Source organism: Pseudolactococcus raffinolactis NBRC 100932 (genome assembly GCF_001591765.1).
GTDB lineage: Bacteria > Bacillota > Bacilli > Lactobacillales > Streptococcaceae > Pseudolactococcus > Pseudolactococcus raffinolactis.
The window spans coordinates 1-96,298 of sequence record NZ_BCVN01000004.1 but is presented as its reverse complement, the minus strand read 5'-3'; the positions used below and the strand labels follow the sequence as shown (position 1 = coordinate 96,298).

The 96,298-nt window shown below is 39.6% G+C and carries 96 protein-coding genes, 2 pseudogenes and 1 riboswitch; of the genes and pseudogenes, 80 read left to right on the top strand and 18 right to left on the bottom strand.

From position 1 onward, the window contains the following. Positions 1-63: 63 nt before the first annotated feature. Together LRA01S_RS02900 and LRA01S_RS02895 are read left to right on the top strand one after the other, a co-directional pair. Positions 64-441, top strand: a complete 378-nt coding sequence (locus LRA01S_RS02900; RefSeq protein ID WP_061774140.1) for a hypothetical protein — start codon at positions 64-66, stop codon at positions 439-441. Then, the gene (locus tag LRA01S_RS02895; protein WP_061774139.1) at positions 422-760 is read left to right on the top strand and encodes a DUF2129 domain-containing protein; all 339 of its coding nucleotides are present in this window, start codon (positions 422-424) and stop codon (positions 758-760) included. The genes LRA01S_RS02900 and LRA01S_RS02895 overlap by 20 nt, the downstream gene beginning before the upstream one ends. On the opposite strand, the gene LRA01S_RS02890 is transcribed toward LRA01S_RS02895, so the two are convergent. From LRA01S_RS02890 to LRA01S_RS02880, 3 genes are all read right to left on the bottom strand, one after another. After that, positions 757-1,284 (bottom strand): DsbA family protein, encoded by a 528-nt coding sequence (locus tag LRA01S_RS02890; RefSeq protein WP_163604755.1) that lies wholly within the window; start codon positions 1,282-1,284, stop codon positions 757-759. The genes LRA01S_RS02895 and LRA01S_RS02890 overlap by 4 nt on opposite strands. Positions 1,285-1,574: 290 nt before the next feature. Further along, on the bottom strand, positions 1,575-2,165 hold the full coding sequence (locus tag LRA01S_RS02885) for a CYTH domain-containing protein (protein WP_061774137.1): 591 nt from the start codon (positions 2,163-2,165) through the stop codon (positions 1,575-1,577). 196 nt (positions 2,166-2,361) lie between these two features. Further along, positions 2,362-2,571, bottom strand: a complete 210-nt coding sequence (locus LRA01S_RS02880; protein ID WP_239519127.1) for a DUF4177 domain-containing protein — start codon at positions 2,569-2,571, stop codon at positions 2,362-2,364. 512 nt (positions 2,572-3,083) lie between these two features. On the opposite strand from LRA01S_RS02880, the gene yjbM reads away from it, so the two are divergent. The 6 genes from yjbM to LRA01S_RS02850 all read left to right on the top strand — a co-directional run bounded on the left by yjbM (position 3,084) and on the right by LRA01S_RS02850 (position 9,478). Beyond that, the gene (gene yjbM, locus LRA01S_RS02875) at positions 3,084-3,761 is read left to right on the top strand and encodes a GTP diphosphokinase (RefSeq protein ID WP_061774146.1); all 678 of its coding nucleotides are present in this window, start codon (positions 3,084-3,086) and stop codon (positions 3,759-3,761) included. Further along, on the top strand, positions 3,742-4,560 hold the full coding sequence (locus LRA01S_RS02870) for an NAD kinase (RefSeq protein WP_061774147.1): 819 nt from the start codon (positions 3,742-3,744) through the stop codon (positions 4,558-4,560). The genes yjbM and LRA01S_RS02870 overlap by 20 nt, the downstream gene beginning before the upstream one ends. Next, positions 4,557-5,459: an RluA family pseudouridine synthase gene (locus tag LRA01S_RS02865; protein WP_061774136.1), complete on the top strand. Its 903-nt coding sequence runs from the start codon at positions 4,557-4,559 to the stop codon at positions 5,457-5,459. Before LRA01S_RS02870 ends, LRA01S_RS02865 begins: the two co-directional genes overlap by 4 nt. A gap of 71 nt (positions 5,460-5,530) precedes the next feature. Further along, positions 5,531-5,696, top strand: a riboswitch (M-box (ykoK) riboswitch). 199 nt (positions 5,697-5,895) lie between these two features. Continuing rightward, a complete protein-coding gene (gene mgtE / locus LRA01S_RS02860; protein WP_061774135.1) occupies positions 5,896-7,257 on the top strand; it encodes a magnesium transporter in 1,362 nt (453 codons plus the stop codon). A gap of 206 nt (positions 7,258-7,463) precedes the next feature. Then, positions 7,464-8,321: a helix-turn-helix domain-containing protein gene (locus tag LRA01S_RS02855; protein ID WP_061774134.1), complete on the top strand. Its 858-nt coding sequence runs from the start codon at positions 7,464-7,466 to the stop codon at positions 8,319-8,321. 800 nt (positions 8,322-9,121) lie between these two features. Further along, positions 9,122-9,478, top strand: a complete 357-nt coding sequence (locus LRA01S_RS02850; protein ID WP_096824027.1) for a leucocin A/sakacin P family class II bacteriocin — start codon at positions 9,122-9,124, stop codon at positions 9,476-9,478. 742 nt (positions 9,479-10,220) lie between these two features. Here LRA01S_RS02850 and LRA01S_RS02845 read toward each other — a convergent pair. Beyond that, positions 10,221-10,727 (bottom strand): FKBP-type peptidyl-prolyl cis-trans isomerase, encoded by a 507-nt coding sequence (locus tag LRA01S_RS02845; protein ID WP_061774133.1) that lies wholly within the window; start codon positions 10,725-10,727, stop codon positions 10,221-10,223. A gap of 127 nt (positions 10,728-10,854) precedes the next feature. Between LRA01S_RS02845 and LRA01S_RS02840 the strand changes: the two genes are divergently transcribed. The 33 genes from LRA01S_RS02840 (at position 10,855) to sufB (ending at position 48,028) form a co-directional block, all read left to right on the top strand. Then, a complete protein-coding gene (locus LRA01S_RS02840; protein ID WP_061774132.1) occupies positions 10,855-11,490 on the top strand; it encodes an amino acid ABC transporter permease in 636 nt (211 codons plus the stop codon). 8 nt (positions 11,491-11,498) lie between these two features. Next, positions 11,499-12,134, top strand: a complete 636-nt coding sequence (locus tag LRA01S_RS02835; protein WP_061774131.1) for an amino acid ABC transporter ATP-binding protein — start codon at positions 11,499-11,501, stop codon at positions 12,132-12,134. 39 nt (positions 12,135-12,173) lie between these two features. Next, positions 12,174-12,992 (top strand): amino acid ABC transporter substrate-binding protein, encoded by an 819-nt coding sequence (locus LRA01S_RS02830; protein WP_061774130.1) that lies wholly within the window; start codon positions 12,174-12,176, stop codon positions 12,990-12,992. A gap of 142 nt (positions 12,993-13,134) precedes the next feature. Beyond that, positions 13,135-14,313, top strand: coding sequence for a TPM domain-containing protein (locus LRA01S_RS02825; RefSeq protein ID WP_061774129.1), 1,179 nt, complete (start codon positions 13,135-13,137; stop codon positions 14,311-14,313). Between the two features lie 415 nt (positions 14,314-14,728). Continuing rightward, positions 14,729-16,294: a 2-isopropylmalate synthase gene (locus LRA01S_RS02820; protein WP_061774128.1), complete on the top strand. Its 1,566-nt coding sequence runs from the start codon at positions 14,729-14,731 to the stop codon at positions 16,292-16,294. A 33-nt stretch (positions 16,295-16,327) separates the two neighbouring features. After that, positions 16,328-17,365: a 3-isopropylmalate dehydrogenase gene (leuB, locus tag LRA01S_RS02815; RefSeq protein WP_061774127.1), complete on the top strand. Its 1,038-nt coding sequence runs from the start codon at positions 16,328-16,330 to the stop codon at positions 17,363-17,365. Then, positions 17,365-17,655, top strand: coding sequence for a DUF1294 domain-containing protein (locus LRA01S_RS02810; protein ID WP_061774126.1), 291 nt, complete (start codon positions 17,365-17,367; stop codon positions 17,653-17,655). Before leuB ends, LRA01S_RS02810 begins: the two co-directional genes overlap by 1 nt. 13 nt (positions 17,656-17,668) lie before the next feature. Next, positions 17,669-19,042, top strand: coding sequence for a 3-isopropylmalate dehydratase large subunit (gene leuC / locus LRA01S_RS02805; RefSeq protein WP_061774125.1), 1,374 nt, complete (start codon positions 17,669-17,671; stop codon positions 19,040-19,042). After that, positions 19,042-19,632, top strand: a complete 591-nt coding sequence (gene leuD, locus LRA01S_RS02800; protein ID WP_061774124.1) for a 3-isopropylmalate dehydratase small subunit — start codon at positions 19,042-19,044, stop codon at positions 19,630-19,632. Before leuC ends, leuD begins: the two co-directional genes overlap by 1 nt. 294 nt (positions 19,633-19,926) lie before the next feature. Beyond that, positions 19,927-20,433 carry an NADH-quinone oxidoreductase subunit NuoE family protein gene (locus tag LRA01S_RS02795; RefSeq protein WP_239519128.1) on the top strand — a complete coding sequence of 169 codons (507 nt, stop codon included), beginning with the start codon at positions 19,927-19,929 and terminating at the stop codon, positions 20,431-20,433. Between the two features lie 51 nt (positions 20,434-20,484). Beyond that, a complete protein-coding gene (locus LRA01S_RS02790; protein ID WP_282956195.1) occupies positions 20,485-22,359 on the top strand; it encodes an NADH-ubiquinone oxidoreductase-F iron-sulfur binding region domain-containing protein in 1,875 nt (624 codons plus the stop codon). 14 nt (positions 22,360-22,373) lie between these two features. After that, positions 22,374-24,116: an NADH-dependent [FeFe] hydrogenase, group A6 gene (locus LRA01S_RS02785; RefSeq protein ID WP_061774122.1), complete on the top strand. Its 1,743-nt coding sequence runs from the start codon at positions 22,374-22,376 to the stop codon at positions 24,114-24,116. A 43-nt stretch (positions 24,117-24,159) separates the two neighbouring features. Further along, complete coding sequence (locus tag LRA01S_RS11260) at positions 24,160-24,294, top strand: hypothetical protein (protein WP_255211712.1); 135 nt, start codon at positions 24,160-24,162, stop codon at positions 24,292-24,294. A 296-nt stretch (positions 24,295-24,590) separates the two neighbouring features. After that, positions 24,591-25,148 carry an ECF transporter S component gene (locus LRA01S_RS02780; protein WP_144259872.1) on the top strand — a complete coding sequence of 186 codons (558 nt, stop codon included), beginning with the start codon at positions 24,591-24,593 and terminating at the stop codon, positions 25,146-25,148. A gap of 51 nt (positions 25,149-25,199) precedes the next feature. Next, complete coding sequence (locus tag LRA01S_RS02775) at positions 25,200-25,640, top strand: flavodoxin (protein WP_061774120.1); 441 nt, start codon at positions 25,200-25,202, stop codon at positions 25,638-25,640. A 71-nt stretch (positions 25,641-25,711) separates the two neighbouring features. Continuing rightward, on the top strand, positions 25,712-29,254 hold the full coding sequence (gene nifJ, locus LRA01S_RS02770; protein ID WP_061774119.1) for a pyruvate:ferredoxin (flavodoxin) oxidoreductase: 3,543 nt from the start codon (positions 25,712-25,714) through the stop codon (positions 29,252-29,254). 108 nt (positions 29,255-29,362) lie between these two features. Beyond that, positions 29,363-30,703, top strand: coding sequence for a DEAD/DEAH box helicase (locus LRA01S_RS02765; protein ID WP_061774118.1), 1,341 nt, complete (start codon positions 29,363-29,365; stop codon positions 30,701-30,703). Between the two features lie 283 nt (positions 30,704-30,986). Continuing rightward, entirely contained in the window at positions 30,987-31,232 is a 246-nt protein-coding gene (locus LRA01S_RS02760; protein ID WP_061774117.1) for a hypothetical protein, read from the top strand. Beyond that, the gene (locus LRA01S_RS02755) at positions 31,210-31,737 is read left to right on the top strand and encodes an Ig-like domain-containing protein (RefSeq protein WP_061774116.1); all 528 of its coding nucleotides are present in this window, start codon (positions 31,210-31,212) and stop codon (positions 31,735-31,737) included. Before LRA01S_RS02760 ends, LRA01S_RS02755 begins: the two co-directional genes overlap by 23 nt. After that, a complete protein-coding gene (locus tag LRA01S_RS02750) occupies positions 31,738-35,067 on the top strand; it encodes an InlB B-repeat-containing protein (RefSeq protein WP_061774115.1) in 3,330 nt (1,109 codons plus the stop codon). Positions 35,068-35,240: 173 nt separating this feature from the next. Beyond that, positions 35,241-36,371: an ABC transporter ATP-binding protein gene (locus tag LRA01S_RS02745; protein ID WP_061774114.1), complete on the top strand. Its 1,131-nt coding sequence runs from the start codon at positions 35,241-35,243 to the stop codon at positions 36,369-36,371. A 118-nt stretch (positions 36,372-36,489) separates the two neighbouring features. Further along, positions 36,490-36,858 carry a DUF4430 domain-containing protein gene (locus LRA01S_RS02740; RefSeq protein WP_061774113.1) on the top strand — a complete coding sequence of 123 codons (369 nt, stop codon included), beginning with the start codon at positions 36,490-36,492 and terminating at the stop codon, positions 36,856-36,858. A 58-nt stretch (positions 36,859-36,916) separates the two neighbouring features. Next, positions 36,917-37,603 carry an amino acid ABC transporter permease gene (locus LRA01S_RS02735; RefSeq protein ID WP_061774112.1) on the top strand — a complete coding sequence of 229 codons (687 nt, stop codon included), beginning with the start codon at positions 36,917-36,919 and terminating at the stop codon, positions 37,601-37,603. Next, complete coding sequence (locus tag LRA01S_RS02730; RefSeq protein WP_061774111.1) at positions 37,600-38,337, top strand: amino acid ABC transporter ATP-binding protein; 738 nt, start codon at positions 37,600-37,602, stop codon at positions 38,335-38,337. The genes LRA01S_RS02735 and LRA01S_RS02730 overlap by 4 nt, the downstream gene beginning before the upstream one ends. A gap of 119 nt (positions 38,338-38,456) precedes the next feature. Further along, entirely contained in the window at positions 38,457-39,122 is a 666-nt protein-coding gene (locus LRA01S_RS02725) for an adaptor protein MecA (RefSeq protein ID WP_061774110.1), read from the top strand. A 145-nt stretch (positions 39,123-39,267) separates the two neighbouring features. Next, positions 39,268-39,963, top strand: a complete 696-nt coding sequence (locus LRA01S_RS02720) for a YjjG family noncanonical pyrimidine nucleotidase (RefSeq protein WP_061774109.1) — start codon at positions 39,268-39,270, stop codon at positions 39,961-39,963. Positions 39,964-40,158: 195 nt separating this feature from the next. Further along, positions 40,159-41,331 carry a glycosyltransferase family 4 protein gene (locus LRA01S_RS02715; protein WP_061774108.1) on the top strand — a complete coding sequence of 391 codons (1,173 nt, stop codon included), beginning with the start codon at positions 40,159-40,161 and terminating at the stop codon, positions 41,329-41,331. A gap of 77 nt (positions 41,332-41,408) precedes the next feature. Further along, positions 41,409-42,179 (top strand): Fe-S cluster assembly ATPase SufC, encoded by a 771-nt coding sequence (sufC, locus tag LRA01S_RS02710; protein ID WP_003138658.1) that lies wholly within the window; start codon positions 41,409-41,411, stop codon positions 42,177-42,179. A 13-nt stretch (positions 42,180-42,192) separates the two neighbouring features. Further along, a complete protein-coding gene (gene sufD / locus LRA01S_RS02705) occupies positions 42,193-43,455 on the top strand; it encodes a Fe-S cluster assembly protein SufD (protein WP_061774107.1) in 1,263 nt (420 codons plus the stop codon). 48 nt (positions 43,456-43,503) lie between these two features. Beyond that, positions 43,504-44,727, top strand: coding sequence for a cysteine desulfurase (locus LRA01S_RS02700; RefSeq protein ID WP_061774106.1), 1,224 nt, complete (start codon positions 43,504-43,506; stop codon positions 44,725-44,727). Between the two features lie 63 nt (positions 44,728-44,790). Next, positions 44,791-45,264: a Fe-S cluster assembly sulfur transfer protein SufU gene (gene sufU, locus LRA01S_RS02695; protein WP_061774105.1), complete on the top strand. Its 474-nt coding sequence runs from the start codon at positions 44,791-44,793 to the stop codon at positions 45,262-45,264. Continuing rightward, positions 45,265-46,563, top strand: coding sequence for a tRNA guanosine(34) transglycosylase Tgt (tgt, locus tag LRA01S_RS02690; RefSeq protein WP_061774104.1), 1,299 nt, complete (start codon positions 45,265-45,267; stop codon positions 46,561-46,563). 46 nt (positions 46,564-46,609) lie between these two features. Beyond that, positions 46,610-48,028, top strand: a complete 1,419-nt coding sequence (gene sufB / locus LRA01S_RS02685) for a Fe-S cluster assembly protein SufB (RefSeq protein WP_061774103.1) — start codon at positions 46,610-46,612, stop codon at positions 48,026-48,028. Between the two features lie 96 nt (positions 48,029-48,124). On the opposite strand, the gene LRA01S_RS02680 is transcribed toward sufB, so the two are convergent. Beyond that, on the bottom strand, positions 48,125-49,276 hold the full coding sequence (locus tag LRA01S_RS02680) for a tyrosine-type recombinase/integrase (RefSeq protein ID WP_061774102.1): 1,152 nt from the start codon (positions 49,274-49,276) through the stop codon (positions 48,125-48,127). Between the two features lie 17 nt (positions 49,277-49,293). After that, positions 49,294-49,776, bottom strand: a complete 483-nt coding sequence (locus tag LRA01S_RS10730; protein WP_082785363.1) for a helix-turn-helix domain-containing protein — start codon at positions 49,774-49,776, stop codon at positions 49,294-49,296. A gap of 137 nt (positions 49,777-49,913) precedes the next feature. Between LRA01S_RS10730 and LRA01S_RS02670 the strand changes: the two genes are divergently transcribed. The 22 genes from LRA01S_RS02670 (at position 49,914) to add (ending at position 67,586) form a co-directional block, all read left to right on the top strand. Beyond that, positions 49,914-50,114 (top strand): helix-turn-helix transcriptional regulator, encoded by a 201-nt coding sequence (locus LRA01S_RS02670; protein WP_061774101.1) that lies wholly within the window; start codon positions 49,914-49,916, stop codon positions 50,112-50,114. A gap of 40 nt (positions 50,115-50,154) precedes the next feature. After that, entirely contained in the window at positions 50,155-50,427 is a 273-nt protein-coding gene (locus tag LRA01S_RS02665; RefSeq protein ID WP_061774100.1) for a MerR family transcriptional regulator, read from the top strand. A gap of 15 nt (positions 50,428-50,442) precedes the next feature. Then, complete coding sequence (locus LRA01S_RS02660) at positions 50,443-50,655, top strand: hypothetical protein (RefSeq protein WP_061774099.1); 213 nt, start codon at positions 50,443-50,445, stop codon at positions 50,653-50,655. Between the two features lie 131 nt (positions 50,656-50,786). Continuing rightward, the gene (locus tag LRA01S_RS02655) at positions 50,787-51,185 is read left to right on the top strand and encodes a hypothetical protein (protein WP_061774098.1); all 399 of its coding nucleotides are present in this window, start codon (positions 50,787-50,789) and stop codon (positions 51,183-51,185) included. A gap of 10 nt (positions 51,186-51,195) precedes the next feature. After that, positions 51,196-51,978 (top strand): bifunctional DNA primase/polymerase, encoded by a 783-nt coding sequence (locus LRA01S_RS02650; protein WP_061774097.1) that lies wholly within the window; start codon positions 51,196-51,198, stop codon positions 51,976-51,978. Positions 51,979-51,988: 10 nt separating this feature from the next. After that, positions 51,989-53,398, top strand: coding sequence for a DNA primase family protein (locus tag LRA01S_RS02645; RefSeq protein WP_061774096.1), 1,410 nt, complete (start codon positions 51,989-51,991; stop codon positions 53,396-53,398). A gap of 297 nt (positions 53,399-53,695) precedes the next feature. Further along, a complete protein-coding gene (locus LRA01S_RS02640; RefSeq protein WP_061774095.1) occupies positions 53,696-53,932 on the top strand; it encodes a hypothetical protein in 237 nt (78 codons plus the stop codon). Further along, complete coding sequence (locus LRA01S_RS02635; protein ID WP_061774094.1) at positions 53,929-54,321, top strand: DUF8602 domain-containing protein; 393 nt, start codon at positions 53,929-53,931, stop codon at positions 54,319-54,321. Before LRA01S_RS02640 ends, LRA01S_RS02635 begins: the two co-directional genes overlap by 4 nt. A gap of 147 nt (positions 54,322-54,468) precedes the next feature. After that, complete coding sequence (locus LRA01S_RS10895; protein ID WP_156470215.1) at positions 54,469-54,609, top strand: hypothetical protein; 141 nt, start codon at positions 54,469-54,471, stop codon at positions 54,607-54,609. A gap of 87 nt (positions 54,610-54,696) precedes the next feature. Beyond that, positions 54,697-55,179, top strand: a complete 483-nt coding sequence (locus LRA01S_RS02630) for a phage terminase small subunit P27 family (RefSeq protein WP_061774093.1) — start codon at positions 54,697-54,699, stop codon at positions 55,177-55,179. Next, positions 55,172-56,857, top strand: a complete 1,686-nt coding sequence (locus LRA01S_RS02625; RefSeq protein WP_061774092.1) for a terminase large subunit — start codon at positions 55,172-55,174, stop codon at positions 56,855-56,857. The genes LRA01S_RS02630 and LRA01S_RS02625 overlap by 8 nt, the downstream gene beginning before the upstream one ends. 155 nt (positions 56,858-57,012) lie before the next feature. After that, a complete protein-coding gene (locus tag LRA01S_RS02615) occupies positions 57,013-58,227 on the top strand; it encodes a phage portal protein (RefSeq protein ID WP_239519130.1) in 1,215 nt (404 codons plus the stop codon). Continuing rightward, positions 58,211-59,680, top strand: a complete 1,470-nt coding sequence (locus LRA01S_RS02610; RefSeq protein WP_239519131.1) for a phage major capsid protein — start codon at positions 58,211-58,213, stop codon at positions 59,678-59,680. Before LRA01S_RS02615 ends, LRA01S_RS02610 begins: the two co-directional genes overlap by 17 nt. Positions 59,681-60,058: 378 nt before the next feature. Then, complete coding sequence (locus tag LRA01S_RS02605) at positions 60,059-60,343, top strand: head-tail connector protein (RefSeq protein WP_061774090.1); 285 nt, start codon at positions 60,059-60,061, stop codon at positions 60,341-60,343. Continuing rightward, positions 60,330-60,686, top strand: coding sequence for a head-tail adaptor protein (locus LRA01S_RS02600; protein WP_061774089.1), 357 nt, complete (start codon positions 60,330-60,332; stop codon positions 60,684-60,686). Before LRA01S_RS02605 ends, LRA01S_RS02600 begins: the two co-directional genes overlap by 14 nt. A gap of 127 nt (positions 60,687-60,813) precedes the next feature. Then, positions 60,814-61,158 (top strand): hypothetical protein, encoded by a 345-nt coding sequence (locus tag LRA01S_RS02595; RefSeq protein WP_061774088.1) that lies wholly within the window; start codon positions 60,814-60,816, stop codon positions 61,156-61,158. Between the two features lie 610 nt (positions 61,159-61,768). Continuing rightward, a complete protein-coding gene (locus LRA01S_RS02590) occupies positions 61,769-61,960 on the top strand; it encodes a hypothetical protein (RefSeq protein WP_144259871.1) in 192 nt (63 codons plus the stop codon). 304 nt (positions 61,961-62,264) lie between these two features. Continuing rightward, a complete protein-coding gene (locus LRA01S_RS02585; RefSeq protein WP_061774086.1) occupies positions 62,265-62,900 on the top strand; it encodes a hypothetical protein in 636 nt (211 codons plus the stop codon). Between the two features lie 233 nt (positions 62,901-63,133). After that, the gene (locus LRA01S_RS02580) at positions 63,134-65,296 is read left to right on the top strand and encodes a Tex family protein (protein ID WP_061774085.1); all 2,163 of its coding nucleotides are present in this window, start codon (positions 63,134-63,136) and stop codon (positions 65,294-65,296) included. Continuing rightward, positions 65,280-65,744, top strand: a complete 465-nt coding sequence (locus LRA01S_RS02575; RefSeq protein WP_061774084.1) for a SprT family protein — start codon at positions 65,280-65,282, stop codon at positions 65,742-65,744. The genes LRA01S_RS02580 and LRA01S_RS02575 overlap by 17 nt, the downstream gene beginning before the upstream one ends. Before the next feature lie 2 nt (positions 65,745-65,746). Next, positions 65,747-66,565 carry a DNA/RNA non-specific endonuclease gene (locus LRA01S_RS02570; protein ID WP_061774083.1) on the top strand — a complete coding sequence of 273 codons (819 nt, stop codon included), beginning with the start codon at positions 65,747-65,749 and terminating at the stop codon, positions 66,563-66,565. Between the two features lie 19 nt (positions 66,566-66,584). Then, positions 66,585-67,586, top strand: a complete 1,002-nt coding sequence (gene add / locus LRA01S_RS02565; RefSeq protein WP_061774082.1) for an adenosine deaminase — start codon at positions 66,585-66,587, stop codon at positions 67,584-67,586. 287 nt (positions 67,587-67,873) lie between these two features. Here add and rnjA read toward each other — a convergent pair whose 3' ends face one another. From rnjA to LRA01S_RS02550, 3 genes are all read right to left on the bottom strand, one after another. Then, positions 67,874-69,571, bottom strand: coding sequence for a ribonuclease J1 (gene rnjA, locus LRA01S_RS02560; RefSeq protein WP_061774081.1), 1,698 nt, complete (start codon positions 69,569-69,571; stop codon positions 67,874-67,876). Between the two features lie 80 nt (positions 69,572-69,651). Beyond that, positions 69,652-69,882, bottom strand: a complete 231-nt coding sequence (locus tag LRA01S_RS02555) for a DNA-directed RNA polymerase subunit epsilon (RefSeq protein ID WP_003140175.1) — start codon at positions 69,880-69,882, stop codon at positions 69,652-69,654. Positions 69,883-70,690: 808 nt separating this feature from the next. Continuing rightward, positions 70,691-71,215 carry an Abi family protein gene (locus LRA01S_RS02550; protein ID WP_061774080.1) on the bottom strand — a complete coding sequence of 175 codons (525 nt, stop codon included), beginning with the start codon at positions 71,213-71,215 and terminating at the stop codon, positions 70,691-70,693. A 688-nt stretch (positions 71,216-71,903) separates the two neighbouring features. Between LRA01S_RS02550 and tsaB the strand changes: the two genes are divergently transcribed. From tsaB to LRA01S_RS02525, 5 genes are all read left to right on the top strand, one after another. After that, on the top strand, positions 71,904-72,611 hold the full coding sequence (gene tsaB / locus LRA01S_RS02545) for a tRNA (adenosine(37)-N6)-threonylcarbamoyltransferase complex dimerization subunit type 1 TsaB (RefSeq protein WP_061774079.1): 708 nt from the start codon (positions 71,904-71,906) through the stop codon (positions 72,609-72,611). After that, positions 72,583-73,149: a ribosomal protein S18-alanine N-acetyltransferase gene (gene rimI / locus LRA01S_RS02540; RefSeq protein ID WP_239519133.1), complete on the top strand. Its 567-nt coding sequence runs from the start codon at positions 72,583-72,585 to the stop codon at positions 73,147-73,149. The genes tsaB and rimI (LRA01S_RS02540) overlap by 29 nt, the downstream gene beginning before the upstream one ends. A 23-nt stretch (positions 73,150-73,172) precedes the next feature. Continuing rightward, positions 73,173-73,592 (top strand): ribosomal protein S18-alanine N-acetyltransferase, encoded by a 420-nt coding sequence (rimI, locus tag LRA01S_RS02535; protein WP_239519135.1) that lies wholly within the window; start codon positions 73,173-73,175, stop codon positions 73,590-73,592. Next, on the top strand, positions 73,589-74,605 hold the full coding sequence (gene tsaD / locus LRA01S_RS02530) for a tRNA (adenosine(37)-N6)-threonylcarbamoyltransferase complex transferase subunit TsaD (protein ID WP_061774077.1): 1,017 nt from the start codon (positions 73,589-73,591) through the stop codon (positions 74,603-74,605). Before rimI (LRA01S_RS02535) ends, tsaD begins: the two co-directional genes overlap by 4 nt. A gap of 109 nt (positions 74,606-74,714) precedes the next feature. Then, on the top strand, positions 74,715-75,632 hold the full coding sequence (locus LRA01S_RS02525; protein WP_061774076.1) for an ROK family protein: 918 nt from the start codon (positions 74,715-74,717) through the stop codon (positions 75,630-75,632). 57 nt (positions 75,633-75,689) lie between these two features. On the opposite strand, the gene LRA01S_RS02520 is transcribed toward LRA01S_RS02525, so the two are convergent. The 3 genes from LRA01S_RS02520 to LRA01S_RS02510 all read right to left on the bottom strand — a co-directional run bounded on the left by LRA01S_RS02520 (position 75,690) and on the right by LRA01S_RS02510 (position 78,934). Further along, positions 75,690-76,160 (bottom strand): hypothetical protein, encoded by a 471-nt coding sequence (locus LRA01S_RS02520; protein ID WP_061774075.1) that lies wholly within the window; start codon positions 76,158-76,160, stop codon positions 75,690-75,692. Further along, positions 76,135-78,237 (bottom strand): helix-turn-helix domain-containing protein, encoded by a 2,103-nt coding sequence (locus LRA01S_RS02515; RefSeq protein WP_157738475.1) that lies wholly within the window; start codon positions 78,235-78,237, stop codon positions 76,135-76,137. The genes LRA01S_RS02520 and LRA01S_RS02515 overlap by 26 nt, the downstream gene beginning before the upstream one ends. 82 nt (positions 78,238-78,319) lie before the next feature. After that, complete coding sequence (locus LRA01S_RS02510; protein ID WP_061774073.1) at positions 78,320-78,934, bottom strand: DUF624 domain-containing protein; 615 nt, start codon at positions 78,932-78,934, stop codon at positions 78,320-78,322. Positions 78,935-79,181: 247 nt separating this feature from the next. Between LRA01S_RS02510 and LRA01S_RS02505 the strand changes: the two genes are divergently transcribed. From LRA01S_RS02505 to LRA01S_RS02460, 9 genes and pseudogenes are all read left to right on the top strand, one after another. After that, positions 79,182-79,736 carry an ABC transporter transmembrane domain-containing protein gene (locus LRA01S_RS02505; RefSeq protein WP_082785360.1) on the top strand — a complete coding sequence of 185 codons (555 nt, stop codon included), beginning with the start codon at positions 79,182-79,184 and terminating at the stop codon, positions 79,734-79,736. 30 nt (positions 79,737-79,766) lie between these two features. Then, entirely contained in the window at positions 79,767-80,978 is a 1,212-nt protein-coding gene (locus LRA01S_RS02500) for an ABC transporter ATP-binding protein (RefSeq protein ID WP_061774071.1), read from the top strand. 2 nt (positions 80,979-80,980) lie between these two features. Next, positions 80,981-82,381 carry an ATP-binding cassette domain-containing protein gene (locus LRA01S_RS02495; RefSeq protein WP_061774070.1) on the top strand — a complete coding sequence of 467 codons (1,401 nt, stop codon included), beginning with the start codon at positions 80,981-80,983 and terminating at the stop codon, positions 82,379-82,381. Next, positions 82,378-82,800 (top strand): ATP-binding cassette domain-containing protein, encoded by a 423-nt coding sequence (locus LRA01S_RS02490; protein WP_082785359.1) that lies wholly within the window; start codon positions 82,378-82,380, stop codon positions 82,798-82,800. The genes LRA01S_RS02495 and LRA01S_RS02490 overlap by 4 nt, the downstream gene beginning before the upstream one ends. 121 nt (positions 82,801-82,921) lie before the next feature. Further along, positions 82,922-84,433 (top strand): ATP-binding cassette domain-containing protein, encoded by a 1,512-nt coding sequence (locus LRA01S_RS02485; protein WP_061774068.1) that lies wholly within the window; start codon positions 82,922-82,924, stop codon positions 84,431-84,433. A gap of 20 nt (positions 84,434-84,453) precedes the next feature. Beyond that, positions 84,454-85,332, top strand: coding sequence for an ABC transporter ATP-binding protein (locus tag LRA01S_RS02480; protein ID WP_144259870.1), 879 nt, complete (start codon positions 84,454-84,456; stop codon positions 85,330-85,332). Positions 85,333-85,355: 23 nt separating this feature from the next. Next, on the top strand, positions 85,356-86,009 hold the full coding sequence (locus tag LRA01S_RS02475; protein WP_061774066.1) for an ATP-binding cassette domain-containing protein: 654 nt from the start codon (positions 85,356-85,358) through the stop codon (positions 86,007-86,009). 124 nt (positions 86,010-86,133) lie between these two features. Beyond that, positions 86,134-86,343, top strand: a complete 210-nt coding sequence (locus LRA01S_RS02470; RefSeq protein WP_061774065.1) for a helix-turn-helix transcriptional regulator — start codon at positions 86,134-86,136, stop codon at positions 86,341-86,343. A 189-nt stretch (positions 86,344-86,532) separates the two neighbouring features. Continuing rightward, positions 86,533-87,162: pseudogene (locus LRA01S_RS02460) on the top strand (ROK family protein); the annotation flags it as partial. 130 nt (positions 87,163-87,292) lie between these two features. On the opposite strand, the gene yidC reads toward LRA01S_RS02460, so the two are convergent. From yidC to LRA01S_RS02430, 6 genes are all read right to left on the bottom strand, one after another. Then, positions 87,293-88,225: a membrane protein insertase YidC gene (yidC, locus tag LRA01S_RS02455; protein WP_061774062.1), complete on the bottom strand. Its 933-nt coding sequence runs from the start codon at positions 88,223-88,225 to the stop codon at positions 87,293-87,295. 145 nt (positions 88,226-88,370) lie between these two features. Next, positions 88,371-90,074, bottom strand: coding sequence for a phospho-sugar mutase (locus LRA01S_RS02450; protein WP_061774061.1), 1,704 nt, complete (start codon positions 90,072-90,074; stop codon positions 88,371-88,373). A 106-nt stretch (positions 90,075-90,180) separates the two neighbouring features. Continuing rightward, the gene (locus tag LRA01S_RS02445) at positions 90,181-90,762 is read right to left on the bottom strand and encodes an ECF transporter S component (protein ID WP_255211711.1); all 582 of its coding nucleotides are present in this window, start codon (positions 90,760-90,762) and stop codon (positions 90,181-90,183) included. 77 nt (positions 90,763-90,839) lie between these two features. Continuing rightward, positions 90,840-91,391 carry a phosphopantothenoylcysteine decarboxylase gene (coaC, locus tag LRA01S_RS02440; RefSeq protein ID WP_061774060.1) on the bottom strand — a complete coding sequence of 184 codons (552 nt, stop codon included), beginning with the start codon at positions 91,389-91,391 and terminating at the stop codon, positions 90,840-90,842. Then, positions 91,360-92,073 (bottom strand): phosphopantothenate--cysteine ligase, encoded by a 714-nt coding sequence (locus LRA01S_RS02435; RefSeq protein WP_061774059.1) that lies wholly within the window; start codon positions 92,071-92,073, stop codon positions 91,360-91,362. Before LRA01S_RS02435 ends, coaC begins: the two co-directional genes overlap by 32 nt. 511 nt (positions 92,074-92,584) lie before the next feature. Beyond that, a complete protein-coding gene (locus tag LRA01S_RS02430; RefSeq protein ID WP_061774058.1) occupies positions 92,585-92,773 on the bottom strand; it encodes a 4-oxalocrotonate tautomerase in 189 nt (62 codons plus the stop codon). A gap of 323 nt (positions 92,774-93,096) precedes the next feature. Here LRA01S_RS02430 and LRA01S_RS02425 point away from each other — a divergent pair, with 323 nt between their 5' ends. The 3 genes and pseudogenes from LRA01S_RS02425 to LRA01S_RS11175 all read left to right on the top strand — a co-directional run. Then, positions 93,097-93,933: a PRD domain-containing protein gene (locus LRA01S_RS02425; protein WP_061774141.1), complete on the top strand. Its 837-nt coding sequence runs from the start codon at positions 93,097-93,099 to the stop codon at positions 93,931-93,933. Between the two features lie 49 nt (positions 93,934-93,982). Further along, positions 93,983-95,968: an N-acetylglucosamine-specific PTS transporter subunit IIBC gene (gene nagE / locus LRA01S_RS02420; RefSeq protein ID WP_061774057.1), complete on the top strand. Its 1,986-nt coding sequence runs from the start codon at positions 93,983-93,985 to the stop codon at positions 95,966-95,968. An 89-nt stretch (positions 95,969-96,057) separates the two neighbouring features. Continuing rightward, positions 96,058-96,298, top strand: a pseudogene (locus LRA01S_RS11175) (IS3 family transposase); the annotation flags it as partial.

Below are 96,298 nucleotides of genomic sequence, written 5' to 3'. Positions count from 1 at the left end.
ACCTAACAGCTTAGGTTTTTTGATGGTTGGTCAGAAGCCTTAATTTTTGATATAATAAAACTAATGTTGATAATTGATGAAAAAATAATTGAATTAGATGACTTGGCAGATCAGGTGGCAGCTGCTTTCATGTCCTTAGCTGTTGTTACTGATTTTAAGGCCCGAAAGTTAGCCTTTGAATCAGATGCTGAGCTACAGCAAAAATTACAGACCTTAGAGGAAAATAGAGCCTATATCACCTATCGGCCCGAAATTCGTGTTTTGCAGCAGGAAATCTTGATGACTGACACCATTTACCAGCTTAAAATCGCGGAAAATGATGTGCAGTCGGTGCTTTCGGAGTTAGCTAAGGCCATTTCGGGTGTGATTTCCGACGCGATTGTTGTCGATGAAAATGTTCCCCTAAAGAAAGGAGGTCACCATGGCAAACATCATCACTGAACTTGAAAAAACGGCAATTCCGTCACTTGATATTGTGGGTCGGACGGCGATTTATGTTTTTTATAGTAGTTATAAATATGTGCGCCAGTTGAGCCGATTTGGCGATTTGGGTTACAGTAGTAAAAAAGCACGCTATGCACTCCTATATGTGGACACGGCAACATTAGAGACTGTTGTACCAAAGTTGATGGATTTGCATTTTGTTAAAGCTGTTAAGGTATCAGAATTTGATCACCTGGACATGGATTTCTCAAGTGCTTTCCAAGAAACTATTCAAGAAGCTAAAAACCAAGAAGCAAAAAAAGCAGTTGAACTTTAAAGTTCAACTGCTTTTTGATCTAAATAAGTAAAGATTTGACTTTGAGGAAAGTCATCGATTTTGATGGCGTCATCTTTTAAATAAATGAATGTTACTGGTAGTGTTTTCGTTCCTTCCAAGTGGAAATTACGCTGGCTGCGAATCAAACTTGCTCGAGCAAAGGGAAAATGTTTAACAAAGTCAGAGACATTAAAGTTGAGTTTGTGGAGGATGCTAATAAGGACTTGATTATTATAGTCAAGCGGTGTTTTACCCACCATTTCATCTTGAAGTGCTAGTAGAAAACGGCGACCTGTATGACGGCCTGCAAAACTGACAGTCATAAAATCTAAGGTAGCCTTATAAACCCGATCAAGGACGGCGTTATATGTTGTTGCATCTTTGGTCAGTTGGTAAGCTTCTCGAATATCTTTCACAGCTGTAGGTGTTACGACTGGATTTAGGAACCAGTCGTGTACTTCGGTATCAAAATAGCTGAAGTCATCATTAAAAAGCGTAAAGTAGTGTTGGATTTCACTAGTCATGATCATACCTGAATTTCTTAATAGTCTGTCATCTGAAAAAGAATAAAATTCCAATAAATTGTTTAAGCTAGTTTTTCGATAAGAAGGATGAACTTGTCTTAATCATTGATATAGCGTGTCAAAGCGATGGAAATAAAAAGTTTTTTCGATGTGTTCTTTACTATTATTTTACCAAAATAATGAAAAAAACTAAAGCGATTAGGTATAGAAAAGAATAGTGAGAACGTTTACCACCTTGTTATTAAAAGTTTTAAGGGTGAAAATATAGCATGAAGGTGTTATTTAAAAAATTAAGGCATTTTTCCGATAGATTCTAGGAATCTGACCACTTTGCTACGCGCATAACGGTATTCAATCTGATTATCTTTTAGGAAATAATTGAAGTTCTTTTCACCGCTACGTGCATCAGCTACCTCTAATTCTAGTTCATAGTCCAATCTACCAGAATACTCATTTTTATCCAGTGCCATGAGGCCAATAGAGGTTTCGTATTCTCGACGCGTTGTCGTCAAGGAGCCAAGGACACGAACAGCAGAAAGATCAATTGCATAGCCTTTTAAAAGTTCAAGGATATTTTGAATATTGATACAATTTTGTGGAAGTGTTTTCGTCGCCAGAATAGCATTGGCTTCTTCGGAAGTTAAGGCAATGTTATGTTCTAAATTCCCCACCTTTTGTGGGATTTTGAGTGTCATTTCAGCGGCATCATCAAAAGTTCGGATGCGTAAGGATAGCTTATTAGCCCGGAGTTTAAGATCTGGTGTATCAAAGTAATGATTGGTTTGACGAACAGGTGCAACGTGGCTAAACCGTTTACCTAGTTGATCAAATTCAGACAGGCTGAGTAGGGTTTTATATTCAATTTCAAGATTGGTTTGCATAGGAAATCCTCATTTTTATAGTCAAATTTGCTGTTTTTTAAAAAAGCCCTGTTAAATAACGGTTTAGAGCTATTTTAAAATTTGTTAGCTTTTTTGTCAACTCCCGTCACAGTTTGTATCATGTAAAATGGTGCATTGTGCTAGTCGTAAAGATTAAAGCCAGCAAACGATTGCTGACTTTAATCTCAATTTGCATTTAGATGCTCTCAAATACTAGTGTTACCATTAAGCGCCCTCCAAGACTAAGTCCTTTACTGCCACCATTTGCAGAGGTAATTGTGTGTAAACGGTAGCCTTTAGAACACTGTTCATTGATGATAACTTCAAGTTCAGGTAGATTTTTAGAACCTTTTCCGACAAATCGTTCATCCAAGACGACTTCTAAAACAACATAATTAGGGATCATGATTGCCTCCTTTACCGACTTCTTATGTAGATGATATAGCAATGACTTATTTTCACTTATATTTTAGCATAAAATGACAGAAAATAACATATATTAAAATAAAAATAATTAAATATTGATAAAAATTAAGCATTAGTAACTGAGATGTTCGATAGAATAAAGCGATGACAGGCATAGCTTTTTTGAGAATTTAGGTCTACATTAGCCTATCAATTAGCTATGATGTATTAATCTGATGCGATTACAGACATTGGCGCTTGTATTTATTTTATGGTAAAATAAGTAGTAATTATTGATTTTATTGTACTGAAAAAGGAGAGATAGCAAAGTTTTACTGCCGGTGATGCTCAAGGTACTTTGAGGACTAGTTATTCGTGGTATTGGTTAAGAAATAGGCTGTAACGTCTGTTGAGCTGATACGACGAGTCAGAAACACTCGCTTAATACTGCTTGACAAAAAGCGGATAGACCTCAAGCGGTACCCAGTAAAAATGCGCTATCCAGACTATATTATGACAGATAAATTTAATTGGGAAGCTTTTCTTGATCCTTATATTCAAGCGGTCGGGGAGCTGAAAATCAAGCTACGCGGTGCGCGTAAACAATATCAAAAGCAAAATCGCCATTCGCCGATTGAGTTTGTGACAGGTCGTGTAAAACCTGCCGAATCGATCAAAAACAAGGCACGCTTGCGTGGATTTACGCCTGAAAATATCGCAGAAATGCAGGATATTGCCGGTGTGCGCGTGATGGTGCAGTTTGTTGAAGACGTGGAAGAAGTTTTGAACTTACTTCGTCAACGCAAGGATTTTAAAATAGTTCAGGAACGGGATTATATCAATCATCAAAAGGAATCTGGCTATCGCAGTTATCATGTGATTATTGAGTATCCAGTTGAGATGGTTGATGGCAGAAAAAATATCTTGGCAGAAATTCAGATTCGGACCTTGGCTATGAATTTTTGGGCGACGATTGAACATTCGCTCAATTATAAGTATCAGGGTGCTTTTCCTGATGAACTACGGAAACGTTTGGCTGTCACGGCTAAAATTGCCTATGCCTTGGATGAAGAAATGAGCACTATTCGTGAAGAAATTCAAGAAGCTCAACTTTTGTTTAATCCATCACGGCATAAAGTTGATGATGGTGTAGAAAATCGGGATGATTTTGATGAAGAACACAACTGGTAAAAAGATTTGGATTGTTAAAAATACCTATAAGAAAACCCAGGCCATTGTATCAGCTTTAGAAGCGCTGTGCTTAGAGGCTGGTTTTGTTTTCGATGAAGAAAATCCAGAGATCATTATCTCTGTCGGTGGTGATGGCACTTTACTTGCTGCCCTCCATTATTATGAGACACAGTTAGAGACTGTCAGATTTATTGGGGTTCATACGGGGCATTTGGGTTTCTATGCTGATTTTCAAGAGCATGAATTGGAACAGGTTGTTGAAGCAATTCAGAATGAGAAACCTGATGAAGCCTTTAAATATCAGCTCTTGAAGGTGCAAATCCATTTTACAGATGGTCGCATTAAGACACATTTAGCTTTGAACGAGTCCGTTATTAAACGCGCATCGAAAACCTTAGTCGCTGATGTCAAGATTTCAGATTTTCTATTTGAAAAATTCCGTGGGGATGGTCTTTCGGTCTCAACACCGACAGGTTCGACTGCTTATAATAAATCAATCGGGGGAGCAGTCATGCATCCACGTGTGCATGCCTTTCAAGTGACTGAAGTTGCGTCCTTGAATAATCTGGTCTATCGAACACTCGGCGCACCGATGATTATCGCTGAAAAAGATACAGTCACGATTGAACTGGAAAATGCTGATGATTATTTATTAACGGTGGATCAGCTTGAATATTTTTATGATCAAATCGCTTCTGTGACCTATAGTCTTGACGGTGGTGTAATTTCCTTTGTCAATGGTGGTCATACAGGCTTTTGGCACCGCGTCAAAAATTCATTCATCGGTGAGGTCAAATGAGATTCGATTTTATGGCGACGAAAACGCAAGATGATATCTTATTAAAAACCCTGCTCAAGCAACACGGCATTTCGAAAAATTTGCTGGCTAAGATAAAGTTTGATGGTGGTGATTTACTGGTCAACGGTAGTAAACAAAATGCTATTCATCGCGTCTCTGAGGGAGATCAAGTGACGATTTTGATCCCGTCAGAAACAGCTACAGTGACCTTGAAGCAGCAAGAGGTGCCTTTGGCCGTTGTCTATGAAGATGACCATCTGCTCGTGCTAGATAAGCCAGCAGGCATTGCCAGTGTCACTGGGGTGAATTATCCAGATAGCACCATGAGTAATTATGTGGCGGGCTATTTAAAAGCACAAGACTATGAGAATCAAAAAGTCCATGTGGTTACGCGGTTAGACAAAGATACGTCAGGACTCATGCTCTTTGCAAAGCACGGCTATGCCCATAGTTTATTGGATAAGATGTTGCAAAAAAAAAGGGTGACCAAACGGTATTTTGCCCTAGTCCACACATCAGATCAACTCAAACAGTCCGCTGAAATTCAGGTGCCAATTGGTCGTAAAGACGGGTCGATTATTGAACGTGCAGTCGTAGATGCAGAACATCCAACGGCTAAATTTGCGCATACATCTTATGAGATTGTTAAAACTCAGGCGCACTTTACTTTAGTGGATATTCAACTCCATACAGGTCGAACGCACCAGATTAGAGTCCACTTTGCTCATTTAGGAGCTCCTTTATTAGGAGATGACTTATATGGTGGTAAACGCGAGAAAATCTCACGTCAAGCCTTACATTGCCATTTTCTAAGCTTCAAACATCCAATTACAGAGCAGGAAATCATGCTAGAATCTCCTTTGCCACAGGATATGCAGGCGCTTTTAGAAAATGCGTAAAAAATTAAGCTTAAGGGTTTACATGAGTCGCGCTTTACGTTATAATAGCGTTGCAAAGTGATAATGACTTAGATAATCATTGTTAGATGAGGCTCCTATACTGGAAATATGCTACAGCCGCGAAATGTCGAGAGACGCCAAGCAGGTTAAACAGACGTGATCGTCAAGGTCAAGGTCAATGTAGCTAGAATTTTTCTTACGCCGTATAGTGCTAAAGTTCAACGATAGGCCAATGTACAAAGTAAGTAACAGCTGTACATCAACTTATGGTTGGTGTACAGTTTTATTTTTGTCCAATAGTATCACATAATAAATAGGAAAGACTTTGAGCAGACCAAAGTTTGCGAATGACCTCGCTTGGCCGGAGTGCTAGCGGAGGTCAAGGGTTAAGATTTCACAGAAAGTGAAAATCGTAGAAAGGAGTCCTTAAAACCAAATGAATAATGAAGATGTGACAACACAGGATGTTTTCGAAAATTTGCAGGAACTCCTAGACCATAATGCAATTAGAGAATTTCGAGAAGCTTTTCTGGATCACCATATCTACGATCAAACGCAATTTTATCTGGACTTTACAGATGAAGAGCGTTTAGAGCTTTATAGCATCTTATCACCTCAGGAATTGTCAGAGATTTTTGAGAATATTGATTTTGATGCGGTCGATATAAAACCTTATCTCAAAGAAATTTCACCGGAATATCTCTCAGCCATGTTTGATGAGATGTCATCAGATAATGCTGCCGATATCTTAACGAATCTAAACAAACGCGAACGTAGAGCTATCTTCTCACAGATGGCGCCTGAAAATGTGACCGAGATTCGAAACCTCATGCATTATGATGAGGAAACAGCTGGTTCCTTGATGACAACGGAATTCGTCTCTGTTGTCGCCAATCAAACCGTTAGTTCAGCGATGACGGTCATCAAAGCCACAGCCGAAGATGCCGAAACAATTTACTATGTCTACGTGTTGGATAACGACAAACAACTTTTAGGTGTGATTTCTCTGCGTAGCCTTTTGATTTCTCATGATGACACACTGATTTCGGATATCGTGAATGAGCATATCATCAAGGTTGATGTTGATGAGCCACAAGAGCGGGTTGCCCGTTACTTTAGGGACTATGACTTGCTTGCACTACCAGTCGTTAGTCATGATAATATCATGTTAGGGATTGTTACCGTCGATGATATCATCGACGTAATCGATGATGAAGCACAAAGTGATTACTCGGGTCTGGCCGGCGTTAACACCGATAATGTCAACCAAAATCCAATCCAGTCAGCAGCTAAACGGCTGCCTTGGCTTGTTGCCCTCCTCTTTTTGGGAATGGGAACAGCGAGTTTGATTGACCATTTTGACGGTCTGGTGAGTAAAGCCTCTGTTCTGGCAATCTTTATAAGTCTGATTACCGGAACAGCCGGAAATGCTGGGACGCAGTCCCTTGCGGTATCTGTCCGTAGAATTTCACTCAATGATGAAGAAAATCGATCTTTCTTTGGCTTGATTTTGGCTGAAATTGCAACTGGTTTGGTGACCGGTGCAGTGACTGGCTTGACTATTTTTATCGTGGTCAGTCTGTGGAAAGGCAATATGATCCTGGGTCTCGCAGTTGGTGTCGCCATGTTCTGTGCCATTACAGTGGCGAATCTAGCAGGGTCTTTGATCCCAGTTGCTATGGACCGGTTAGGCTTTGACCCTGCTGTTGCTTCTGGCCCATTCATCTCAACCATGTCAGATTTAACCAGTGTCTTTATCTACTTTTCGATTGCTGGTATTTTCATTCATTTCTTCTGACGAAGGCTTCGTGTGGCATTGTTTATCTTTTATGATTGAAATATTTTAAAGAACACTGAGATGAACTTTCTTTCAGTGTTTTTTTATATCGTTAAAACATAATTGATAACAAGCTCTAAAAACAGTATAATTTAAAGGGGGAAATGTTTTTAATTGTTATTTTATTTGCTTTTACACACTGTTGAACTTATAAAGGTAGGGAAAAGATGTCAAAAAAGGTGTTAGAAACACAAGAAATTGGCGCATATTATAAGCAAGTTCGAGAAAAACGAGGCTATACGCTTTCTGATGTTGCAATGTCTAGTAGTTATCTTGATAAATCGCAGTTATCTCGTTTTGAAAGTGGGGAAAATATGCTTTCAGCTGACAGATTTTTAGCAGCGATAAATGGGCTTAATATGACCGCAAGTGAATTTGTTGCTTTGATGTCAATAGAGCCAAGCCAATATTGTGTATTTAATAAAAAGATAAGAGCATATGTCATGGTAGGCGATATAGAGGGCTTAAAAACTTTGATAAAGCCAAACGCTAGATTGAAAATGGAAAAAATCTTCAATATCCTAGCTAAATCAGCCATACTTGATATATCTCAGGAGAATTTGATAACAACTGCTGAGAAAAAATTTCTCGAAAAATATTTATTAAGCATACCGCAATGGACATTTTTCGAAGTCAAAATTTTGGGTAGATGCTTAGAGATTTTAGATGATGACGAAATTTATGATTTAGGACAAGATATGTTAGCAAGCCAGGAATTATCTCAGATCATTGCTTTCAATGGAAAAATTGTAAAAAAAACAGCGATAAATCTCTATGTTTATCTGATTTTTAAAGGCTATTACATACGAGCTGAGCGAATTGAAAAAGAAATTAATAAGCTATTAACAGAATGGGATATCGAGGAAAAAATTTCGCTACATATTTTTAAGAAATTTGCGCAATATAAAAAAGAAAAAAACTCTGAGCTTTTGAAAGAAGTTCAGAGTGATATTGACATGTTGAAAAAATTAGGTGCAACTGGCATGGCTAATCGATTTGCCATGGAGATTGAAAAATATTGCTAATTAATTCGTAATGATCAACTGACTAGAGAAATGTGATACACTAATGAAAATGTAGCATAGTTTTCTCGTTCTTTCTCTTTAAAATATTAGAGCGAAGTTGTGAATTCGCAACACTTGGAACTAAAGTGTTGCAGATTCACAACTTTTTAAATTTAGTGTTTTTGGTATGATAAAATTGATTTTATAAGTTAGTTCGAACGACTTATACTTATATGAGGAACAAGAAAAATTTTTAAAAATAACTAGTTTTTGTTTCGAATCTATTGCAGTAAGTGAGAGCTTATGAGTGGCATTTTATGTAATTAGTAAGAAAAGGAAGGACAAACTATATCAAAAGTCAAGAATAAAGTAAGATTTCAAGCGATACGAATGTTAGGTGTTGGTTGATTGAGTTGCTCTAAATGTTCTTTCAAGGCTTCGAATCTTTGATACGAGTTACGAATTGGAAGTATCAGGTTATAATTTCACCACGTTCTCCCAAGATAGCTAAGTCATGTTTGTTTTTAGCAACGTCAATCCCAACGTAAAGTGTCATAATGATAGTCTCCATATCTCTTTTGATTGTGTAGCTGTTGTTAGACCCACTCGCTTTTTGTCTTGTATTCTTATTCGATATAAAACGTCTGAGCGTTATCAAACTGATTACCAATTTAACAAAAAGCTGTAGTTAGAGTCTTTCCGAAATCGTCTAGGCGATTAGAGGTAAGTACTAATCCACAGTATACATTTCAAGTTTAACACTTGGGCTTTGGCAGTAGCTAACTGTACTAATTGTAAATATAAGAAGGTATTATTCGTTTATGGAAACTCAAAATTTAAAGTATTCTAAGTTTATTTACTTAGCTGTAGCTCTTGTTATGACTTTGGGGGTTTTTCTTTACACAGGAACAGATGTACATGCCGATGATGTTATCTCCAACGATACTCAAGTACAAATAACATTAACAGACATTGAAGAAGAAAATGCTGTTCAATACGATAGCAACTACCTTATTCAATTAAGAAGAGTCATTCTTGGTGGGAATGGTTTAAATTGCGATAAAAATCATTGTTGGGTCAATTGGGGACAGACTGCTACTGCTATTGGTCATAACTTAGTTAATGGCATTGCAGGTGGAATTGGCGGAATAGCTAATCCTGGTGGGTATAGAGGATAAAAGATTATGTACACAAATTTACCAATTGGACCTAAAGATGCTATACTGGCTATTTGTCTTTTCATCATATTGGGGCTCACTGTATTTTGCAAATGGACTTGGTGGGAATGCTGCATTTCTTTATGCGTTGTATGTCTAGCATACTTTGCGGGTAGTATGAAACAGGTTAAAAGGTTGGAATAATATTTAAGGATATCTCTAAAAACTAGCTCTGGTTGATGGTTTGATTATAACTTCTTCTGTCGTACTGTAACGCACTACGGAAGACAGTAGAACGGGAAAATATCATGGAAAAACACCTGTTAGCAAAGCAGTTATTCTGCTAATAATCATTTTGATAACTGTTTTTATATCCAGACATATCAACTATCCATCAGATTTTTGGAAGATTGTATTTTTGATAGTCGTCATATTTATAGAGGCTTATACCGCAGATAAGGTTGTTAATGGCATAAACAAAAAAGAGGATAATCCAATTTCTGCATCCTCTGATTTTAAAGCTCTATCATTATTTGTTGGCAGGGATTTGTTTAGGAGTGGCTTTAATACGAATAGTTGATAAATTAAAAAATTCAGAAATTCTTGTCATCCCAACTACTAAAAAGAAATCAGTTTTATTGAAAGAAAATAAGATCATAAAATGTTACCTGCTTGTTGAAAGTAAGTGATGCGAACAAAAAATCTCCTAGCAATTCAGCCTTGCTAGGAGATTTTTTAGTTTTGATTTGAAATACATCAGTCCTTATTTTTTAGAAATGATTTCGACAACGAATTCAAGTGGACCAGAAGAGTCAGCTGTTGGCGCTTGATTACCATAGGCCATGTCTGCAGGGATTGTCAATTTGTAGATGCCCCCCACTTTTTTGCCAGCCAAACCTTTAGTCCAACCAGGAATAACACCGCTTAATTGAAACTCAATCGGCGCTAAAGGTGCATCTGCAGATTTTTTAGTCGAATCAAAGATCACACCTTTGGCATTCCAACCAGTATAGTTGGCTTTGATCGTGTCTGTTTCAGCGACAACGTCACCATTTCCAGCTTTCAATTCTTCAACTTTTAGCTCTTTCACTTTTGCTGCGTCAAATTTCTTAGCTTTGGCAAGTTTTGTAAAGACTTGCATGCCGTTTTTTGCTTGACTAGTAGCTGCTTCTTTGCTTGGTTTGTTTGCGATGAAGGCAAGTCCGATCGTAATAACTGCAAAAGCAGCCACGATGAGAACAAGCCATAAAGAATTATTTTTAGTTTTCATACTCATCATTCTACCATAATTCAAAAAAAATTTCTAAAGAAAAAGTGATTTAATGGATAAATCAGAAAATCTGTCACAATTTTCAGAAATCATGCTATAATTGAATATATTACAAAATGGAGAGAATATGTCCTATATTATAGAAATTTTACCACAATTATTGGATGGCCTAAAATTAACGGTCCTAGTCTTTGTTTTAACGCTCATCTTGTCAATTCCTTTAGGCATGGTCTTGGCCTTCCTACTGCGGATCCCAGTTGTCAAATGGTTCGTTAATGTCTACGTCTGGATCATGCGTGGCACCCCACTCTTAGTTCAGCTGATCATCATTTTCTACGCCCTCCCAATGGTAGGGCCAACACTCCCGCGTTTCCCCGCAGCCTTGCTGGCCTTTTCATTGAACTATGCCGCATATTTTGCTGAGATCTTCCGTGGCGGGATTAAGGCCGTGCCCAATGGTCAATTGGAAGCAGCAAAGGTGTTGAAATTGAGCAAGTGGCAGACGATTCGATACATTCAAATGCCACAAGTCGTAAAAATTGTTTTACCGTCAGTCTTTAACGAAATCATCACCCTCGTCAAAGATTCTTCCCTGATTTATGTCGTCGGACTTGGTGATTTATTGCGGGCAGGTAAAATTGCCATGAGCCGTGATGTATCGCTTGTACCGATCATGATGGCTGCTTTGATTTATTTGATTTTCATTGGTATCTTGACAGTTCTATCGAAGAAAATTGAACAACGGTTTGATTACTACAAATAGGAGGTCAAATGTTAGAATTAAAAAATATTACCAAAAAATTTGGTGACAAGGTGATTTTTGATGGTTTTGATTTGACCATCAAAAGTGGCGAAGTGGTTGCTATTGCAGGTCCCTCAGGTGGCGGTAAGACAACCTTGCTCAGAATGCTTGCTGGCCTAGAAACGATAGATGCAGGACAAGTGATTTTTGATGGTGAAACAGTTGCGCTAAATGATCTGATTACGCGTAATCTACTAGGTTTTGTCTTCCAAGATTTCCAACTTTTTCCACACATGACGGTGCTTGAAAATCTCGTGCTCTCGCCAATGAAAACGATGCAAGTCTCAAAAGATATAGCGATTGCTAAAGCTGAAGAGTTACTGACCAATCTGGAAGTCATTGAGCAAAAGGATGCTTATCCTTTTAGTTTATCAGGTGGCCAAAAACAACGGGTAGCGCTGGCTCGTGCCATGATGATTGACCCTAAAATTATCGGTTATGATGAGCCAACTTCAGCACTTGATCCAGCCTTGCGAGATCAAGTTGCCAATCTCATTTTGGAAAATAAAAAACTGGGGATGACACAAATCGTCGTGACCCACGATATGGATTTTGCCGAAAAAATCGCAGATACCATCATCAAGGTCAATGCTAAAGTAGACTGATAGAGTCCGATCAAACAGATCATAGGAGAGATGAGAGATATGAAATTGAAAAAAGTTTTAGGAATGGTTGCTGTTTTAACAGCTTTTGTGACTTTAGCGGCTTGTGGTCAAAAGTCTGAAAAAGATAGCTGGCCAGATATCCAAAAGAAAAAAGAAGTGGTCATTGGGTTTGACAATACCTTTGTGCCCATGGGCTTCAAAGACGAAAATGGGAAGAATGTCGGCTTTGACATTGATCTTGCAGATGCTGTTTTCAAAAAGTATGATGTTAAGGTTAAAATGCAACCGATTGACTGGGATATGAAAGAAACTGAGCTAAAAAATGGCTCGATTGATCTCATTTGGAATGGCTATTCAGTCACTAAAGAACGTGAGAAAAAAGTGCTATTCACCAATCCTTACATGAAAAATGAACAAGTACTCGTCACTAAAAAATCAAGTAAAATTGACGACGTTGCGGGAATGAAGAACAAAGCCTTGGGGGCCCAACAAGGCTCTTCAGGCTACGATGCCTTTACCAAGCAACCTAAGATTCTCATGGACATTGTCAAAGACAATGATGCGACGCTATACGATGATTTCAACTCAGCTTTACTAGACTTAAAGGCTGACCGCATTGACGGCTTGTTGATTGACAATGTTTATGCCAACTATTATCTAACTAAAAATGGCGAGATCAATGACTATCATATCCTGACGACGGGTTATGACTCAGAAAATTTCGCAGTTGGTGCTCGCAAGTCAGATAAAAAATTGGTTGATAACATCAATAAAGCTTTTAAAGAGCTCCATGCAGACGGAGAATTTCAAAAGATCTCTGAAAAATGGTTCTCTGAAGATGTTTATCCAGGAAAATAATGCCAATAAATATCTCCTATTAACGTACCAGTTAGTAGGAGTTTTTATATTCTTGCGTTTGTCATGAGAAATTGTTAAACTTTAGTCAATAGTTGGTGACGCCTACCTTCTTTCTATTTTAGAAATCAAAAAAGGATAATCTATGAAAAAATTTTTAGTGCTATTAACTTTATTTGTTGCTTCTTTTAGTGTGACGGTTGCTCATGCTGAGGCTAACTATGTTAAAGATGATGCGAAAGTCTTAAGTCAATCACAAGTTCAAAATCTAAATGAGATGCTAAACGAGCTTGCGACGAGTCAAACAAAATCTGGTGAATCGGTGCATTTGGAGTATGCCATCTTGACAGTAAAATCGCTCAATAGGGATGATATTGAAGATTATGCGCGTGATATTTTCAATAAAAAACAGATTGGTGACAGTCAACATAATTTGGGTGTCTTGTTTGTGATTGCCATTAAAGATCATGAATACCGGATTCAACTAGGGGATGGTTGGAACAAGACCAAGTATGTCAATGAAAAACACATCAAAAAATGGGTCTATACGGATAATGTGACGACAATGCTGCGTTCAGATAACTATGGTGAAGCAATTGAGACGATAACAGAAAACATGATTGCGCTCCTTGGTCAGGATGTTGTGTTACCACAGTCACAAGAAGCGTTTGCTAAGTCATTAGGCGTGAGAATTGTCAAGTCAGAATTAGCAGATGTTAAGCGTTTGAAAATTCTGAAGACATTTGGAATAGGATCAGTCATCGCTTTATTAGGTGGTGCCATCAGCTTTTTTAGTGTGAGCAGTTGGCGGAAATTTGCTAAAAAACGTTATCTCAAAAAGCACCGTGCCCTAGTCTTATCGATTTTGGAGTTAGAACTTGGCTTTTACGCTGAGAAAGAACGCTTATCTATTTCAGATGAGAGTTTAGCAGATGCCTTTAATGAAACAAAATTACCACCGACGATTGAAAATGTTCAGATGTTTCTTGACAATTTTAAATGGCATGATGCTTTGATCAAGCAAGGAGATGCACAATACAAGGAAGACCGCAAACCTCGTGAACAAGAGGAGATGGCGCTTAGAATCACGAAAAAGAAGCCTAGCAGACGCTATCATGATTTTAATGACATGAATGATAACTTCAGACATGATAGATTCTGGCGCGGTTATTATTATGGCACCCTACTCTATCCAGTAGCTGCACCTCAAACAGCTTTTGCTGATCATGATAACTCCGATTCAAATTCTGGTAATGATACTTGGACAGGTTTTGGTGGCGGTGGCGGCTTTTCGTCAGGTGGCGGAGCTTCTGGCGGTTGGTAATCGCATCGAAATAAGTCGGAAATTATCTAACAATTCAAAATTTTTCTGCTTTTTCCTTGACAAGTGTCTTATAAAACGATAAACTATAATAAAAATAAGAAAGGTTCTACGGTTGATCGAATGAAAACGTCAAACACAAACTTGCGATTGTTGGTGAAGGGCACACACTAAGAGATTACTCTTACTGTTGTGTCCTGTTTGGCGTTCATTCATCAAGTAGGACAGGTTCAGCGTCTTGCTTAATAAGTGAGACGCTTTTCTTTTATCAACTATTATTAGACAATTCAATTTATTTTCGGCTCCTTGGTGTTAGGAAAATAGATAAAAGGACGCACGAACGTTGTTCGTTTACGCCTTTTCCTAATTTTCTACACACCAGAGCAGTCGCCTCAACATCTTAACTAAGGAGAATATTATGCGGAAAATAGAATTTTTAGACACTAGCCTTCGGGATGGGGAACAAACTCCGGGCGTCAACTTTTCAATCAAAGAAAAAGTTGCCATTGCCAAACAACTTGAAAAATGGGGTATCTCAGCCATTGAAGCAGGTTTTCCTGCTGCTAGTCCTGACTCATTTGAAGCAGTTAAGCAGATCGCGGAGACACTCACGAAAACGTCAGTTACGGGTCTTGCACGGGCTGTCAAATCAGATATTGATGCAGCTTATGACGCCCTGAAAAATGCTAAGTATCCACAGATTCATGTCTTTATCGCGACCAGTCCAGTCCATATGCAGTACAAGCTTAAAAAGACACCGGATGAAGTTATTGCGTCAATCACGGAACATGTGGCTTACGCTAGAAGTCTCGTTGAGATTGTTGAATTTTCACCAGAAGATGCGACGAGGACGGAAAAAGCCTTCCTCCTCAAAGCAGTTCAGACTGCGGTGGATGCGGGGGCAACCTACATCAATATCCCAGATACGGTCGGCTACACAACGCCTTCGGAGTACTATGAGACCTTCAAATTCTTGATTGAAAATGTCACATCTGACCGAGACATTATCTTCAGCCCCCATTGTCACGATGACCTTGGGATGGCAACTGCCAATACTTTGGCGGCAATCAAAGGTGGTGCGGGACGGGTCGAAGGTACGATCAATGGGATCGGAGAGCGTGCAGGAAATGTAGCACTTGAAGAAGTTGCAGTTGCGCTTAAAATCCGTGAGGATTACTACCAAGCGACGTCGGATATCGTTCTCAATGAAACCTTCGCAACGTCTGAGCTCGTCTCACGCTTCTCAGGGATTCCAGTACCTAAAAATAAGGCTGTTATTGGTGGGAACGCCTTTGCCCATGAGTCAGGGATTCATCAGGATGGTGTCCTCAAAAATCCTGAGACCTATGAAATCATCACACCAGAACTGGTTGGGGTTAAGAAAAACTCTCTGCCACTCGGTAAACTGTCAGGTCGTCATGCCTTTGTCACGAAACTTCAGGATCTTGGTTTCGATGAGGTGACAGAAGATGACATGAAAGAGCTCTTCTCTAAATTTAAGGTTCTGGCTGACAAGAAACATGAGATTACAGATGCCGATATTCGTGCATTAGTTGCAGGAACGACCGTTGAAAATCCAGAAGGCTTCCAATTTGATAACATGGTCATTAGCTCTAATGATGACGGTACTCAAACGGTGACTATTAGCTTGAAAAATGAAGGTCACGAAGTTATCGAAACAACTGCCAATGGTAGTGGGTCAGTAGAAGCGACCTTTAATGCCATCGACCAATTCTTCAATCAGTCTGTTAAACTCGATAGTTATAACATTATCGCCATAACCGAAGGGATTGATGCCCAGGCAGAAGTACATGTCACCGTTGAAAATAATGATACAGGCACAATCTTCAATGCCAACGGTCTTGACTTTGACGTCCTACGGGCGAGTGCTATTGCCTATGCCAATGCCAACACTTTGGTTCAACGTGAAAATGCAGGGATTATTACTAGAAAAATTTCTGAAAAAGCAAACCCAGAAGATTAAGCAGAGACACTAGAAGCGAAAAGGAATGAAAACATGACGAAAAAAATCGTAACCTTAGCAGGTGATGGGATTGGGCCAGAAATTATGGCAGCAGGTCTTCAAGTTTTAGCAGCCGTTGCACCCAAAATTAACTTTGCGTATGAAGTCGAAGCCAAACACTTTGGCGGGGCAGCCATTGATGCTGAAGGTCATCCGCTGCCAGAAGCAACCTTAACGGCTGCAAAAGCAGCAGATGCCATCTTGCTAGCGGCCATTGGTGGTCCGCAATACAACGATGCAGCTGTTCGGCCAGAGCAAGGCTTGCTTGGCTTGCGCAAAGAGCTAGGTCTGTTTGCCAACATCCGACCTGTACAAATTTTTGAAGCCCTCAAACACTTGTCACCCCTGAAACCTGAAATCATCGAAGGGGTTGACTTTGTGGTCGTCCGTGAACTGACTGGCGGTATCTACTTTGGTGAACACACCTTGAACGAACGCAAAGCGCGTGATGTCAATGACTACACCTATGAAGAAATCGAGCGCATTATCAAGATTGCCTTTGAGATTGCGCGTGGTCGTGGTAAGAAAGTGACCTCAGTTGATAAACAAAACGTGCTTGCGACCTCGAAGCTCTGGCGCATTGTTGCTGAAGATGTCGCAAAAAACTATCCAGATGTAGTCCTAGAGCATGCACTTGTAGACAGCCTAGCAATGAAGATGATTACCAATCCGAACGACTTTGACGTCATCGTCACAGAAAATCTCTTCGGCGACATCTTGTCAGATGAATCGAGCGTTCTCCCAGGTACCTTAGGTGTCATGCCTTCAGCCTCTCATGCGGCTAATGGTCCTAGTCTTTATGAACCGATCCACGGCTCAGCGCCTGATATTGCAGGGTTAGGCATTGCCAACCCCATCTCGATGATTTTGTCAGTGGCCATGATGTTACGGGAAAGTTTTGAAGAAACAGCTGGTGCCCAGTACATCGAAAATGCGGTCAATAAAACCTTGCTAGAGGGTGTTTTAACAAAAGATTTGGGAGGCACAGCGAGCTTGTCAGAAATGACAGCTGCAATTATTGATAATCTATGATGAAAGAAGTATTATTTGGGCTATTAGTCTTTTGGAATCTGGTGGTTTTCGGGCTCTATGCTGAAGATAAACGTCGTGCCACGCGTGGGCTCTGGCGGATTAGCGAAAAGACTTTGTTGCTTTCGGCATTTGGTTTGGGGGGCATCGGTGCTATTATTTCAGCACACATTTTCCACCATAAAACGAGAAAATGGTATTTTCAAGTCGTTTGGTGGCTGGGTGTGATACTGGATGTTTCGGTCATCGTGTTCATTTTAAAAAAAGTAAATGATGTTGCGTTAGTTAGATAGAAAGAAGTATTTTATGGGACAAACAATATTTGATAAACTGTGGGATCGCCACGTGATTACGGGTGAGGTTGGCGAGCCGCAACTCCTTTATGTAGATTTTCATATGATTCATGAAGTAACAAGTCCGCAAGCCTTTCAAGGTTTACGCGAGGCTGGGCGAAAAGTTCGTCGACCGGATTTAACTTTCGGTACAACTGACCATAATGTACCGACTGTCGACATCTTCAATATCTCAGATTTGATTTCTAAAAATCAGATTGATACACTAGCACGAAATGTTCAAGAATTTGGCATTGATGCGGCGACCCATGGATCAGACCGTCAAGGAATTGTGCACATGGTGGGACCAGAAACAGGCAATGCGCAGCCAGGTAAGATTATCGTTTGTGGCGACTCTCACACGGCAACAAATGGCGCATTTGGTGCCATTGCTTTTGGGATTGGGACGAGTGAAGTTGAACACGTTTTTGCAACGCAAACCTTATGGCAAGTGAAACCAAAACTCATGAAAGTAGAGTTTATCGGCAAACCTGCCAAAGGTGTTTATTCCAAAGATTTCATCCTTGCGCTGATTGCCAAGTACGGTGTAGATGCAGGTGTTGGTTATGCGGTTGAATTTACTGGTGAAGCCATCGCTGCACTTGAGATGGAAGAACGGATGACCATTTGTAACATGGCCATTGAATTTGGCTCAAAAATTGGGCTCATGAATCCAGACCAAAAAACCTATGATTATGTTAACGGTCGTGAATTTGCGCCGAAAGATATGGCAGCTGCTATTGCAGACTGGCAGACTTTACCATCTGATGCGGATGCTGTATATGATAAAGTCATTACCATTGATGTTTCGAAACTTGCACCGATGGTGACTTGGGGTACCAACCCTGAAATGGGTATTGAGTTTACGGAAAGCTTCCCAGAAATCAAAGACTTCAATGATGAGCGTGCTTATCAATATATGGATTTAACACCGGGTGGCAAGCCGAGCGACATTGACCTAGGTTATGTCTTTATCGGATCTTGTACCAATGCCCGTCTCAGCGACTTACAATTGGCTGCTGAGATCGTTAAAGGCCACAAAATTTCTGACAAACTAACAGCCATCGTCGTACCAGGAAGTCGACCAGTTAAAAAAGCAGCAGAAGCACTTGGTCTGGATAAAATCTTTACGGATGCTGGCTTTGAATGGCGTGAGCCTGGTTGTTCGATGTGTCTGGGGATGAACCCTGACCATGTGCCAGAAGGCGTTCATTGTGCGTCAACGTCAAACCGTAACTTTGAGGGACGTCAAGGCCATGGCGCGCGGACACACCTTTGTAGTCCAGTCATGGCAGCTCTAGCTGCCATCAATGGCAAATTTGTAGATGCACGGGAGGTGCTTGCCTAATGGAAAAATTTACAGTCTATAAAGGCACAACCGTGCCACTGATGAATGATAATATTGATACCGACCAAATCATTCCCAAACAGTTTTTGAAGGCAACAGATAAAACAGGTTTTGGGAAAAATATGTTTTTTGAGTGGCGCTATCTAAGCGATGGTGAAGCGGAAAATCCTGACTTTATCCTCAATCATCCAGAGTATCGTCAAGCAACGATTTTAATTTCAGGCGATAACTTTGGCTCAGGTTCATCTCGTGAACACGCAGCTTGGGCGATTAAGGATTATGGTTTCCGTGCAGTGATTGCAGGGTCGTTTTCAGATATTCATTATAATAATGAGCTGAAAAATGGCATTCTGCCCATCGTGCAACCTTTAGAAACGCGTGAAATTCTGGCAGCATTATCGCCAGATGAAACGATTGAAATTGATTTGCCTCATCAAGTCATCAAAACTTCAAAAGGTGACTTTACATTTGAAATTGATGCCGAATGGAAACGAAAACTTGTCAATGGACTTGATGACATCGGTATCACGTTACAATATGAAGATTTAATCACAGCCTACGAAAAACAAAGACCCGCTTATTGGCAATAATTTGGACTAAAACTCTCTGTCTATTGATAGAGAGTTTTTTGTTATTTTTTTGAAATATTTTTAATAAAAAACACACAGTAACATGAACTTAAAATGTAAAACATGTTCGACAAAACCTGCTGTTAAGGTAATCTAGGATATTATTTTTTAAAATAAAAACATTTTTTATAATAGAAAAGTGGCAAAAAAGTGATATAATTAACGTATAACAAAAATATGTAAGCGTTTGCCTATCTTTTTAATTTGTAGAAGGTGAGTGATACATGAGATTAATTGATGAAGGGAGCGACGGTAGTGATTGAAAAAAAGGTTGTTCAAGCTGATTTTGTAGAAACAGAAAGTCAAAAAGAAGAATTCGAAGTGGCGCTATCACGTTTAGCAAATCAACGAGGGGCACAGATGCCCTTATTGCAGGAAACGCAAAGGATTTATGGCTATCTACCAAAAGAACCGTTAGAACGAATGGCAAAGGCTTTAGATGTTCCATTAGAAGAACTCTATAGTACCGCAACATTCTATTCTCAATTCTCTTTTGTACCAAAAGGAGAATACACGATTAGTATTTGTATGGGGACGGCTTGCTACGTCAAAGGTGCTGGAGATATATTGGATGATTTGTCCGATATCTTAAAAATCAAATCGGGTGAAACGACGGAGGATAAAAAGTTTACTTTAGAATCTTGTCGTTGTATCGGTGCTTGCGGCTTAGCGCCCGTCTTGAAGGTCAATGAAGAAGTCTATGGCCGATTGAACAAAAAGAAAAGTGAAAAGGTACTTGCGACTTATCAAAAAGAAGCGTAGGTCATGTTTCAAGATTTCACAGTGTGAAATCGCAGAAAGGAGTGAGTGAAGTTGATCAAAAATTGGAAGCAATTATCTGACTTGCGAAATGTCAATCGGCAATCTGTTGCCATGCGTATGGAAGAAACAGGTGAACACCCTTTTGATTTTGAAATTATGGTGTGTGCTGGAACTGGTTGCCTTTCTTCAAAAAGTGATGATTTTGTTGCATCAATAAAAGAAGAGTTGGCTAAAAATGACATGACAGACAAGGTTAATGTGGTTCGGACAGGCTGTTTCGGTCTTTGTGCACAAGGGCCGATTGTTATTGTCTACCCAGATGGCGTTTTCTACCATCAAGTAAAACCAAAAGATGCGAAAAAAATTGTCAGTCAGCATTTGATAAAGGGTGAATATGTTGAAAAACTCTTGTATCATGACCATAAAACAAAAGAGGTTGTGAACAAGCTTATGGATACACCGTTTTACCACAAGCAAAAGCGGGTTGCGCTTGATAATTGTGGCCGCATCGATCCAGAAAAAATTTCTGATTATATCGCCTTTGATGGCTATCAAGCCTTGGCAAAAGTTGTGAACGACTATTCGGCAGATGATGTGATTAAGATTTTAGAAACATCTGGTTTGCGTGGTCGTGGTGGCGGTGGTTTTCCAACCTTTCGCAAATGGTCATTTGCAAAGGCAAGTGTCTCAGATCAAAAATATGTCATTTGTAATGCCGATGAAGGTGACCCAGGTGCCTTTATGGACCGCTCAGTCTTGGAAGGTAATCCACATGCCGTTCTTGAAGCCATGGCCATTGCAGGCTATACGATTGGTGCTAATCAAGGCTATATCTATGTCCGTGCAGAATATCCAACAGCAGTTGAGCGTTTAGAGATTGCGATTGAGCAGGCTCGTGCTTTAGGCCTGCTTGGCAAAGATATCTTTGGCACTGGCTTTGATTTCGACATTGACTTACGTTTAGGCGCTGGTGCCTTTGTCTGTGGTGAAGAAACAGCCCTGCTTGAAAGTATCGAGGGACGTCGCGGCGAGCCTAGACCAAAACCACCGTTTCCAGCGGTAAAAGGCTTGTTTGGCCAACCAACGATTGTCAACAATGTTGAAACCTACGCCAATGTACCGAAAATCATCCTCGAAGGCCCAGAGTGGTTCGCGAGCATGGGAACTGAAAAATCTAAAGGTACAAAAGTCTTCGCGCTTGGTGGCAAGATTGAAAATACAGGCTTGGTGGAAATTCCATTAGGCACAACCCTAAGAGAAATCGTTGAGGATATCGGCGGTGGGATTCCAGATGGTAAACAATTTAAGGCAGCCCAAACAGGTGGTCCTTCAGGCGGTTGTATTCCGATTGAACACTATGACATCCCAATTGACTATGATAATCTAATCGAAATCGGCTCGATGATGGGCTCAGGTGGTTTGATTGTCATGGATGAAGGCAACTGTATGGTTGACATCGCCAAATTCTTCCTTGAATTTACAGTTGAGGAAAGTTGTGGCAAGTGTGTCCCTTGTCGTATCGGTACCAAACGGCTACTTGAAATTCTTGACAAGATTACGATGGGCAAAGCGACACTTGAAGATTTGGATAAAATGGAAGAGCTTTGCGACCACATCAAAGGTAATTCCTTGTGTGGTTTAGGACAAACCGCTCCGAATCCAGTACTATCAACGCTCCGCTATTTCCGTGACGAGTATGTCGCACACGTTGTGGACAAACGATGTCCAGCAGGCGTTTGTAAGAATCTTATTCGCTATGAGATTATCCCTGATAAATGTACGGACTGTACGGCTTGTGCTAGAAATTGTCCAGTAGCGGCGATTAATGGTGAAATCAAAAAAGTGCATGAGATTGACCAAGAAATCTGTATTAAATGTGGCGTTTGTTATGACACGTGTCGCTTTGATGCGATTAACATTGTCTAGAAGGAGGTGTGTCAGTGAAAGAAGTAACAATTAAAATCAATGGCAGAACTTACACGGCGCCAGAAGGGTCAACGATTCTTGAGGCCGCGCGCCTGAATAATATTGATATTCCAACACTTTGTTTTTTGAAAGAAATCAATGAAATCGGTGCCTGTCGTATTTGTCTGACAGAAGTTGAAGGGGTGAATAACCTTGTAACTTCATGTGTTTACCCGATTGCTGAGTGCATGTCGATAAAGACCAACTCTGATCGTGTTTTCAAATCAAGAAAAACAAATCTGGAGCTCATCTTATCAACACATGAACGTAAGTGTCTATCGTATATCCGCAATGGCAACTGTGAACTTCAAAAGCTTTGTAAAGAGTTCAACGTTGATGATGAAGACATTTACAATGGTGACAACTGTGAATACGAGTTTGATGATAGCTCAGTTCATATGTATCGCAACAATAATAAATGTATTTTGTGTCGCCGTTGTGTCTCTGTTTGTAAAAAAGTACAAGCAGTTGGCGTCATCGGTGCTAACGACCGTGGGTTCAATACACACATCGGCAGTGCCTACGAACAAGACTTGGGTGATGTTGATTGTATCTCTTGTGGCCAATGTATCGTGGTGTGTCCAACGGGCGCAATTGCAGAAAAAGATCAGACCCAAGAAGTCTGGGAAGCTTTACAAGATCCAACCAAACACGTCGTCGTGCAAACTGCACCGAGTGTGCGCGTGACCTTAGGTGAAGCCTTCGGCTTACCAGTTGGCACAAATGTTGAAGGTAAAATGGTTGCAGCCCTACGTCGTATTGGTTTTGACAGAGTCTTTGATACCAACGTCGCGGCTGACTTTACCATCATGGAAGAAGCAACAGAATTCTTGCAGCGTGTCGAAAATAACGGACCGTTCCCGATGTTCACCTCTTGCTCGCCAGGCTGGGTCAAATACTGTGAAGCCTACCATCCAGAGCTCATTCCAAACCTGTCAAGCTGTAAATCACCGCAACAAATGTTTGGTGCCCTGATTAAAACTTGGTACGCACAAAAAAATAATATCGACCCCAAAGATATTTTCGTTGTAGGCATCATGCCATGTACCGCGAAGAAATTCGAAGTCACCCGTGAAAATCAAGCAGCAGCAGGTTTCACAGATGTGGACGTTGCCTTGACAACACGTGAGTTGGCACGCATGATCGACAAAATTGGACTGCGCTTTAATGACCTCCCAGACGAAGCATTCGACCAACCATTAGGCGATGCGACAGGAGCAGGTTATATCTTTGGCGCCACAGGTGGCGTGATGGAAGCAGCCTTGCGGACAGCTAGTGAAACCTTAGCAGGTCATGCGCTTGAAGCCGTTGACTTTGTAGAAGTCCGTGGCACACAAGGGATCAAAGAAGCCACTTACGAGATGAGTGGTCAAACCGTTAAAGTCGCAGTAGCATCTGGTATCAATAATGCGAAACGCTTGATTGAACAAATCGAAAAAGGTGAAGCCTTCTATCACTTTGTTGAAATCATGGCCTGTCCTGGTGGTTGTGTCAATGGTGGCGGACAACCTGTACAACCTGGTTCTGTTCGTAACTTCGTTGATTTGAGATCTAAGCGCGCACAAGCACTCTATGCAGAGGATCGTGGTAAAGGTTTGCGACGCTCACATGAAAATCCAGTGCTCCAACACATCTATCAAGAATTTCTTGAAGCGCCAGGTAGTCATAAAGCCCATCATATCTTGCACACGAGCTTTAAAAATCCAGTAGAGAAATAACGTCAGTGCGTTAGCAATGATCACTTATATATAGGAGGACATCATGTCAGATTTTGAACAAGCCTTGTCGCTAATCAAAAGCGGAGAATTGACAAAAGTAGAACTGCAAGAATTAAGCACAGCTATACAGTCAAGAATTTTAAGCAAACCATCTGTGCAAGCAGATATTAGCGTTTAATCACATAACTATATCAAATGAGTTTCGGCTCCTTGGTGCTAGGAAAATAGATAAAAGTCCGCACGAACTTTGTTCACTTACGTCTTTTCCTAATTTTCTACACACCAAAGCAGTCGCCTCAGCATCTTAGCCAATTGAGTTTCGGCTCCTTGAGCCTAGGAAAATAGATAAAAGTCCGCACGAACGCTGTTCGCTTACGCCTTTTCCTATTTTTCATAGGCTCAGTGCAGTCGCCTCAACATCTTAATGAAGGAGGTGATTGGTAGTTTCCACGACACGTGAGCTATCAAACATTTATGAGTAAAAAAGCCTTATCGCTTACCCAAACAGCAGTTTTATTAGCTCTGATTGTCGTTATCGAGTATTTAATGGTAGGTCCCCAGTATATCTTGATCAAAGGGTCAATCGTCAACTTAATTTTAGTTGTGGCGACACTTTTGATTGGTCTACCGGCGGGTATCTTGATCAGTATTTTCACACCACTATTAGCAGTCGTAACAGGACATTTGGCAATGCCAGTTCTAGCACCTGTCGTAGCACTTGGTAATCTTGTTTTTGTCATCTTGTGGTGGCTCATTGTGAGACATGTCAAGGAGTCAAAATCACTGATTAGCTATATTGTGGCGACAGTCGTCTCGTCGCTTGCCAAATTTGCCTTTCTCTATTTGGCAGTAGCTTGGTATATCTTACCGGTCGTGCTGAAAGGCCTTGTTGCTAAAAAACCACCAATCAAAGTAGCTTTACTGGCACAATTTGGCATGCCACAGTTGATCACAGCAGTGATTGGCGGTGTGATTGCCATGCTAATTCTACCGCGTTTGGCAAAAGCTATCCAATCAATAGAAAAAAATTAAACACAAAACTTAAACTTATCATTTGAAAGAAAAAGAAAGGTCGTAAAACATATGACAGCTGTAAAAATCGTATTTTCAAGCACAACAGGAAACACTGAAGGCATTGCAGAAATTTTAGAAGAAGAATTCCAAGCATTAGACGCTGACGTAGAAGTTATTGATGCGGATGATGATGTAGATGAAGATGTCTTTGAAGACGCCGATGTTTGTGTGGTTGCAACCTACACAGATGGTGATGGGGAAGTACCATTTAACTTGCAAGAATTCTATGAAGCGCTTCCTGACATTGACTTAGCAGGAAAAGTATACGGTGTTGTAGGTAGCGGTGATAGTGAACTCTATCCAGATGCTTTCTGTCAAGCAGCCGTTGATTTTGAGGCAGCTTTTGAAGCAACTGGTGCAACCAAAGGTGCAGACACAGTGGAAATCGAAAATGCTGCTGAAGGTGACGATATTGACACCTTAAAAGCTTTTGTTGCTGCCTTGCTATAAACGATGATTGGAATGGTTGAGCGTATTAGTTTTGAAGGAACAGTTAGACGCTCAAAAGAGGTGAAAGTATAATGAAAAAAACCAAAACAATGGATGGGAACGCTGCTGCAGCATATGTTTCGTATGCGTTTACAGAAGTTGCCGCAATCTATCCTATTACGCCAAGTTCAACAATGGCGGAATACGTGGATGAATGGGCTGAACAAGGCCAAAAAAATATTTTTGGAGAAACCGTTCGTGTTGTTGAGATGCAGAGTGAGGGTGGTGCAGCAGGGACTGTTCATGGCTCACTGAAGACAGGTGCTTTGACATCGACCTACACGGCGAGTCAAGGACTGCTTTTGATGATTCCTAACATGTTCAAAATTGCAGGTGAACTGTTACCGAGTGTCTTCCATGTGGCAGCACGTGCTGTGACAACGAATGCCTTGAGTATTTTCGGTGACCATAGTGATGTCATGGCTGCGCGCCAAACAGGTTTCTGTATGCTGGCTGAAGCCAGTGTTCAAGAAGTCATGGATTTGTCAGCTGTGGCGCATTTGGCAAGTATCGAAGGCAAGTTGCCTTTCATGAATTTCTTTGATGGGTTTAGAACTAGTCATGAGTTACAAAAGATTGAAGTTTTAGATTATGATGATTTGAAAGCCATGGTAGACTGGGATGCTTTAGAAGAATTCCGCGCGCAAGGGATGAATCCAAATCATCCAACTATCTCAGGAACAGCACAAAATCCAGATATCTATTTCCAACAACGCGAAACAGTCAATCAATTCTACGATCGCATGCCCGCCATCGTCCAAAAATACATGCAACAAATCAATGACCTGCGTGGCACATCTTATGATTTGACGGATTATTATGGTGATCCAGAAGCGACAGAAGTCATTATTTCAATGGGTTCAGTTTCACCAGCCATCCAACAAACTGTTGAATACTTGAACAAGCAAGGTCGCAAGGTTGGGCATATCAATATCCACCTCTATCGCCCATTCCCTGCTGAAAACTTGCTTGATAAGTTACCGAAAACTGTGAAAACAGTTGCTGTTTTGGACCGGACTAAAGAACCAGGTTCAGATGGTGAACCACACTTGCTAGATGTGCAAAGTGTTCTCTACCGTCATGAAAATCGTCCGATTGTTATTGGTGGTCGTTATGGTATTGCCTCAAAAGACATTACGCCAGACCAGATTGTGGCGGTTTACGACCACATGTTATTGCCAAATGATCAAATGAAAGGTCGTTTCACGGTTGGTATCGTGGATGATGGGGCAAACTTGTCATTGCCACTGGGAGAAGTCCTTGACTTAACACCAGATAGCACTTTCCAAGCCAAATTCTGGGGACTTGGGTCAGATGGTACCGTTGGTGCCAACAAACAAGCCATTAAGATCATTGGGAATCACACGGATTACTATGCACAAGCCTACTTTGCCTATGATTCTAAAAAATCAGGTGGCTTGACCATGTCTCATATCCGCTTTGGCCAAGAGCCAATTCTATCGACTTATAATGTCAATAGAAGCGACTTTATCGGCTGTCATAACAGTGCCTATCTCCATAAGTATGATTTGATCAAAGGCCTCAAAGATGGTGGTACTTTCCTTCTTAATACCGTTTGGGATGAAGAAAAAGTAAAACAACATTTGCCAAAACGTTTGAAACGCTATATGGCAGAGCACAACATCAAGTTCTATACGATCAATGCTGCAGGCATTGCGCAAAGACTAGGCCTACAAGGTCGGATCAATACGGTCATGTCAGCAGCCTTCTTTGAGCTTTCTAACATCATGGATAGAGAGACTTTCTTACCACTGATGCGTGATGAAATCAAGGGCGCTTATGGCAAGAAATCAATGAAAATTGTTGAGATTAACTGGCAAGCCATTGATGCTACATTTGAAGCCCTGACGCACATTGAAGTGCCGGCTGAATGGGCAACACTAGAAGTGCCAGAAGAAAAATGCGACACGACTGGGAAACCAAGCTACGTCACTAATATCTTGGAACCTATCAACCGTCAAGAAGGTAATGACTTATCAGTTGGCGACCTGATTGATAACGGTATGTTGGGTGGCTTCATGCCAATGGGAACGACTGCCTATGAAAAACGTGGCATCGCTCTAGAAGTGCCAGAATGGTCGATTGATAAATGTACCATGTGTAACGAATGTGCCTTTATCTGTCCGCATGCTGCTATCCGTCCTTTCTTGGCTGATGACGAAGAGCTAAAAGATGCGCCAGAAGGCTTCATCACACGTGAAATGCGTGGCGCAGATGGCTTACAATACCGGATTCAAGTGTCACTTGAGGATTGTACCGGCTGTGGTCTATGTGTTGAAGTGTGTCCTGCCAAAGAAAAAGCCTTGGCCTTGAAACCTTATGATACACAAAAAGAAGAAGCCATCAACTGGGCTTTCGCCATGACTTTGAGTCAAAAAGTCAATCCTGTCAAGAAATACTCAGTTAAGGGGTCTCAGTTTGAGAAACCGCTTCTTGAGTTCTCAGGGGCTTGTAGTGGTTGTGGTGAAACACCTTATGTTAAACTCTTGACACAACTTTATGGGGATCGCATGATGATCGCTAATACCACAGGTTGCTCGTCTATTTGGGGCGGTTCTTCACCAGCGGCACCTTATACGACTAATGACGCAGGTCAAGGGCCAGCTTGGAGTAACTCCCTCTTTGAGGATAACGCGGAATACGGTTTGGGCATGCATCTTGCCAACCAAATGAAGCGGGATCGCTTATCTAACAAAGTGAGCGCTGCACTTGCGGCAGACCTAGGTTCTGACGAAACGAAAGCCTTGTTAGCAGACTGGTTAGCTAATAAAGACGAAGGTGAGGGTAGCCGTCAACGTGCGACTAAACTTGCTGCAGCCCTTCAAGGTGAAACCAACGAAGACTTGCAAGCGATTCTGGCTGATGAAGACATGCTCGTGAAACCAAGCCAATGGATCATCGGTGGTGATGGTTGGGCTTATGACATTGGCTTTGCAGGGATTGATCATCTCCTTGCAACTGATGAAGATGTTAACATCTTTGTTATGGATAACGAAGTCTATGCCAATACAGGCGGTCAAATGTCTAAAGCGACACCAACATCAGCGATCGCGAAATTTGCGGCCGGTGGTAAGAAGACTAAGAAAAAAGATCTGGGCATGATGGCCATTTCTTACAACGATGTCTATGTCGCACAAATTGCCATTGAAGCGAATCCAATGCAAGCGATCAAAGCCATTCAGGAAGCAGAAAACTATCCTGGACCATCTTTGATCATCGGCTACACACCATGTATCAGCCACGGCTTGCGCGGTGGCATGGGTCAAACCATTCAAGAATCAAAAGACGCTGTTGAGTCTGGCTACTGGCAACTCTACCGCTACGATCCACGCCTTGCTGCTAGAGGCAAAGACCCGATGCGGATCGACTACAAAAAAGCCGACTTTAGTAAAATGTCAGCCTTCCTTGAAAACCAAACGCGCTTCTCTGCCCTACGCAGCGTGAAGAAGGACGAACAGGAAGTTCAAGACATGTTACAGCACACAGTTGACGTGATGACAGAACGTAGTGAAAATTATAACCGCCTAGCGGCTTATAAAAAAGTAAAAGAATAAAGACTAGTGGTTAGTAACCATTCTGGTTACTCATAATCGAAAATCGCCGAATTTGGCGATTTTTTTGTGGTATAATAGAAGAACGACTACTAGAAAAACGAGAAAAATATGCAATTCACAGATTTTAATTTTAAACCATTCATTAACGACACTTTAGAAAGCATCCGCTTTAAAACGGCGACACCAGTCCAAGAAAAGCTGATTCCTATCGCGCTTGATGGGCGTGATATCGTCGGCGAATCTAAAACAGGTTCTGGTAAAACCCATACCTTTTTACTACCGATTTTCCAAAAATTAGATACAGCTGTTAATGGTGTACAAGCCGTCATTACAGCACCATCACGTGAACTTGCAACGCAAATTTACAACGCTGCGCAAGAATTTACTAAGTTTGACGATAGCATTCGTATCTCAAACTTTGTCGGTGGCACAGATAAAAAACGCCAGATTGAAAAGTTATCCGGTAATCAACCCCACATCGTCATCGGAACACCGGGTCGTATCTTAGATTTGATCAATGCGCAAGCATTGAAAACATATACGGCCAATATTTTCGTAATCGATGAAGCAGATATGACGTTGGACATGGGCTTCTTAAATGAAGTGGACCAAATCGCAGGCACCTTTGATAAAAAAGTGCAGATGCTCGTCTTCTCAGCTACTATTCCGCAAAAACTCCAACCTTTCCTCAAGAAATATCTCAACAACCCTGTTATGGAGAAAATTGCGACGAAAACCGTCATTAGCGATACCATTGACAACTGGTTGATTTCGACCAAGGGTCGCGGGAATAACAGTGCGATTTTGGAAGTGCTTCAAACGCTGAATCCTTACTTGGCTATGATTTTTGCCAATACCAAGGATAGAGCCGATGAAATCCACAGCTTTTTAGCCAACAATGGTTTTAAAGTCGCGAAGATTCATGGTGGCGTGCCACCGCGTGAGCGCAAGCGGATCATGAAGGCCGTTCAAAATCTCGACTACCAATATGTTGTCGCAACAGATTTGGCGGCGCGTGGGATTGATATTGAAGGTGTTAGTCACATCATCAATGACGGTATTCCCCGTGATTTGGAATTCTTCGTCCATCGTGTTGGCCGGACTGGTCGTAATGGCATGACAGGGACAGCGATTACGCTCTACCAACCATCTGATGATGCGTCGATTCATGAACTTGAAAAGACAGGCATTAAATTCACACCAAAAGTCATCAAAAATGGTGAGATTACAGATTCTTACGATCGAGATCGTCGTGAAAAACGTGAGAAATCTAAAGAAGCTCTTGATATTACGATGATCGGGCTTGTGAAGAAGAAAAAGAAAAAAATTAAACCCGCCTACAAGAAAAAAATCGGTTGGGAAATTGATAAACAGAAGAAAGCCAAGAAACGGATTGAAGGTCGTGCGCAAGGTCGTGCGGAACGTAAATCTAAGCGTCAATCCTTCTAATCAAGAATTTAAGACGACTGTCCAATCATGGGATAGGCGTTTTTTTGTTGTTTTTAAAAGGACATTAGCCTAAGTCAAAGCAAAGGTCGAGCAGATCTAGATTTAATAAAGTGTTACTTTATGAATATAAAATGGTAAATACTTGATTTTAACAGAAAAATATATTGTAAAATAATGAGTAAAGTGTTAAAATTTAAGTGTAGGATAAGTCTATCTATATTAAAAGATAAAAAAGATAGCAGCACAAAAGCAAGTTAAATCTATCAAAAAGGAGGACAGACTAATGACAATCATCATCAACAAGAAAAACTTAGTTTGTTCCCCAAAACTTTTAGTTGTCACTAGACCGTTGTTAGCAACCCCAGAAAATGCCCACAGCCCACAGCCCACTAACCTACAACATCAATTTTATCAATACGTCCTAGTAACTGAGTTTTTCGAAAGTCGGGTTTTTTCCGCTTTTGCAAAACTCAGTTTTTTGTATTTAGAAATAGAGGGGTATCATTATGAAACACACACAACAGTCTAACATTAGACAAAAAATCTTATCATTCGTACTTGGATTAAGTCTACTATTTAACATCTTTGCGCCTGTCGCAGCAGTCTTTGCCCAAGATGTCGCACCACCAGATGCGCCAGTCACTAGCTGGCAACTGACGGACGCAAATCAGCAAGCCGTATCAGACGACAATCCAATCAAGTCAGGCGCAAGCTATGCCTTAACGGCAGAAATCCACTTACAAGGACTAGAAGGTGGGAAACTTGTCGCAGGTTCAAGCTATCAAGTCAAACTACCAGCAAATGCCGAAGTTGGGACTTGGTCAGGTGAACAAGTAACACCTAAAGCACTCGTAAGCAAGAGTGGTGAAGTTGTTGGTTCATTTGTCATCCAAAATCAAACTGTTTTACTCACATTTAATGGAACAGTGACCCAACTTGATCAAGTCGATGCGGTTATCCAAACTGATGCCGTTTTAACAACAGATGTTAATCAAGACGTGACACAGGCAGTTCAAGTAGGGAACATCTCATAAATGCTTGCTTTTGAAGGAGAGGCTACTGACACAACGTCAGAACTAACCAAAGTCAGACCAGCGCTTAGAGCAGCGGCAGCACCAGTAGATTATTCTAACCAAGTCGTGGTGAACGACTGGAATTTGTTGGATAGTGCAGGAAATCCACTTTCTACAACGAATTTAGGGACAATTAATCAAGGATATCAGCTTAAATTTAATTGGACCTTAGCACCAATGAGTAGCACTTTGAATGAAGGTGATACGTTCAAAATTGCTGCTCCGACCAGTACGACCGGACTTACTTTTACTGCAACAAGTGGCGGATGGGTCAATTTTACAGACAATCTTGGCGTGGTTTTAGGGCAATGGCGGATTGCTAATAACAGAATTGAAGTAATTTTAGGTGTTAACGTGACCGGTAGGCAGAGTGTCGTAGCTGAACTCACCTCTGGTTTGAATACTTTCGTAACATCAAGCAGTCAAGGAGGAACTTTCAATGTATCCTTTGGTGGGAAAACTAAGGAAATTGGAATTAACCGAAGACAATTAAATAATTTAGGTGGTGACTATAAGTTTCTAGCATCTATTTCAAATACGACTGCACAATGGAATATCTCAGTTAATCAAATTGGGGTAAGAGAATTAGGATTAAGTTTTGGATCGGCCTATAATGTTAGGTCTAATTGTTATGTAGAAGATCAACTTAATGGAACCCCTACTAATCTTTTTATGAGGACTAGTGTATACATACCTACTAATTTAACTTCTGGCATTTTATCTACTCAAGCTAGCATGTTTAACGTACCTACAACTAAGATAAACCAAAACCCTGGGGAATCTTACACAGATTTCAAGGCTAGACTAGGTGTCTATCAATATGGTTTTTATAAGGATGCATTTGATCAATACACTTTCGTATTATATTTGGGTGACGTGGGTAGCAATGGTCTTAGATATTCCGATTTGGATGCTGATTTTGTGACTACGGCGACAAACAATACCATTAATAATGGTTACTATTCAGAAAGTGATCGTTCTGATCTAGAGGCTTTCTATACCAATACATACGGAAATGGAAATGTGATTGGTGGGAAAATAGTTTCATATTCAATGTATATCATTGAAAACTATCCACAGGTTGCTGTGGATACAACAGTCAGGAATACAGCTAGGATAACCCTAGGTGACACCTCAAAAGATTACACAGCCACAGGAAAACTTGAAGGTATTACTGGATCGGGTGGCACAGTTACAGCAGGTTCTGCAGGTGTAACTCTCTTTGATGCGGATACGAACTTCCCACTTGCTGGCACCTTTAAACTTCAACAAAAGCAAGCTGATGGGTCTTGGACAGATTATGGCACGAACACTTGGACGACGGTTGTCGGTGATTCTGGATATGTGGATGCAGGTCCAGTCGTTGACGGAACTTATCGTTTCTACCAAACCGTTGCCCCAAGTGCTGAATATGACCTCATTAACTCACCAGGTTATGATGTTGGTGCGGGTTCAGTTATTTCAGAAGAATTTGATGTTGATGCTTCAACAGGTTATGTCGCGACGGTCAAAAACACCAAATACAAATTTAACATCAGCTATACCAAGGGTAATCGCGGTGACTTCAATGACAACGTCTTTACCGGTCGCGTCATTAACAGTATGACCCCATCCTTCTCAGGTACTCTAGGTGCAGATGGTGTAAGTCCAAAAGGCGAAACAGGCTACACCTTCACAGGATGGAGCCCAGCTGTCGCAAATACAGTCACCGCAACTGTCACCTACACCGCCCAGTGGGCACCAACTGTTTATGACATCAGCTACGTTTTAAACGGTGGTAGTCCAACAAGCAACCCAACTACTTATACCTACGGTGTCGGTGTCACAAGCTTCGCAGATGCCACTGGAAAAACCGGCTACACCTTCGCCGGTTGGTATGATGATGCCACAGCGGGTAATCCTATCACCACCATCTCAACAACCGAAACAGGAAACAAAACCCTCTATGCACGTTGGACACCAAATGAGTATGACATCATCTATCACTTAGATGGTGGAGATAACGACAGCGCTAATCCTGCTAAATACACCTATGATGTCGGTGTCGCAAGCTTTGAGGACGCGACCAAAGACGGCTACCACTTCCTAGGTTGGTATGATGCGGTTAAAGGTGGAAACCGCATCACCAATATCTCATCAACAGCTACAGGAACCAAAGACCTCTATGCCCATTGGGATTATACCATTACTTATGAGCTAGATGGTGGGACAAATGGTGCTAACCCAACCCACTATGAGTTTGGCACAGGTGTCTCAAGCTTTAATCCAGCTTCTAAAGACGGTCATGACTTCCAAGGCTGGTATGATGCCGACACAGGTGGCAATAAAGTCACTAACATCCCAGCGACCGCCAAAGAAGACAAAACGTTCTATGCTCGCTTCACACCATCAGAGTACACCATCGCTTATGAGCTAGACGGTGGGACAAACAGCACAGCCAACCCAGACAGCTATACCTACGGCGTTGGTGTTCCAAGCTTTGAAGATGCGACCAAAGACGGCTACATCTTCCTCGGTTGGTTTGATGCAGAAAGTGGCGGTAATGCCATCACGGATATCTCTGATACAACGATGGGTAATCAAACACTTTATGCCCACTTCAAATATGACTATGCCCGTCTTGAAGCCAAACCAATCGTTAGAACCGTTGTAAAAAATACCACCTACACTTGGCATCATCCAGAACATGAACCTGTTCTCTATGATGAAGATAATAATATCGTACCCGATGCGGACATCTGGGCCATTGTGGATGGGGTTGCTTACAAGGCAACAGATGCGGCAGAATTGCCAGAAGGTGTGCATGATGTGACCTTTACCAATGTCAATCCGATGACAAGATTCACACCGTTCAACCGCTTGGTAACACGCGCAACGGTGAGAGAGGTGACGACGCATACAACAGCGACGATCATTGCAAAAGACCTCGAACCTGCACCGATCACAGTGCGTTATGTCGACCAAAGCGGTAAGGAACTTAAAACGGCTACAGTTTATACTGGTAAAATCGGCGATGCCATCACAAGTAACGCACCAACGATCGCGGGTTATGAATTGATCTCACTCAGTGATAAGATCACAGCGACGATCACAGATCAAGCCCAAACCTTCACCTTCGTCTACAAACCAGTAACTCAAACACCAGCTTTACCACCAACTGGTCATCAGTTACCGAAGACAGGTGAAAGTCAAAGTGCATTCAGTCTTATCCTTGGCTTCATCCTAGTTGCCTTTGTGAGTGTGCTGACTTGGTTCAAGCTTGGCAAACGTAACACCCGACACAGTGACTAACTGTGCTCACCCTAACTTAGCCCCCCTCGAAACAGTTTGTCTATTGTGGCAAGCTGTTTTTTTGCGTTCTTAACATTGGGCGATTTGTATATGAGAGATGTGCAATTTGCACATCATAAAATGAAAGCGTTTGCGGTAAAATGAACCTATCAAATAAAAAAGAGGTAGACACAATGACAACCCTTAAATTAGAACATGTAGACAAAGTATATCCTAATGCCAAAATCAAAGCAGTAGAAGATTTCAACTTGGATGTTAAAGATAAAGAATTCATCGTTTTCGTAGGACCTTCAGGTTGTGGTAAATCTACAACCCTTCGGATGATCGCAGGTCTTGAAGACATCACAAGTGGTGAATTCACGATTGATGGCGTGCGCATGAATGACGTGGCACCTAAAGACCGTGACATCGCCATGGTTTTCCAAAACTACGCCCTCTATCCACACATGACTGTATTTGACAACATGGCCTTCGGTTTGAAATTGCGCAAATACAAAAAAGAAGAAATCAAAAAACGTGTTGAAGAAGCTGCAGCCATTCTTGGTTTGACAGAACTCTTGGATCGTAAACCTGCTGACATGTCCGGTGGTCAACGCCAACGTGTGGCCATGGGACGTGCCATTGTCCGTGATGCTAAGGTTTTCCTCATGGATGAACCCTTGTCAAACTTGGATGCCAAACTTCGTGTGTCAATGCGTGCTGAAATCGCAAAAATTCACCGTCGTATCGGGGCAACAACAATTTATGTAACCCATGACCAAACAGAAGCGATGACACTTGCGGATCGTATCGTTATCATGAGTGCGTCTAAGAGTGCTGATGGCACAACTGGCCGGATCGAGCAAATCGGTGCACCAAAAGAACTCTATAACGAACCTGCTAACAAATTTGTTGCTGGCTTTATCGGTAGCCCAGCTATGAACTTCTTTGAAGTCACTGTTGACGGTGCTAGCATGACAAATGGTGCAGGTCTTGACATTGCCATCCCAGAAGGGCAACAAAAAGTCCTTAAAAATGCTGGCTATGACAAGAAAAAAGTTTGGTTTGGTATTCGTCCAGAAGACATCTCAGCTGATGGTCTTGTCCAAGAAGTCTTCCCGAATCAAAATGTGAAAGCAGAAGTTGTCGTTTCTGAATTGCTCGGTGCTGAAACGATGCTTTATTCTAAGATTGGTGACACTGAGTTTGTATCAAAAGTAGATGCACGTGACTTCCGTCAACCAGGCGATGAAGTTGACTTGACATTCAATGTCAACAAAGGTCATTTCTTCGACTTCGAGACTGAACAACGCATTGTAGGTTAAATTGAATCTTCCTGAAAAACGCCATTGGCGTTTTTTTTATGGTCAAAGTTTTGAAAGTTGTCAAACTTGTCAGTAGCAGATTTGACAATCAAACACATTTTTTTGATAAAATAGTCTTATGAAAAAATTTTTATTCAGTTTATTTTGTCTCTTATCAGTCATCCTTCTTTCGTCATGCCATAAAGTTGTTAAGTCTGAACAGCATGGCACAGCGACCTTAATCGTCAAATTTGACAAGACAAGTGTTAAAACCTATCAAAACGTCCCGATCAAAACCGGTGAAACGGTCCTAGACTTACTAGAATCAAAGTCGAAGGTAACGCTAAAGTCAGGGATTATCACGGAGATTGATGGCATTTCTCAAATCGAGTCAGCCAATCTCTATTGGCTTTTTAAGGTTAATGACAAGCTGGCTGATAAAGGCGTGACAGAAACCAAGGTGAAAGCAGGTAGTCAAATTGAATTTTATCTAGGAGAATTTAAGTAAAGCGCTAGCATATTGTGATATAATTAGATCTATCACTATTTTCAGAAAGTAGAATCTTATGAGTTTTAATTTTATCGATAAATTCCTGCCTTATTTTAATGATGGCTTGATCATTACCCTGATGATTTCAGCTTTTGTCGTGGCCATCGGCACCCTACTTGGGACGATGATCGCCTTAGCTAAGTTATCAAAGATTCATGTTTTACGTTGGCTTGCCAATGTCTACATCGAAGTTTTTCGTGGCACACCCATGCTCGTGCAAATCATGATCGGCTTCCAAATACTTGGTAAAATGCCATTGCCAGAATTTCAATTGGGTATTCTGACAGAGGATTTATCACGCTTGGTACCAGGGATTATCGTGTTATCAATGAACTCAGGGGCTTATGTTGCTGAGATCGTTCGTGGCGGGATTAACGCTGTGCCAAAAGGGCAGACTGAAGCTGCTTTTTCACTCGGTATTCGCCCACATCAAACCATGATGAAAGTCATCTTACCGCAAGCGATTCGCAATATCCTACCTGCTTTGGGAAATGAGTTTGTGACCATCATCAAGGATAGTTCACTGTTGGCGACGATTGGCGTTATGGAGCTTTATAATGGCGCGCAAACGACAAGTTCAACTACTTATCAAAGTTTATCACCATGGTTGCTCGTCGCTGTTTATTATTTCGTGGTGACCTTTATCACAAGTAGACTCATCAATCTCCTTGAGAAAAAACTTGGGAAAGGATATGCAAAATGACCACACAAAATTTGATTGAAATTAAAAGCCTACATAAATATTTCGGTAAAAATGAAGTGTTGAAAGGCCTGGATATCCAGATTAAAAGAGGTGAAGTTGTCGTGATGATCGGTCCTTCTGGGTCTGGTAAATCGACATTTCTTCGCACCATGAACCTGCTTGAAACACCCACTAAAGGTGATGTTTTCTTTGAAGGCACAAATATTGCAGATAAGTCTGTGGATGTCTTTAAACACCGTGAGAAAATGGGCATGGTATTCCAACAGTTTAATCTTTTTCCTAACATGACAGTTCTTGACAACTTAACTTTAGCACCAGTTACGACTGGCAAATTATCCAAAGAAGAAGCGGTTGAAGTTGCCATTGAACTTTTGGCCAAGGTTGGTTTGTCTGAAAAAGCTGAAGCCTACCCGCAAAGTTTATCAGGCGGTCAGCAACAACGAGTTGCGATTGCGAGAGCACTTGCCATGAACCCTGATGTCATGCTATTTGATGAGCCGACATCTGCACTCGATCCTGAAATGGTCGGGGATGTCTTAAATGTCATGCAAGATTTAGCAAAAGAAGGGATGACCATGGTCATCGTGACTCATGAAATGGGCTTTGCTAAGGAAGTGGCAGATCGCGTGATCTTTATGGCGGATGGCAAAATCGTCGAGAGTGGCACGCCAACCGAGCTGTTTGATCACCCTAAAGAACAACGGACGCAGGACTTCCTAGCCCAAGTTTTATAAGCTTAAAATGAGAACCCCAATCACTCAAAAGCGCTAATTTTAGCGCTTTTATGATATAATAAGAGTTCAGGGGATCCAAAATAAAGAGATACTCTGAAACAAAACGTGAGGTTAGTACGATGGAATATAAACAAATCAATGATAAAACGATAAAAATTTCCCTGACATTTGAAGATTTAAAGGCGCACGATATAAAAATGAGTGACTTTTTGGTCAATCAAGGCATGGTTGAAAAACTTTTTTATGAGTTAGTGAGTGAACTAGAAATCGAAGACAAGTTTGCTAATACAGGCATGATGACTTTTCAAGTTCGCCCGCATCCACAAGGTGTGGACTTGCTAGTGACAGAAGAGTTAAACATGGACAACATGCAATTTCCTGAAGGGTCAGAAGGCTTACAAGAAATGATGGATGAAGCCATGGAACAGATGGGTGACATGGCAAGCTTGATGGATAATATGTCAAGCAAACCTAACTTTGATGTCATGGATGATCATGCAGACTTTGTCTACTTTATCCTTAAATTTAATAAAATATCGGATGCAGTAAGACTGAGCCAAGCTGTGATTGACGATGTGGAAGAATCAGAACTCTTTCAATTTCAAGACCATTTCTACTTAACCATTCTTGATAATCAAAAACGTAAAGGCTTTAAAGAAGTGAGCTTGCTACGTGCTAGAATGTTAGAGTATGGTGAGCCGTCTGATTTTTCACGAGAAGCTTTGCTAGAACATGCTAAGACGATTTTCCGTGAGGAAGCACTTGAGAGTCTGCAACAAATTTAAGTTTGAATCAATAGTTGTTAAATAGCGAGTTATCGCTATTTTTTGTGTCCTCATGCGATGAACTAAGATGTATTTTTATAAAAAGACTGACAAACTCATTTTTTGCGCTATAATAGATTTAATCAAGACAAAAAGGGGAATAGATATGAGCTATCGAGTGATTATATTTGATTTAGATGATACAGTGTTAGATTTTAAAGCCGGCGAAAAAAAGGGATTGGCGACAGTTTTCAAGCATTTTAATACAGCAATGCTGGACTATGACGCATGGGTGGCGACTTATATCGAAATCAATGCCCATGTTTGGCAGGCAATCGAAAAGGGAGCAGAATCGCAGCCACTTTTAAATCAGCGTTTTTCAGAGACTTTTGCTGCCTTTGGTCAGAGCATTGATGGTGTCGCAGCAGAGGCACTCTATCGTCAAGTTTTGAATGTCAACGATGCGGTGATAGCAGGTGCTGCTGAGGTGCTAGAAGCATTGTACCAAAAGGGTTATCAGCTAGTGGTTGGGACGAATGGCAAGACGGCAACTCAATATCAGCGTTTGAAATTAACGGGTTTTCATCGTTACTTTGAGCATATCGTTATTTCTGAGGAAATCGGTCATGCCAAACCAAGGCAGGCTTTTTTTGAGCATATTGTAGCGCTATATCCAGAGCAAACTAAAGATGCGTTTTTAATGGTTGGTGACACCTTGTCAACTGATATTTTAGGCGCTCATCAAGTGGATATCGCGAGCGTTTGGCTAAATCAATCTGGTCAACAGGCGCTTGGCAAGGCCTATCAGCCGACTTATTCGATTTCAAATATATCGGATCTGATGTCAGTTTTAACTATTTAAGTATTTGTTAGTTAAGATGAGTAAACAATCAGGGAAGTCATGGCAAATAACGGCAGGGCAGAAGTGCTAGGTCGTTTTTTTTATGTTAGGCTCGTTAATCAGATAGGAAAAGGGATTCTTTAATGCTCTTAAACAAAGGTTTCTAGATGAGATTGACACATATAAAAATAAAAGAATATGGTATAATAATGGTATATGCATAACTTATCTGAATTTCCATTTACGGTCAAATATATTATTATTTTGTTAGTAACGGCAATTATTGCCTTGATCTTAACGCCGATTATGGTGGTGGTATCTCGAAAAATCGGAGCGGTTGATAATCCAAACGCTCGTCGCATTAATGTAAAACCGATGCCATCAGCTGGTGGTGTTGCCATTTTTGTGGCATTTTCAATCATCACTTTACTTGTTTTGCCACGCTTTGTTGGTTTGCCAAATTATCCAGGTATTAAAGAGTCCTATCTCAGCTATGTTTGGCCCTTTGTTTTAGGTGGTGGTATAGTGGCCGTGACAGGTTTGATTGATGACATCATGGAGCTTGGAGCCAAAAGTAAATTGGTGGGACAAATCGCTGGTGCCTGTGTCATTTGGTTTCTCACGACCAGTCATTTTGATAACTTCAAAATCCCCTTTGGTGGGCCACTCTTAGTCTTTCCAGATTGGCTGTCTTTCATCGCAACTATCTTTTGGATTTTAGCGATTACTAATGCAGTCAATCTCATTGATGGGCTAGATGGTTTAGCTAGTGGTGTGTCGATTATCAGTTTGACAACCATGGGTTTGGTCGCTTATTTCTTCTTGGGGACGACTAACGTCTATCTACCGATTACGATTTTTGTCCTCGTCTTTGCCATCGCTGGCTTTTTCCCCTATAATTTCCCACCTGCCATTATTTATCTTGGAGACACAGGCGCTTTATTCTTGGGATTCATGATTTCAGTATTGTCTTTGCAAGGCTTGAAAAATGCAACAGCTGTGGCTGTCGTCACACCGATGCTGATTTTGGGTGTACCATTGACCGACACGGTGGTGGCTATGATCCGTCGCAAGCTCAATGGCGGTAGTATGGTCGAGGCAGATCGGATGCACTTGCATCATCGCCTTTTGAGTTTGGGTCTAACGCAGCATGCGGCTGTTTTGGTGATTTATGGGATTGCAGGAATTTTCTCATTTATCGCCTTGATTCTTAACGTGTCATCACGCTGGGGCGGGACTTTCTTACTCATCTTTAGTTTGATTGGGTTAGAGGTACTCATTGAGCTGGTCGGTGTCTTGGGTGAGAACCGAACGCCACTTTTAAACATTGTCAAGTTTATCGGCAATAGTGACTACCGTCAAGAGGTTAAAAAACGCCGAAAAATGTAAAAGTTTATAGACAGAATAATGTTATTTTGTCTTTTATTTTGATAAAATAGTGATTAGAACAATAATTGGAGGAACCTATGTCTACATTAGAAATTAAAGATTTATACGTCCGCGTTGAGGAAAAAGAAATCCTTAAAGGTGTGAACCTGACAATCAATACAAACGAGATTCATGCCATCATGGGACCAAATGGAACAGGGAAATCAACACTTTCTGCTGCGATTATGGGTAACCCTAATTTTGAAGTCACACAAGGCGAAATTTTGCTTGACGGTATTAATGTATTAGAACTTGAAGTAGACGAACGCGCGCGTTTAGGTCTTTTCTTGGCCATGCAATATCCAAGTGAAATTGCTGGGATTACAAATGCTGAATTCATGCGCGCTGCAATGAATGCTGGACGTGAAGAAGATGACAAAATTGGTGTCATGGACTTCTTGAAAAAATTAGACAGTAAAATGGACTTGCTCAATATGGACGAAGCCATGGCTGAACGTTACCTTAACGAAGGCTTTTCAGGCGGTGAGAAAAAACGTAACGAAATTCTACAGTTACTCATGCTTGAACCTAAATTTGCTATCCTAGATGAAATCGACTCAGGTCTTGATATTGATGCCTTGAAAGTCGTTTCTAAAGGTGTGAATGCCATCCGTGGTGAAAACTTCGGTGCCTTGATCATCACTCACTACCAACGTCTCTTGAACTACATCACACCAGATGTGGTGCACGTGATGATGGAAGGTCGCGTTGTCATGACAGGTGGCCCTGAATTAGCAGCACGCTTGGAAACTGAAGGTTACCATGGCATCGCTAAAGACCTTGGTATTGAGTACAAAGAAGAAGCTTAAGAAGGAGCATAATATGGCGAAAGAAAATATTATTGCTTTTTCACAGGCACATGCGGAACCAGAATGGTTGCAAGTGCGCCGTCAAACGGCATTTGATAAAATCAGTGAATTGAACCGCCCCTTAATTCAGCGTGTCAAGCTTGACCGTTGGAACTTTGGTAACAACGATATCACTGAATCTCTTGACAGTTCAAACGTGCCAGATTTTACAAACTTAGGTGAAAATCCTAAGTTGATTCAAGTCGGTACGACAACTGTTTTCCAACAGTTATCACCAGATTTGGCGAATAAAGGTGTGATTTTCACAGACTTTTATTCAGCCTTGGAAGAAATTCCAGAAATCATCGAGCAGTATTTTGGGACAGCCTTACCTTTTGACGAAGACAAGTTAACAGCTTACCATACTGCTTATTTTAACTCAGCGGCAGTCTTATACGTGCCAGATAATGTTGAAGTGAATGTACCAGTCGAAGGTCTCTTTTATCAAGATTCTGACGAAGCGGTGCCTTTCAATAAACACGTTTTGATTATTGTCGGGAAACATGCAAAACTGTCATACTTGGAACGTTTTGAAAGCCTTGGCAAAGATAGCGTTAAGAATACAGCTAATATTGCAGTTGAAGTGATTGCACTTGAAGGCGCACAAGTTAAATTTTCAGCGATTGACCGTTTAGGTAGCAATTTGACAACTTTCATCAGTCGTCGTGGTCGCTTAAATAAAAATGCACAAATTGACTGGAACCTTGGTGTGATGAACGAAGGTAATGTCGTTGCTGATTTTGACAGCGACTTAGTCGGTGAAGGTAGTCACGCAGAACTTAAAGCGGTGGCAATTTCTTCAGGCAAACAAATTCAAGGTATCGATACACGAGTTACCAACTATGCACCACATTCGATTGGGCATATTTTACAACACGGTGTCATCTTAGAAGCCGGAACCTTGACGTTCAACGGCATTGGCCACATCATCCGCGGCGCCAAAGGTGCTGATGCGCAACAAGAATCACGTGTCTTGATGTTGTCTGATAAGGCACGTTCGGATGCTAACCCGATTCTTTTGATCGATGAAAATGATGTGACTGCGGGTCACGCGGCGTCAATCGGTCAAGTTGACCCAGAAGATATGTACTACCTCATGAGTCGTGGTCTTGACCAAGATACTGCTGAGCGTTTGGTCGTTCGTGGTTTCTTGGGCGCTGTCATTGGTGAAATTCCGGTTAAGGCCGTGCGTCAAGAAATGATCGACGTGATCGAAAGTAAACTAGACAAACGTTAAGTCTCACAAGTGGTAGAGACGAGCAGTTTAATGTAGGAGTGAGACTAGATGACCATAGAAATCGCAAAAATCCGGAGTGATTTTCAAATTCTGGATCAAATCGTCAACGATGAGCCTTTGGTTTATCTGGATAGTGCAGCAACAACGCAGAAACCTCGACAAGTCTTAGATGCCATTCGTGCTTATTATGAGCATGATAATGCCAATGTGCACCGTGGGGTGCATACCTTGGCAGAGCGTGCAACAGCTGATTATGAATCAAGTCGTGATAAGGTTCGCGCCTTTATCAATGCCAGTTCTCGTAAGGAAGTGCTGTTCACGCGTGGGACAACGACTGCCTTAAACTGGGTGGCAAAATTTGCTGAGCAGATTTTACAACCTGAAGATGAAATCGTCATCTCAATCATGGAGCATCATTCTAATATTATTCCTTGGCAACAAGCGGCAGCTAAAACAGGTGCCGTCCTGAAATTCGTTTATCTCAAAGACGGTGAACTGGATATGGCTGACCTGCGGGCTAAGGTGACAAATCAGACAAAATTTGTCAGCATCACCCATGTCTCTAACGTCTTAGGTGTGATTAATCCTGTCAAGGAAATTGCCCAGATTGCCCATGACCATGGTGCGATTATGGTCGTAGATGGTGCCCAATCAACACCACATATGACGGTAGACGTACAAGACCTAGACTGTGATTTCTTCGCGTTATCTGGTCATAAAATGGCGGGACCTACGGGTATCGGTGTTTTATACGGTAAAGAAGCCTTGCTTAATCAGATGAATCCGATTGAGTTTGGTGGCGAAATGATCGACTTTGTCTATGAACAAAGTGCAACCTGGAAAGAGTTACCCTGGAAATTTGAAGCGGGAACGCCAAATATTGCAGGCTCTATCGGACTTGGTGCAGCAGTTGATTATCTGACTGAAATAGGCCTTGACAATATCCATCAACATGAGCAAGATTTGCTGAACTATGTCATGCCACAATTGCGTGAGATAGAAGGCTTGACCATTTATGGTCCAGAAGATAATCAACGCCGTGGCGGTGTGATTGCCTTTAATCTGGATGGTCTTCATCCCCATGATGTCGCAACTGCGCTTGACATGGAAGGTGTTGCTGTCCGTGCGGGTCATCACTGTGCGCAACCTCTGATTGATCATCTTGGCTTGCCCGCGACAGCCCGTGCTAGTTTCTATATCTATAATACTTTTGCTGACTGTGATAAGTTAGTGGAAGCCATTAAATTAACCAAGGAGTTCTTTGGTGTTTAAGTGACCAACACTTAAACAGATGCTACCAAACGACTTGACCAGCGTATTACCAAAGGAGTAACCATGGCGCTTTCTAAATTAGATAACCTCTATCGTCAGGTGATTCTTGATCATTCAAGTCACCCGCATCACCACGGCCAATTGCAGGATGGTGAGACGGTGGATTTGAATAACCCAACCTGTGGCGATGTGATTAAACTCTCGTTGAAATTGGACGGCGATACCATTACAGATATCGCCTTCGACGGCTCAGGTTGTAGTATTTCGACAGCTTCAGCCTCAATGATGACCGATGCTGTCATTGGCAAAACGACGGATGAAGCCTTTGAATTAGCAGATATTTTTTCTGAGATGGTTCAAGGTAAAGCCGATGACCGTCAAGAAAGATTAGGCGATGGTGCCTTGCTATCTGGCGTTGCCAAATTTCCACAACGGATCAAATGCTCAACTTTAGCATGGAACGCTTTGAAAAAAGCCTTGGAAAATAACAACGGCAGCTCTGAGGTTGCCAACCTATCAGGACACTGTGAGATTTAAATGACGCAAAATAAAGAAGCTTTATCGTTTGATATCAAACGTAAAATTCCCAATACCTTGGCGCGTAGTGGCACGATTTCAACGCCACATGGTGACATCCAAACGCCAGCCTACATCGGTGCCGCAACAGCGGCAACCATGAAAACTTTGACCAATGCTGAAATAGATGCCCTTGGTGCCCAGTCTATTTTGTCAAACACCTATCACTTGATGTTACGTCCAGGTGCTGATTTGCTGGCTAAGGCTGGTGGGATTCATAAATTTATGAATTACCACAAACCCATGTATACCGATTCAGGTGGTTTTCAAGTTTATTCACTCGGCATGGCTTTTAAAAAAGGCTTGGATGCGACCAGTCATACGACAAAAGGCTCAGCTGAAAATGCCGTGATGAGTGCTGATCAGCTGACCAAGGTTGAAAAAGAAGGCGTCTGGTTCAAGAGTCATCTCAACGGTGATAAGATTTACATGACTCCGGAATATTCAATGGAGCTCCAACATCAAATTGCAGCTGATATCCACATGGCCTTCGATGAGTTGACCTCTCCTTTAGCAGGCCGTGAGCAGATCAAATCTGCGCTCGACACGACACATGCTTGGGCAGAACGTTCATTACGTCGTCATGCGGAGCTCAACACTGTTCACATCGAAAAAGGTGAACGACAACAAGCCCTCTTTGGTGTCGTTCAAGGCGCCCGTGAAGAAGATTATCGTCGCGAAAGTGCTGGTTTCCTAGGCGGTTTAACCCTTGAAAATGGTGAGCAGTTTGACGGTTTCGGGATTGGTGGGACTTTTCAACCAGAGGAATTGCCAGACGTGCTAACTTGGATTAATGAAACTCTTCCAGAAGGAAAACCAAGACATTTATTGGGGATGGGCGCACAGCCTGCTGATTTATTCCTCGGTGTTGAATATGGTTGTGACACCTTTGACTGTGTTGCACCGACGCGTCAAGCCAGAAATGGTGCCATCTTTACCTATGATGGCCGGATCAACATTAAGAACAAGAAATTTGAAGATGATTTCACGCCACTTGATCGCGAATGTGATTGCTATACTTGTGAGAACCATACCAAAGCCTATCTTCGTCATTTGTTTAAGGCAAATGAAGTGACAGGCATGGTCCTTGCAAGTATTCACAATGAACGTTTTGTGGTGAGAACAGTAGAAGAGATTCGTCAGAAATTGAACGACTCTGATCATGCCTTCTGGGCTTATAAACGTGACTTTTTAGTCCGTTATTATGGTGAGGAGCGTGCTCGCGATTTCCTCTATACCAGTCCAGCAGAATGGCAATAAATAGACGGTTTACCGTTAATTAAAAAAATGAAAGGCACCAAAAAATATGGCAGAAGATATTATCAAACCCAACATTGAAGAAGTCGACTTAGGTGACTATCAGTTTGGTTTTCACGATGACGTGACACCGATTTATTCGACAGGCCGTGGCCTGACTGAAGAAGTCGTTCGCGCCATCTCAGCTGAAAAAGAAGAACCAGAATGGATGCTTGATTTCCGTTTGAAATCACTAGAAGCCTACCGCAAATTGCCACTCCCTAAATGGGGACCAGATTTATCAGGTGTTAATTTTGATGATATCATCTATTATCAAAAAGCATCTGATAAACCTGCTCGTTCATGGGATGATGTGCCTGAGAAAATCAAAGAAACCTTTGAACGTATCGGGATTCCAGAAGCAGAACGTGCTTATTTGGCAGGAGCTTCAGCTCAGTATGAGTCAGAAGTTGTCTACCATAACATGAAAGATGAGTTCACAAAACTCGGTATCGTCTTTACCGATACGGACTCAGCCTTGAAAGAATATCCTGAAATTTTCAAGAAATACTTTGCAAAATTGGTGCCGCCAACTGATAATAAATTGGCAGCTCTTAACTCGGCTGTTTGGTCTGGTGGGACTTTCATCTACGTCCCTAAAGGCATTAAAGTTGATATTCCTTTGCAAACTTATTTCCGGATTAATAACGAAAATACAGGTCAGTTTGAACGGACACTTATCGTTGTTGACGAAGGAGCCAGCGTACATTATGTCGAAGGCTGTACAGCACCGACTTATAACAGTAACTCGCTTCACGCGGCAGTTGTAGAAATCTTCGCACTTGACGGCGCTTACGTGCGCTACTCAACCATCCAAAACTGGTCAGATAACGTCTACAACTTGGTAACCAAACGTGCTCGTGCTTTGAGCAATGCGACTGTTGAATGGATCGACGGTAACTTGGGTGCTGCGATTACCATGAAATATCCAGCCGTTTATTTGGATGGCCCTGGCGCACGCGGTACGATGTTATCTATCGCCTTTGCCAATCGCTCACAAATCCAAGATACTGGGGCTAAAATGATACACAATGCTCCAAATACATCAAGCTCGATTGTGTCTAAGTCCATTGCCAAAGGTGGTGGTGAAGTCAACTACCGTGGTCAGGTGACCTTCAATCCAGCAAGTAAGAAATCAGTCAGCCATATCGAATGTGATACCATCATCATGGATGATATTTCGAAATCTGACACGATTCCCTTTAATGAGATTCACAATTCACAAGTTGCCCTTGAGCACGAAGCGAAAGTCTCTAAAATTTCTGAAGAACAGCTTTACTATCTTATGAGCCGTGGGTTGACAGAATCTGAAGCGACAGAAATGATCGTCATGGGATTCGTTGAACCGTTCACGAAAGAATTACCAATGGAATATGCGGTTGAGTTGAATCGCTTGATTAGTTATGAAATGGAAGGCTCTGTAGGGTAATTTAATTATATTATAAAATAACGTTGATATAACAGCGTTCTTTTTGATTTTCTTTATCTCGTTTTTACAAATACTATCCCAAATACTATCTATTTGTCAGAAGTTTAAATAATCTGCTAGCTTTTGGCTGGTATTTTCAGCTTGTTGTGGTGTAACGTGGCTATAAATGTTCATGGTTGTTTTGACGTCTTTATGACCTAGTCGCTTTTGCACCTCATTTATCGATGCCCCAGCTTCAAACATGAGAGAACAAGCAGTATGCCTAAAGCCATGTGGTGTGATTTTAGTTAGATTTAAACCATCTTTTTCAGCTTTGCTATATATCCAGTCAAGCCAATCATTTACAACTTGTGGATAATACAGGTCATTACTCATGTTACTAAACATTAATTGCTTAGAAGTAGAAGTGCTATAGCCTAGTTTCTCATAGTCTGATTTTTGAATACTAAACCAATTTTGTAAAATTTGTATTGTTCTATCATCTAGGCTGATAGTACGGTATGAGTTTTTTGTTTTGGGTGTCTGTAATACTATTTGATCGTGTTCATCTACAGCAATTGTCTTACCTATAGTTAGGGTTTTATTGGCTATATCCAAGTCAGATAAATATAAGCCCAATGCTTCAGATTTTCTCATACCTGTAATAGCCAGTAAGCGAAAGAAGGCATAATATTTATAATTGTCTAGTGTTTCAACGTATTTTAGGAATTCGTTAAGTTCATTTTTATTATAAAAATTGGGTGCTTTTTCGTCCTCTTTTTTTCGTGGTAGAATTGTTTTTCTCATTGGGTTATCTTTCATCAACTCCATAGAGACACCATAACTCATTACTTGAGCAGCAGCACGTCTAATATAATGATACTGTTTATAGTTATCGTGCCATTCATTCACACATTTTTGACAAAAAGAAACGGTTATCTGATCTAATTTTAACTTACCAAGTTTTGGTAAAACGTGACCTTCAATAAACCGTCTACTTGTTGCTATCGATGATGCTTTAACACTTTTTCTATATTGTAATAACCAATCATCATATAGTTCTTCAAATGTAATTGAGCGTTTTTTTCGTGAGCCTTTTAATATCTTGGCTTTCAATTTATCAAGTTCAATACTCGCTTCAGCTTTTGTGTCAAAACCTCTACGAGATGTAACTATCTTCTTATCAGTTAATGGATCAGTAGCAATATATCCGCTGAACAACCATTTTCTTTTATTGTTTTTATCTTTGTATTGTTCAAATTTAGCCATAAGATTCCCTTTTATATTTAGTCATCTGATATTTTCATCACTGATTTTTTAGATAAATTTTCAAAATCAGTAACTGGATTCAAAGTCAGTGCTATATCGTACATTTTATTAAAAAGATCTTCATCAAAGTTGGTTCGATTATCTTGGCAGACTGATGCTAGCAATTGTAACGACTTACGAGGTATTTCAGGATCTTTTTTAACACCTTTTCGATAAATGAAATTTATCCAAATTCTATCAAGTTCTTTTTTAGTTTCTATGTCTTGACTTGCATCATATTTACCGAGCAGATAATCTACTGTAACATTTCCAAGTTCGGCGATTCTTTTTAACCTTTTAGAGTTGGGAAGGTTTTTCCCTGTTTCCCAGTTGCTAACTGTACCGCTTTTAGCTTTATCATCAATTTTTTTAGCAAATTGCTCCATACTATCTCCGAGAATCTGTCTAATATTTCTTATTCTTTGGCCAACAGATTTAGGGTCATTTGGGGTTATTTTCATATTTGTTATCCTCTAATTATTGTCTTTAATAATAATTCTACAACATTTTACAAAGAAATGCAAAGTTATTATTGACAAAATAGAAATCATATGTTTTAATAGGTTTGTACTAAGAAATACAAAGAAAGGAGAGGGATATGAATAAGATTATTGGTTATAGGAAAATGTTAGGATTTACTCAGACAGATTTAGCTAAAGAATTTGGAATATCTTTACAAGCTTATCGGTTAAAAGAAAATGGAACTACAGCATTTAAGGATTCTGAAAAAGTTTTATTTAAGAATTTGCTTATTCCTATTTTTCCGAGCATTACAATAGATGATATTTTTTTTAGCTAATTCGCAAAGAAATACAAAGAACCAAAAAGGAGGTGATTAAATGAAATTAGAAGTAGACTTGTCAGAAAGTGTTGAGCAACAATTGGCAGAGGTAGCTAGTAGAGTATGGCAGAATGCAATGGAGAATGAGTTGAAAAGACGAAGTTTTCCAGATTGGATGGATTTAGAAACAACTTGTGATTATTTAAAAGTATCAAGGTCAAACCTAGCTAAATTTATTAAAGATTTAGAGTTTCCAGTTTCTGTGATCAATCAGACGAAACGTTGCAACAAGAAAAAAGTAGATGCCTGGATGGCACAATTTGAAGTTTAATATTGGAGGAAAACAATGGAAACAAGAAATGTAAAAGAAATTCTCAATGACTTATCAAGTCTATTAGGTGAAATTGCTGATTTAAAAGATGGTGAAAATTATCCCATCAAAATTGATGGTGTCGCAACAACTGAAAGTGCGTTAGAACGTGCTAAAACACTAGCTAATGTTTCACTTGAAAATAATTTATATGAATTATTTGAGTTGTTGGGTTTAGAAGAAGATTGAACATGAATCAGGGTAAAGAAAAAAACCTTATCACAATAAGTCTTGGCGGACAGTGATAAAGGTTACTTATACGGTGTTTTATAGCCGTTTCTCTACCCTCTATTATACCATAAAATAGGGAGAATTAAAAGATGAAAAATGTACGTGAAGAAATTGAAAAAGCAACGACAAGAAATACAAGTTTTGAAGAATTTAACCCAGTATTTAAGGATTTGTATTTCAGTTTAGCCTTTCTTGATGAAAGTAGTGGTTCGAAAATTGAAGAATTTGATGTCTATTTTGCTTTGATGTCTGCATATAATGTAGGATTTTATCGGGGTAAGAAAGCCCACAGACCCTCTAAATGGATTGATGAAGAATTTAAAGAATCTGATACTTTTTGGGAGCTATATAGCAAAGTAAAAACTGAAACTGCTAAAAATCTATATGGTGGCAGTAAATATAGAGATTCTAGAGATTTTGGCGCTTTAGTTGCTCGTAAAATGTACGAGGCTGGTATAGCTGAAGAAAAATCTAATTGGACAGCGTGAGAGGGGCAGTATGACACCAAAACAACAAGCCTTATTCTGTATTAGCCAATCTATTCATGTTATAGCTGGGTACCCAGTTGGTAAAAGTGAGAGGGCGATTATTAAGGGTACTGCTGAAGGTACTCTCAATAAAGATTTAGTAAATGCTTGGTTTGATGAAATCCCTAACAGAAATATTCTGATTAATCTTAAAAACAGTAATTTAATTTGTATCGACTTAGACCAACACAAGGACGGTCAAAATGGTGTTAAGGCATTTAGTGCTATATGGAAAGAAAATAGTCAAGATAAAAAGTTAGATACTTATGTTGAAAAAACCCCAACAGGTTCGGGGGTTCATATTTTCTTTAAAGTGACTAGTGAGGTATTCTCTAAGCCTATTGTGAACGAGATAGCGGACGGTGTGGAGATTAAAACACACTTTACACCTATCTACCCAAGTAAGCGCACAGACGGCTTATATCAGCCTTTTAAACAAGATGATACCCTCGCAAATGTTGCTGATTGCCCTAGCTGGTTAATTGATATGATCCACAAACCGCCTAAAAAGCAAATGGCATCTAAAATAGGTAAAAGAACCTATGGTGCTGAAATATGGGAACTATTTAATCAGGGTGCTACCGAGGGTAAACGAAATAATGACACTAACCGTATTCTTCATTATTGGCGTAGAATTGGTATTGATCCTAGTATTTGCATGGATTTGTTACTGGCGTTTAATAATAGAACTAGTCCGCCACTTGATGATGATGAGTTGACCACAATATGGAAAAGTGTATTCAAAATGATATAGAAAGGGATAAATGGCATCAGAAAAATTAATTGATTTAGCAACAAAAACACCTAAAGCCCGACAAGATGATGAGTTACCAAAATGGGCTGGTTATGATGAAAAAGGTAACTTGAAAATAAATGCTTCTCTCTTGGGATATGAAATCATGGATGAAGTCCCTATGATACGATCTAATGAATTATCGTATGGGGCAAGGTTTGATAAAACAACAGGGGCATGGCGTATGGATAGCCTAGGCGATTACCTAGATGGTTATATCACCAAGAAACTTGAAACCGTTGGCAAGTGGTCGCAACAAAAATTATACGAGACCAAGAAATTTATTATGATTAAAATTTTTGATGAAACTATGAAAGACAATCCATTTAATCATAGTAAACCTTATCTCGTAAATTTTAAAAATGGTACTTATAATTTGAATACTAATCAAATGAAGCCACACGATATTAAAGACTACATTATGCAAAGTCACAATTATTCTATTGATCCAGATACCCAAGAAGTACCGATTAAGACGGTAGAATGGCTGAAAGATTTGACTGGGGATAGTGATAGTGTTAAATATTTACTGGAGATGATAGGTTATTGCTTTTATAGGAGCTATGCACCATTTCAGACTATCACAATATTACAGGGTGCTGGGGCTAATGGCAAGTCAACATTTTTAGAGTATTTAACAAAGGTACTATGCCATGAAAATATTAGTAATGTGACTTTACAAGATTTGGGAAATGCACAAAATCGTTTTGCTAGTAGTAATCTGTTTCAGAAATTAGCTAATATCTTTGCGGATGTTGATTCAGAGTTTATCAAGTCAACTGGTGTATTAAAAGCCTTGACTGGTGGAGATCGATTATCTGCTGAACAAAAAGGGAAAGATGCCTTTATGTTTGTTAATTTTGCAAAATTGATATTTAGTGCTAATGAGTTACCAGCCTTTAATGACTTCACATTGGGGTTTGAGAGACGGTTATATGTTGTTCCGTTTGGTTGTATTATAGACGATGCATTTAAACGGAAGCATGATTTAAAGGCGATTGAAGCAGAGATACCATTACTTGCTTTATATAGCATGAATATGTTTAAGTCTGCTTTAGACCGAAAAGAGTTGACTGTATCAAATAAGATGCGGGAGGTCAAAGATAAATGGCTTAAAGATTCTAATCATGTTTTGAGGTTTATTGAAGAGAAGTGTGAAGTTGATATGGAATCAAATGAGGGAGATCCCTCAAAAGCTATCTATGAGTCTTATCAATCATTCTGTTATCAAGAGAGTTTGCGTGAAATGTCACAGCCTAAATTTACTAAGCAATTAGAGAAGGTCGGGATATTCAAAGTAAAACAAAGTATAAATGCAACAAGAATGTGGCGATATAAGCATTTGAAGCTAAAGGATGAATTTGATTATTATAATAAATAATGTCTACCCCTACAATAACTGTAAAAAGTATGGACACTTTGGACAGGTAAATAGAAACGTTGATATGGCGGTGTTTATTGAACGTTAATAATAATAAACTTAATAAAACACTTGGACACTAGGTTGGACAGGTAATTGAGGTGTCCAAGTAGGTGTCCAACCATTTTATGAATATATCGAAAATATAATACCTAGAAACGTTGCTATTAAGCTATTTATAAGCAAGTGTCCAAGATGTCCAATGTTTATTGAGTTTTTGCAAGGGTGAACATATAAAATAGAAAAGAGAAAATAGAAATGAAAAAAATCGAGAAGATTGTTTACGAAATTGCTGGTGAAGAAGTTGTTATGGAAGTTGGGGAACGAGGTGTAACAGACATTTCATATTATGAAAAAAGAAATTCTTATAAAGTATATAAACAGGATGAACTAGATGTGGATAAGCATATTCTTTATAAAGAGATATTTGATGTGAAAGTGGTCTGCTATGATGTCACTAGTCCTTCTACTAATAAATCTTTCTTAAAATCATGAAGCCACAGAAGCAATGTAATCATGCTGGATGTAGATGCTTAGTTGAATACAGTCAGAAGTATTGTGATAAGCACAAGCAATTAGATAAAATTATTTCAGTTGGTAATAAGTATTCTAATCGTAAAAAGATCGGTGGTAAATACTTTAAGTTTTATCATGGTAAGGAATGGACTAAGGCTTCACAATTATATAGAATAAACAATCCTTGTTGTGAAGAATGTTTAAATGAAGGAATTATCCGAAAAGCTGACGTTGTGGATCATATTGTGGAGTTACGTGATGATTGGTCTAAGCGACTGGATGAAACTAATTTTAAGTCATTATGTCATAGGCATCATAACACAAAAACAAGCGCAGAACGCCGTAAACGCACTACCCTAAAGGGTTAGGGGCGGGGTGTTTTGTTTGATGGGAAACGAGTATGGGGTCATTTTTTCACAAAAAGCCTTTTTGAAACTAAGTAACTGGTTAAGTAGCTATATCTAAACGTTTACACTTGTAAACTATAATGGTATAATAAGAGAGTAGGAGATTTTATGCAAGATAGCATGACAATTCACTTGTCAGACGGACGAAATAAGGAAATTGAATTGCCTAAATATGGCGAGATTAAATTAATTATCCGTAATGGCAAAATATGTGATATGGAAACAAATAATAAAGAAAAATTATATTAGTACACCTAAACGGTCAAACCGAGGATGTATTACTGGTAAGCAATTACTGGTAGTGCATCCTCTTTTTGTTAGAAAGGAGATAAATAAATGTCTAAGCCAATAAAATTACTGGAAGAAGTCAGTATGAATATATCAAATGAAGAGAAAATGCAACGTGAAGATGCCAAAAAAGAGTTGTTCTCATATCGAGAATTAGTGACAATAACGCCCCCTGACTGGATGCCAGCAAGTGCCATAAGTGAGTGGGATAGACTTGTGCCTATTATGAAAAAAGAATTTCCATTATCGGAAACGGACTATGGTTTGTTAATCTCTTATTGCTTGGCGTTTTCAAGGATAAAAACTGCTGAAGGCGAGATAAGAAAATTTGGTACATTTGTTACCAATGAAAATACTGGTGTCAAACGTGCCAATCCAGCTATTTCTGTTCAATCCCAAGCCATGAGAGATATGAAATCAAGTGCTGGTGCTTTGGGTATGACTTTAGAAGCACGGTCAAGACTTGCGTTAAATAAAGCAAAAGAAAATACAGCAGTTGATCCGTTTGAAAGTCTGGTGTCAAATGGATAAATATATCAAGGATGTTTTATCTGGTAAATTACTTGCTAGTAACAAAATCAAGTTAGCTTGTGAACGCCATGAGAACGATTTGAAAAAGGTTGATTTTCCTTATTATTATGATGAAGATGAAGCCAATAAAGCGATTCAATTCATGCAGTTGTTACCCAGTACTGATGGTAAACCTATTCAAGTATTAGGCTTTCAAAAATTCATTATTGGATCATTATATGGCTGGCGTGAAAAAGAAACTAAAAATAGGCGTTTCAATCGTGCTTTCATCTCTATGTCCCGTAAGAATGGCAAGACCTATCTAGCTAGTGGCATGGGTGCTAATGCGCTTATCTTAGAGAATGAGCCAGCAGAATCAAGACAAGTACTATTTGTATCAAATGCTTTGAAACAGGCTAAATTGGGCTATGATATGCTTTCTAATTCGTTGAGAAGTGCCACCAAGTCTAGTAAGTTTCTAAGGCAACAGCTTAAAATCATGAACTCTAAAATCGTTCACAAGCCCTCTAATAGCTTCTCTATGGCTTTGGCTAGTGAGACCAGTACATTGGACGGATTCGCTCCCACAACGGCTATATTAGACGAGTGGCACGAAGCTAAGACTAGAAAGACTTACAATGTCATTCGTTCAGGTCAAACCCAACAAAAAAATGGCTTACTTTGTGTGATTAGTACTGCTGGGCTAGATTTAAATGTGCCAATGTATGAAGAATATTTATTGCTTGATCGTATCTTAAAAGGCGATGAAAAAGCGGATAGGTATTTCATAGCGATATGGGAACTTGATGATACTACAGAAATTCATGATCAAGATACCTGGATAAAAGCCAATCCAATTTTTGAGAATGAAGCTATTAAAAAAGTGATGTTGCCAACTATTCAAGATGATGTCACGCTGGCTTTAAAACAAAATAGTCTTAATTCTGTATTGGTTAAAAATTTCAATATGTGGCGACAAGCTAGTGAAGATAGTTTCTTATCTGCTGAAGATTGGCAAGATGCGGAAGTGGCGGATGTTTCTGTTAAAGGTCAACCAGTTTATATAGGGATTGACTTATCTAAAACGGATGATTTAACCAGCGTTTCATGGATTGTACCTTTAGAAGATGGGCGTTTATATTGTGATTCTCATTCATTTGTGGCTACTAAATACGGCTTACAAGATAAAGAAAATCGTGATGGACTAGCTTATCAAGAATTGGAGAAGCAGGGCGAGTGTTCTATTACCCAATTAGAAAGCGGTATTGTTGATTATGATCAAGTATTTGAGTTTATTCAACGCTTAATTGGTGATAATGACTTTGAGTGTCTAGGTATCTGTTATGATCCTTATAATGCTAATAGCTTAATTGCTAAAGCTGAAAAAGCGAACTATCCTATGCTAGAAGTTCGGCAAGGTACGCTGACTTTGAATGTACCAACTAGAACGTTTAGGGAACAGGTTTATCAAGGTAATGTGATCCACAAGAAAAACACTATTTTAACTCATGCGGTTAATAATGCAATTACTAAAGTTGATAATAACGGTATTCAGATAAACAAGTCTAAAAACTCAAACAAAATTGACCCAATCGCTGCTTTAATTAATGCTTATGTATTTGCAATGGATCATCAACACAAAACAGAAGGGAGTAAAGCTGATAATGAATTTTATAAAAGTGAAGAATTTTCTTTCTAGTCATATCCATACACTCTTATTATTACTAGGATTGATGGCTGTTAATCTTGCTATATCCTTTCTGACAAATGCTTATTATGGTTTGTTAGCGCTGGGCATCACGCTTATTGGGTTAGCATTATTAATAAATTTTGAAAAGAAAGGAGGTTAAAAGAATGTCATTTTTTAAAACAGGAAACACTCAATCGACTACAGGAGATCCATTTTTAGATCATGTAGTTAGTATTCAGTCAGACGATTACACTACTAGTTATACTAGTGCCAACTCTATCAGAAATAGTGATGTCTTTACGGCAGTTAAGATTATTGCAAGTGATATATCATCTAGTCCGCTTCAGTTGATTAAAGCTAGTATGCCACAAGCTGATGATGAATTGATAAAGCTATTGAACGAGAAGCCTAATTCTGAGATGGACGGATGGCACTTTAAATTCGCTCTAGTGGTTAATATGCTTTTGAATGGTAATAGTTTTGCGGAAATCAAGCGACAAGATAATAAAATATCGGAGTTGCATCTATTACCTAATTCATCTGTAACCGTCAAACAAGCTGATAATGGCAAGGTCTATTATACGGTTGGTGACAGTAAACGCCGTCTAAATAATCAAGATATACTCCATTTCAAGTATTTCTCACAAGATGGCTTGACTGGTATTTCACCATTATATGCCTTACGTGATGAAATGAAGATCCAACATGCTGGAAATAAAACGTGGTTTAGTTTCTTCTCAAAAGGTGTTAATGGTAGTGGTATTTTGAAAGTCCATAAGTCAGATTTAGATGGTAAAGCCAAGCAAGCGATACGTGAAAAATTTGAGGAAGCTAATAGTGCATCCAATGGCGATAATGCCTTACGTACAATTATTCTTGATGAGACTATGGACTATCAGACACTAGAAATCAATACGGATGTTCTAAAACTAGTTAATTCTAGTGACTGGACGACTAAGCAAATTTCTAAAGCGTTTGGCATTCCATCTGAGAGACTAGGTGTTGAGAATGCACATTCAAGTAGTGTTCAAAGTAATCTGATGTATATTCAAAATACGCTTATTCACTATTTCAATGTGTTTGTTAGTGAATTTGATGGAAAATTAAAGTCTGATGTTGCCGAAAATTTCAGGTTTAACACGGATCGCTTATTGGAATCTGACCCAGATACAATGGTTAAAAATATTTTGGATCAGGTTAAAGGTTCATTGATTACAATAAATGAAGGTCGTGGAAAATTGGGGATGCCGTCTTTAGATGGCGGGGATAGATTACTTACTAGCTTAAATTACACTTATCTTGATGCCCTTGAAAAGTATCAATTTAGTGAGAAAGAGGAGAAAAATGGAATAAGAGAAACGATTGACGGAGGAAGCTGATTTATCAGCGGATGCGCCACAAACTGAAACAGAAGGTGAAGGTAAGAAAATATCAGGCTATGCCTTGAAGTTTGGCCAGCCCTCAAAAGATTTAGGTGGCTTTGTGGAAGTCATTACACCAGAAGCTTTAAAAGAAGTAGATTTATCAAATGTATTTCTGCTATATGGGCATGATTATTCTAAGCCATTGGCTAGTACTAAAGCCAATACACTTAAATTAGAGGTGGATGAAGTAGGGTTACATTTTGAAGCTGACCTGCCCAATACCTCTTATGCAAATGATGTCTATGAGAATGTCTCAAAAAAGATTTTGGATGCCATGAGTTTTGGTTTTGTATTGGGAGTGGACTCATTCGACAAAGCAGAAGATGGTAGTACGGTGCGATCTATTGAAAAAATGAAAGCATTAAATGAAATTAGTGTTGTGACTATCCCAGCTTATGATAGTACAAATGTTCAAGTAGATAAGCGTTCTTATGAAGCGTTTATGGATAACAACCAAGCAAATGGCAACGAAAATGCCTTAGAATCGAAATCTAAGACACAAAAGGAGAATAAAACAATGGAAAAAACTTTAATTGACAACAAACAAACTGAAATCCGTGGCTATGAAAATTATATCCGTTCACAAGGTGAAGAACGTGATGGCATCACAACTGAAAATGCGGCTGCGGTAGTGCCACAAGAAATTATTGGGGAAGTATTCGATCTTAAACGCTCAAATTACAATTTAGCCCAATATGCGACAGTTAAAACTGTTTCAAATGGTCAAGGTAAATACCCAGTAGCAACTAACCAACAAGCAGTTTTAGCAACTAAAGCTGAATTGGCTGAAATTGGTGATATTGATGCGGATATGTTTACACAAGTTGAGTATAAGGTAGAAACCCGAGCTGGTAAAATCGCTTTGTCTAATGAAGTCATTGAAGATTCACAAGTACCGATTGTTCAAGAAGTCAAAGCCCAATTAGTTAAGCTTGTGGAAAATACTGATAATAAGCATATTATTGATTTATTGAAAACTTTCACTAAAAAAGCAATCGCAACTTTAGACGACTTGAAACAAATTAATAATGTTGTACTTGATCCAGCGCTTAATAAAATGGTGATCCTCAATCAAAGCGGATTTAATCATTTAGATACTTTGAAAGATTCAGATGGTCGCTATCTCTTACAGTCAGATGTAACAGCGCCTAGTGGTAAGTCATTGTTTGGTATGCCAGTGGTATTGATTGCGGATGCTTTGTTTGCCAATCCAAAAGTTGGAACTTTTCCAATGATTATGGGTGATATTGCACAGTCTGTATTTGTGGCACGTCGTAACCAAGTGACAACACAATGGGAGAAATTCGATTATTATTCACAAGGTCTTGCGGTGATTGTTCGCAATGACTATAAGAAAATTGATAAAAACGCATCTGTTTATATTGAATTGACACCAGCAGGCGTATAACAGACAAGGAAGCGTGCTTATGGTACGTTTCTTTTTTGTTTAAATGTTGCCACGTGTCAACATTTGGCAACGTTTGGAAATATGACTAAACGTTCAGTCATTTAGACTGGAAACAGTAAATTATGACCCGAGTCAGAATTTGGCGTAATGTGTGAACGTTCACAAATACGGACACGTGGTCGCATTTAAATTCCGCCACGTGGCAGAATTTGACGATATAGTCATATTTGAATATTGCAACGTTGCAACATTTGCCAAAAACTAACCTATTCATTGTTTCTACAATATCAGAAACCGCACGTGCGGTTGTTCCTAAATAAGACAACGTTGTCCTATTTTAAAAAGCCCAACGTTGGGCAATATAGAAAGAGGTAAATAGTGGTAAAAATAGAAGATGTAAAAAATAGTCTGCGTATCGATCATGATTTAGATGATGATTTAATCGATCAATTAATTTATACAGCAAGTTCATATATTAAGAGTGCCATAGATAGTGAAGCCTTAGAGGGGGAGATTGAGGGCTACAAGCAGTTTGATTGGTCGGTGTCGCTATTAGCGCAACATTGGTATTTAAACCGACAAGAAGCAACTAGTGAGCGTATGCCTATCACGGTTCAATCGCTTATCCAGCAGATGCGAGGTGCTTATTATGCCACTCATTAAGAATGTGAATGAATTGACGAGTAGAATCCACTTTAAACAGCCAAAATATGGAAAAAATAAGATTGGTGATACAGTAGTTATTGGATATGAAGATAAAGCTACCATTTGGGGTAAAGTATTAAAACGATCAGTAACAAATACTTATACTGGTGGTGCAAATTGGGCAGACAACAAAGTCCAAGTAGCTATTAGACACTACCAAAAAAATGTAATTTCTCATGGTGATTATTTGACCTTTGATTCAGATACTCAGACTTATTCTGTGAAAGAGATCTATAGAGATGTATCTGAAAAAGAATATGACACACTTGTATGCGAGGAGGTCAAAGGAAAGGTAAGTTAAAGTCAAACTTGATACAGTTTTTAAAGAGTATATGGTCTTGGTGGTGAAAGATATAAAATTAGAAGTTAGCACGTCTTACGGCGTGTTTTTTGGTATAATAGATGCAATAGAGAAGTGAGGTAATGTAATGGGAATAACCGATAGTTTTTCAACTTTAAAAGATGTATTGATAGGAATTGACAACGTACAAGCAATTGGTACACTAATGGAATTACAGCAACAAGCATACTCAATTTTAGATGAAAATAGAGAACTAAGATTGAAGTTTGAAGAGATTGAAAGAGCTAATGAAATATCTGGGAACTTAAGCTTTAAGAATGGAGCATATTATTTACAGGATGATGAAAATCCATATTGTTCAAATTGTTGGGATCTAGATAAAAAATTAGTGCATTTGACACAAGCTCCAAGAGGAACAAGGCTAGGTAATAAAAGATGTCCAGCTTGTGCCAATTTTTTTACCGTTACTTAAAAGTAGTATATTAAAAAAAGCAAGGGCTTTCTATACTTACGTATAAAAATGCTATCTAAATGCTATCTATTTGTAAAAATATAGCTTAATATATGAGTTTTTATCCTCGGAAATATCTCTATAACCCTTGATATAACAGTATTTGTGATTATACGGATATCAAAAGCTTAAATGGAAGGGTCTGTGGGTTAGTTTAACTATATTATAAAAGAACGTTGATATGAGAGCGTTCTTTTTGTTTTTTGTGTTTCGTGTTTTTATAAATGCTATCTATTTGTCAGGAGTTTAAATAATCTGCGAGCTTTTGACGAGTATTTTCATCTTGTTGTGATCTAACGTAGTTATAAATGTTCATGACCGTTTTAAAGTCTTCATACCCTAATCGTTTTTAAACCTCATTTATTAATGGCCCGGCTTAAAACATTAGGGAGCAAGCCGTATATCGAAATATCGATAATTTTTAAATGTTTCAATATATCTATAGAGTGCAAGATTGAAAATTACAAGTAGTTTGATTGGTCGGTGTCACTATATTTAAATCGATAAAAAAATAGTGAGGGTATACCAATCACAGTACGGTCATTGATCCAGCAAATGCGATATGCTTATTATGCCACTCATTAAAAATACTAATGAATTGAATGACCATATTACTTTTATAAAAATTGAATCAGTAAATGGACCAGATCCGTCAGATGAAACTGAAACAGAATTATTTTCATGTTGGGTTAAAATTAAAATACGTGCTCAAAATATTAAAGATTATAAAGGTACTACCTTTGAAGATACAATGGAATTGTGATATCTCAAATTAAGAAACAGGTTATCACTAATAAAATGTTGGTGAAGTGGAAGGATAAAAGGTGCAATATTGTCAAAATCAATCCTGATACAGCTTTTAAAGAGTATATGGTTTTGGTGGTGAAAGCTACAAAATAAATTAGAATAACTGAAACTGATATTTCTATTTAAGTTTAGCCCGTCCTAGGACGGGCTTTTATTTTAAATTTTTTTTGATATAATGAGTATAATAGAATATTGAGGATATAATTATAATGAGTGATTATTATAAAGCAATAAGGAAAAAAATATTATAAGACTATAAAATGTTTGGTTGGGAAGAAAAGAGTTCTTACTATGGTTCTCTGTTTGTTATGATAGTCTGCATAATATATATAATATTAGCAGTTGATAAACAAAATAGTGCCAATATACCAATTATATTAACAATGATCATAATATCAGGAGTTTGCTATTTTTATTCAAAAAGGTGCAAGAAGAATCATGAGAAAATGAAGCTAAAAGCTATTGAAAAAATGTTAGATTCTCCTGATACAAATATAGAAATTATCAACGAAACGATAAATGAATTAGAAAAATATATAAATAAAACAAGGATTTTTGCAACATGGGCTACAGGAGTATTTGTAACTTTGTTGGTATTAATTATAGGCGGAGTATTTAATTTACTTGTTAAATTTTTTGACATTTTTATAAAAGAATTGCCAGAGAAAGAAGTAAGTACGTTTTTGACTGATATTTCTGGAATAACCCAACAAGATGTTATGTTGAGGATATGCGATTTATTAGCATCCTTAGGTCTCGTTATATATTTATTTTATCTTGTATCTCTAATATTTACATTTAATAAAAAACAAATATTGTTATTTGTGTATGATGTCAGATATGAGATGTTAAAAAATACAAAACAAGAAACAGATAGTAATAAGAATATTATCTAAATACTATCTATTTGTAAAAATATAGCTTAATATATGAGTTTTTATTTCTAAAAAATCTCTATAGCCCTAGGTATAACAGTATTTGTGATTATACGGATATTAAAAATCCTAAATGGAAGGGGCTGTAGGTTATGACCAATAAAGCCATACAAACATTTTATCTATAAGGCTTTTTGCTTACTTTAAAATAGAAAAAAAAGGCAGAGCAGGCCTTTTTTTGGTATAATAGCATAATGAAAACTAATGAACAAATCGAGAAAATTTCAGCTTTATTGTCAATTTCACCTAAGCAAATCCAGCAGGTTTTAGACCTAACTAGCGAAGGCAATACCATTCCCTTTATCGCGCGTTACCGGAAAGAAGCGACAGGTGATTTGGATGAGGTTCAAATCAAGGCCATCGTGGACGAAAATGACCGTGCCATCAAATTAGATGAGCGTAAAACGGCAGTTCTTACGAAAATTGAAGAACTGGGTAAGCTGTCAGATGACCTCAAGAAGAATATCTTAGCGGCTGAAAAATTGTCAGAAGTTGAAGAATTTTACCTCCCTTATAAAACCAAACGTCGGACGAAAGCGATGATCGCTAAGGAGCGTGGTTTATTTGGTTTGGCCAAGGTCATCATGCAAAATGGTGACGTCGCAACAAGTGCTGAAGGCTATCTAAACGAAGAGGTCCCATCAGCTAGTGATGCTATCTCAGGAGCCCTTGATATTTTATCTGAGGCCATTTCTGAAGATGTGAAGATGCGGGCTTGGGTGTTGAATGAGATTAAACAAAATTCACGTTTAATGACAACTGAAAAAGATGGTAGTTTGGATGAGAAAAATGTCTTCCAGATTTACTATGATTTTTCGGATAAACTGTCTGAAATCCCGAATTATCGGGTTTTGGCGGTTAACCGTGGTGAAAAGCTTGGGATTTTGACGGTTAAGTTTGAGCATAATGTCGATAAGATGACGCTTATGTTTGAGAGTCGCTACAACGCTAAAACCAATGCTTACCTGAAAACAGCTATCAACGAAGCCCTCAAATCAAAGATCATCCCAGCTATGGAGCGCAATGTCCGTGCTGAGCTCAAAGAGCGTGCGGAAGATGGTGCGATTGAAACCTTTGGTAAAAACCTGCGGAATCTCTTGCTTGTCGCACCGCTGAAAGGCAAGGTTGTCCTTGGTTTTGACCCGGCCTTTAGAACAGGTGCCAAGATCGCCATTGTCGACAAAACTGGTAAGATGCTGATGACGACGGTGATTTACCCCGTCAAACCGGCTTCTGGTAAACAAATTGAGCAAGCGAAAGTGGAGCTCATTAAGCTGATTACAGATTATGAAGTTGAAATGATCGCCATCGGCAATGGGACAGCATCACGAGAAAGTGAGCAATTTGTTTCAGACGTGATTAAAGACAATCACTTATCTGCCAAATACGTCATCGTATCGGAAAGCGGTGCGTCTGTCTATTCAGCCAGTCCTTTGGCGCGTGAAGAATTTCCTGATTTGACCGTTGAGAAACGTTCAGCTATTTCAATCGCACGTCGCCTGCAAGATCCGTTAGCAGAATTAGTAAAAATCGAGCCAAAAGCGATCGGTGTTGGTCAATATCAACATGATGTGTCTGAGAAAAAATTGACAAAAAATCTGGATTTCGTCGTTGACACAGTGGTCAACCAAGTCGGAGTCAATGTCAATACCGCAAGTGCCAGCTTGCTCGCACACGTTGCAGGTTTGAACGCGACTATTGCTAAAAATATCGTGGCTTACCGAGAAGAAAACGGTGTGATCACGTCACGTAAGGAAATTAATAAGGTACCACGTCTGGGGGCAAAGGCTTTTGAGCAAGCAGCTGGTTTCCTCCGTATTCCTAATAGTACCAATATCCTAGATAATACAGGCGTTCACCCAGAGTCTTATAAGGTTGTGGACCAATTGTTCGCTGAATTTGGCATCCAGGAGTTGGATGATGCGGCGCGTGCTAAGCTTGAAAAAGCTGACCTTAATCAACTCGCGGATCAACTCGCAGTTGGTAAAGCGACGCTAAAAGACATCATTTCAGACTTGCTGAAACCAGGTCGTGATTTACGGGATGATTTTGATGCGCCAATCTTACGATCAGATGTTTTATCAGTCAAAGATTTGCGAGTGGGTCAAAAATTAGAAGGCGTTGTCCGCAACGTCGTTGATTTTGGTGCCTTTGTTGATATCGGGATTAAAGAAGATGGCTTGGTACATGTCTCTCGCATGGCTAAGAAATTCGTGAAAGATCCGTCAAGTGTCGTGGCTGTTGGTCAGATTGTAACCGTTTGGGTCTATCAAATCGACCCAAGCCGTGGCAGCAAAGTTGGCTTGTCAATGGTTGAACCCAAAGCCTTACCTGAAACAGATGACAAACAAAAATGATGAACTCCTGGCCTTCGTCCAATGGGTCTCCCTAACAGACTTTGGCAAACCTTTTGAACATGAGGTAAAGTTTAATGGCCGATTGAAATCGACCGGTGGTCGGTTTTTTCCCAAGGATCTACATCTGGATTTCAATGAAAAGATGTATGATGCTTTTTCAGAAGATATTTTTCGACAAATCGTCCAGCATGAGCTAGTGCATTACCATCTTTATCGAGAAGGTCGTGGCTATAAACATGGCGATCGAGATTTCAAAGCGCTACTGTCTCAAGTGGGTGGCTTACGCTTTGCACCACTTTTACAGGATGTTCAAAGTTACAGGTATCACTGTTTGACTTGTGGTCAAATTTATCTCAGACGTCGGCGCATAGATTTAAAAAAATACAGATGTGGCAAATGTCGTGGTAAATTACAGCTAGATATCACACAAGATCGAGAAGGGAGATAGGAATGAAAAAATCTGATCAGAAAAAATTAGTCAAGACAGGCGAGAAAGTTTTTAGTAGTCTGACACGAACCCAACAAATTATTGTTTTAGTCGTCATCGTTCTAGGTTTTGCAGGTTATTTCATCTTCTCACAAACAGGTGCCCATCTTCCTTTTTCACAAGAAAAGGTGATCAAGGCCAGCAATAGCGAGGAGCTGCTCAAGCTTAAATGGAACGGGTCCAATACTTACTACGTCACGCTAAATGGTGGCAAGTCGACTTTTTCTGCTGCAGACCTAACACAGGATTCAGATCAGGATGACTGGCTGAAGTTTTCACCTCTTGATCGTTTAGGCAGAGCGAATCAAGCCAATGCACGTTTGAGTTATCAGCGGTATATGCAGGTCAAAACCATGGTTCGGCCAAGGATCCCCAATAATCCTGCTGGCTGGGCATACAATGGTCGCTCTAACAATCAACAGATCTTTTTTGATAATGTTCAGGTGACGCTTTATAATCGCAGTCATTTGGTGGCTTGGATGTTTTCGGGTGATGCGGGCAGTAAGGAGAATTTGGTGACGGGCACGCGGGCTATGAATTCGCCTGGTATGCAGGATTTCGAGACGCAGATTTCGGATGTCCTCTTCTATAAAAAGTTGCACGTGCGCTATCAGGTTACGCCAGTTTATCAGGGTGATGAGCTGCTACCACGCGGTGTGCAGATGATGGCAAAGTCGATTGAAGACGATGGCAAGGCCTATGATTTAAATGTCTACGTGTTTAATGTTCAGCCGGGCTATCAGATTGATTACCTGACTGGTGTCGGGACAAAAACCAGGTAAGAGAGATAGGAGTAGCGAGATGCGGACATCACGAACAACAATTGAAAAGTTACCTAAAATAGAACTGCACTGCCATTTGGACGGGTCGATTTCGATGCAAACGATTCGGCACCTTGCCCAAGAAGCGGGGATCAAGCTGCCTGTTTCAGATGATGACTTGCGCCAAAAAATCACAGCACCTCAAGATGCTGAAAGTCTGATGGATTACTTAGCGCCTTTTGATTTCGTCTTGCCCATGTTACAAACTGAAACCGCACTTGAGCTAGCAGCTTACGATATCCTTGAGCAAGCGCAACAAGACAACATCCGCTATATGGAAATCCGCTTTGCCCCTACTCTGCACACGTCAGGTGGTTTGACTCTATCGCAAGTCGTCGCAGCGGTCACACGAGGTTTAGCAGCCGGAGAACGTGATTTCCAAGTCAAAGCAAATGCTTTACTCTGTGGCATGCGTCATGAATCAGTCGACAGTGTTCTAACCGTCGTCAATTTATTTGCAGCCGGTGGCTTGACGCATCTGGCAGGATTTGATCTGGCAGGAGTAGAAGCAGATGGCTTTCCAGAAGCCTTTGCACCAGTCTTAAAAAAAGTCAAGGCTAATGGCATTCCGCTAACCTTACACGCTGGTGAATGTGGCTGTGCCCAAAATGTCCTAGACGCTGTTGAAGCGGGTGCTAGCCGAGTCGGTCATGGTGTGGCGTTAAAAGACATCCCTGAAAGCTGGCCTGCTTTAGTCGCTGATAAAATTACGGTCGAAATGGCCCCAACTTCTAATTTTCAGACCAAGGCGGTTGATACATTGGCCAACTATCCTTTCAAGCAACTTTTGGATGCTGGTGTTAGAGTGACGATTAATACAGATAACCGCACCGTTTCAGGCACAACCTTGAATGATGAATATGAAAAAATTGCAGACTGGTATGACTTGAGCGAGACGGAGTTCCGTCAGATCGCCCGTCATGCCTTTGACGCTAGTTTCATGTCACCAGAGCAACGTGAGACTTTTGCAAAAGAATTTTAAAGATGGCAAAAAAGGATAGAACAAAAGTACTCTAAAAATAGACTATGACCAATCTTCAATATTAATTGAAATTGTCATAGTCTATTTCAGTATAGCTTTTTTGATACATTGTAAAACAGCATCATCAAGTTGTAATAAACAATGCGAAATCGGTAAATAATTCGCTATTTTTATACCAAATCGGGATTCTTTTACCAAATCAATTAAAAAAAGAGAAAAGCAAACTAACCAGTTTGCTTTTCTCTTTTTGAGACTGAAGATTTTGGTTCCAGACTCTTTTGTATCTTTTATTTTTTATCAGGTGTTAAGACCATTGGGATAATGATCGGTTCGCGTTCTAACTCACGATAGAAGAAGGGTTTAATTGCATCTGTCATGGCGCGTGCCACACTTGCTTCATTAGCATTTTCATCATTCATAGCTTTACGAATGGCATTGAACAAGACGCGTTGACCTGAGCGAATTAAATCGCCGGACTCACGCATATAGATGAAGCCACGGCTGAGCATGTCAGGACCCGCTAAAATCATCTTACTCTTGAAGTCAACAGTCGCAACGGCAAGGACAACGCCGTCTTCTGACAATTCATGACGGTCACGAAGGACAGCGTTGCCGATATCTCCGATACCATTACCATCAACGTAAGTATCTTGTGCATTGAAGTGCCCAGCAGGACGTGCAGAATCAGCAGTCAAGGCTAGAACATCACCGTTTTCAAAGATGAAACAGTTTTCTTTTGGCACACCAGTATCTTGGGCGAGACCAGCATGGATTTTCAACATCCGGTACTCACCATGGACTGGCATGAAATATTTGGGTTTGATCAAGCGGAGCATGAGTTTTTGTTCTTGCTGACCACCGTGACCTGAGGTATGGATGTTGTTCATCTTACCATAGATGACTTTAGCACCAGCTTCAGAAATCCGGTTGATCAACTGATTCACACCATGTGTATTCCCAGGAATGGCATTAGATGAAAAGACAACGGTGTCACCCATTTGCAAGGTCACAAAACGGTGCATGCCATTGGCAATACGACTGAGCGCAGCCATTGGTTCACCCTGTGAGCCAGTACACATGATGAGTAATTCATGCGGTTGGTATTGGTTCACTTCACCAGGTTCAATAAAGGTGTCTTTTGGTGCTTTGATATACCCAAGTTCAATCCCGTTAACAATGGCTTTCTCCATTGAACGGCCGAAGACAACGATCTTACGACCAGTCTTAACGGCCCCCTCAACGGCTTGTTGCAAACGGAAGATATTTGAGGCAAATGAAGCGAAGATAATCCGACCTTCGATGCGCTCAAAGATTTTTTGAATAGAAGCGCCGACAACTTTTTCAGAATGTGAGAAAGTTGGAATTTCAGCATTTGTTGAGTCAGAAAGGAGCAGGAGTACGCCTTCTTCACCAAGTGCAGCCATGCGGTGCAAGTCAGCCGGTTCACCAACTGGTGTAAAGTCAAACTTGAAGTCACCTGTGGCAACGATTTTACCTTGCGGTGTATCGATGACCATGGCGATAGGCTCTGGAATTGAGTGAGTCGTGCGGAAGAATGAAAGCTTCAAGTATTTGAAAGCAATCTCATCATCAGGATGAATTTCAAAGAGTTTAGCATCACGTAAGAGGCCATGTTCTTCAAGTTTTCCGCGGATTAAAGCGAGGGATAATGGGCCAGCATAAATGGGCACATTGGCTTGTTTCAGGAGGAAAGGAATCCCACCGATATGGTCTTCGTGACCATGGGTGATGAAAACACCTTTAATGCGGTCTTGATTTTCAACGATGTAGCTATAGTCAGGAATGACATAGTCAACGCCGAGTAAATCGTCTTCTGGGAATTTGATGCCAGCATCAACGATGATAATCTCATCTTGATATTCGACACCATAAGTGTTCTTACCGATTTCACCGAGTCCGCCAATGGCGAAAACCGCGACTTCATCGGGTTTGATGTTTAGATTGGTGTAGCTATTAGTAGTCATCTTTCTCTTTTCTTTTTTATATGATCTATTTTTTCGTTTATTAAAAAACTTGTGATGAATCTCACAAGTTGTAAGGTTTCTTAAAAGGTTGTGATGTTGAAGCCTTCAGATTCTCTCTCGTATGCCGCTTGCTCATCACTGATGGCATCAATAAATTCAACATGGTAATCTGTATTGTCGCGCATGATTTCACGGGCTTGGATAACACCTTGACGAACGTCAGTTGTGTCAAGCTCTAAGTAAAGTGAATGAGTTGTTTCGCGTTTAGGGCTACGTTTTTTAGTTTCTTGATAAAAGACTTTGAAAAGCATGTTTTTCTCCAGTATAGTAATTTAATTTTACAGGTGCACCTTCAGTAAAGGTCGCATTATTGCAATTACTTACATTTTACCATAAAACTGGTGTAATTACAAAAATAGGTTTAGGTGCATAGAAAGAACGTTTTAATCATGGGAATGGTCAGATGTAGCGAATTGGACGGTAGACGATGTTTCCGTCTCATTTTTCCGATAGATATTTTTTTAAATGTGATTTATTGTTAGTATAAGTTTTGAGAGACTGCCAACAGTCAAAAATAGATGATCAGATATGCGTGATATGATGATGGCACCCGTTATTAATTAGATAATCAAAAGACCAGTCAGCAAGCTAACTGGTCTCTCTAAAATTTTATAACCAACATCAAGCGGAGCAATCAGTCGGCTAACGATCATACGTCGTTATTTCCTTAATAATATTGTATCATATAATTCGAATTAGTCAAAGAAAATTAATTAATGTCGATAAAATTTGATAAATATGTATCAGGTTATCGTTTTTTGAATACCAGTCCTTGTGTCTAGTAGCGCGTTTTAAAACTGCTAGTAGCTCATCTTTTCTATGCTGATTTATGCCACTACTACAATATTTCTTATGCAGATAAAATAGCGATGCTAAGTCAGTGACTTTTCGCTCACGTAGGTCTCTAGCAGAGATACCGATTTCATCCCCGATGTTATAAACTGTTTGACTTGGTTTGATGCGGGTTTCTCTACTATAAAAATTGAGTAGCAAAGGATTGTTATGAGCGGAAGCATTACGTAGATTTTTAGATAATTTTGTTAAATGAAAGGCGTATTTTTACTGACTATAATTTGTCAGCTTGTAATAAAACTCTATGAAAAAGGATAGAGAACCAAATGGTAGGATTTCGAGTAAGCTCCAAACAGCTATGTTTTCATTGTGTTTTCTATAAAAAACTTGCTGATAATTATTTTTTTGTAGGTAGTTAAGGGCGATATGATAACTTTTCGGACTTTCATTTTTGAACTTTTCGACAACGGCATAGCCATTTTCGGAATCATCAAGTGTGATTAAATCTAAAATTTTCACTTTGACAGCATGTTCGTAGTCAAGAGACATTTTTAAAATCAAATATCTTAATGCCATATCAATAGTTGCTAGATCACTAAGCATGGCAAAATCTAAGTTTTCATATTTGCCATTTTTTTTGTTGAAATTAGTCCGATAAGACATCAGCTTAAACAGGTAGTTGTTTGACTGTAACACTTTAATTGCTTCGTGCTCGCTTATAAAATTAAATGTGATACCTTTATTTTTTAAATGTGAAATCATCTCTTTATAATCTAACTTTGGCTTTTGCATTATGACCTTTCATTTTACGTTTTAACCCTTTTATTAGTGTCAGCAACCATGTCAAACTCTTGATTTACCAGAACACTGTCAAATAACTGTGCTGATGATTTTAAAGTCGCAGTTGGGTATGATTTAGCTGTCTTTGTATTTTAGTTTTTGACCGTGAAGATAGAGATTATTTTGTCTATTTGTAGTACTTTGATATGGGGACTACTGTCTGAGAGGTCAAAAGTTTCTTGAAAAAGATATAATCATCACTGTACTAGTCTGATTATATTGAATCACCATAGATTGGAATGAAAAAAGTCAGCTAAGCTAATGGTAGAGATCACAATCAACCTGTTATGGCTTAAACTGACAGTCAAAATTAAGCGGTAAGCTCAAACTTGAGTCAAGACAGTGAGTTAAGTCACTGTCTTTGATTTAAGTGTACCATTTATAAAACGAGGTGTAAATATTATGACAAAAAAATGAAATGATATAAAAAGAAGTGAAGGATACAATTTATTACGAGCGTGCTGATGATGGATTTTTTTATTTGTTTTGATAAACAAGACATCCAAAATGACGTATAGTTTACAAATGAGCAGGTTTAGCATAAAATAGTAATAGACACAATCAACACAGATTCCCCCTGATTTTCAAGGGTTAAAAGTCATGTGTATAGGTTGTAAAACATAGGAAGATAGCGTAAGAAATGAAACTATTAGCTTTTGATACCTCAAGCCAGGCCCTGTCTGTCGCTTTGACAGAAGATGACAACCTGCTTGGGAAGATCGACTTAAACATCAAGAAAAATCACAGTATAACGCTCATGCCAGCGATTGACTTTCTGATGACAAACGCAGGGCTTCAGCCTGAAGACTTGGACCGAATCGCTGTGGCACAAGGCCCAGGCAGCTACACGGGACTTCGTATCGCTGTAACGATAGCCAAAACCTTAGCTAGCACGCTCAACATCGACCTCGTCGGTGTATCAAGCCTAGCTGCTATCGCGGCCAATGTTGACGTGGCTGGCAAAGTTGTGCCCCTCATTGATGCCAGACGTCAAAATGTCTATGCTGGCATATATGAAAATGGTACAAGCATCAGTCAAGAGCATCATGTTGAGCTTGATAAGTTAATGGACACGCTGAAAACTGAAGAAAGACTGTATTTTACAGGTGAGCTGGCAAACTTTCGTGAGCTGATTTCACAGACCTTACCACAAGCCAAATTTGTTGAAAATGCAGAGCGCAGATTGCCTAACGCCTATCAAATCGCGCGCTTGGGCGCAGGTTACGAGCCGGTAAATGTGGACGCATTTGTCCCAGAGTATTTGAAAAAAGTTGAAGCGGAAGAGAAATGGTTGGAGACGCATGCAGAAGATCAAGGAAATGATACACACTATATCCACAAAATTTGAGGTTCATGATTTTCGGCAATATCGGGCTTTTGATGATGTCGATTTAGATGTGGTGATGGGGCAAGCACGATATCGGATCGCTGAACGTGAAGATATTGTCAGCTTTCTAGCGATTGAGCGGGATGTCTATGCCGGTGATACGCCGTGGACTTTTTCGCATTTTGAGCATGAGATCAAAACCAATGACCTAGCGATTTTTCTGACGGCTGAGGCTGATGGTAAAATCATAGGTTTCATCGGGGCACGTGTTGTACCGGAGAAAAACTCGGTTCACTTGTCAAATTTAGGTGTGTTCAGAACCTACCAACGCCAAGGTATTGGGTCAAATCTTGTCAAGAGATTGGCTGAACTGATGCGACAACTAGGTCTCGACTCACTGACTTTAGAAGTGAAAAGAAATAATTTACCTGCCCAAGCTATGTATCGAAAACTAGGGTTTGAGACAAAAGAAATTTTACCCGGTTACTATGAAAATAAACTAGATGGCCTTTGGATGGTCAAGCAGTTAGCACCAGCAAGTGATCAAGAAGCCGTATGATCACGATTCGAAAACTCAATTTTTTGACAGATTGCTATCGAGATTTTGCAGGAGACATTCAAGCGATTTTAGACGAGCTATACGAAGTCTCGCCCTGGACCTTTGAACAGACTTTTGCGGATCTTTTGCGTGAGGAGACCGTTTACTATTTGGCTTTTTCAGAAGACCAAAAAGTTCTTGGTTTTTTAGCGCTGTCAGTCGTCATGGATGAAATTGAAATCACTAACATTGCTGTTGCTAAGGCCTATCAATCGCAAGGGATTGCCAGTCTATTGCTCAAACAACTAGCAGAACTTGACGGTAAAATTTTCCTAGAAGTCCGTGCCTCAAATGATAAAGCTCGAAGATTATATGAAAAATTCGAGTTTGAAGCTTATTATCAGAGAAAGGATTATTATCAAAATCCGCAAGAAGATGCGATTTTAATGAAGAGAGAAAAATGACAGAACATTATATATTAGCTTTTGAGACCTCCTGTGATGAGACCAGTGTCGCGGTCTTGAAAAATGGTCAAGAGCTGTTGAGTAACGTGATTGCGAGTCAAATCGAGAGTCACAAACGTTTTGGTGGTGTCGTGCCCGAAGTGGCCAGTCGTCACCATGTTGAAGTAATCACGGCTTGTATCAACGAAGCCATGGCAGAAGCTGAGATCACACCAAGTGATTTGACAGCTGTTGCCGTCACTGAAGGGCCAGGTCTTGTTGGCGCGCTACTCGTAGGTGTTGCAGCAGCTAAAGCCTTTGCTTGGGCCAATCACTTACCACTTGTGCCAGTCAATCACATGGCTGGGCATTTATGGGCAGCTCGCCAAGTCAAACCGCTTGAATTTCCACTGATGGCTTTGCTTGTCAGTGGTGGTCATACAGAACTTGTCTATGTGGCAGCACCAGGTGATTATAAAATCATCGGTGAAACCCGAGATGATGCTGTTGGCGAAGCCTACGATAAGGTTGGTCGAGTTATGAATTTGACTTACCCCGCGGGGAGAGAAATTGACGGTCTGGCCCACCAAGGCGAGGATGTCTTCAACTTTCCGCGTGCCATGATGAAGCATGATGATCCCGCCCTAGAATTTAGTTTTTCAGGTCTCAAATCTGCCTTTATTAACACCGTTCATAATGCGGAACAAAAAGGTCAGACACTTGATAAAAAAGATCTGTCCGCTAGTTTTCAAGCCGCAGTAATGGATGTATTAATGGCTAAAACAAAAACTGCCTTAAAACAATTTCCAGTAAAAATGCTCGTGGTTGCAGGCGGTGTGGCGGCAAATCAAGGCCTACGTGAACGTCTAGCCACTGAAATTACAGATGTTGATGTGGTGATCCCACCACTCAGACTTTGTGGCGACAATGCAGGCATGATAGCTTATGCTAGTGTCTGCGAGTATAACCAGGGACATTTAGCAGGACTAGACTTAAATGCACGACCTAGTTTGACCTTTGAGTCATTAAAATAAATCGTTCAAAGTAATCACATTGGGGGATAGGATTGCTTTTTGATCAGATGGTAGAGGCTTTTGTCAAGGCGATCAAAAAGTTGTTGACATGACGTTGGGGAGACGGAAAATGACACATTATGTAGGATTTGATATTGGGGGAACATCAGTTAAATATGGTCTGGTAAACGAAGCAGGCGAGATCCTTGAAAAAGGTTCATTTGTCACAACACCAGATGATGGGGAACTGATGATTGCCAACATGGCAAAGCAAGTCAAAACTTATCAAGAAAAGCAGGATATTCTAAGTGTTGGCGTTAGCGTGCCAGGCATTGTTCGTAAAGATGGCTATATGGTTACTGCTGGTGCCATTACAGCCTTCTTCGATATCAACTTAAAAGAGGTCTGTGAAGCAGCCTTTCAGCTACCAGTTGTCGTCCAAAATGATGCCAACTGTGCTGCGATTGCTGAACAATGGATTGGGAATGCACAGGGTGTTTCAGACTATATCGTGATTGCCCTAGGGACAGCTGTTGGTTGTGGTATTATCATTAATGATGCGGTCTATCAAGGTGCGCATGGTGCAGCTGGTGAAATTGGTTGGACCATGCAACAACCGCTTGATTATTCGCAAGATCTCGAAGCTGGTTCTTGGAATTTTACAAGTGGCGTTGTGCTAGGGCTCTATAACCGCTATCAACAAGCGACAGGTAAAGAAGTGACAGATGCGCGCGTGATCTTGGATCTCGTTCGTAAAGGCGATGCGCAAGCAAGCAAAGTCATGGATCGTTATTATGAAGATGTGGCTAAAGGCCTGCTCAATCTTGTCTGTGCTTTTGATCCAGAAGTGATTTTACTGGGTGGTGGCATTAGTACCAACGATGAATTTTTAGGTCATTTATCAGAGCGAATCGACAAGATTAAGCAACATCACAAGTCATTAAACCACTTAACTGGTGTGACTGTTGCAGATATCAAACCTTGTTTATTGCGCAATGATGCTGGCTTAATTGGCGCTGTTTATCAAGCTAAACAAATTATCGCATAAAATAAAAACTCCTCTTGGTTGGCCTTACAAGAGGAGTTTTCGCTTATTGTATGATCACTAATCTAGGAAAGTAGTGTTTATCATTGTTGTTGAGGCGATGAGCCATTTACCATCTACTTTCTTTAAAGTATGGTTAGCGGTTGCAATATGATTTCGATACTTGTTTTTACCTAGATTTGTCGTCTTTTGTTTTGTTTCAATTAAACAATGTGTTTTATCTTTTTTGAGTACGCGAAAACCGTCCAGACTGATCTTAACTGTATAGCTGTCAAGAAAGGCTCTGATTTCCTTTTGACTGTCTTTGCGTGCTGTTGGGACAAGGGTTGTCAGGTAGTCATCAATCTTTTTTTGGTTTATGGCTGTTAGGTTGTGGTGAATCAAATCAAATAATGGTTGCTCTGATTGATCAGAAATGACGATTTTGTCCACGCTAGTTTGTTTGGGATCATCTGAACCTGTCTGATAAAGTTGATAGGCAACGAAAATCAGAGCCAGAACAGTACTAAATAACAGGATTTTTTTCAGCATAGCCGTTCTCCTTGTGGTGCTTACGATAGTCACCGGGTGTTAAGCCAATGAGTTTTCGAAATTTTCGTGTGAAATTAGAGACATCATAGTAGCCGGCATCATAGATAATTTGTTTGATAGGGCGTTCCGTCTCAACTAGTTTTGATTTGATATAATCCAGTTTGAGTTCAGCAGTCATCTTAGCAAAACTTAAGCCTGTTTCTTGTTTGATAAATTTTGTTAAAAAGGTTGTAGAAACATTGAAAGTTGCAGCAAAATTCTCCAGTGAAAAATCAGGATCTCTAAAGTTATCTTTGAGATAGGCGATAATCGCTTGTTTTTGCATGGAGGACTTAGAATCTTTCAGGCCAGCGATATTGGTCGCAATTTCACAACATAATTTTGATAAGGTTGGATAGAGATGAGTTGTGAGTAGTGGTTGATCAAGCTGTTTGAAGATGGTTTCTGTCATCGGCAAATTTTCTTGATTGATCAAGGCAATTAGATGATTGAATAGGCTAGACGTATAATACTGTCGGATATTAATCGGTAGCGCTGCGAGAAAATGCTCATCGGTCAACTCTTTTAAGAGTTCCTGAATCAAAGGCGTTGCATTTTCTTTGATGGCAGCGATGAGTTGCAGGCTTTTATTAAGTTTAAAATCTAGAGTTGTTTTTTTGCTGAGTTCAGAGGAGTCATAAAAATGAATACGCTGCGTATCGCCCGTCATATCTGTATGCTCTAAGATGGTTAATGCTTCAATATAAGCTGTATTGATATCAACGAGTTGGTGTTTAGGTTGACTAAAGAAGATGCCACTGTTAATTGGCAAATGATCAATTAACCAATTTTGAATAGATAGATTCAACGTTGCTGTATGATTCAGCTCAAAAATAATGGCAAGTCGTTTTTCAAAGGGAAACTCAATTAAATGTGTCGTGTAATCCAGATGCTTTTGCTTGAGATTTCTGATGATAACGGTTTTTTGCTTGAGATTATCTAGTTTATCAGTAGAAAAATCAGTTGAGATCAGGCCTAAAAAGTAGGTAGCAGTAGGATTTGGAAGGAGACCACAATCACTCATTTTTGAACTTATTTCGCTTTGCTTGGTTAGAATACCTTGAATCAGTTCATGCCAGAAGACGTCTTTGAGAACTTCTTGGTGATTTTCAACCTCAGCCTGAATCACGCGATGTTGATTTGAGAGGTGTTTCGAAACATTTGAGAAAAAATCACCTTCAATTTCGTTATTAAGTTCATCTTTGACAATTTTATTAAAGTCTTCGTTTAGTTGTGCAATTGGCGCATAAATATGTCGACAAATTAGGAAAATAAGTACTAGTCCAAGAAATAAGGAGGCAAGTCCAAGGATTACAAAGGTAATTCTCAAGCCATTGAGTCTTTGGATCAATAATTTTTTGCTTAACCCGACTTCAATTAGTGATGTTCGGAATTTTTTCTGAGAACTAATTAAATTTGTCTTCTTGTCTAACTTGGCAAGATTTTTAGCAGTTGTTGCAAACAGTGTACCATTTTGATAAAGGGTAATATCCTGATCTGTCAATAGTTGGTATTGCGTCAGGAATTCATTGAGTTTTTCTTGATCAAAGATAAATAGGATCGTCAAATTAGAATTTGAATTTACAGGGACATAGTACTGCAAAAGTTGTCCTTGTTTATGATCAAGGTAGTCGGAACTTGTCAAAAGTTGCTGCTTTGTTTTGAAATTTTGAGACAAAGTCGTTGCGGTTAATGATGTTTGGGGATATTTATAAGTCATGAACGCATCTGTACTCAAGGTACCTGCATGAGAATATAAGATGTTTTTGGGTGCATAATAGATAAAAATTTCTTTAACAAGGTCTTTGTTGGTAATCATATAGCGCTGCAGCTCATTTTTAGTCCGTGTCGCATACAATGGATCTTTTAGATAGTATGGATTAAGATCGGTATTTGTAGCTAAATCATCGGAAATTTTATCTAATGAGGTGAATTCTGAATCTAAGGCCTGGTGTACTCGATTCAAGGTCGTATGATTATCTGATACGATTTGGCTTTTTGTATGTTGACTTAAAATATAGTATATTATACCTGTCAAAATTAAAAAAGGTAGCAAAAAAATCAAGAGATAATTCAAAAAGTATTTTTTAAAAAGCGAATTATGGTAAAGTGTCTTGAATTTATTCATGATTAGCCTCTACTTTGAGCATAGCTTGTAAAGCAAAGTGAGCGATTGGTAATAGCAATAGCGGGACGAGTCCGATGAGCACTAAAATGGGAAAAAGTGTCATCAGAGCACTTGCCAAGAGAAGTCCTGCGAGCATGGCGACAGTCGGGATAAGATTTGCTAAAAATAGATAAGCAGCTTGTTTGAAGTGCTGTAAGACTGTTAGGTTATACCGCGTCAGACTTGGGAAAAGATAGCAAGCAATACCAAGAAGTAATACAAGTAAGGTGAAGAGTGCGAGATGTAAGGGAAGGCTATGTAAGAAGCTTTTAGAAATTTGTAAATCTACCACTAAAAATAGGAAAAGAGCAGATAGGCTAAATCCTAAGAGATTAGCAGATTTAAAATAGCTAGACCATCTTTTTTTATAGGTTGAAAAAGTCAAATTCAAATCATCTTGTTTTTTATCAAGTGAGTGGACAAGATAATCAAGAACAGTTGCAAGGCTAGGAAAAATCCCCAAAACAACACCACCTAAAAAAGTGAATACTAAAAAGAAAGCCTGTAGTTTTAAAAGATAGATTAAGAGATTACCAAGGATTTGAGTTTTTGTTGACGTAGGGTTCATTGCTATACCTCTAATAGTAAATGTGTGTACTCTTTAGCAAAATAAATAACGTTCTTGCCACTTAATTATATAACAGTGAGGAAACGTTTTCAATAGACTATCAATAAAATGAGATATGTCATTTTGAAAAAAATGTGTTTTTTCGTAGAAATGCGATAAAACCAATCGTGTTTCCGGATGACATATAGAAAACATATAGAAAAAGAGTAAAATTTGGGTAAAGTGAATAAAATTGAAAGAAGCTAAAATGATGTTAAGAATAACTTCAGCTTTCAAACAAGTTTTGGTCATCATCGTAAAGCATCGTCCTTTTCTTGCCTTGGTTTGTACGATTTCTGCAATGATATCTGGTTTTCTTGCACCCTTGGCAATCTGGGTGAACAGTCAGATTATTGATTTGGGATTGGAAGTAGCTAGTCACAAATTATCTTTCAAAAACTACATACCGTATTTAATCTTGTTTGGGATCATCTTGTTAATGCCACAAATCATCACGACGATTAAGACAACTTATTTAGAACCTGCAACAGAGTTGATCTTCAGCACATCTTTAAAAAAGGATTTAATTCGCCAACTTGAAAAAATGAGCTATGAACATTTTGAAAATGAACAGTCGCTTGAAATCATGGACAAAACTTTTAATTGTTTGGAGGAGTCGGCAACGCACTTGTTTCCAAATTATTTCTTTCGTATGATTGCCACAACAATTTCTTTACTTGGCATCCTATTTCTGTTCTTTGATATCCGTTGGTGGTTGCCTCTTACTTTGTTGTTGCCATTTTTCTTGGATAGCTATTTTTAAACAAAAGATCAATTCGATATTTACCAAGAAATGGATGCATATTGGCAGCGTGAACAGCGTTATACCATACTCGGGAAAATGTTACGAACAAGAAAAAGTGTGACAGAAAATCAGCTTTTACAGGCTTCAAATTATCTAGTTTCAACCTATAAATCTCGGTTGGAAAAACGAAATAAAGAGTTTGAACACTACTATTTCATGAATTTGACAAGACATTTTCTACGTCAAAATATCATGCGATTTTCTCAACTTATCAATGTTCTGATCTTGCTCTTTATTTATTATCGAGGAGATATCGCGATAGGTGTTTTACTGGCACTTATAATGGCGATTTTTTCATCATTATGGGAGGATCTTTATAGCCTAAAAAATATTGTTAAGAGTTTAGGCGTTCATGTCAAAACTTTTGACTATTATCAAGCCTATCTGCAGTTAAGTCAAGATGAATATGGCATGATAGATCAGATTCCGAGGACATGTTCAGTTGTATTTGATGATGTTTGTTTCACATATCCAGGGACAACAAAACAGATTCTAAAGCATGTCAGTTTTAAGATTGAAGCAGGGGAAAAGGTTGCGCTTGTGGGGCAAAATGCAGAAGGAAAGAGTACGACGATCAAGCTTTTATTAGGGCTTTTCAAACCAGATAGCGGCCAAATCACGATTGATGGGCAACCACTTTCGGCATATACTCAAGCTGTTAGGGAAGGTTTGTTTGGGACAGTTTTTCAGGAAATTTCCAAGTATGATATTTCGGTTAATGATAATATTGGCTTGGGTGACGTATCTCAAATCGGTAATCGTGAATTAATCTTAGAAGTGGCTAAAAAGGCAAACTTAGAAAAAATAATAGACAAATTACCTGAAAAAGGAGCAACCTTATTAAGCCGAGAATTTACTGGTGGTGTAGATCTTTCAGGAGGACAATGGCAACGGCTTGCTATCGCTCGAGCATTTATGGGGGAAAAGCCTCTGTTGATTCTTGATGAGCCGACAAGTCAAATGGATCCAGTCGTCGAGAGTCAGATTTACTCTGATTTTCTTGCCATGTCAGAAGAAAAAACGGTGCTTCTCGTGACTCACCGGTTAGGAGCGACAAAAATTACGGATCGGATTATTGTTTTCTCTGGCGGCTCAATTATTGAAGCAGGCACACATGATGAGCTGGTGGATAAAAATGGTCTTTATGCTGAAATGTTTCAGTCACAGCAGCAATGGTATGACGTAAAGGAGGGCGCGTGAAAATGGCGGATAAAACATCTAAAATTGAAGCGACAATCCAGACAACGACAGATTCTAAATTGTCTTACCTTTGGAAAATGTGGCTGTATATTTTTTCATCAACTAAAAAAATTAGTCTGATCTATTTAGGATTATTCATTAGTATTTCTCTATTGAGACCTTTAGTGGCTTTGATTTGGAAAGCATTTATTTCAGAAACCCAATCACTGAACAACTCATTTTTTTCTGCTATTGGTTTCATAAGTGTTTATTGGGGCATCAATTTTGTCATCAGTCTTGTTGATACCTATCTTGCTTTCAGTGCAGATGGTGATTTAGAACAGTTAGAAATGGTGCAGAGCAACCGACAGCAAGAGATGCTTCATGCGAAACTTTACAGTCGTGTAGGTGACCTACCATCTGAGTACTTTGAAATGGCTTCAGTCAATGACAACATTCGACAAGTTTTTGATTTTATTGACAACCCTTTTTCAGGTGTCAATCATGAAGTCATGTTGAAAAGTTATATCGTCATCGCAAGAACGGTTTCAATCTTGAGTATTGCCTTAACCTTGTTTGTTTTCAATCCTTGGTTATGCCTTATTTTATTAGTGGCACCTCTCCCAGTTTTATGGACAACAGGACTGAGTGAAAAATTTCGCTTCAAGCTAAGAAGGGAAAATAGCCAGCTGGCTAGGCGTGTGGCATATTACCAAGACCTCTTCTTGTCTTCAGCAAGTAAAGAGATAAAGGTCCTTGGCTTGCATCACTATTTTTTTGAAGCCTGGCAAAGAGTGGCTGAGGCACACATTTTAAAAGAAAAGAAATTGATCCGGATCCAAACGTTATTAGATACTTGTAATAGTTTGATTGTTAATCTGGTGACAATTGGGAACATGGTCTTTATTGTTGTACTTTTAGCTAAAGGACAGATATCTTTGGGCATTTTTGGTGCAGTGCTAGCACTTACAGGTGGACTTGTCACTGATACGACACAGTTATTGACCTGTTTTGCGACGCTGATGGGTAAGCAACAAGAAGCCCAGCAATTTTTTGATTTTATGTCATTGCCAAGTCAGGATAATAAAGGGCAAACCTTGTCAAAAGTATCAGAATTAAGACTTGAAAACGTCAGTTATAGATACCAATTGACTTCAAAATATGTTTTAAAAAAAATAAATCTTAAAATAAAATCAGGAGAAAACATTGCTTTTGTGGGGGAAAATGGTGGTGGAAAAACAACACTAGTTAAGTTGATTTTGGGACTACTAAGCCCGTCAATGGGGGAATTCACAATTAATGGTATCGAGAGTGGCAGTCTCAATATTAGCAATCGACTTGCGCAGCAAAGCACAGTATCGCAGGAACTTTCACGCTATAAAACGTTTACGATAAAAAAAATGTTTATCTTGGCGATACGCTGAATCCTCTTGATGAGACAAAAATAGACCAGGCTTTAGACTTTGTCTCCTTAAACGATATTGCGAGTGATGAGGTGCTCGGTAAAGAAATTGGTGGCATTGATTTATCAGGTGGACAATGGCAAAAATTAGCAATCGCACGTTCCGTTTATCGAAATCGTGCGTTACTTGTCTTGGATGAACCAACGAGTAATCTGGACCCCTTGATGGAAACAGAAATATTTCAACATTATTTGACAATGGCCAATGACAAAACGGTGATTTATGTGACACACAGAATTTCAATGGCTGCACTCGCGCAGCGAATTATTGTGATAAAAGACGGTGAAATAATACAAGATGGCAGTCATGATGACTTGATAAAAAACGAGGGGGAATATAAACGTTTATATCAAGAACAAGCCAAATGGTACGTGAGATAGGCAGAATAACATAGCAGAGAGCGCACGTTAAGTTACTCGAGCACCTCCTAATAAATTATTGCAATCAGAAATCGCTCATAGTTTATCATACAAGGAATAGTCAACCAGAGGAGTTATATCCATGGAAAAAATATTATCAACCTACATAGCTGAGGAAAATAAAGGACGTGTTAAACTCCTCCTTTTACCCTTACTTAATGAACTTTTTTTAGCCAGTTTAATTTTTATTTATAGTTTTGCGGTGGGCGGGATTATAGCAGGTGAGGTTTTGAAATGGTTAGTGATCACCATTAGTTTTATGTTCATTTTTATGCTGACCTATTATTTTGGCACTTATTTTTCGATAGCTTGTCAAACTAATTTTGACATATTTTTGAAGAATCGCCTCTTGCAGAACTTTTGCCACATGAATGAACTGACTTTTGAAGCAATACCAAATGGTCAAATCACAGAAATCATCAGAAATGTAGCGGTGCTATCAGGTGCTTTGACCACCTTTCCAGCATTTTATTTTAAACTCGTTAAACTTGGCGTTCTACTTTGCGGCACTGGCTTATTTCTGGGCGGGAAAGTGCTCGTGGCTAATCTCATTTTAGTTCTGATCATGCTAGCTGTGAAAAATGTCTCCAAGCAAGCCATGCCTTATCAAACAAAAGTTGTTCATAGAGAAGAAATCCTGAGTGAACAAATGATCGAAACTGTTGAGGGAATCGAAACAATCAAAAGCTACGAACTAGAAGCGCAACTCGCTCAACGTTTTGACACGACTTTACAGTCCTACTTAAAAGAAAGTCTAAAAAAGAAATTTGTTGAGAACATCCTGTCTTTATTCTTTCGATATTTCAATATCTTGCTAGGGAGTTTATCGCTTCTAACTATGCTAATTTTCTCCGATGAAAGACCAATCGGATTTCTGATCAGCTCCACCATGCTTTCAGTCTATTTAGCTCAAAGTGTTGGGGAACTCTTACAAGTTAACCAAGATAAAACTAGAATTCAAACCATTTTCGTCAAGTATCAGGCATTTCTCTCACCTAGAAAATCAAGTGTGTCAAAAGTTGAAGATGCTGCCGAAGTCACAAGATTTAAAGTTCAAGATTTAACGTTTAAGCGAGATGATCAAACGGTTATTCAGGATTTTTCATATGATTTTTCGAGATCAGGTCTCTATCTCATCAAAGGAGAATCAGGTAAAGGGAAATCGACCTTACTCAAACTTTTGTCAGGACTTTATCCACCATCTTCTGGTTACATTCGGGTCAATCATCAAGATAATCTACAAGGGCAAGTGATTTATATGCCACAACAAAATGAGTATCTGCTTGGGTCGATCATCGAAAATGTCTACTTTTCTGAGACAAAAGGAAAAGATACAGAGAGTTATGCCGAAGTGGCTGATTTTGATCCAACCTCTGGCTTATCGGGTGGTCAAATTCAGCTGATTAATCTAGTTCGGGCATTAAATGCCAAAAAACAGATTCTTATTTTAGATGAACCATTATCTGCACTAGACAAAGCCCATAAAGCTAGATTTAAAGCCATCATCGCAAGGGAAAAAAAGAATAAGATTTTGATTATTACGACACATGATGCTGCACTTGATGATCTTGCAGACGCAATCATTGATTTATAAGGAGCTCTAGGATGAAACAGATGGCTGATATTTTAAAAACATTGGGGAAATCTTTTCGCTCGGTGATCCTTGTGATAGGTCTTAGCGTTATCGCCAGTGCCTTGCTACAAATCACTTCTATTAATCTCCAACGATTAGTAATCAATTGGTTGCTCAAAGATACAAGTTTAAAACAAGTTTTAGGAGCAGGTCTAATCGCCGTCATAACGATTATCTTTGCGCTTGTTTTGGGGCAACTCTCAGAGAGATATGGCTGTCGTTTTATAAACGCTAAAAGAAAGACACTCTTTTCAACCTTCAGTCACCTAAATCTTGATGCTGTTGATAATAAAAAGTGTTTAGACATCTATAAAAACTATTTCCCAGAGTTTAGTCGTTTGGTCAATGCTAGTTTACCCAATTTTCTTGCCATCATAACGACGACCACCATCATGGCATTGACGACAGCAATATGGGATCTGAAAATACTAGTCATTGTCCTGGTAACAGCAACGATTTACAGTTTGACGATACCGCTTACACGGAAATTGGAAAAGATAGAAATGGCAGACGGTGAAAACTTAGAGAAAATCTGGCAAAGTTACCAAAATATCATCGCTAATCGTTCAGTCTTTATCTTTTACCCCCAAAGTTTGTACTTTTTAACTAAACTACAGACCGTGTTTGCGACCGCACAAACCCTAAGCAAAAGCAAGGCTAAAATATTTGCTCGAATTTATATTCTGGGCTTAGGAACCAATGTGGTCAGGGAACTCAGTATCCTCTTTCTAGCTTTTAGTTACTTTGAGATGCCCGTTGGTGACGTTTTAGCGCTATTTAGTGTGACTAGCTTCCTCAACTCCGCTATTGCTCAGTTAATGAACGGCTATGCTGACTTACAAAAACAGTCGTTGCCCTGAAAAAAATCACGATTCTAGAAAGTTTGCCTACAGAAAAAGAGACAACCGGAGAAGTTGTCTTCGATACCCCCTTAAAAGCCCACAAATTAGGTTACGCGTGGGAAAAGAAAGAGATAAGCTTTCCTGATTTTGGAATAGGCAAAGGTGAGTTGGTTCAAATATGCGGTGGTAATGGTACTGGGAAATCAACCTTGTTAGCTATTTTAGCAGGCATCAGAAATCCAAACCAAGGGAACTTAAATTATCAACAAGTTGAGCGGCGAAAACTGACCTATTTCGTCACTCAATATCAGTTTATCTTTACCGGCAGCATCCTAGAAAATATCACATGTTTTGAACCAGTTCCCGATCGAGAGAAAGTCAAAAAATTACTCCAACAAGTCGGACTATGGCCTTGGGTTCTGGAACAAGAAGCAGGACTCGCAACAGAAATTTCTGGGAAAAAAGGATTATCAGGTGGACAAAAACAACGCTTATGCATCTGTCGCGCCCTCTATCAAGCTAAAGCGTTATTATTGTTAGATGAACCTTTTTCTTCAATAGATGACTGTAATCGTCAAAAGCTAACGTCACTCTTTGAGCAGTACTGTCATCAAGGTGGCAGCATCGTCTTTACTAGCCATCAAACAAAAACGAGTTTTAGCGGGGTGAGACAGATAGATTTAGAGAGTGTTTAAAAAAAGTCATACTTCCTTTTGTAATAAAAACCGACAATTTATTCCTCTTACTTGACATAAAGTAACGACTAGGTTACAATTTAAATGTAATCAGTTGATTACTTTAAGTAACAGGAGGCGGACATTGATTAAAAATAGATTGAAGGTGCTTAGGGCTGAAAGAGACTGGACTCAAGAAGAACTGGCGAATCGAGCGAAAATTTCGAGACAGGCAGTGATTTCTATTGAGAAATATAAATATCAACCTTCATTAGAGCTCGCATATACGTTGGCCGAAGTTTTTGAGTTGCCAATTACAGAAGTATTTATTCATCAGAAAGAGGAGGAAGTGTAATGTTTTATGAACATTTAGATCAGACTTTGTTACTTATTTTCTTTATAACAACTGTTGGTTTTCATTTTAGGAACCTAGTTTTTCAGGATAAAAAACAGAAAGAATACCACGATGACGAACGGTGGAGATTGGTAAAACTAAAATCTAAATCAGTCATCATCTCTTATATAGAAATAGTCATGGTATCACTTTGATATTAGAGGAGAACTCGAGGCGAGATTTGTCTTACCTGTCTCAATGGAAAACGATGCCAACTGTGCGGCACTTGCTGAGCTAAAATTCGGCGCAGCAAAAGGGATGAAAGATGTTATCTTTATGGTACTGGGAACAGGTGTTGGTGGTGCTATTGTTATAGATGGTAAAATCCGGCATGGTCAACATCTTTTCGGTGGAGAACTTGGGTTTATGTTAATGGATGATACCCACAGTTTTTCAGAACTAGGAACTGCAATCGGCATGGCGAATCGCTATAAGGCACGAACAGGTAAGGATTTGACAGGAGAAGCAATCTTTAATCTTGCCCATGCAGGAGAAGAGATTGCCCAAGAAGAAATGACGGTATTTTTGTTCAATGTTGCAAAAGGCATCTTTAATTTAGCCTATGCTTTTGATCCAGAATGTATCGTGATTGGTGGCGGTGTTTCCCAAGCAGAGTGGCTGATTCCTGAACTTTAAAAGGAACTTCAAAAGATGCTTAATAAGTTTAGAATAGCCCCATTTTTACCCGTAATCAAAGATTGCCAATATAGAAATGATGCCAACTTAGTCGGTGCAGCAGTAGATTTTCAACAAACTTTTAAGGCTAAAGTTTCTGATTAAGATGGTAGTCTTGAAATCATACGAGTAAAAGTGATACCATCATATCAGGTATTGCATATCAACAAAAAAATAGCGATGCCACCTGATCAATTCAGGAGACATCGCTATTTTAATGTCAGCTAGTTAGCGCTTATTTGCGTTGTTTACCAGCATTACGATTTTTCTTTTTACCAGTTGAAATCGCACTGTTAAATTCTTGTTTGGCTTTGGCAACGTTTTTAGGAGTTACATCTTTCAAGCCAGCCGTTTTAACAACAGGTGGGTTGGCTTCAAATTCTCTGTCAATTTTCTCACGTAAGTGAGGTTTGATGATGAAAGTCACAATGACTTGTTGGATGATACCGAAGATACCACCGATAACCCAGTAAAGGGTGACACCGGCAGGTGAACTGAATGAGAAGAAGACGATCATCAAAGGACTCATGAACATCATCGTTTTCATTTGTTTCTTCTGTTCTTCATCAATGCCAATAGTTGATAGGTAACTTTGAACGAAGTAGAAGATACCTGCAACGATAGTTAAGACGATACTTGACTTGCCAAGGTCAATGCCTAGGAATGTCGCTGTTGAAATACCATCTGTATAACGTGCTGCATAGAAGAGAGCAGAGAAGAAAGGCATCTGAATCAAGAGTGGTAGACAGCCCATCGAGCCGAACATACTCACACCATTTTCTTTTTGCGCAGCCATCAATTCAGACTGAGCAGCCATTTTTTCTTCATTGGTCGTTGCGTTTTTCATACGGTTTTGGATTGGTTCCAAAACAGGTTTCAAATAACGCATTTTTTCTTGCATGTAGCTTGATTTGTAGGCTTGATTGAGACCAAGTGGCAAAATGACCAAGCGCACAATCACCGTTACTAAAATAATCGCCACACCGAATCCGAAACCAAGGTTATGCGCGAAGAATTCAACCGCAGCACTCATTGGCTTAACGAGAATGTTATAGACCAAGCCATCACCAGTTGGTTTACCATTTTTTGTTTTCACACAGCCTGTCAAAAAAAGTAGTGCCGTCAGCATAAAACCTGACAACAAAAGTCGTTTAGTTGTTTTTTTCAAGATTTTTCCTAATTTCTAATGGCTAGCTTTGAAAAAGTGCCAAAAATATATATAGTCCTATTTTACCATAAAAAAAACAAGATTTTCAATAAGTCCTCAGACTGAAGTCTTGTTTTTTCAAATATAGGTATAAATATTGAAAGACTTATTTGATGAACGCTTTGATTTCAGCATCAAAGGCTTCAAGTTTAGCAGCAGAAGCAGCTTGCGTTTCACCAACAGAAGCCAAGTAGAATTTGATTTTTGGTTCAGTCCCAGAAGGGCGAACCGCAATCCAAGAACCATCTTCAAGATGGTATTTGAGCACGTTTGATGGTGGTGTTGTCAAAGTTTCAACAGAGCCATTAGCAGCAGTTGCGGTGTTTTCAAGGAAGTCTTCAGTCAAGGCAACTTTGATGCCATTGAAGGCAGTTGGTTGATTGCCACGGAATTTATCCATAACTGCTTTGATTTGCGCCGCGCCGTCAATCCCCTCAAGGGTAACAGAAACTGTATTTTCAAGATAGAAACCATATTCAGCGTAGATGTCTTGAATCCCGTCATACAAAGTTTTACCCAAAGATTTGTAGTAAGCAGCTACTTCACAGATCAAAAGCAAAGCTTGAATCGCGTCTTTATCACGAACAAAAGGTTTGATCAAGTAACCAAATGACTCCTCAAATCCCATCATGTAAGTGTGGCTACCTGTTTCTTCAAATTCTTGGATTTTCTCAGCAATGAATTTGAAACCAGTCAAGACGTTGAACATCTTAACGTCGTAAGATTTGGTAATCGCTGTCACTAATTCTGTCGAAACGATAGATTTGACAACAGCAGCATTTGCAGGGAGAGTGCCTGCTTGCTTGTGCGCTTCAAGGATATACTTGGCTAAAACAGCACCGATTTGGTTACCAGAAAGCGGTTGGTAATCACCATTTGGCAAGCGAACTTCCACACCGATACGGTCAGCATCAGGGTCAGTTGCAACTAACATGTCAGCGTCTACTTCACGACCGAGTTTTTCTGAAAGTTCAAAAGCAGCTTGACTTTCAGGGTTTGGCGATTTCAGGGTTGGAAAGTCACCATCAGGAATAGCTTGTGCTTCAACAACAGCAATCTTTTCAAAGCCGGCTTGTGCCAATGTCTTACGACCCAGCATTTCACCAGTACCGTGAAGCGGTGTGAAGACGATATTGAGGTTTTTACCAAATTCTTCAATGACAGCTTGGTTAATCGTCACAGATTTCACATTTTCCAAATATTTTTGGTCAATGTCATCGCCAATGATGGTGATGAGCTCACTCGCTTCATCAGCACGCTCAATATGGAAGATATCCTCAATCTCATTGATATAGTCTGTCAATTTATCCGCATCTTCAGGCGGCATTTGTCCGCCATCTTCACCATAAACCTTATAACCATTGTAGGGTGCAGGGTTGTGAGAAGCAGTGATCATGATCCCAGTCAAGGTGTTCAACTCGCGGATGGCAAATGACAATTCAGGTGTTGGGCGCAGTGATTCAAAAACGTAAGAGGGAATGTCATGAAGGGCAAGGACGCGTGCTGCATCGAATGCGAACTCACGTGAAAAATGACGTGAATCATAGGCAATTGCCACACCACGTTTTTTAGCTTCACCTTTAGCATCCATGAGGCGAGCAAGACCTTCAGTCGTTTGACGGACAGTGTAGATGTTCATGCGATTTGTGCCGACACCAATCAAACCACGTTGACCAGCAGTTCCGAATTCAAGCGACGTATAGAAAGCATCTTCTTTTGTGTGCTCATCCATTCCTGCAAGTTCAGTTTTGAGGTAGTCAGGTAATTCAGCAAAATCAGCCCATTGTTGGTAAGTTTCTTTATAAGACATGTGATTTCCTTTCGCTTTGTAAGCATCTTTAATTTAGTTTTTAGAAAGCATTTTCATACAAGACTATTTTAACAAAAAAAAGCGTGAATTTCACGCTTTCCGAAGTTTAATTCCTAAATCTGATTAAAATCGGGACAATACTTGCCGTTAAAATGGTTGATGCGATCGCTTCAGCGATTGAATTTGTTGCAATAATTGAGGCAATCAGCGCCTTGAATGTCATATTGAGTTGATCGTTGAACAATAGAAAAGCTGAAGTGAGCACTAAGACTGTATTGGTTGCAGAACCAAGAAAACCAGCAAGGCCAGCACCAAAACGGTTTTTAGCAAGTTGATAAATGAAAAATGGTAGAATCCCAACGAGAATTCGAGGGGCGAAGGCCACAAAGAGTGACCAAATATTGCCGTTAGGCGCAAAAGGTGAGAATAAAAATGATGTTGGAATCGGTGCAATCGTTGAGTTCAAAAAGGAAATCATTCCCATAACAAAACCGAGAGCAGCTCCTTTGCGCCAACCTAGGACAATTGAGCCAATAATTACAGGGATATGCACTAAAGTCGGTTGAATTGGGAAAGGCCAAAAGGTGTAGACGATTTTAGATAGGAGATGAATGACCACCATGATGGCGATAAAAATACTAAGTGTTGCGATATCAGAGGCTTTAGTTTTGGTTGTTTGAGTTGTCACAGGATAAACCTTTCTAATTGTATGAGAGTTGGCAAGTGTGGCATATGGATATGAGGAGGTTCATGTTTGCCAGACGGTTAGGCTTTCGAATCACTACAAATTTCTTGCACAAACTGAACGATATCAGTAACATCAGCAAGTGCACCACGTCCGACATCCCCACAAGCAAGCAAAGCGATTTTAGGTTCAATAGACTTAAAGCCAAGATCAAGCAAGGTTTGAATGTTGCGCTGGGTCAAGGGGTTTTCATACATATTCGTATTCATGGCAGGTGCAATGATTTTTTTAACATCTTGGGGAAGTGCTAAAGCAACAGCTGAGACGATATCGTCAGCACGGCCTTGTGCTAAGCGAGCAATCGTATCGGCAGAAGCTGGCGCGACTAAGAAAATCTCCGTTTCTTTGGCCAAGTCGATATGATTAACGCTATCAGCCTTGTCTTCTGCCATAACATCCGTATGAACAGGGCGTTTAGAGAGGACTTGTAAAGTTAGTGGCGTGATGAAGGCCTGGGCAGCATCTGTCATTAAAACAGTGACCTGGTGGCCGAGCTTGCCTAGTGCTGAAGTGATATCGGCAGCCTTGTAAGCTGAAATGCTACCGGTTATGGCGAGTGTGATGTTGGTCATAAGTCTCCTCACTTTTCTTAACGATTAAGTCTGCAATTTCAAGTTTCGTATGTGCCTCTATTATAGCATCTTGACTGACGAGTAACCCGTGATGGGTAATCTCAGTAATATCTGTCAGGTCATTGGCTAAGACATAGTCTGCTTGGTTTTGGGTCAATGCTGATCTGGCGACAGATATCAGGTGCTCTTTTGAAACATCGACTAGGAGTTTGAAACCAAATAAAATGATATCTGGATTGTGCTTTTTAATAGAAGCAATCACCTTGGGTGTCTTTTTCAAAAAAAGGACTTGATAATCAGATCGAGAAGCAATCTTGTCTTCTGTATTGCTTTTACTTAGAAATTCCTCAAGATTAGACGAAGCAGCAACTGTTTCAAAATCTGTCATGTAAATCGGTGTATAGTCAGAAACAGCCATACTATGGATAAAAACATCAGCTTCAGGTGTCCATTTAGCCGTAGCGACTAGTAAATCTGCCACATCAGAAATGGGTAGAATCGTTAATTTCGGGTGTGGGTCGGGCAAAATAGCACCTCGACCAGCTAATAAAATAACATTGTGATTTGCCATTAAAAAACGTTCAGCGATAAGTTTTCCTAAGTTACCCGTCGCAAAATTCGTAATACCTCGAACCTGATCAATGTTTTCTGTCGTTCCGCCAGATGTGATAAGAATAAGCATGATAAGCCTTTCAGATATATTTTTATTATTATAACACAAAAATGAAGCGGTGTGAAATAACTCATTTACCATTTTGTAATATAATTGTAATTGACAAATATAAATAACATGTATATAATGTAAATATAACGTATAGAAGGAGGAGGGTAACATAGAAATCGGTAGTATTATTACTTGTCAACCTATTTCTTTCTCCGAAAAAATAACAGGAGTTGTGAGGAAAAAATACGTTAATACATTTCTCGTAGAAGTGATGACATGGGAAGATGATAGTCAACATGACTTGATGACGCAATATCGCTATGTCCTCGTCAAGAGATAAAGTGAGATTATGTCTTAATCCTTCTATTTTGTTTTAAATCTCCCGAGGCAGCGGGAGGATCATCGTCATGATTAAGCATGCCATTTGATTTACATAGCAATACCTGCCAGCACATATTTGAAAAACCGTTAAGTTAGACTGACGTTTACTAAAAAATGAGCTCTGACATCAAAGTCAGAACTCATTTTTTTAGTTATTAGCTTTTTTTATCTCACCTTGTGGAAAGTAAGTACCTTCCTTCATATCGTTAATAAAAACATGAATGGCAGATTTTGGAGCACCTGTGTTTTTGATAACAGCTTCGGTGATATCGTGCGCAAGTGCAATTTTTTGTTCGTCAGTACGACCTTCAAATAAATCAATATGGACAAATGGCATAGTAGTTACCCTCTTTTCTTGTATAGAAGTATTTTGACATACTTTTGGGAAAAATACAAGTTAAGCGTGATCTCATTATTCTAACAATGCTTAATCAGGGAATTACAAAAATATTGAGAGGAGCATAAAAAAGACTTGACAAATTGGTATAGACCTGTTGAAAATAAAAATGTTAACAGATGTAAACGATTTCATGTGACTAGATAATACTAGGCATGGCGCAGGTCTGAAAAGGGAAGCAACTCCTATTTCAGACCTGCGCCATGCCTATTTTTATTGACATGTGTTATTGATTATTTCTTTTCTGCAGGAGAAAGAAAATGATGGAAATTCAAAAAGCGCTGAATCAAAATGCGGTGCTAGTCCTTGACGAAGGGCAGGCAAAAGTCGCAATTGGTAAAGGAATAGGTTTCAAAGCAAGACCGGGTGAGATGCTTGCCCAAGAGGCGATTGAACGCTTGTTTGTCTTGGAACCAGAAGGCATTAAAAAGCTACAAACATTATTAGGTCAAATTGATGAAAAATTTTTCTTTGCCACTGAGGACATTATTGGTCATGCAGAGGCAGTACTTGGGGAGAAGTTAAATCCTCATATCAATATTGGCTTATGTGATCACATTGCATTTGCGGCTGAAAATATTCAAAATCATATTTTTGTGCGTAATAAATTGTTGAAGGAGATAGAAGTCCTCTATCCAGAAGAATTTTCGATTGCCCAATGGGCAGTGGATTATCTCAAACGGGAGTTGGATATTGCCTATAGTTTTGATGAGGCGGGTTACATTGCTATCCATATTCATACAGCTAGATGCAAAAATACTGACAACAGTGAAAGTATTCGTGAGATTACGATTATTTCAGAAATTGTGCGCTTAATTGAACGCGAATTGAGCTTGTCCTTAGATGGGGAAGACTATGCCTTAACATATTCTCGTTTGGTTAATCACTTGCGATTATTTATTCAACGTTCTCAAACGAAGGGATATGTAGGCTTAGATCAGGAAATTATGGGGCTTGTTCAGGAAAAATATCCTGAGAGCTATGCTATTTCGAAAAAGATTCAAGTTTTGATGCAGCAAGATTTTCATTATTTGGTTTTAAATGAAGAATTAGGTTATCTGGCAATCCACATTGAGCGGTTGCGGATGATTAAGAAATAAAGCTTTACATGATTAATTATTTTTTATATTAAATGGAGGAACACATGCTATGAAAGCATACATGCAGAGAATGGGACGCTCATTGATGCTCCCTGTTGCGACATTACCTGTTGCAGCACTTTTTTCAGGAATTGGTTACTGGATTGATCCAACGGGTTGGGGGGCTAACAATATTGTTGCTGCTTTCCTATTAAAAGCTGGTGACTCAATTTTAGCTAACCTTGGTGTTTTGTTTGCCGTAGGTTTAGCCCTTGGTATGTCAAAAGACAGAGATGGCGCTTCAGCTTTGACTGGTTTGGTCGCATTATTGGTACCAATGCAACTCTTAAACCCAGCAGCCATTGCAGCTTTCCAACATATTGATGTTGAGAAAGTTAATGCAGCCTTCACAAAAATGAACAACGGTAACGTTTTCGTAGGGATTTTGGCAGGTCTATTGGCAGCAGCTATGTATAACCGCTTCTCGAATGTCAAGTTGCCAATGGCGCTATCATTCTTTAGTGGTAAACGTTGTGTGCCAATCGTAACTGCAGCCTTGATGCTCGTCGTATCAGCTGGCCTCATGTTCATCTGGCCACCAATCTTTGGTGCCTTGGTAGCATTTGGTGAAACAATCGCTAAGATGGGTGCTGTAGGTGCTGGTCTCTATGGTTTCTTCAACCGTTTGCTTATCCCAACTGGTCTGCACCATGCCTTGAACAATGTGTTCTGGTTTAATACTGCAGGTATCGATGATATCGGTAAATTCTGGGCTAACGAAGGTACTAAAGGTATCACAGGTATGTATCAAGCTGGTTTCTTCCCAGTGATGATGTTTGGTCTTCCAGCAGGTGCTTATGCCATCTACCGTCAATCACGTCCAGAAAAAAGAAAAGCAACAGCTTCATTGATGCTTGCAGCAGCCTTTGCTTCGTTCTTTACAGGGGTAACTGAACCCCTTGAGTTCTCGTTCATGTTCGTAGCTTGGCCTTTATATGTGGTCCATGCAGCCTTGACAGGGATTTCGATGTTCATCGCAGCGCTCTTCCACTGGACAGCCGGCTTTAACTTCTCAGCAGGTCTTGTCGATTTCGTCTTGAGCTTGCGTGTGCCAATCGCCAACCAACCTTTGATGCTTGTTGTTTTAGGTTTAATCATGGCAGTTGTTTACTACTTTGTCTTCACTTTCGTCATTAAAACTTTTAACTTGATGACACCAGGTCGTGAAGAAGGCGAAGGGGAAGAAGACTTAGACCTCGATGAGTCGTTTGCCGATAACAAATTTGCAGCTTTAGCAGCTCGTATCTACACTGGTCTTGGTGGTGCAGAAAACGTTGTCTCAATTGATAACTGTACAACACGTCTCCGTCTTGTCGTGAAAGATACGGCTAAAGCCGATCAAGATAAAATCAAAGCGACTGGCGTACCAGGTGTTCGTGTCATTGACAAGGAAAACATCCAAGTTATTGTCGGAACAGAAGTACAGTTTGTCGCAGATGAAATGAATAAAATGCAACAAAATGGTGGTGTGAGTGTTGCAACAACTACTAGCACTGCTTCAATAGTAGCACCCGTCGCATCAGCGACAGGTGGAGCGACAGTTGAAGTTTACGCACCTGCGCAAGGTACATTGGTTGCGATTGATCAAGTTTCTGATGATGTGTTCTCATCAAAAATCATGGGTAATGGCTTTGCAATCCAACCAACGGAAAATACAGTTTATACCCCAATTGCGGGTGAAATTTCAAGTATTTTCCCAACGCAACATGCTTTGGGAATCATGACACCAACAGGACTTGAAGTCTTGCTCCACATGGGTGTTGATACAGTTGACTTGAAAGGTGAGCCATTCACAATGAAAGTTAAAGCTGGTCAAAAAGTCAAAGCTGGCGATGTCATTGCCATCATGGATCTTGCTGCAGTTAAAGCCGCAGGTAAAGGGACAGACATCATTGTTGCCCTTACAAATGGTGAAGTCGTTGATCAACTTACATTAACTGAACTTGGTAAAGCAGTAACGCCTAACCAAACAATTGGTCAAGTGACTCTAAAATAATTCATAATACAAAAACAGAGCTACCGTCAGCAGTGAACCGCACCCCTAAAGTTAGATGTAAAAACTCTAACTTTAGGGGTGTTATTTTTATGAAATTGAGTTACGAAGACAAAGTCCAAATCTATGACTTACGACAGAAAGGTACCTCATGGCCTTATTTATCAAAACAATTTAGAGTAGCTGAATCAAGATTGAAGTACATTGTTCGCTTAATTGACAGATACGGAATAGGTATTGTCAAGAAAGAAAAGAACACCTACTATCCTCCAGAACTTAAGCAAGAAATGATTGATAAAGTTTTAGTTGATGGTCAAAGTCAGGGGGGTTCTG

Coding starts and splice junctions, on each gene's coding strand:
- LRA01S_RS02900 (WP_061774140.1), top strand. CDS start 64: ATGTTGATAATTGATGAAAAAATAATTGAATTAGATGACTTGGCAGAT.
- LRA01S_RS02895 (WP_061774139.1), top strand. CDS start 422: ATGGCAAACATCATCACTGAACTTGAAAAAACGGCAATTCCGTCACTT.
- LRA01S_RS02890 (WP_163604755.1), bottom strand. CDS start 1,284: ATGACTAGTGAAATCCAACACTACTTTACGCTTTTTAATGATGACTTC.
- LRA01S_RS02885 (WP_061774137.1), bottom strand. CDS start 2,165: ATGCAAACCAATCTTGAAATTGAATATAAAACCCTACTCAGCCTGTCT.
- LRA01S_RS02880 (WP_239519127.1), bottom strand. CDS start 2,571: ATGATCCCTAATTATGTTGTTTTAGAAGTCGTCTTGGATGAACGATTT.
- yjbM (WP_061774146.1), top strand. CDS start 3,084: ATGACAGATAAATTTAATTGGGAAGCTTTTCTTGATCCTTATATTCAA.
- LRA01S_RS02870 (WP_061774147.1), top strand. CDS start 3,742: ATGAAGAACACAACTGGTAAAAAGATTTGGATTGTTAAAAATACCTAT.
- LRA01S_RS02865 (WP_061774136.1), top strand. CDS start 4,557: ATGAGATTCGATTTTATGGCGACGAAAACGCAAGATGATATCTTATTA.
- mgtE (WP_061774135.1), top strand. CDS start 5,896: ATGAATAATGAAGATGTGACAACACAGGATGTTTTCGAAAATTTGCAG.
- LRA01S_RS02855 (WP_061774134.1), top strand. CDS start 7,464: ATGTCAAAAAAGGTGTTAGAAACACAAGAAATTGGCGCATATTATAAG.
- LRA01S_RS02850 (WP_096824027.1), top strand. CDS start 9,122: ATGGAAACTCAAAATTTAAAGTATTCTAAGTTTATTTACTTAGCTGTA.
- LRA01S_RS02845 (WP_061774133.1), bottom strand. CDS start 10,727: ATGAAAACTAAAAATAATTCTTTATGGCTTGTTCTCATCGTGGCTGCT.
- LRA01S_RS02840 (WP_061774132.1), top strand. CDS start 10,855: ATGTCCTATATTATAGAAATTTTACCACAATTATTGGATGGCCTAAAA.
- LRA01S_RS02835 (WP_061774131.1), top strand. CDS start 11,499: ATGTTAGAATTAAAAAATATTACCAAAAAATTTGGTGACAAGGTGATT.
- LRA01S_RS02830 (WP_061774130.1), top strand. CDS start 12,174: ATGAAATTGAAAAAAGTTTTAGGAATGGTTGCTGTTTTAACAGCTTTT.
- LRA01S_RS02825 (WP_061774129.1), top strand. CDS start 13,135: ATGAAAAAATTTTTAGTGCTATTAACTTTATTTGTTGCTTCTTTTAGT.
- LRA01S_RS02820 (WP_061774128.1), top strand. CDS start 14,729: ATGCGGAAAATAGAATTTTTAGACACTAGCCTTCGGGATGGGGAACAA.
- leuB (WP_061774127.1), top strand. CDS start 16,328: ATGACGAAAAAAATCGTAACCTTAGCAGGTGATGGGATTGGGCCAGAA.
- LRA01S_RS02810 (WP_061774126.1), top strand. CDS start 17,365: ATGAAAGAAGTATTATTTGGGCTATTAGTCTTTTGGAATCTGGTGGTT.
- leuC (WP_061774125.1), top strand. CDS start 17,669: ATGGGACAAACAATATTTGATAAACTGTGGGATCGCCACGTGATTACG.
- leuD (WP_061774124.1), top strand. CDS start 19,042: ATGGAAAAATTTACAGTCTATAAAGGCACAACCGTGCCACTGATGAAT.
- LRA01S_RS11260 (WP_255211712.1), top strand. CDS start 24,160: ATGTCAGATTTTGAACAAGCCTTGTCGCTAATCAAAAGCGGAGAATTG.
- LRA01S_RS02780 (WP_144259872.1), top strand. CDS start 24,591: ATGAGTAAAAAAGCCTTATCGCTTACCCAAACAGCAGTTTTATTAGCT.
- LRA01S_RS02775 (WP_061774120.1), top strand. CDS start 25,200: ATGACAGCTGTAAAAATCGTATTTTCAAGCACAACAGGAAACACTGAA.
- nifJ (WP_061774119.1), top strand. CDS start 25,712: ATGAAAAAAACCAAAACAATGGATGGGAACGCTGCTGCAGCATATGTT.
- LRA01S_RS02765 (WP_061774118.1), top strand. CDS start 29,363: ATGCAATTCACAGATTTTAATTTTAAACCATTCATTAACGACACTTTA.
- LRA01S_RS02760 (WP_061774117.1), top strand. CDS start 30,987: ATGACAATCATCATCAACAAGAAAAACTTAGTTTGTTCCCCAAAACTT.
- LRA01S_RS02755 (WP_061774116.1), top strand. CDS start 31,210: ATGAAACACACACAACAGTCTAACATTAGACAAAAAATCTTATCATTC.
- LRA01S_RS02750 (WP_061774115.1), top strand. CDS start 31,738: ATGCTTGCTTTTGAAGGAGAGGCTACTGACACAACGTCAGAACTAACC.
- LRA01S_RS02745 (WP_061774114.1), top strand. CDS start 35,241: ATGACAACCCTTAAATTAGAACATGTAGACAAAGTATATCCTAATGCC.
- LRA01S_RS02740 (WP_061774113.1), top strand. CDS start 36,490: ATGAAAAAATTTTTATTCAGTTTATTTTGTCTCTTATCAGTCATCCTT.
- LRA01S_RS02735 (WP_061774112.1), top strand. CDS start 36,917: ATGAGTTTTAATTTTATCGATAAATTCCTGCCTTATTTTAATGATGGC.
- LRA01S_RS02730 (WP_061774111.1), top strand. CDS start 37,600: ATGACCACACAAAATTTGATTGAAATTAAAAGCCTACATAAATATTTC.
- LRA01S_RS02725 (WP_061774110.1), top strand. CDS start 38,457: ATGGAATATAAACAAATCAATGATAAAACGATAAAAATTTCCCTGACA.
- LRA01S_RS02720 (WP_061774109.1), top strand. CDS start 39,268: ATGAGCTATCGAGTGATTATATTTGATTTAGATGATACAGTGTTAGAT.
- LRA01S_RS02715 (WP_061774108.1), top strand. CDS start 40,159: ATGCATAACTTATCTGAATTTCCATTTACGGTCAAATATATTATTATT.
- sufC (WP_003138658.1), top strand. CDS start 41,409: ATGTCTACATTAGAAATTAAAGATTTATACGTCCGCGTTGAGGAAAAA.
- sufD (WP_061774107.1), top strand. CDS start 42,193: ATGGCGAAAGAAAATATTATTGCTTTTTCACAGGCACATGCGGAACCA.
- LRA01S_RS02700 (WP_061774106.1), top strand. CDS start 43,504: ATGACCATAGAAATCGCAAAAATCCGGAGTGATTTTCAAATTCTGGAT.
- sufU (WP_061774105.1), top strand. CDS start 44,791: ATGGCGCTTTCTAAATTAGATAACCTCTATCGTCAGGTGATTCTTGAT.
- tgt (WP_061774104.1), top strand. CDS start 45,265: ATGACGCAAAATAAAGAAGCTTTATCGTTTGATATCAAACGTAAAATT.
- sufB (WP_061774103.1), top strand. CDS start 46,610: ATGGCAGAAGATATTATCAAACCCAACATTGAAGAAGTCGACTTAGGT.
- LRA01S_RS02680 (WP_061774102.1), bottom strand. CDS start 49,276: ATGGCTAAATTTGAACAATACAAAGATAAAAACAATAAAAGAAAATGG.
- LRA01S_RS10730 (WP_082785363.1), bottom strand. CDS start 49,776: ATGAAAATAACCCCAAATGACCCTAAATCTGTTGGCCAAAGAATAAGA.
- LRA01S_RS02670 (WP_061774101.1), top strand. CDS start 49,914: ATGAATAAGATTATTGGTTATAGGAAAATGTTAGGATTTACTCAGACA.
- LRA01S_RS02665 (WP_061774100.1), top strand. CDS start 50,155: ATGAAATTAGAAGTAGACTTGTCAGAAAGTGTTGAGCAACAATTGGCA.
- LRA01S_RS02660 (WP_061774099.1), top strand. CDS start 50,443: ATGGAAACAAGAAATGTAAAAGAAATTCTCAATGACTTATCAAGTCTA.
- LRA01S_RS02655 (WP_061774098.1), top strand. CDS start 50,787: ATGAAAAATGTACGTGAAGAAATTGAAAAAGCAACGACAAGAAATACA.
- LRA01S_RS02650 (WP_061774097.1), top strand. CDS start 51,196: ATGACACCAAAACAACAAGCCTTATTCTGTATTAGCCAATCTATTCAT.
- LRA01S_RS02645 (WP_061774096.1), top strand. CDS start 51,989: ATGGCATCAGAAAAATTAATTGATTTAGCAACAAAAACACCTAAAGCC.
- LRA01S_RS02640 (WP_061774095.1), top strand. CDS start 53,696: ATGAAAAAAATCGAGAAGATTGTTTACGAAATTGCTGGTGAAGAAGTT.
- LRA01S_RS02635 (WP_061774094.1), top strand. CDS start 53,929: ATGAAGCCACAGAAGCAATGTAATCATGCTGGATGTAGATGCTTAGTT.
- LRA01S_RS10895 (WP_156470215.1), top strand. CDS start 54,469: ATGCAAGATAGCATGACAATTCACTTGTCAGACGGACGAAATAAGGAA.
- LRA01S_RS02630 (WP_061774093.1), top strand. CDS start 54,697: ATGTCTAAGCCAATAAAATTACTGGAAGAAGTCAGTATGAATATATCA.
- LRA01S_RS02625 (WP_061774092.1), top strand. CDS start 55,172: ATGGATAAATATATCAAGGATGTTTTATCTGGTAAATTACTTGCTAGT.
- LRA01S_RS02615 (WP_239519130.1), top strand. CDS start 57,013: ATGTCATTTTTTAAAACAGGAAACACTCAATCGACTACAGGAGATCCA.
- LRA01S_RS02600 (WP_061774089.1), top strand. CDS start 60,330: ATGCCACTCATTAAGAATGTGAATGAATTGACGAGTAGAATCCACTTT.
- LRA01S_RS02595 (WP_061774088.1), top strand. CDS start 60,814: ATGGGAATAACCGATAGTTTTTCAACTTTAAAAGATGTATTGATAGGA.
- LRA01S_RS02590 (WP_144259871.1), top strand. CDS start 61,769: ATGCCACTCATTAAAAATACTAATGAATTGAATGACCATATTACTTTT.
- LRA01S_RS02585 (WP_061774086.1), top strand. CDS start 62,265: ATGTTTGGTTGGGAAGAAAAGAGTTCTTACTATGGTTCTCTGTTTGTT.
- LRA01S_RS02580 (WP_061774085.1), top strand. CDS start 63,134: ATGAAAACTAATGAACAAATCGAGAAAATTTCAGCTTTATTGTCAATT.
- LRA01S_RS02575 (WP_061774084.1), top strand. CDS start 65,280: ATGACAAACAAAAATGATGAACTCCTGGCCTTCGTCCAATGGGTCTCC.
- LRA01S_RS02570 (WP_061774083.1), top strand. CDS start 65,747: ATGAAAAAATCTGATCAGAAAAAATTAGTCAAGACAGGCGAGAAAGTT.
- add (WP_061774082.1), top strand. CDS start 66,585: ATGCGGACATCACGAACAACAATTGAAAAGTTACCTAAAATAGAACTG.
- rnjA (WP_061774081.1), bottom strand. CDS start 69,571: ATGACTACTAATAGCTACACCAATCTAAACATCAAACCCGATGAAGTC.
- LRA01S_RS02555 (WP_003140175.1), bottom strand. CDS start 69,882: ATGCTTTTCAAAGTCTTTTATCAAGAAACTAAAAAACGTAGCCCTAAA.
- LRA01S_RS02550 (WP_061774080.1), bottom strand. CDS start 71,215: ATGCAAAAGCCAAAGTTAGATTATAAAGAGATGATTTCACATTTAAAA.
- tsaB (WP_061774079.1), top strand. CDS start 71,904: ATGAAACTATTAGCTTTTGATACCTCAAGCCAGGCCCTGTCTGTCGCT.
- rimI (WP_239519133.1), top strand. CDS start 72,583: ATGATACACACTATATCCACAAAATTTGAGGTTCATGATTTTCGGCAA.
- tsaD (WP_061774077.1), top strand. CDS start 73,589: ATGACAGAACATTATATATTAGCTTTTGAGACCTCCTGTGATGAGACC.
- LRA01S_RS02525 (WP_061774076.1), top strand. CDS start 74,715: ATGACACATTATGTAGGATTTGATATTGGGGGAACATCAGTTAAATAT.
- LRA01S_RS02520 (WP_061774075.1), bottom strand. CDS start 76,160: ATGCTGAAAAAAATCCTGTTATTTAGTACTGTTCTGGCTCTGATTTTC.
- LRA01S_RS02510 (WP_061774073.1), bottom strand. CDS start 78,934: ATGAACCCTACGTCAACAAAAACTCAAATCCTTGGTAATCTCTTAATC.
- LRA01S_RS02505 (WP_082785360.1), top strand. CDS start 79,182: ATGATGTTAAGAATAACTTCAGCTTTCAAACAAGTTTTGGTCATCATC.
- LRA01S_RS02500 (WP_061774071.1), top strand. CDS start 79,767: ATGGATGCATATTGGCAGCGTGAACAGCGTTATACCATACTCGGGAAA.
- LRA01S_RS02495 (WP_061774070.1), top strand. CDS start 80,981: ATGGCGGATAAAACATCTAAAATTGAAGCGACAATCCAGACAACGACA.
- LRA01S_RS02485 (WP_061774068.1), top strand. CDS start 82,922: ATGGAAAAAATATTATCAACCTACATAGCTGAGGAAAATAAAGGACGT.
- LRA01S_RS02480 (WP_144259870.1), top strand. CDS start 84,454: ATGGCTGATATTTTAAAAACATTGGGGAAATCTTTTCGCTCGGTGATC.
- LRA01S_RS02450 (WP_061774061.1), bottom strand. CDS start 90,074: ATGTCTTATAAAGAAACTTACCAACAATGGGCTGATTTTGCTGAATTA.
- coaC (WP_061774060.1), bottom strand. CDS start 91,391: ATGACCAACATCACACTCGCCATAACCGGTAGCATTTCAGCTTACAAG.
- LRA01S_RS02435 (WP_061774059.1), bottom strand. CDS start 92,073: ATGCTTATTCTTATCACATCTGGCGGAACGACAGAAAACATTGATCAG.
- LRA01S_RS02430 (WP_061774058.1), bottom strand. CDS start 92,773: ATGCCATTTGTCCATATTGATTTATTTGAAGGTCGTACTGACGAACAA.
- LRA01S_RS02425 (WP_061774141.1), top strand. CDS start 93,097: ATGGAAATTCAAAAAGCGCTGAATCAAAATGCGGTGCTAGTCCTTGAC.
- nagE (WP_061774057.1), top strand. CDS start 93,983: ATGAAAGCATACATGCAGAGAATGGGACGCTCATTGATGCTCCCTGTT.